The organism is Blastococcus sp. CT_GayMR16 (assembly GCF_004570875.1).
In the GTDB taxonomy this organism is placed as follows: domain Bacteria; phylum Actinomycetota; class Actinomycetes; order Mycobacteriales; family Geodermatophilaceae; genus Blastococcus_B.
Map to the genome: position 1 here is coordinate 55,193 of NZ_SPQK01000007.1, position 106,776 is coordinate 161,968.

At 71.8% G+C, this 106,776-nt stretch carries 98 protein-coding genes and 1 pseudogene (1 of these 99 running past the window's edge); 58 read left to right on the plus strand and 41 right to left on the minus strand.

From position 1 onward, the window contains the following. Together E4P38_RS10180 and E4P38_RS10185 are read right to left on the minus strand one after the other, a co-directional pair. Positions 1-343: the 5' end (the start) of a 3-hydroxyacyl-CoA dehydrogenase NAD-binding domain-containing protein gene (locus E4P38_RS10180; protein WP_135131703.1), read on the minus strand. Its footprint begins 1,745 nt before the window's first position; only the first 343 of its 2,088 coding nucleotides appear in the window; its start codon is at positions 341-343; the stop codon falls past the left edge of the window. Then, entirely contained in the window at positions 340-1,563 is a 1,224-nt protein-coding gene (locus tag E4P38_RS10185; RefSeq protein ID WP_135131704.1) for a thiolase family protein, read from the minus strand. Before E4P38_RS10185 ends, E4P38_RS10180 begins: the two co-directional genes overlap by 4 nt. Positions 1,564-1,787: 224 nt before the next feature. On the opposite strand from E4P38_RS10185, the gene E4P38_RS10190 reads away from it, so the two are divergent. The 3 genes from E4P38_RS10190 to E4P38_RS10200 all read left to right on the plus strand — a co-directional run bounded on the left by E4P38_RS10190 (position 1,788) and on the right by E4P38_RS10200 (position 5,065). Next, entirely contained in the window at positions 1,788-2,882 is a 1,095-nt protein-coding gene (locus E4P38_RS10190) for a substrate-binding domain-containing protein (protein ID WP_135131705.1), read from the plus strand. A gap of 85 nt (positions 2,883-2,967) precedes the next feature. Next, a complete protein-coding gene (locus E4P38_RS10195) occupies positions 2,968-3,774 on the plus strand; it encodes an ATP-binding cassette domain-containing protein (protein WP_135131706.1) in 807 nt (268 codons plus the stop codon). 4 nt (positions 3,775-3,778) lie between these two features. Then, positions 3,779-5,065: an ABC transporter permease gene (locus tag E4P38_RS10200; RefSeq protein ID WP_135131707.1), complete on the plus strand. Its 1,287-nt coding sequence runs from the start codon at positions 3,779-3,781 to the stop codon at positions 5,063-5,065. Positions 5,066-5,102: 37 nt separating this feature from the next. Here E4P38_RS10200 and E4P38_RS10205 read toward each other — a convergent pair whose 3' ends face one another. Together E4P38_RS10205 and E4P38_RS10210 are read right to left on the minus strand one after the other, a co-directional pair. Next, entirely contained in the window at positions 5,103-6,338 is a 1,236-nt protein-coding gene (locus E4P38_RS10205; RefSeq protein WP_245160927.1) for a ribonuclease D, read from the minus strand. A gap of 175 nt (positions 6,339-6,513) precedes the next feature. After that, positions 6,514-7,164: a DUF3000 domain-containing protein gene (locus E4P38_RS10210; RefSeq protein ID WP_245160928.1), complete on the minus strand. Its 651-nt coding sequence runs from the start codon at positions 7,162-7,164 to the stop codon at positions 6,514-6,516. Positions 7,165-7,280: 116 nt separating this feature from the next. On the opposite strand from E4P38_RS10210, the gene hemE reads away from it, so the two are divergent. The 3 genes from hemE to hemQ all read left to right on the plus strand — a co-directional run bounded on the left by hemE (position 7,281) and on the right by hemQ (position 10,684). After that, positions 7,281-8,342, plus strand: coding sequence for a uroporphyrinogen decarboxylase (hemE, locus tag E4P38_RS10215; protein WP_135131709.1), 1,062 nt, complete (start codon positions 7,281-7,283; stop codon positions 8,340-8,342). After that, complete coding sequence (gene hemG, locus E4P38_RS10220) at positions 8,339-9,709, plus strand: protoporphyrinogen oxidase (RefSeq protein WP_135131710.1); 1,371 nt, start codon at positions 8,339-8,341, stop codon at positions 9,707-9,709. The genes hemE and hemG overlap by 4 nt, the downstream gene beginning before the upstream one ends. Positions 9,710-9,964: 255 nt before the next feature. Then, positions 9,965-10,684, plus strand: a complete 720-nt coding sequence (gene hemQ, locus E4P38_RS10225) for a hydrogen peroxide-dependent heme synthase (RefSeq protein ID WP_135131711.1) — start codon at positions 9,965-9,967, stop codon at positions 10,682-10,684. 100 nt (positions 10,685-10,784) lie between these two features. Here the strand turns inward: hemQ and msrB are convergent, their stop codons facing one another. The 4 genes from msrB to E4P38_RS10245 form a co-directional block, all read right to left on the minus strand. Continuing rightward, positions 10,785-11,201 carry a peptide-methionine (R)-S-oxide reductase MsrB gene (gene msrB, locus E4P38_RS10230; protein WP_135131712.1) on the minus strand — a complete coding sequence of 139 codons (417 nt, stop codon included), beginning with the start codon at positions 11,199-11,201 and terminating at the stop codon, positions 10,785-10,787. A gap of 78 nt (positions 11,202-11,279) precedes the next feature. Next, positions 11,280-13,934, minus strand: coding sequence for an ExeM/NucH family extracellular endonuclease (locus E4P38_RS10235; protein ID WP_135131713.1), 2,655 nt, complete (start codon positions 13,932-13,934; stop codon positions 11,280-11,282). A gap of 193 nt (positions 13,935-14,127) precedes the next feature. Continuing rightward, positions 14,128-14,790 carry a response regulator transcription factor gene (locus E4P38_RS10240; RefSeq protein WP_245160929.1) on the minus strand — a complete coding sequence of 221 codons (663 nt, stop codon included), beginning with the start codon at positions 14,788-14,790 and terminating at the stop codon, positions 14,128-14,130. After that, positions 14,783-16,909, minus strand: coding sequence for a sensor histidine kinase (locus tag E4P38_RS10245; RefSeq protein WP_135131714.1), 2,127 nt, complete (start codon positions 16,907-16,909; stop codon positions 14,783-14,785). Before E4P38_RS10245 ends, E4P38_RS10240 begins: the two co-directional genes overlap by 8 nt. A gap of 176 nt (positions 16,910-17,085) precedes the next feature. Between E4P38_RS10245 and E4P38_RS10250 the strand changes: the two genes are divergently transcribed. Together E4P38_RS10250 and E4P38_RS10255 are read left to right on the plus strand one after the other, a co-directional pair. Then, complete coding sequence (locus E4P38_RS10250) at positions 17,086-17,730, plus strand: hypothetical protein (protein ID WP_135131715.1); 645 nt, start codon at positions 17,086-17,088, stop codon at positions 17,728-17,730. Positions 17,731-17,757: 27 nt separating this feature from the next. Continuing rightward, positions 17,758-18,237: a hypothetical protein gene (locus E4P38_RS10255; RefSeq protein WP_135131716.1), complete on the plus strand. Its 480-nt coding sequence runs from the start codon at positions 17,758-17,760 to the stop codon at positions 18,235-18,237. 72 nt (positions 18,238-18,309) lie between these two features. On the opposite strand, the gene E4P38_RS10260 is transcribed toward E4P38_RS10255, so the two are convergent. Beyond that, complete coding sequence (locus tag E4P38_RS10260; RefSeq protein WP_040339721.1) at positions 18,310-18,513, minus strand: cold-shock protein; 204 nt, start codon at positions 18,511-18,513, stop codon at positions 18,310-18,312. A 272-nt stretch (positions 18,514-18,785) separates the two neighbouring features. On the opposite strand from E4P38_RS10260, the gene E4P38_RS10265 reads away from it, so the two are divergent. Further along, positions 18,786-19,040: a hypothetical protein gene (locus tag E4P38_RS10265; RefSeq protein WP_135131717.1), complete on the plus strand. Its 255-nt coding sequence runs from the start codon at positions 18,786-18,788 to the stop codon at positions 19,038-19,040. 16 nt (positions 19,041-19,056) lie between these two features. Here the strand turns inward: E4P38_RS10265 and E4P38_RS10270 are convergent, their stop codons facing one another. Beyond that, positions 19,057-19,470 (minus strand): hypothetical protein, encoded by a 414-nt coding sequence (locus E4P38_RS10270; RefSeq protein ID WP_135131718.1) that lies wholly within the window; start codon positions 19,468-19,470, stop codon positions 19,057-19,059. A gap of 79 nt (positions 19,471-19,549) precedes the next feature. On the opposite strand from E4P38_RS10270, the gene E4P38_RS10275 reads away from it, so the two are divergent. Continuing rightward, a complete protein-coding gene (locus tag E4P38_RS10275; protein WP_135131719.1) occupies positions 19,550-20,464 on the plus strand; it encodes a DUF5996 family protein in 915 nt (304 codons plus the stop codon). A 53-nt stretch (positions 20,465-20,517) separates the two neighbouring features. On the opposite strand, the gene E4P38_RS10280 is transcribed toward E4P38_RS10275, so the two are convergent. After that, positions 20,518-21,198 (minus strand): response regulator transcription factor, encoded by a 681-nt coding sequence (locus E4P38_RS10280; RefSeq protein WP_135131720.1) that lies wholly within the window; start codon positions 21,196-21,198, stop codon positions 20,518-20,520. After that, on the minus strand, positions 21,189-22,901 hold the full coding sequence (locus tag E4P38_RS10285) for a histidine kinase (RefSeq protein ID WP_135131721.1): 1,713 nt from the start codon (positions 22,899-22,901) through the stop codon (positions 21,189-21,191). Before E4P38_RS10285 ends, E4P38_RS10280 begins: the two co-directional genes overlap by 10 nt. A gap of 178 nt (positions 22,902-23,079) precedes the next feature. Between E4P38_RS10285 and E4P38_RS10290 the strand changes: the two genes are divergently transcribed. Continuing rightward, positions 23,080-23,553 (plus strand): hypothetical protein, encoded by a 474-nt coding sequence (locus tag E4P38_RS10290; RefSeq protein ID WP_135131722.1) that lies wholly within the window; start codon positions 23,080-23,082, stop codon positions 23,551-23,553. A gap of 35 nt (positions 23,554-23,588) precedes the next feature. Further along, entirely contained in the window at positions 23,589-24,599 is a 1,011-nt protein-coding gene (locus tag E4P38_RS10295) for a PQQ-binding-like beta-propeller repeat protein (RefSeq protein ID WP_135131723.1), read from the plus strand. Between the two features lie 40 nt (positions 24,600-24,639). Here the strand turns inward: E4P38_RS10295 and E4P38_RS10300 are convergent, their stop codons facing one another. The 3 genes from E4P38_RS10300 to E4P38_RS10310 are packed head-to-tail and all read right to left on the minus strand — an operon-like array spanning position 24,640 to position 28,464. After that, positions 24,640-25,698: a DNA polymerase domain-containing protein gene (locus E4P38_RS10300; RefSeq protein ID WP_135131724.1), complete on the minus strand. Its 1,059-nt coding sequence runs from the start codon at positions 25,696-25,698 to the stop codon at positions 24,640-24,642. Between the two features lie 36 nt (positions 25,699-25,734). After that, a complete protein-coding gene (locus tag E4P38_RS10305) occupies positions 25,735-27,315 on the minus strand; it encodes an alpha/beta hydrolase (protein ID WP_135131725.1) in 1,581 nt (526 codons plus the stop codon). Positions 27,316-27,375: 60 nt separating this feature from the next. After that, positions 27,376-28,464 (minus strand): ATP-dependent DNA ligase, encoded by a 1,089-nt coding sequence (locus E4P38_RS10310; RefSeq protein ID WP_135131726.1) that lies wholly within the window; start codon positions 28,462-28,464, stop codon positions 27,376-27,378. Positions 28,465-28,511: 47 nt separating this feature from the next. Between E4P38_RS10310 and E4P38_RS10315 the strand changes: the two genes are divergently transcribed. Together E4P38_RS10315 and E4P38_RS10320 are read left to right on the plus strand one after the other, a co-directional pair. Further along, positions 28,512-29,168 (plus strand): 1,4-alpha-glucan branching protein, encoded by a 657-nt coding sequence (locus tag E4P38_RS10315; protein WP_135131727.1) that lies wholly within the window; start codon positions 28,512-28,514, stop codon positions 29,166-29,168. A 77-nt stretch (positions 29,169-29,245) separates the two neighbouring features. Continuing rightward, complete coding sequence (locus tag E4P38_RS10320) at positions 29,246-29,581, plus strand: GYD domain-containing protein (protein WP_135131728.1); 336 nt, start codon at positions 29,246-29,248, stop codon at positions 29,579-29,581. Here the strand turns inward: E4P38_RS10320 and E4P38_RS10325 are convergent. Together E4P38_RS10325 and treZ are read right to left on the minus strand one after the other, a co-directional pair. Continuing rightward, positions 29,551-30,288 carry a dihydrofolate reductase family protein gene (locus tag E4P38_RS10325; RefSeq protein WP_135131729.1) on the minus strand — a complete coding sequence of 246 codons (738 nt, stop codon included), beginning with the start codon at positions 30,286-30,288 and terminating at the stop codon, positions 29,551-29,553. The genes E4P38_RS10320 and E4P38_RS10325 overlap by 31 nt on opposite strands. A gap of 1 nt (position 30,289) precedes the next feature. Next, complete coding sequence (treZ, locus tag E4P38_RS10330; protein ID WP_135131730.1) at positions 30,290-32,059, minus strand: malto-oligosyltrehalose trehalohydrolase; 1,770 nt, start codon at positions 32,057-32,059, stop codon at positions 30,290-30,292. Positions 32,060-32,240: 181 nt separating this feature from the next. On the opposite strand from treZ, the gene E4P38_RS10335 reads away from it, so the two are divergent. The 3 genes from E4P38_RS10335 (at position 32,241) to E4P38_RS23850 (ending at position 35,353) form a co-directional block, all read left to right on the plus strand. Further along, positions 32,241-33,263, plus strand: coding sequence for a secretion protein HlyD (locus E4P38_RS10335; RefSeq protein ID WP_135131731.1), 1,023 nt, complete (start codon positions 32,241-32,243; stop codon positions 33,261-33,263). Between the two features lie 73 nt (positions 33,264-33,336). Then, a complete protein-coding gene (locus E4P38_RS10340; protein ID WP_135131732.1) occupies positions 33,337-34,065 on the plus strand; it encodes an ABC transporter ATP-binding protein in 729 nt (242 codons plus the stop codon). Positions 34,066-34,141: 76 nt separating this feature from the next. Continuing rightward, the gene (locus E4P38_RS23850; RefSeq protein WP_135131733.1) at positions 34,142-35,353 is read left to right on the plus strand and encodes an ABC transporter permease; all 1,212 of its coding nucleotides are present in this window, start codon (positions 34,142-34,144) and stop codon (positions 35,351-35,353) included. 105 nt (positions 35,354-35,458) lie between these two features. Here the strand turns inward: E4P38_RS23850 and treY are convergent, their stop codons facing one another. After that, on the minus strand, positions 35,459-37,765 hold the full coding sequence (gene treY, locus E4P38_RS10350) for a malto-oligosyltrehalose synthase (protein WP_135131734.1): 2,307 nt from the start codon (positions 37,763-37,765) through the stop codon (positions 35,459-35,461). Continuing rightward, positions 37,762-39,888, minus strand: a complete 2,127-nt coding sequence (glgX, locus tag E4P38_RS10355; protein WP_135131735.1) for a glycogen debranching protein GlgX — start codon at positions 39,886-39,888, stop codon at positions 37,762-37,764. The genes treY and glgX overlap by 4 nt, the downstream gene beginning before the upstream one ends. 486 nt (positions 39,889-40,374) lie before the next feature. Here glgX and uvrB point away from each other — a divergent pair, with 486 nt between their 5' ends. Together uvrB and E4P38_RS23180 are read left to right on the plus strand one after the other, a co-directional pair. After that, positions 40,375-42,498, plus strand: coding sequence for an excinuclease ABC subunit UvrB (gene uvrB / locus E4P38_RS10360; RefSeq protein ID WP_135131736.1), 2,124 nt, complete (start codon positions 40,375-40,377; stop codon positions 42,496-42,498). 34 nt (positions 42,499-42,532) lie between these two features. Continuing rightward, positions 42,533-42,727, plus strand: coding sequence for an MmcQ/YjbR family DNA-binding protein (locus E4P38_RS23180; RefSeq protein WP_209309046.1), 195 nt, complete (start codon positions 42,533-42,535; stop codon positions 42,725-42,727). A gap of 147 nt (positions 42,728-42,874) precedes the next feature. On the opposite strand, the gene E4P38_RS10370 is transcribed toward E4P38_RS23180, so the two are convergent. Next, entirely contained in the window at positions 42,875-43,837 is a 963-nt protein-coding gene (locus tag E4P38_RS10370; protein ID WP_135131737.1) for a hypothetical protein, read from the minus strand. Positions 43,838-44,259: 422 nt separating this feature from the next. On the opposite strand from E4P38_RS10370, the gene E4P38_RS10375 reads away from it, so the two are divergent. The 6 genes from E4P38_RS10375 to E4P38_RS10400 all read left to right on the plus strand — a co-directional run bounded on the left by E4P38_RS10375 (position 44,260) and on the right by E4P38_RS10400 (position 49,545). Next, positions 44,260-45,258 (plus strand): TerC family protein, encoded by a 999-nt coding sequence (locus tag E4P38_RS10375; RefSeq protein ID WP_135131738.1) that lies wholly within the window; start codon positions 44,260-44,262, stop codon positions 45,256-45,258. 171 nt (positions 45,259-45,429) lie between these two features. Next, on the plus strand, positions 45,430-46,005 hold the full coding sequence (locus E4P38_RS10380; protein ID WP_348633786.1) for a TerD family protein: 576 nt from the start codon (positions 45,430-45,432) through the stop codon (positions 46,003-46,005). 132 nt (positions 46,006-46,137) lie between these two features. Further along, positions 46,138-46,722 carry a TerD family protein gene (locus tag E4P38_RS10385; RefSeq protein WP_135131740.1) on the plus strand — a complete coding sequence of 195 codons (585 nt, stop codon included), beginning with the start codon at positions 46,138-46,140 and terminating at the stop codon, positions 46,720-46,722. 203 nt (positions 46,723-46,925) lie between these two features. Beyond that, positions 46,926-47,507, plus strand: coding sequence for a TerD family protein (locus E4P38_RS10390; RefSeq protein WP_348633788.1), 582 nt, complete (start codon positions 46,926-46,928; stop codon positions 47,505-47,507). A gap of 78 nt (positions 47,508-47,585) precedes the next feature. Further along, on the plus strand, positions 47,586-48,749 hold the full coding sequence (locus E4P38_RS10395) for a DUF475 domain-containing protein (RefSeq protein WP_135131742.1): 1,164 nt from the start codon (positions 47,586-47,588) through the stop codon (positions 48,747-48,749). A gap of 163 nt (positions 48,750-48,912) precedes the next feature. Further along, complete coding sequence (locus E4P38_RS10400; protein WP_209309047.1) at positions 48,913-49,545, plus strand: Tellurium resistance; 633 nt, start codon at positions 48,913-48,915, stop codon at positions 49,543-49,545. Between the two features lie 16 nt (positions 49,546-49,561). Here E4P38_RS10400 and E4P38_RS10405 read toward each other — a convergent pair whose 3' ends face one another. The 5 genes from E4P38_RS10405 to E4P38_RS10425 are packed head-to-tail and all read right to left on the minus strand — an operon-like array spanning position 49,562 to position 55,440. Continuing rightward, entirely contained in the window at positions 49,562-50,956 is a 1,395-nt protein-coding gene (locus E4P38_RS10405) for a VWA domain-containing protein (RefSeq protein ID WP_167760520.1), read from the minus strand. Between the two features lie 53 nt (positions 50,957-51,009). After that, the gene (locus tag E4P38_RS10410; RefSeq protein ID WP_135131745.1) at positions 51,010-51,876 is read right to left on the minus strand and encodes a hypothetical protein; all 867 of its coding nucleotides are present in this window, start codon (positions 51,874-51,876) and stop codon (positions 51,010-51,012) included. After that, on the minus strand, positions 51,873-53,003 hold the full coding sequence (locus E4P38_RS10415; RefSeq protein ID WP_209309049.1) for a cysteine protease StiP family protein: 1,131 nt from the start codon (positions 53,001-53,003) through the stop codon (positions 51,873-51,875). The genes E4P38_RS10410 and E4P38_RS10415 overlap by 4 nt, the downstream gene beginning before the upstream one ends. Continuing rightward, entirely contained in the window at positions 53,000-54,322 is a 1,323-nt protein-coding gene (locus E4P38_RS10420) for a phosphoribosyltransferase domain-containing protein (protein WP_135131746.1), read from the minus strand. The genes E4P38_RS10415 and E4P38_RS10420 overlap by 4 nt, the downstream gene beginning before the upstream one ends. Then, complete coding sequence (locus E4P38_RS10425) at positions 54,319-55,440, minus strand: HpcH/HpaI aldolase/citrate lyase family protein (protein WP_209309050.1); 1,122 nt, start codon at positions 55,438-55,440, stop codon at positions 54,319-54,321. The genes E4P38_RS10420 and E4P38_RS10425 overlap by 4 nt, the downstream gene beginning before the upstream one ends. 308 nt (positions 55,441-55,748) lie before the next feature. On the opposite strand from E4P38_RS10425, the gene E4P38_RS10430 reads away from it, so the two are divergent. Next, the gene (locus tag E4P38_RS10430; protein ID WP_135131748.1) at positions 55,749-56,225 is read left to right on the plus strand and encodes a hypothetical protein; all 477 of its coding nucleotides are present in this window, start codon (positions 55,749-55,751) and stop codon (positions 56,223-56,225) included. A gap of 4 nt (positions 56,226-56,229) precedes the next feature. On the opposite strand, the gene E4P38_RS10435 is transcribed toward E4P38_RS10430, so the two are convergent. After that, entirely contained in the window at positions 56,230-57,357 is a 1,128-nt protein-coding gene (locus E4P38_RS10435) for a DUF1524 domain-containing protein (RefSeq protein WP_245160932.1), read from the minus strand. A 156-nt stretch (positions 57,358-57,513) separates the two neighbouring features. Here E4P38_RS10435 and E4P38_RS10440 point away from each other — a divergent pair, with 156 nt between their 5' ends. The 8 genes from E4P38_RS10440 (at position 57,514) to E4P38_RS10475 (ending at position 65,152) form a co-directional block, all read left to right on the plus strand. After that, positions 57,514-58,089 carry a TerD family protein gene (locus E4P38_RS10440; protein WP_135131749.1) on the plus strand — a complete coding sequence of 192 codons (576 nt, stop codon included), beginning with the start codon at positions 57,514-57,516 and terminating at the stop codon, positions 58,087-58,089. Between the two features lie 217 nt (positions 58,090-58,306). After that, positions 58,307-59,533, plus strand: coding sequence for a toxic anion resistance protein (locus E4P38_RS10445; RefSeq protein WP_135131750.1), 1,227 nt, complete (start codon positions 58,307-58,309; stop codon positions 59,531-59,533). A gap of 60 nt (positions 59,534-59,593) precedes the next feature. Next, complete coding sequence (locus E4P38_RS10450) at positions 59,594-60,082, plus strand: hypothetical protein (protein ID WP_135131751.1); 489 nt, start codon at positions 59,594-59,596, stop codon at positions 60,080-60,082. Between the two features lie 8 nt (positions 60,083-60,090). Beyond that, a complete protein-coding gene (locus E4P38_RS10455) occupies positions 60,091-60,645 on the plus strand; it encodes a TerD family protein (RefSeq protein ID WP_209309051.1) in 555 nt (184 codons plus the stop codon). 389 nt (positions 60,646-61,034) lie between these two features. Continuing rightward, positions 61,035-61,604: a hypothetical protein gene (locus E4P38_RS10460; RefSeq protein ID WP_135131753.1), complete on the plus strand. Its 570-nt coding sequence runs from the start codon at positions 61,035-61,037 to the stop codon at positions 61,602-61,604. 55 nt (positions 61,605-61,659) lie between these two features. Next, complete coding sequence (locus E4P38_RS10465; protein ID WP_135131754.1) at positions 61,660-63,726, plus strand: S9 family peptidase; 2,067 nt, start codon at positions 61,660-61,662, stop codon at positions 63,724-63,726. A 6-nt stretch (positions 63,727-63,732) separates the two neighbouring features. Further along, a complete protein-coding gene (locus E4P38_RS10470) occupies positions 63,733-64,833 on the plus strand; it encodes a winged helix DNA-binding domain-containing protein (RefSeq protein WP_167760521.1) in 1,101 nt (366 codons plus the stop codon). Positions 64,834-64,870: 37 nt separating this feature from the next. Further along, on the plus strand, positions 64,871-65,152 hold the full coding sequence (locus tag E4P38_RS10475; protein ID WP_135131755.1) for a hypothetical protein: 282 nt from the start codon (positions 64,871-64,873) through the stop codon (positions 65,150-65,152). Here the strand turns inward: E4P38_RS10475 and E4P38_RS10480 are convergent. Further along, entirely contained in the window at positions 65,149-66,099 is a 951-nt protein-coding gene (locus E4P38_RS10480; protein ID WP_135131756.1) for an IS481 family transposase, read from the minus strand. The two genes, E4P38_RS10475 and E4P38_RS10480, sit on opposite strands and share 4 nt — an antisense overlap. Positions 66,100-66,219: 120 nt before the next feature. Further along, positions 66,220-66,726 (minus strand): histidine phosphatase family protein, encoded by a 507-nt coding sequence (locus E4P38_RS10485; RefSeq protein WP_135131757.1) that lies wholly within the window; start codon positions 66,724-66,726, stop codon positions 66,220-66,222. A 123-nt stretch (positions 66,727-66,849) separates the two neighbouring features. Between E4P38_RS10485 and E4P38_RS10490 the strand changes: the two genes are divergently transcribed. After that, entirely contained in the window at positions 66,850-67,059 is a 210-nt protein-coding gene (locus E4P38_RS10490) for a DUF4177 domain-containing protein (RefSeq protein WP_135131758.1), read from the plus strand. A 44-nt stretch (positions 67,060-67,103) separates the two neighbouring features. On the opposite strand, the gene E4P38_RS10495 is transcribed toward E4P38_RS10490, so the two are convergent. Both E4P38_RS10495 and E4P38_RS10500 read right to left on the minus strand, forming a co-directional pair. Then, positions 67,104-67,916, minus strand: coding sequence for a DUF899 family protein (locus E4P38_RS10495; protein ID WP_135131759.1), 813 nt, complete (start codon positions 67,914-67,916; stop codon positions 67,104-67,106). Between the two features lie 98 nt (positions 67,917-68,014). Continuing rightward, complete coding sequence (locus E4P38_RS10500) at positions 68,015-68,683, minus strand: MBL fold metallo-hydrolase (RefSeq protein ID WP_135131760.1); 669 nt, start codon at positions 68,681-68,683, stop codon at positions 68,015-68,017. 48 nt (positions 68,684-68,731) lie between these two features. Here E4P38_RS10500 and E4P38_RS10505 point away from each other — a divergent pair, with 48 nt between their 5' ends. Next, positions 68,732-70,156: an amidase gene (locus tag E4P38_RS10505; RefSeq protein ID WP_135131761.1), complete on the plus strand. Its 1,425-nt coding sequence runs from the start codon at positions 68,732-68,734 to the stop codon at positions 70,154-70,156. A 144-nt stretch (positions 70,157-70,300) separates the two neighbouring features. Further along, a complete protein-coding gene (gene uvrA / locus E4P38_RS10510) occupies positions 70,301-73,192 on the plus strand; it encodes an excinuclease ABC subunit UvrA (RefSeq protein WP_135131762.1) in 2,892 nt (963 codons plus the stop codon). A 15-nt stretch (positions 73,193-73,207) separates the two neighbouring features. On the opposite strand, the gene E4P38_RS10515 is transcribed toward uvrA, so the two are convergent. Continuing rightward, entirely contained in the window at positions 73,208-74,089 is an 882-nt protein-coding gene (locus E4P38_RS10515) for an alpha/beta hydrolase (protein ID WP_135131763.1), read from the minus strand. 285 nt (positions 74,090-74,374) lie between these two features. Here E4P38_RS10515 and E4P38_RS10520 point away from each other — a divergent pair, with 285 nt between their 5' ends. After that, positions 74,375-75,295 carry an alpha/beta hydrolase gene (locus E4P38_RS10520; RefSeq protein WP_135131764.1) on the plus strand — a complete coding sequence of 307 codons (921 nt, stop codon included), beginning with the start codon at positions 74,375-74,377 and terminating at the stop codon, positions 75,293-75,295. Positions 75,296-75,341: 46 nt separating this feature from the next. On the opposite strand, the gene E4P38_RS10525 is transcribed toward E4P38_RS10520, so the two are convergent. Continuing rightward, on the minus strand, positions 75,342-76,574 hold the full coding sequence (locus E4P38_RS10525) for a hypothetical protein (RefSeq protein ID WP_135131765.1): 1,233 nt from the start codon (positions 76,572-76,574) through the stop codon (positions 75,342-75,344). Positions 76,575-76,731: 157 nt separating this feature from the next. On the opposite strand from E4P38_RS10525, the gene uvrC reads away from it, so the two are divergent. From uvrC to E4P38_RS10575, 10 genes are all read left to right on the plus strand, one after another. Beyond that, positions 76,732-78,774: an excinuclease ABC subunit UvrC gene (gene uvrC / locus E4P38_RS10530; protein ID WP_135131766.1), complete on the plus strand. Its 2,043-nt coding sequence runs from the start codon at positions 76,732-76,734 to the stop codon at positions 78,772-78,774. Then, positions 78,771-79,724 carry an RNase adapter RapZ gene (gene rapZ / locus E4P38_RS10535; protein ID WP_245160933.1) on the plus strand — a complete coding sequence of 318 codons (954 nt, stop codon included), beginning with the start codon at positions 78,771-78,773 and terminating at the stop codon, positions 79,722-79,724. The genes uvrC and rapZ overlap by 4 nt, the downstream gene beginning before the upstream one ends. Further along, positions 79,724-80,677, plus strand: a complete 954-nt coding sequence (gene yvcK / locus E4P38_RS10540) for a uridine diphosphate-N-acetylglucosamine-binding protein YvcK (protein WP_209309052.1) — start codon at positions 79,724-79,726, stop codon at positions 80,675-80,677. Before rapZ ends, yvcK begins: the two co-directional genes overlap by 1 nt. Before the next feature lie 87 nt (positions 80,678-80,764). Next, positions 80,765-81,745 (plus strand): DNA-binding protein WhiA, encoded by a 981-nt coding sequence (gene whiA / locus E4P38_RS10545; RefSeq protein WP_135131767.1) that lies wholly within the window; start codon positions 80,765-80,767, stop codon positions 81,743-81,745. 154 nt (positions 81,746-81,899) lie between these two features. Further along, positions 81,900-82,904: a type I glyceraldehyde-3-phosphate dehydrogenase gene (gene gap, locus E4P38_RS10550; RefSeq protein ID WP_135131768.1), complete on the plus strand. Its 1,005-nt coding sequence runs from the start codon at positions 81,900-81,902 to the stop codon at positions 82,902-82,904. Next, complete coding sequence (locus E4P38_RS10555; RefSeq protein WP_135131769.1) at positions 82,904-84,103, plus strand: phosphoglycerate kinase; 1,200 nt, start codon at positions 82,904-82,906, stop codon at positions 84,101-84,103. Before gap ends, E4P38_RS10555 begins: the two co-directional genes overlap by 1 nt. Positions 84,104-84,132: 29 nt before the next feature. Next, the gene (gene tpiA / locus E4P38_RS10560) at positions 84,133-84,948 is read left to right on the plus strand and encodes a triose-phosphate isomerase (RefSeq protein ID WP_135131770.1); all 816 of its coding nucleotides are present in this window, start codon (positions 84,133-84,135) and stop codon (positions 84,946-84,948) included. A 48-nt stretch (positions 84,949-84,996) separates the two neighbouring features. Beyond that, positions 84,997-86,781, plus strand: coding sequence for an ABC transporter substrate-binding protein (locus E4P38_RS10565; RefSeq protein WP_135131771.1), 1,785 nt, complete (start codon positions 84,997-84,999; stop codon positions 86,779-86,781). Between the two features lie 150 nt (positions 86,782-86,931). Then, a complete protein-coding gene (gene secG / locus E4P38_RS10570) occupies positions 86,932-87,168 on the plus strand; it encodes a preprotein translocase subunit SecG (protein WP_280791072.1) in 237 nt (78 codons plus the stop codon). 153 nt (positions 87,169-87,321) lie between these two features. After that, positions 87,322-87,663 (plus strand): RNA polymerase-binding protein RbpA, encoded by a 342-nt coding sequence (locus E4P38_RS10575; protein WP_135131772.1) that lies wholly within the window; start codon positions 87,322-87,324, stop codon positions 87,661-87,663. A gap of 63 nt (positions 87,664-87,726) precedes the next feature. Here E4P38_RS10575 and E4P38_RS10580 read toward each other — a convergent pair whose 3' ends face one another. The 7 genes from E4P38_RS10580 to tkt form a co-directional block, all read right to left on the minus strand. Then, the gene (locus E4P38_RS10580) at positions 87,727-87,975 is read right to left on the minus strand and encodes a hypothetical protein (RefSeq protein ID WP_135131773.1); all 249 of its coding nucleotides are present in this window, start codon (positions 87,973-87,975) and stop codon (positions 87,727-87,729) included. An 83-nt stretch (positions 87,976-88,058) separates the two neighbouring features. Then, positions 88,059-88,829, minus strand: coding sequence for a 6-phosphogluconolactonase (pgl, locus tag E4P38_RS10585; protein WP_135131774.1), 771 nt, complete (start codon positions 88,827-88,829; stop codon positions 88,059-88,061). Next, positions 88,826-89,875 carry a glucose-6-phosphate dehydrogenase assembly protein OpcA gene (locus E4P38_RS10590; protein ID WP_135131775.1) on the minus strand — a complete coding sequence of 350 codons (1,050 nt, stop codon included), beginning with the start codon at positions 89,873-89,875 and terminating at the stop codon, positions 88,826-88,828. The genes pgl and E4P38_RS10590 overlap by 4 nt, the downstream gene beginning before the upstream one ends. Positions 89,876-89,921: 46 nt before the next feature. Continuing rightward, positions 89,922-91,439 (minus strand): glucose-6-phosphate dehydrogenase, encoded by a 1,518-nt coding sequence (zwf, locus tag E4P38_RS10595; RefSeq protein WP_135131776.1) that lies wholly within the window; start codon positions 91,437-91,439, stop codon positions 89,922-89,924. A gap of 161 nt (positions 91,440-91,600) precedes the next feature. Next, positions 91,601-93,220 carry a glucose-6-phosphate isomerase gene (locus tag E4P38_RS10600; RefSeq protein ID WP_135131777.1) on the minus strand — a complete coding sequence of 540 codons (1,620 nt, stop codon included), beginning with the start codon at positions 93,218-93,220 and terminating at the stop codon, positions 91,601-91,603. Further along, the gene (tal, locus tag E4P38_RS10605; RefSeq protein ID WP_135131778.1) at positions 93,217-94,332 is read right to left on the minus strand and encodes a transaldolase; all 1,116 of its coding nucleotides are present in this window, start codon (positions 94,330-94,332) and stop codon (positions 93,217-93,219) included. Before tal ends, E4P38_RS10600 begins: the two co-directional genes overlap by 4 nt. 84 nt (positions 94,333-94,416) lie before the next feature. After that, positions 94,417-96,627, minus strand: a complete 2,211-nt coding sequence (gene tkt, locus E4P38_RS10610) for a transketolase (protein ID WP_135131779.1) — start codon at positions 96,625-96,627, stop codon at positions 94,417-94,419. Between the two features lie 345 nt (positions 96,628-96,972). Between tkt and E4P38_RS10615 the strand changes: the two genes are divergently transcribed. After that, complete coding sequence (locus E4P38_RS10615; RefSeq protein ID WP_135131780.1) at positions 96,973-97,905, plus strand: heme o synthase; 933 nt, start codon at positions 96,973-96,975, stop codon at positions 97,903-97,905. An 87-nt stretch (positions 97,906-97,992) separates the two neighbouring features. Beyond that, the gene (locus E4P38_RS10620) at positions 97,993-98,277 is read left to right on the plus strand and encodes a hypothetical protein (RefSeq protein WP_135131781.1); all 285 of its coding nucleotides are present in this window, start codon (positions 97,993-97,995) and stop codon (positions 98,275-98,277) included. 66 nt (positions 98,278-98,343) lie between these two features. Here E4P38_RS10620 and E4P38_RS10625 read toward each other — a convergent pair whose 3' ends face one another. Then, the gene (locus E4P38_RS10625) at positions 98,344-99,270 is read right to left on the minus strand and encodes a COX15/CtaA family protein (RefSeq protein ID WP_135131782.1); all 927 of its coding nucleotides are present in this window, start codon (positions 99,268-99,270) and stop codon (positions 98,344-98,346) included. Positions 99,271-99,388: 118 nt separating this feature from the next. Here E4P38_RS10625 and E4P38_RS10630 point away from each other — a divergent pair, with 118 nt between their 5' ends. The 8 genes from E4P38_RS10630 to E4P38_RS10665 are packed head-to-tail and all read left to right on the plus strand — an operon-like array spanning position 99,389 to position 106,248. Beyond that, positions 99,389-100,201 carry a metalloregulator ArsR/SmtB family transcription factor gene (locus E4P38_RS10630; protein WP_245160935.1) on the plus strand — a complete coding sequence of 271 codons (813 nt, stop codon included), beginning with the start codon at positions 99,389-99,391 and terminating at the stop codon, positions 100,199-100,201. Beyond that, positions 100,198-101,640 carry a Fe-S cluster assembly protein SufB gene (sufB, locus tag E4P38_RS10635; RefSeq protein WP_135131784.1) on the plus strand — a complete coding sequence of 481 codons (1,443 nt, stop codon included), beginning with the start codon at positions 100,198-100,200 and terminating at the stop codon, positions 101,638-101,640. The genes E4P38_RS10630 and sufB overlap by 4 nt, the downstream gene beginning before the upstream one ends. Beyond that, positions 101,640-102,935, plus strand: coding sequence for a Fe-S cluster assembly protein SufD (gene sufD / locus E4P38_RS10640; protein ID WP_135131785.1), 1,296 nt, complete (start codon positions 101,640-101,642; stop codon positions 102,933-102,935). The genes sufB and sufD overlap by 1 nt, the downstream gene beginning before the upstream one ends. Then, positions 102,932-103,285 carry a non-heme iron oxygenase ferredoxin subunit gene (locus tag E4P38_RS10645; RefSeq protein WP_135131786.1) on the plus strand — a complete coding sequence of 118 codons (354 nt, stop codon included), beginning with the start codon at positions 102,932-102,934 and terminating at the stop codon, positions 103,283-103,285. Before sufD ends, E4P38_RS10645 begins: the two co-directional genes overlap by 4 nt. A 9-nt stretch (positions 103,286-103,294) precedes the next feature. Beyond that, the gene (gene sufC / locus E4P38_RS10650) at positions 103,295-104,098 is read left to right on the plus strand and encodes a Fe-S cluster assembly ATPase SufC (protein WP_135131787.1); all 804 of its coding nucleotides are present in this window, start codon (positions 103,295-103,297) and stop codon (positions 104,096-104,098) included. Further along, positions 104,095-105,402: a cysteine desulfurase gene (locus tag E4P38_RS10655; RefSeq protein ID WP_135131788.1), complete on the plus strand. Its 1,308-nt coding sequence runs from the start codon at positions 104,095-104,097 to the stop codon at positions 105,400-105,402. The genes sufC and E4P38_RS10655 overlap by 4 nt, the downstream gene beginning before the upstream one ends. A gap of 13 nt (positions 105,403-105,415) precedes the next feature. Beyond that, positions 105,416-105,868: a Fe-S cluster assembly sulfur transfer protein SufU gene (gene sufU, locus E4P38_RS10660; protein WP_135131789.1), complete on the plus strand. Its 453-nt coding sequence runs from the start codon at positions 105,416-105,418 to the stop codon at positions 105,866-105,868. Next, positions 105,865-106,248 (plus strand): metal-sulfur cluster assembly factor, encoded by a 384-nt coding sequence (locus E4P38_RS10665; RefSeq protein ID WP_135131790.1) that lies wholly within the window; start codon positions 105,865-105,867, stop codon positions 106,246-106,248. Before sufU ends, E4P38_RS10665 begins: the two co-directional genes overlap by 4 nt. Positions 106,249-106,347: 99 nt before the next feature. Here the strand turns inward: E4P38_RS10665 and E4P38_RS22890 are convergent. Continuing rightward, positions 106,348-106,776, minus strand: a pseudogene (locus E4P38_RS22890) (hypothetical protein); the annotation flags it as partial.

A 106,776-nucleotide genomic window follows, 5' to 3' on the forward strand; every position in this document is an offset into this window, starting at 1 on the left:
CGGCGTCCTTCAGGCGGCGGAACACGCGGTGCCCGGTCTCGGCGATCTCCCGGGCCGCCGCGGCGTCGGGAACCGACGGGACGCCGGAGAGGTCCGCGCCGACGGCGAAGATGAACGGCTTGCCGGTCACGCCGATCGCGACAGGGGCGGGGGAGTGGGCCGCGATCTCGTCCAGGGCAGCATCGAGCGAGGCGATGCCGCCCGGGCCGAACGTGGACGGCTTGGTGTGGTCGTGGCCGTTGTCGATCGTGATGAGCGCGAACTCACCGGCCAGGCCGGGCAGCGTCAGGTAGCGGACCTTGGCGGCCGTCACGACCTCGTTCTCGAACACTGCGGTCGTCACTTCGACGCCCCTTCCCAGCTCGGGTTCTCCCAGATCACGGTGGCGCCCATGCCGAGACCCACACACATGGCGGTGAGGCCGTAGCGGACATCGGGCCGCTCGGCGAACTGCCGCGACAGCTGCGTCATCAGCCGGACGCCGGAGGAGGCCAGCGGGTGGCCGACGGCGATGGCGCCGCCCCACGGGTTCACCCGGTCGTCGTCGTCGGCGATGCCGAAGTGGTCGAGGAACGCCAGCACCTGGACGGCGAAGGCCTCGTTGAGCTCGAACAGCCCGATGTCCTCGATCGACAGGCCGGTGCGGGCCAGCGCCTTCTCGGTGGACGGCACCGGGCCGACGCCCATCACCTCGGGCTCGACGCCGGCGAACCCGTAGCCCACCAGGCGCATGCCGACGTTGAGGCCCAACTCGAGTGCGACGTCCTCGGCGGCGAGCAGGCAGCCGGTCGCCCCGTCGTTGAGGCCCGCGGCGTTGCCGGCGGTCACGTGCCCGTGCGGACGGAACGGCGTCTTCAGCGAGGCAAGCCCGTCGAGGGTGGTCTGCGGACGCGGCGGTTCGTCGACCGTGGCGACGCCCCAGCCGTGCTCGGCCGATCGGGTCGCGACCGTGACCAGCTCCGGGCCGATCTGCCCGTTGGCCACGGCCTTGGCGTACTTCTGCTGGCTGGCCAGGGCGAACGCGTCGGCGCGCTCCTTGGTCAGGTGCGGGAAGCGGTCGTGCAGGTTCTCCGCCGTCGAGCCCATGACCAGCGCGGAGGGATCGACCAGCTTCTCGCTGATGATCCGCGGGTTGGGGTCGACGCCCTCACCCATCGGGTGGCGGCCCATGTGCTCGACGCCGCCGGCGATGGCGACGTCGTAGGCGCCGAATGCGATGCCGCTGGCGGTGGTGGTCACCGCGGTCATCGCGCCGGCGCACATGCGGTCGATCGAGTAGCCGGGCACGGACTTCGGCAGCCCGGCCAGCAGCGCGGCCGTGCGACCCAGCGTCAGGCCCTGGTCGCCGATCTGGGTGGTGGCGGCGATGGCCACCTCGTCGACCCGGTCGGCCGGCAGCGCCGGGTTGCGGCGCATCAGCTCGCGGATGCAGCGCACGACCAGGTCGTCGGCGCGCGTCTCGGCGTAGATGCCCTTCGGGCCGGCCTTGCCGAAGGGAGTGCGTACGCCGTCGACGAAGACGACCTCACGCAGCGAGCGTGGCCGCCGTTCTTCCAGTGACACAGGACCTCCGCAGGAGTTCGGGACCGCGGCCCGGACACAGGGCACGGCGGGCCCAAAGTTACCCGTCGGTAACCAAGTCGCCAAGCCCAGCATCGCCTTCGCCGGTCACCCGAACGGTCACGGTCCGGCAACGGACGAGGGGTGTGCTTGCAGTCACAGGCCGGGGGCGCGCAAGATGTGCCGCTGGAATTCCTCTGTAACCCCAACGAAATGGCAGGACAGTCATGGCGCGACGGCGCACCCTGATGACGGCTCTCGGAGCCGCCCTCGTTCTCAGCCTGGCCGCATGCGGCTCCGACGACGGCGGCGGCGACAGCGGCAGTGGCAGTGGCGGCGGCGAGTCCGCCGGCAAGGTCGGCGTGATCCTCCCCGACACCGAGTCCTCCGTCCGCTGGGAGAACTTCGACCGCCCGTACCTCGAGGCGGCCTTCGAGGACGCCGGAGTCGAGTTCGACATCCAGAATGCCGAGGGCGACGCCCAGCGGCAGGCCACCATCGCCGAGCAGATGATCACCGAGGGCGCCACCGTCCTGGCGATCGTCAACCTGGACTCCGCCTCGGGCGCGCAGATCCAGGAGCAGGCGTCCGCCGAGGGCGTGGCGACGATCGACTACGACCGGCTCACCCTGGGCGGCACGGCCGAGTACTACGTCTCGTTCGACAACACCGTGGTCGGCGAGCTGCAGGGGCAGGGCCTGGCCCAGTGCCTCGGCGAGACCACGACCGCGAACATCGCGTTCCTCAACGGCTCGCCCGACGACAACAACGCCACCCTGTTCGCCGCGGGTGCGCACAGCGTCCTCGACCCGATGACGAACTTCACCAAGGTGGCCGAGCAGGCGGTGCCGGAGTGGGACAACCAGCAGGCCGCGACGATCTTCGAGCAGATGTACACCCAGGCCGGCGGCAACATCCAGGGAGTCCTGGCTGCCAATGACGGCCTGGCGAACTCGGTGATCCAGATCCTGGAGCGCAACAACGCCGCCGGGGCGAACAACGTGACCGGCCAGGACGCCACGGTCGAGGGTCTGCAGAACATCCTCGCCGGCAACCAGTGCATGACGGTCTACAAGTCGATCCGCGAGGAGGCCAACGCGCTCGCCGAGCTGGCCACCGCGCTGATCAACGGCGAGGAGGGCGAGACCACGGGCACCGTCGAGGACACCGAGGCCGGCCGCGACGTCCCCTCGGTCCTGCTGACGCCGGTCGCGATCTTCCGCGACAACGTCAAGGACGTCGTCGACGACGAATTCGTGACGGCTGAGGACCTGTGCACCGGCGAGTTCGCCGACGCGTGCACGGAGCTGGGCATCGAGTAGTGGTCAGCGGCTGCCGGGGCGCTCATGATGGGCGCCCCGGCAGCTACCCACTGCTCCCGTAACAGCTCGACCGAGAGGCCCCGGCGTGTCCGCACCGACCGGCCGTCCCGAGGACGGCACCCCCACCCTGGAACTGCGTGGCGTCGACAAGAGCTTCGGCGCCATCCAGGTCCTGCACGGCGTCAATCTGAAGGTCTTCTCCGGCCAGGTCACCGCTTTGGTCGGCGACAACGGGGCCGGCAAGAGCACGCTCATCAAGGCCATCGCGGGCATCCACGCGATCGACGGCGGTGAGATTCTCTTCGACGGCCGCCCGGTCACCGTCTCCGGGCCGCGGGACTCCGCCGCCCTGGGCATCGAGGTCGTCTACCAGGACCTCGCGCTGGCCGACAACCTCGACGTCGTCCAGAACATGTTCCTCGGACGCGAGCGCAAGCGCGGCTTGCTTCTCGACGAGGTGTCGATGGAGCAGGCCGCTCGCGAGACGCTGACCAAGCTCTCCGTCCGCACCTTGAAGTCCGTGCGCCAGCTCGTGTCCAGCCTCTCCGGTGGCCAGCGCCAGACGGTGGCGATCGCCAAGGCCGTGCTGTGGGAATCCAAGGTCGTGATCCTGGACGAGCCCACCGCCGCGCTCGGCGTCGCGCAGACGCGTCAGGTCCTGGATCTGGTCCGACGGCTGGCCGACACCGGCCACGCGGTCCTGTTCATCACGCACAACATGGTCGACGTGTTCGAGGTGGCCGACCGGGTCGCCGCGCTCTACCTGGGCCGCATGGCCGCCGACATCCCGATCTCCCAGGTGAACCGCAGCCAGGTGATCGAGCTCATCACGGCCGGGCGGTCCGGCGAGATCGGCATCGCCCCCGCCGAAGCCGCTGCAGTGGAGGTCTGAGGCCATGTCGAGCACGATCTCCACGACCACCAGCTCCCAGGAGCCGGGTGGAGCGCCGTCCGGCTTCGAGGCCGACCAGGGCACCGACTCCCTCGGCGGTGCCGCCCGGGCGTATGTCAACCGGGTCCGCGGCGGTGACCTCGGCGCGCTGCCGGCCATCCTCGGCATCCTGGCCCTCGGCCTGCTGTTCACCGCCCTCCGTCCGGAGACCTTCCTGACCCCGCGCAACATGGCGAACCTGGCGGACCAGGCCGCGCCGATCATCATCCTGGCGATGGGACTGGTCTTCGTCCTGCTGCTCGGGGAGATCGACCTGTCCGCGGGCGTGGTCAGCGGCGTGTGCGCGGCCGTCATGGCGAAGCTCCTGGCCGACGCCGGCTCACCCTGGTACGTCGCCGTGCTGGCGGCGATCCTCACGGGCGTCCTCATCGGCCTGTTCACGGGCAGCCTGGTGGGGCTCGTCGGCATCCCGTCCTTCGTCGTCACCCTGGCGCTCTTCCTGGGCTGGCAGGGCTTCACGCTGCGGCTCATCGGCGAGGGCGGCACCGTGCCGGTCCGCGACCCGGTGATCTCCGCGATCAGCGACAAGAACCTGCCGGTGGTGCTCGGCTGGGTCCTGGCCCTGGTGGTGATCGCGCTCTACGCCGGGCTGCAGCTGAACCGGTGGCGCACCCAGAAGGCGAAGGGGCTGGCGCACCAGCCGCTCGCCGTGGTGCTCGTCCGGATCGGGGTGATCGCCGCGGTGGTCGTCCTGGTCACCGCGGTGCTCAGCGTGGACCGGGCTCCGGCCCCGGGGTTCGTGCTCGCCGGCATCCCGTACGCGGTGCCGATCGTGATCCTCCTGCTGCTCGTCCTGACCTTCGTCCTGGGTCGTACCGGCTTCGGCCGGCACGTCTACGCGGTCGGCGGCAACGCCGAGGCGGCCCGGCGGGCAGGCATCAGCGTGACCCGCATCAAGGTGCTGGTCTTCGTGATCGGGTCGACCCTGGCGGCGATCAGCGGCATCGTCGCGGCCGCCCGGCTCGGGTCGGTCGCGCCGGGCTCCGGTGGTGGCAACACGCTGCTGTACGCAGTCGGCGCGGCGGTCATCGGTGGCACCAGCCTCTTCGGTGGGCGGGGCCGGGCGCGCGACGCGGTGCTGGGTGGCCTGGTGGTGGCGATCATCGCCAACGGGCTGGGTCTGCTGGGCACCGAGGCGTACCTGAACTTCATCATCACCGGCGGGGTGTTGCTCCTCGCAGCCAGCGTCGACGCGCTCGCCCGGCGCAGGGCGGCCGCCACCGGGCACTGAGGCACGACAGGGGCCCCGGCGCAGGCCGGGGCCCCTCTCAGGCCTTGATGACGGCGTCGGCGAGGACGTCGAGCGTCAGCTCGATCTGCCACTCCCGCGCGCCGCCGGCCCGCAGGGCCTCGGCCACCGTCGAGGCCTCCCGCGGCTCCGGCGGGCTCCACATGACGCGACGCACGAGGTCGGGGGAGAGGACGTTCTCCACCGGCACGGAGTTCTTCTCCGAGATCTCGGCCAGACCCGCCCGGGCGGCCTGCAGCCGGGTCGCCGCGGCCGGGTCGCGGTCCGACCACCGGTTCACCGGTGGCGGGCCCTCGCCCGGCTTGCTGTGCAGCGGCAGCTCCGTCTCCGAGACAGCGCGGCCGCGGGCGATCGCGCCGAACCAGATGCCCACCAGCCGGCGGTTGGCGCGGCCGCGGAAGACCGGCAGCTCCAGCAGCGCGCCCTCGTTCACCGGATCGGCCTGGACGGCGGAGACCATCGCGGAGTCCGGGAGCACCCGCCCGGGAGCGATGTCCCGCTTGCGAGCCATGTCGTCGCGGGCCTGCCACAGCGCCCGCAGGATGCCCAGCTGTCGGCGGCTGCGCAGGCCGTGCACGCCGGAGGTGCGCCGCCACGGGTCGATCCGGGGGGCCGGGGGACCGGCGGCCAGGATCGCCTCGAACTCCTGGCGGGCCCAGTCGGTCTTGCCCTGCTCCTCGAGGATCGCGGCCAGCGCGTCGCGTAGGTCGACGAGCACCTCGACGTCGAGCGCCGCGTAGACCAGCCACTCCTCGGGCAGGGGGCGCGTGCTCCAGTCGGCGGCGGAGTGCCCCTTCTGAAGCGAGAAGCCCAGCAGCGACTCGACGACCGCGCCGAGGCCGACCCGCGGCAGCCCCGCGAGCCGGGCGGCGAGCTCGGTGTCGAAGAGCCGCTTGGGCACCAGCCCGATCTCAGCGAGGCACGGGAGGTCCTGGTTCGCCGCGTGCAGTACCCACTCCGCGTCGCCGATCGCGTCCTGGATCACCGAGAGGTCGGGCAGGGGGACGGGGTCGACCAGGCCGGTGCCCGAGCCGTTGCGGCGGATCTGCACGAGGTAGGCGCGCTGGCCGTAGCGGTAGCCGGAGGCCCGCTCGGCGTCGACGGCCACCGGGCCGGTGCCGCTCCGCAGCGCCTCGGCGTACTCCACGAGCTGGGTGGAGGTCTCGATGACCGGCGGCAAGCCGTCGCGGGGAGCGAGGAGCGGAGTTGCTTCGACGACGGCCTCGGGCGCGGGGTCTGCTGCAGTCTCCGCCACCGGTTCGTCCGCCGGGTGGGGAGTGGGCTCGGTGCTCAGTTGCCGTCCACCTTCTTGCCGGTCCTCGTCGGTCGGGCCCGCCGGCCCCGGGTGCGTCGCCGTGCCGGAGCCGCACGGGACGCCGGAAGCGGGAGCACCGGCTCAGCGGGCTGGCGCCCGACTGTCAGTACCGATGTTAGAGAGTCTCGCTGCCGCCGCGGTCGGAGGGACCCAGCAGATGCACTCCAGGCGGCGGCAGACCGGCCGCGTTGCCGAGGACCTCCAGCCACGCCGACAGGTGCCGGTCGAGGTCGGTGTCCTCCGCCGTCCACGAGGCACGCATCTCGACGTCGACCGTGTGCTCGGGTCCGGCGAGGTCCCCGAAGCGGGTGGACGCGGTGCGGGTGACCGTGCCGCCGACGTTGTGGTGGGTCGCTCCGGCGTCGGTCAGGGCGTCGGTGAGCCAGCTCCACGCGACCTCGGAGAACATGGCGTCGTCCACCAGTTCCTCGTCGGTGCCGGCCGACAGATAGCCCACGCATCGGGTGGTGCCGTTCCAGGCCTCGTGCCCGTCGGGGTCGAACAGCACGATGAAGCGGGCGCTGGCGATCTCGAAGTCGTCGTCCTCGTCCGTGCCGGGCTCGGCGACCCGCGCGCCGACGGCGTGCGCCCAGGGGGCGAGTCGCTGCGGGGCGGGGATGTGCTCGAGGACGATCTCGGGCCTGGCCCGGACGCTGGCCAGGGCCTCCAGGGCGGCGCGGAACGCGGCCGGGGGTTCGTCGTCGACCATGCCCCCCACCGTCTCCCTGCCTCGGTCCCCGGCACTGGCCAGGCTGGTGGGCTCCACGTGCGCAGGGTAGGCCGCCGGATAGCACACCGCTCCCGACGCGCCGCACGCGTCCCGGACGCGTGTCGCCGGACGGCGGTCCGGTCGCCCGCCGTCATCTGGGAGAATGGCCAGTCGTGACTGCCGCCTCCGACCCGGTCCGACCGGATCTGCCCTCCGACTCGAACCTCGTCCGAGCGGCCCGCGGCCTGCCGGTGAGCCACACGCCCGTCTGGTTCATGCGCCAGGCCGGCCGGTCGCTGCCCGAGTACCGGGCACTGCGCGCCGGGACGGCGATGCTCGATGCGTGCCAGGACCCGGACCTGGTCACCGAGATCACCCTGCAGCCCGTCCGCCGGCACGGAGTCGACGCCGCGATCCTGTTCTCCGACATCGTGCTGCCCCTCGTCGTCGCGGGGCTGGACATCGAGATCAAGCCCGGCGTCGGCCCGGTGATCGCCGACCCGATCCGTTCGGTGGCCGACGTCGACGCGCTGCCGCTGCTCGACCCGTCCCACCTCGACTTCCTGACCACGGCCGTGCGGTCGCTCGTGCGGGAGCTGGGGCCGATCCCGTTGATCGGGTTCGCCGGCGCACCGTTCACGCTGGCGACCTACCTGATCGAGGGTGGTCCGTCGAAGGAGCACGCACGCACCAAGGCGTTCATGTACGCCGAGCCCGCCGCGTGGGCGCGGCTGATGGAGCGCCTCGCGCTGTCCGCGGCCACCTTCCTGAAGGTCCAGATGGACGCCGGCGCCGCCGCGGTCCAGCTGTTCGACTCGTGGGCCGGTGTGCTGTCGGCCGCCGATTACGAGACGCTGGTGCTGCCGCACTCGCGCGAGGTGTTCGAGGCGATCGGCTCGCGGGACGTGCCGCGCATCCACTTCGGCGTGGGGACGGGCGAGCTCCTGCCGCTGATCGGGAACGCCGGCGCCGACGTGGTCGGGGTGGACTGGCGGGTGCCGCTGGACGAGGCGGCACGCCGGGTCGGGCCCGGCCGGTCGCTGCAGGGCAACCTCGACCCCGCCGTCCTGCTCGCCGACCGCGCGACCGTCGACCGCGAGGTGCGCCGCGTCGTCGAGCAGGGCCGCGCCGCGCGGGGGCACATCTTCAACCTCGGCCACGGCGTGCTGCCCGACACCGATCCCGGCGCGCTCACCCACGTCGCCGACCTGGTGCACGAGCTGACCGCGGGATGACCCGCCGGCTGGTCGTGGTCGGGGCCGGGATCACCGGCCTCGCGGCCGCCTTCGAGTGGCGCCGCCGGCGTCCGGACGACGAGATCGTCGTCCTCGAGGCCGGTGAGCGGATCGGCGGCAAGCTGCACCGCGTCGAGCTGGCCGGGCACTGGTACGACACGGGCCCCGAGGCCGTGCTCGCCCGCGTGCCCGAGGCCGTGAAACTGATCGAGGATCTCGGGCTCGGCGACCGGCTCGTCGCCCCGGCGACCACCCAGGCGTCCGTCGTCCTGCCCGACGGCCGGCACCCCCTGCCGGCGGGCACCGTCCTGGGCGTACCCGCCTCGGCCGACGGGCTCGACGGCTTCCTGTCCCCGGACGGCGTCGCGCGGGTGCGGGCAGAAGGCGAGCTGCCGCCGCTGCGGCTGGACGGTGACGTCGCCGTCGGGACGGTGCTGCGCGAACGGCTCGGCGACGAGGTGGTCGACCGGCTGGTCGAGCCGCTGCTCGGCGGGGTCTACGCGGGGCGGGCGGACGAGCTGTCCCTGGCGGCGACGATGCCGGCCCTCACCGCGCAGCTGCCGGCCGCCGGTTCGGTGCTGGGCGCTGCGGCGGCGTCCCGCGATGCCGGCGTGCGCAGCCGGGGCGACGCCGACGGACCCGTGTTCGCCACTGTGCGGGACGGCATCGGCGCGCTGCCGGAGGCGCTGGTGGCGGCCTCGGGCGCGGAGGTCCGGTTGCGCACGCCGGCGCACGGCCTGCGTCGGACGGCGACCGGCTTCGAGCTCTCGATCGGCCCGGTGGCGGCACCCGAGCTGCTGACCGCGGATGCCGTGATCGTCACCGCGCCGGCACCGAAGGCCGCCCGGCTGCTGGCCCAGGTGGCCCCAGGAGCGGTCGAACCGCTGCAGGGGATCCCGTACGCGTCGATGGCGGTCGTCGCGATGGCGTTCCCGGCGCAGGACGTCGACGCCGGGTCCGGCCTGCTCGTGCCGCCGGTCACCGGGCGACTGGTCAAGGGCGTGACGGTGTCGTCGTCCAAGTGGCCGCATCTGGCCGGCGGAGACGCGGTGCTGGTGCGCTCCTCGGTCGGCCGGTTCCGCGACGAGGCGGAGCTCCAGCGGTCCGACGACGACCTCACCGCGGCGGTCGTCGCTGATGTCGCCGACCTGCTGGACCTCGAGCGGCCCGCGCCGCTGGAGACCCGGCTGGTGCGCTGGGGCGGGGGACTGCCGCAGTACCTTGTCGGCCACCCCGCGCGGGTCGCGGCGATCCGGTCGGCAGTCGCCGACGTGCCGGGCCTGGCGATCGCCGGTGCGGCCTTCGAGGGCGTGGGCGTCCCGGCCTGCATCCGCGACGCGCATCGCGCGGTCGACGCCCTGCTGTGACCCGGCGCCGGACCGTGGCGGAGGACACCGTGACGGCGGGCATCACGGTCATGGCCGCGCTGTTGAGAACGGGGTGACCACGCACCACCCCTTCATCCACCAGCTCGCACCCCGACCCTTCCGCTGCCTGCGCCACCGCCCGTTCATGGCGTCGTGCGACGACTGCCGCAAGGCGCACACCCCGCCGCCCGTGCGCGCGGCGCACGCACCCACCTCCGCCCGCTGAGTCGGCCGGCGGCAGGGGACAATGGCGGCATGAGCGAGCAGGGCACCGATGAACGCAGCCTCGGAAAGCGGGCCAACGAGCTGAACGCCTCCATCCGCTACACGATGTGGTCGGTCTTCAAGCTGGCCAGGCCGCTCGCCGACGACCAGCGGTCCGCGGCGGCCGACCAGGCGGCGGCGCTGCTCGACGAGCTCGCCGGCAAGGACGTCGTCGTCCGCGGGGTCTACGACGTCGCGGGCCTTCGGGCCGACGCCGACGTCATGGTCTGGTGGCACGCGGAGACGCCCGAGGCGCTGCAGGAGGCCTACACCCGCCTGCGCCGCACGACGCTCGGCCGGCACCTGGACCCGGTGTGGTCGCAGATGGCGCTGCACCGCCCCGCCGAGTTCAACAAGAGCCACATTCCGGCGTTCCTCGCCGACGAGGAGCCGCGGCGCTACGTCTGCGTCTACCCGTTCGTGCGCTCCTACGAGTGGTACCTGCTGCCCGACGAGGAGCGCCGGTTCATGCTCGCCGAGCACGGGAAGCTGGCGCGCGGGTACGCCGACGTCCGGGCCAATACCGTCGCCTCGTTCGCGCTCGGCGACTACGAGTGGATGCTCGCCTTCGAGGCCGACGAACTGCACCGCATCGTCGACCTCATGCGCGAGCTGCGGGCCTCGACGGCGCGGCGGCACGTCCGCGAGGAGGTGCCGTTCTACACCGGCGTCCGGAAGTCGATCGCAGAGCTGATCCAGGACCTGGCGTAGGACGGGCCGCGGCGCGGGGGCCGGAGGCCTCCCGGCGGGGAGCCGTGCATCGGCTCTGCGCGCCCGGGGACGGCTCCTGGTCGCGGTGTGACCCGGAGGGTCACGAAGGGGAGAGCCGGACGGACACCGAGTTGATGCAGTAGCGGTCGCCGGTGGGGGTCTGCGGCGCGTCGTCGAACAGGTGCCCGAGGTGGCTGTGGCACGTGCCGCAGAGGACCTCGGTGCGCAGCATCCCGAGGCTGCGGTCCTCGCGGAGGACGACGTTGTCGGCAGCTGACGCCTCGTAGAACGACGGCCATCCGCAGTGCGAGTCGAACTTCGTCTCGGACCGGAACAGCTCGGCGCCGCACGCGCGGCACTCGTAGACACCGACGGTCTTGGTGTCGACGTACTCACCGGTCCAGGGGCGCTCGGTGCCGGCCTGCCGGAGCACCGCGTACTCCTCGGGCGACAGCTGCGCGCGCCATTCCTCGTCTGTCTTGCTGACGGTCGGCTGCTTCTCCGCGGACGTGGTCATGCCTCCACGGTACGGCGGCCGCGCCACCCGGAGGAGAGCTCCGGGCGACGCGGCCGCCGCGTGGGTCGAACCGTCAGATCAGCGGTGCGTGGTGAGGAACCGCAGGATGATCAGCAGCGCGTCCTGGTAGGCCGGCCGCAGCGTGAAGGACGTCAGGGCCTTCTCGCCGTCGACCGCGGTCAGCGCGACCGGGTAGTCGCCCTGGGTCAGCAGGACCGGAACGGTGAACGTGATGCTCACCGCGCCGTTCGCGTCGGCCACCCCGGTGCCGAGCACGGCGCCGTTGCGCGAGGGCAGGGTCGCCTGCACCGTCGTCCCGGCGTCGAACCCGGTGCCGGTGACCGTGACCCGGTCGCCCCGCAGGGGCTTGGGGTCGGAGATCGCCGCCGTGGCGGGGATGTCCGTGGTCAGCCCGAACACGGTCGGGTTGTGGTCGCTCGCCCGGAAGGCGTACGGCGCGTAGAGACCCTCGTACGGCGAGTCGTACTCGTAGGCGAAGCTCTCCACCGCGTTGATGTCCCACACCGCCAGGCCGGTCACCTTGGCCACGATGGACGGCGACGCGAACACGTGGTCGAGGGAGCCGGAGCCACCGTCGAACACGTAGCTGTACTGGCCGTCGGCCAGCACCGGGCCCATGTCCGTGTAACCGGCGCCGGTGACGACGTCGATCGGGTCCTCGTACCGGTAGGCGTTGAAGTCGCCGGTCAGCAGGACGTCCTGGTCGCCGGACGACGTCTTCACCGTCTCGGCGAAGGCGACGAGCGCCTGTGCCTGGGCGACCCGGTCGCCGTTGCAGCTGCCCGCCCCGCCGACCGACGTGTCGTCACTGGCCGCCCCGCAGGAGCTGCCCTTCGACTTCAGGTGGTTGGCGATGATCGAGAACGTCTCGTCCCCGGCGCGGAAGGTCTGGCCGATGGGGGAGCGGGCGTTGTCGAACTCCGGGCCGTTGTAGGCCAGCGGCGCACCCACGGGGGTCGCCTTGTCCGTGCGGTAGATGACCGCGTTGGTGATGACGTCGGTGTCCTCGTGGGCCTGGACGTAGTTCCAGTCGTGCCCGTCGGCCTGCTCGATGGCCGCGAGCAGGGTCTCCACCGCGCGGTACGGGGTCTCCGGCGTGAGCACCGCGGAGTTCTCGATCTCGTGCAGCGTGATGATGTCGGCGTTCAGCGCGGTGATCGCGGTGACGATCTTCGCCTGCTGCTCGGCCAGCTCCTCGGCGTCCGTGGCGCCGCGGGCGTTGTCGCCGAACTCGGAGGGGAAGTCGACGAAGTAGTTCAGCACGTTGAAGTCGCCGATCCGCAGGTCGCCACCGACCGGGCCCGGTGCGGCCGGACGGGGGTTGGTCGCGGCGAACTCGTTGCCCTCCGCCGTGCCGTCCGCCGGCTGCAGGCGCCAGAGACCGAAGCCGTAGCTCAGCACCTGCGGCTGCAGCTGCGCGGTGTCACCGACGCGGACCGGGTCCGCCACCGTCAGGTACGGCGGTGCCTGAGCCGGGGCGGTGCTGTAGTTCGTCGTGCGGCCGTCGTCGAGGACGATGGAGCGCGCGGCGTTCTGAGCGGCCACTGCCGCCGAGGGGCCACCGGTGTCGGCGGCCTCGGTCGGGCTGATCAGCCGACCGCCCTGGGCGAGCAGGATCTCGCCGAAGCGGTTGAGGTTGAAGACCTCGGTGACGGTGAGGTCGGACGCCGGGGCGACGAGCATGCCCTCCAGCGCCTCCCGCTGCTCGGTGGTCGACGGCAGCGGCAGGACCGCGGCGGCGGGGAGCGGGCCCCCACTGCTCGTGACGGTGGCCGTGGCGCTGACGAGCTCGGTGAGCCCCTCGAACTCCGCGACGGTGGCTGCGACGGTGACCTGGTCACCCAGGGACACCGGGGTGGAGGAGAACACGAAGACGGCGTCGGACGTGGCGTCGTCGCCGTCACCGCCGTCCTGGACGTGGAAGCCGCGGTAGCCGCCGTCCTGGAGGTCGCCGACGACGGTGCCGCTGACGGTGACCGTCTCGCCGACGCAGGGGCTGGCCGAGCCGGAGCCCTGGATCGTGCCGATCGCGATCGGGCCGGTCGGGCAGGTGCGCGGGGCGGCCGGGTCATCGGTGACGTCGACGTTCTCCGGGGTGGGCGCACCAGCGACGAAGTCGGCGTTGTTGTTGTCGGTGTCCGCACCGGCGGCGTTGCGGGACACAGAGTTGGTGTTGGACGGCGCGGGTGCACGTCCGGTGCCCTCGAAGCTGTTGGCCGTGGTGCCGAACCCGACGAAGTCCACGACGCCGGCACCGCCCGCGCAGGCTGCTCCGCAGACGGTGTTCAACATGGTGGCGTTGTTCACGAGCGCGACCTTGCCGGCCGTGCCGGACATGTTGATGGTGCCTGTGGTGCGCGGGGCGGGCAGATCGGCGGTGCCGGCCGCTCCGGCCGCTTCCGCGACCAGGTAGCGGCCGCCCGGTGCGATGGTCCCGTTGAGACCGGTCACCTGCCAGGTGCTGCCGGTCGCCGGGGCGTACTGCACCGACCAGCCGGTGACGCTGACGGGCGCGGCGCTGATGTTCTTCAGCTCGATGAAGTCGTTCTTGTAGGTGGCGCCGGAGTTGCCACCGCCGCCGTAGACCTCGTTGATCACGATGGTCGTCGATGGCGCGGCGGACGCGGCGGGTGCCAGGACCAGGCCGCCGGCGACGAGCGCCCCGACGGTCAGGCCGAGCACGGCGGCGCGGGGGGTTCTGGGTGTGGACACGAATCTCCTCGGCCGCTTCGTGGGCGGCCCGGTGGAGGGCAAGGGGACGAGAGGATCGTTACATCGCTGTCCGCGATTGGGAATGAACAGTCCGTTACGAAATTTGGTTCGCTAAGTAACGGCAACCCATCCGACACGGACGTCCCGAACGCCCCTCAGCGGTGGCGGTTGGCTGCCCCGTGAGGTAGCAGCCTCAGCGGCCCAGGCCCGCTTCCCGCGCCCGCACGATCGCCTGGGCGCGGTCGGTCACCTGCAGCTTGGCCAGCACGTTGGAGACGTTGTTCCGGACCGTCTTGGGCGACAGGTAGAGCGTGGCCGCGATGTGCGCGTTCGTCCGCCCCGCGGCGACGAGGTCGAGCACCTCGCGCTCGCGCGCCGTCAGCTGCGGGAAGGCGGTCGCCGGACCGGACGGCCCCGCCGCGAAGAACTCGGTGATCCGGCGGGCCAGCGCCGCCCCGAAGACGGCGCCGCCGTTGGCCACGGTGGTGATGGCCCGGACGACCTCCTCCTGGTCGGCTCCCTTGAGCAGGTAGCCGCGGGCACCCGCGCGCACGGCGTCGAAGACGGTCCCGTCGTCCTCGCTCATGGTCAGGACGACGACGCCCACCGACGGTGACTCCGATGTGATCCGGCGGGTCGCCTCGATCCCGTCGAGCTCCGGCATCTGCACGTCCATGACGACGACGTCGGGCTGCTCCTCCAGGGCGAGTGCCACCGCGGCCGCGCCGTCCGCCGCTGTTCCGACGACGGTGAGCCCGGGCACCGAGCACAGCAGCATGGCGAGGCCGTCGCGGTAGACCGGGTGGTCGTCGGCGACGACGACCCGCAGCGGCCCGTCCTCGATGGGGTCAGCCACCTGTGCCTCCTCCGTCGGCGGGCAGCACCGCCCGCACCACCGTGCCGCCGTCCGGAGGGCACTGCACGGAGCAACTGCCCCCGAGCTCCGCCGCCCGCTCGCGCAGTGACAGCAGACCCACGCCGCGGGGCGCCGCGGGCGCGATGCCGACGCCGTCGTCGGTGACGGTCAGGACGAGTGCCCGGTCACCGTCCCGCTGCAGCTCCACCCGGCAGGTGGAGGCGTGCGCGTGCCGGGCGACGTTGGCGAGCGCCTCGGAGGCGATCCGGTAGGCGGCGACCTCCACCGCGGCGGGCAGCGCCTCGACGTCCCGATCGGCGGTGACGGTCACCGTCGTGTGGGGGGTGAGGAGCCGCTCGGCCTGCTGGCGGACGGCGCCGGCCAGGCCGAGGTCGTCCAGTGCCGGTGGGCGCAGGTCGTTCACCAGCCGCCGGACGTCGGCGAGGGCCGCGGCGACGTCGGTGCGCGCCTGGCGCAGCACGCGGTCGGCCTCCTCCGCGTTCCCCGCGGCCGTCAGGTTCCGGGCGGTGTCGATCCGGAGGACGACGGCGCCGAGGCTCGGCCCCAGCCCGTCGTGCAGGTCTCGGCGCAGCCGGCGACGCTCCTCCTCGCGGGCGGTCACCAGTTGCTCGCGGCTCTGCTGCAGCTCCGCGGCGAGCGAGCTGGCGTGCGCGGCCGCCGCGGCCTGGCGGACCACGTCGGCCAGCAGCCGCTCGTCCCGGGTGAACAGCGCGGCCCGCACGCCGTCCCGGGGGAGCAGCAGCCGGCCGATCTCCTCCCCGCGGTAGGAGATCGGCAGCGACTGCACCGTGACGGGCCGCTCGCCGTGCTCGACCACCAGCTGGCGGGTGCCGACGCGGTCGACCTCGACCCCGACGTAGGGGGACCGGAAGGCGTCGGCGACGGCGGCGGCGACGGCTCGGAGCTGCTCCTCGGCGCCGCCGGAGCGTTCCAGCCGCCAGGCCAGCCCGGACACGACGTGGTAGGGGTCCTCGCGTTCACCGAGCACCCAGCGCCGGACGAGCCGCCACAGCGGCGTCCGCAGCGGGACGTACACGCCTGCCACCAGCAGGAGGGTCAGCAGGGTCGCATTCTCCTCGCCGAAGCGGTCGCCGAGCAGTGCACCTGCACCCGCAAGGACGGCGAGATCGAGGACGACGACGCCGATCGCCAGGCCGCCGTAGACGAGCGTCCCGCCGAGGAGCCGGTCGATGTCGACCGCCTGCGGCCGCAGGATGCCGAGGGTGACGGCGAGACCGGTCAGACCGACTGCCAGGGCCAGGTCGTAGCTGACCGTGCTCGTGGGGAAGAGCAGTGCACCGAGCATGACCAGCGCGTCCACGACGCCTGCCCACAGCAGCCACCGCATCCGCCGCCGGCCTTCCCCGGAGGCGTGGCGCAGTCGGTGGGCCACGACGGCCAGCGGCACCAGGACGCCGAGCGCCCCCAGCGGGTAGGCCAGCTGCAGCAGCGGCAGCAGCACGCCCTCGGGCAGCGGCAGGCTCGTCGGGTCGAGGTCGAGGGCCCGGTAGACAGCAGGGACGGTCGTGTCCGCCCGGCGGTCCGCGATCTCGGACGGCGTGACGAGAAGCAGCACGGGCAGCGCGGCGGTGCACGCGAGACTGACGACCGACACCGTGCGCCAGCGGCCGGCGGGGAGCCGGCCGTCCGGGTAGAGCAGCAGCAGCAACGGGAGGCCGAGGAGCAGGAACGCACCGAAACGCTGCACGAACCAGAACGCGGCCGAGGCGCCCGCCCATGGCGGATCGCTCTGCAGGGCGTAGGTCAGCCAGGCCGAGACCAGGCCGTCCACCGCCCAGAACAGGCCCGTCCCGGCAACGACCCAGGAGACGGCGTTCCGCGGGGCGCGGCGCAGCAGCAGCGCGCCGGGGACGGCGAGCAGCAGGCCGGGCAACCCGATCTCCCAGCCGGGTCCGGACTCGGCAGCCGCGCGTGCGGCCGCCGGCGTGACCGCGTCGAGGACGGCGGTTGCGGCGAAGGCGGCAAGGGTGGCCGTCATGCCGATCCAGCCCAGGACCGGGATCAGCCGGGCTCGACGGCCGGCGGCCGGAGGAGCGACCAGGGGTGGGATCTCGACGCCCCGCTGCTGGACCTCCACGCGCGGATCATGCCGGGGCGGGCGTCCCGGACAACAGAGGCTGGATGTCCCGACCGGGCCGGGACCGATCCGGGCCCGGTCGACGACGACCGCCCCTGGCAGCCCGGGACGCGGGCGCTGGACGGTGAGCGCCGGCGATGCCACCGGGCATCGCGACGCGCCCCTCCGGAGGATCGATGTCCCTGCATGCCACCCCACTGCCCGCCCGCACCGACGTGCCGTCGGTCGAGGAGACCCCGAGACGACCCGCGACGACGAGGCTCGTCCGCGCCGGCGGACTGGCCATGGCGACCGGTGCGGCCGCCTGGGCCCTCGGCACGCTGGCCTACGACCTCGATCCCGTCACCGAGGACTTCTCCTGGGTCTACAAGCTGAGCTCGCTGCTGTTCCAGGTGGGCCTGGTCGCGCTGGTCGGCGTCCAGCTGCGCACCCGGGCGACCGGAACGGGCCGGCTGGCCCGCGGGTTCCTGCACGCCGAGCACGTGCTGCTGGGCCTGGCGATCGTCTCGTCACTCCAGTGGCTGCTCGCCCCCGCCCTGTCCGAGAACCCGTTCTTCGTGGCCCTGGACCTGTTCTGGCCGCTGTCCATGCTGGGCATGGCGGCCATCGGCATCCGCATTGCGATCGCCGGCCGGTGGCGGGGTGCCGCCCGGGTCTGGCCGGCGATCGCCGAGACGTGGGCGCTGGTCATGTTCCCCGCGATGGCACTGGTCAGCGAGGAGGCGACCACGTTCATCTCGGCCGGGCACCTGCTCGCCGGCTACACGATGCTCGGTCTGATCCTCGCCGTCCGCCCCGAGCTGACCGGCGAACGCGGCTGACAGCGAACACTGGGGGAGACTCGGACCGTGACCTCGCCTGATCCCGTCCCTCAGCACGCGCCGCTCCCCGACGTCTGGTTCACCCGGGACCTGCCGGTGCTGCGGGCCATCGCCCGGCTGGTGGACAGCTCCGACCACGGCAGCTCGCCCTACCTGCTCGGGGCCGTCGTGCCCGCGAGCGGCCTGCCGAAGGCGCAGGTGGTCGCCGCCGCAGAGGCCCTGGCGGCGGCGGGCTACATCGAGCCGTTGACCAACCACGCCGGCGACATCGTGCGGATCACCGCGATCTCGGCCGAGGCGCGGCGGCTGTCCGGCCTCTGGCCGACGCCGCAGGGGGAGTGGGACCGCCTGCTCGAGCAGCTGACGGCCCGTGCCGCGCAGGCGCCCACCGAGGTCGAGCGGCAGCGCTGGCGGGCCTTCTCCGACGCCGCGACCGCCGTCGGCCCGGACGACGGTGCGCTGCTCATGTCGGCGTTGATCGGTGGCTACGTCCCCCGGCGCCGCTGACCGAGCACCGACCGCACGAACGACAGCGCCCCCGCCCGGAGACCGGGCGGGGGCGCTGTGCTGATCGTGAGATCAGAGCGGCGTGACGTTCGCAGCCTGCGGGCCCTTCTGGCCCTGCTCGATGTCGAACGCGATCCGCTGGCCTTCGTCGAGCGAGCGGTACCCGCTGGTCTGGATGGCCGAGTAGTGGACGAAGACGTCCGGTCCGCCACCGTCAGGGGTGGCGAAGCCGAACCCCTTCTCAGCGTTGAACCACTTCACTGTTCCTTCGGGCATTGCTCGCTCCTTGCTGAGGTGGTGCATCGGGGTCCTGCCAGAGCGCAGGGCCTTCCCGACGAGCCAAAGCCTAGCCATAGATGTGCGCTACCGAACAGGTGGACGGCGCGTTGTGACCGGTGATTCGTGGATTCCGTGCCCCTCTCAGGAGCAGTCGGCGCCGGACGGTCTTGCGGAATTCCTGCGGCTTTCTCGGCGGCCCCGTGCGGCCCGGCCCGGAGAGTCCTTCTCAGCCGGGGAGGACCCGGCGCCCGCCGACCAGGAGATGCCCCATGACGAACGCCGTCGCACAGTCCGCCCGCTTCGTCGCGTCCGAGCACTCCACCATCGACCTGGCCCCCATCGCCCTGCGCGACGTCGAGGACCTGCACTTCGCCGACTTCGACCTGGTGCTGGCCGACAAGCTGGCCGACGCCTACGACGCCGCAGACATGGCCATCGCCCTGGCGCGGCTGCTCGGCGAGCCGGCGGGGACCGCGCTGATCGCGCACGACCTCGACGCGCAGGCCGCCCGGCTCGCCCGCTGAACGCCGGCCGGACCCGCTAGATCTGCGGTCCGGGCTCCTCGGGGAACGGAGGCCCGTAGGTACTGGGCGTGTAGAACGTCGCGCCTGCCGCAGGAGCGGGGAGGGCGAGCGGCTCCGAACGCCACGACCGGACGCCGATCGGCTCGTCGTCGTCCCAGGTGACCTCGGCCCAGGAGCCCTCCAGCTCCGCCTCTGCGGCCAGCCGGAGGCGCTCGGTGTTCCAGGCCCGGAGCGCCGGACCCCACTTCTGCCGAGCGACGTCGAACCCGACGAGCAGCGCGATGCAGATGACGATGACGAGCAGGGCGTCGGTCAGGGCAGAGGCGACGTCCAAGGGGGTGATCCGGGGCCAGCCAACGGTCTCGAGGTGATGACCGACGATCTCGAAGGCGACGTACAGCACGCCGTACACCAGGAACGAGACCCTCATGCGGGGTGGATCGACCGTCGGCGGGCTCACCTGGAGCCCGACCTCATCCCTTCGGGGGACCCGTTCGCTAGCGTGCGGCATGCCGTCGGGGTGGCCTGCAGTCGCGTACGACCAGTGGCAGGCCACCTGCGACACGCTGCACGCGCACACCCAGGTGCTGGGCAAGCTGGCGGTCGCGCTCGCCCCACCCGAGCTGCAGCTGCTGCACGCGGCGCTCCGGCTGACGGCGCGCGGCTGGGAGACGCTGCTGCTGCCCGCTCCCGACGGGTCGGGTGCCCTGGTGGTCGCGCTGGATCTCCGTGCCCACGAGGCGGTCGTGGAGCACACCGACGGTCGCTCCGCACGCATCCCGCTCGCGCCGCACCGAGCGGTCGGGGAGGTGACCCGGGACGTCCTCGCGGCCGTCGGAAGCCTGGTCGGCCCGGTGACGATCAACCCGACACCGCAGGAGGTGCCGTGGAGCGTCCCGCTGGACGAGGACGACGAGCACGTCTCCTACGACGAGCAGCAGGTCGCCGACTACTTCGCCGCGGCGACGCAGGCGGCGCTCGTTCTCGCGGCGTTCCGCGCCCCCTACCGCGGCCGGTCGACCCCGGTCCTCGCCTGGTGGGGGGCCTTCGACCTGGCTGTGGACCTCTTCTCCGGTCTCCCGGCCGAACCCCCGTCCGCCGGCTTCATCCAGCGCAACTCCGGGGACGCCCAGACCGCCGCCGTCGGCTGGTGGCCCGGTGACGCCCGCCATCCGACCGCCGCGTTCTACGCCTACGCCCACCCCGCCACCGCGGACTTCCCCCGGGCCGATGTGGCCCCGGCACGGTGGGACGATGCCCTGGGCGAGTACCTCCTCGAATGGGACGACGTGCGCGCCGCCCCGGATCCGCGGGCGGTCGCCCTGGAGTTCGCCCGCTCGGTCTTCCGGCACGCCTGCGCGGTGTGCGAATGGGACCAGGCGCTGGCCGACAGCGCCGACGGCCGGCCGCCGCCGGTCAGCTGACCGGGGACCGTGCTCGATGCACTCCCTGGAGAGGTACTCGTGTGGGCTCATGGTCACCCCCAGGCGGACGGTCGCTCCGTGGCCGGCTGGGCATGGTTCAGATGGACGAGGACGGCGAGAACCCGGCGGTTGGCGTCCGGTCCCGGCTCCAGATCCAACTTGGCGAAGACGACGGCGATCACGCCCTCGATCGTCTTGACCGCCACATCCAGGCGGTCAGCGATGGCACGGTTGGACCGCCCCTCCGCCACGAGGGCCAGAACCCTGCGCTCCCGGCTCGTCAGGCGGACGAGGCGGTCGTGTCGCCGCCGAGCCCGGACGAGTTCCTCCACCACGGCCGGATCGATGGCAGTTCCGCCGGCGCCCACGCGCTGGGCGGCCTCGACCAGATCGCCGCCCTCCGCGACGCGGTCCTTCAGCAGGTACCCCATGCCCCCGACGCCGGAGCCGAGCAACTGCAACGCGTAGTCGGGCTCCAGGTACTGCGACAACACCAGGACGCGGACGGAGCCGCGGTACCGGTCCCGGATCTGCACGGCCGCGTGCAACCCAGCCGTGTCCCGCGGCGGCATCCGGATGTCGACGACGCACAGCTCGGGTCGGTGGTCGGCTACCGCAGTCAGCAGTTCGTCCGCCGTCCGGGCCTCGGCGACGATGTCCATCCCGGCGCTGGCCAGGATGCGGACGACACCTGCCCGGATGACCGCGGAGTCATCGGCCACGATCACTCGCACGGGATCTCCGCGCGGAGTCGCGTTCCACCGCCCGGAGGACTGGCCACCTCGAGCCGGCCCGAGAGGGCGTCCAGTCGGTCGGCGAGCCCCTCGAGGCCCGATCCTCGCGCGAAGTCGGCGCCGCCACCGCCGTCGTCACTGACCTCGACCCTGAGGTGGCCGTCGTCTCGCGAGATCGAGACGGTTGCCCCGCTGGCATGGGCGTGCCTCGTCACGTTGGTGAGCGCCTCCGCGACGATGTAGTAGGCGGCCGCCTCGACTCCAGGGTCCAGCCGGCCGCATCGCACGTCGAGGTCGACCGGAACGGCCGCCCGTCGCGCCAGGCCGGCCACCGCGGGGCGCAGCCCCTCCTCGGTCAGGACCGTCGGGTGGATTCCGCGTGCCAGCTCCCGCAGCTCGACTACCGCGGTCCTGAGCTCCTCGGCTGCCTCGTCGAGGACGTCGACGAACCGGGCACGAGGATCGGTGGCCATTGCCTGGTCCCTCGCCTGCCGGAGACACAGGGCTACTCCGATGAGCCGCTGCTGCGCCCCGTCGTGCAGGTCCCTCTCGATGCGCCGGCGTTCCCGGTCCCCGGCCTCGACCAGCCGGGCCCGCGAGGCCCGCACCTCCTCGAGGCGGGCACGATCGAGAGCGGTCAGGCGCTCGTTCTCGACGGCCAGGCGGAGTACGGCGGTAGCAGCGGCCACCAGTCCCGGGTCCTCCCTCAAGGCGCGGTCGTGCACCACGGCCGCGATGGCGCCGTTCTCGCCGGTCAGCAGCGTCCGGGCCCTCCGGTCGTCCTCGGCGGGGACGTCGGCCGGCTCTCCCGACGCCGTGGTCCAGATCCCGGCGGAGGACCACAGGTACAGGTCCAGGCCCGGATCGTCGAGCGCGACGCGGAGTGCGTTCCGGAGCCGCTGGGGGTCCGTCCCCCGGTCCAGCTCCAAGGCCAGCCGGGCGATCGCGCTGCGCCGGAGGCGGAGTCGCAGCGCTCCGACCAGGAAGCCCAGCGGCACGAGGGCGACGGCGCCGATGATGCTCCAGGCAACGATTTCCAGCCACGGCTCACCGAACGGCAGCAACTCATTGCGACCGAGCACAAGTGCGGCGATCTCCACCGCGTCGTACGCCGCCACGATCGCTGCCACCGTCCCGGCCAGGACGACCGGCCGCAGGATCCGGCGGGCCGCGGGGGCGCTGGAGCGCAGGCGAGACAACGCCCGAGCGACAACGCCCAGCGCGGCGACGGCGATGAGCACACTCGTGAACAGTTGCGCTCGTTCGAAGAGCGCCTGCTGCTCCACGACGGCGAACGGGTTCTCCGACCCCGTGCACGGGCAGCCAACCAGAAGCCGGGACGACGTCCGGATCACGTACCCGGCAGCGAGGGCGCCGAGCACGATCCGGTCCCAGCGCTGAAGGCGGGCGTCGGGGAAGGTCAGGACGAGGAAGGCGAGCAACACGTCGTAGTACCGCTCGAATGCGAAGCCCAGCACCGCCCACGGCATCAGCCCGGCTGGGGCGTAGGCGCCCACGGACCACAGGACGGCGGAAGCCACGAGCAGCGGGCCGGTCCGGACCTCCGGCCGGCGTTCCCAGGCGATCACCCCGGCCGCGACGAACAACAGACCCAGGCTGGTGTCGACCACCAGGAAGCGGACGGGGGCCCCCTGCGACGCGCCGACCGCCGTGGTGACGGCGATGAACGAGATCGCGCTCACGGCTGTCAGCCGGCGCCTCGACGGCCCACTGACGAGCACGACGGCAGCATTGCATGGCGATCCGCCGATGTGGCCAGGGAAAACCCTGGCTCATGACCCGGGCTGGCTCCCTGCTGCTCGTCGTGCCGCTCTCCTAGCGTCCGGCGCGTCCGCACTGCCGCTGGGAGAACGAACAACCATGACTCGCACCGTGGCCTGCAGCCTCGTGATCGCGACCGCACTCGGTCTGGCCACTACGACGGCCACCACCGCCTCCGCCGCTCCGCCGGGAAGGGAACGCGGAAGTTTCGTGGAGACTTTCGACGACGACTTCATCTTCGACCTCTGCGGCATCCGGACGCAGACTACGGAGACCCAGCGCTGGTCCTCGACGGTGCGCGCGGACGGGTCCGAGGTGGTCCGCGTCGTCCGCACCTTCGTGTCCGACGACCCGCGACTGCCGGTCGAGAAGGGGGCCGGGACCACCTTCATCGCGCCGGACGGGACCCGCCGCGTCGTCGGCAAGCCGGTCCAGCTCATCGGGCCGGATGGCGGCGTGCGCCTGCTGGACGCCGGCCGGATCGACTTCGACCCGGCCGGGAACACGTCCGATGTCCGCGGTCCCCATCCCTCGTTGGATGCGGACCTCCGCGACTACTACCGCCCCCAGTGACCAGGCCCTGGCCGAGCGGCCGCTGGAGGACACGTGTGGTCGCGCGTGATGCACGGTGGTGGCTGGCGCCGGTGACGGCGCTGGCGCTGGCGCTGGCGCTGGCCGCCTGTTCGGTGGCGGATGTCGACGACGGGACCGACGCGGAGTCCACGGATCCGGCGCCGTCGACGAGCAGCGCACCGGAGGGCTTCCCGGTCGTGGCGGCGGATGACGTCCAGGAGCAGCGGTGGAGGCTGCCGGGCGGGCCCGACTGGCTGGCGGTCGACGACGAGGGGGTGTGGGTCAAGCGCGACGACGGAACGGTGGACCGCATCGCACCGGACACCGGCGAGATCGCCGTCACGGTGAAGGTCCTCGGAGAACCCTGCCAGGGCCTCGGGGCAGGCCTCGGTGCCGTCTGGGCATGCGCCGGCACCGACGTCGTGCGCATCGACCCGCAGACCGGGGAGGTCATGGCGACCCTGGCGGTCGGCAAGACGTACTCGCAGGGTCATCTCGTGACTGCCTTCGATCAGCTGTGGATCCTCACCGGGGACGGCAGCACCCTGGTCGGCGTGGACCCCCGGACGGGGGAACCGGTCACGACCGTTTCGCTCGGTGCGCGGGGGACGGACGTGGCGGTCGGCGAAGCCGGCCTCTGGGTGGTCAGCCAGGTCGACGGTCAGGTGCTGCGCATCGACCCGGCCGGCACCGTCGCCGTCCGCGCCACCGGACTTCCCCGGCCGACAGCCGTGGCGGTGACGGATCAGGTCTGGGTCGGCTCGGTGGGAGGTACCAGTCGGATCGATCCGGACACCGGTGAGATCCAGGCGTCGACGGATATCGGCGCAGGCCTGGAGGGCGGACTGGCGATCGCGCCGGACGGGGTGTGGGTGCGGAGCGCGGAACGGTTCCTCATCCGGCTGGATCCGGACTCGGCCGCGCCGGTCGCCGGCGTCGCCGCCGACGTGGAGAGCAGTGGTGACATCGTCGTTGCTTTCGGCTCGGTGTGGACAACCGCGTTCGACGATGCAGCGCTGTTCCGGTTGCCGATCGACGCCCCCTAGGTCCTTGTGAGCGGGCCCGGCACCCTCAAGGGGTGCTGTTCTAGCTGGTGGGGCGCTTGGCGCGGCTGGGCTGCACCCGCATCGGCTCGCCCGGCATCTTCGGGTAGTCCGGCGGCCAGGGCGCCTCACCGAGGCCGAGATCCTTCTCCTGGCGGTCGGCCAGCTCGAGCAGCGGCTCGATGCCGAACGCGTGGTCGGCGAGCCCCGCGTGCTTGTCCCCGACCTGCCGGAACCGTTCGGGCATCGTGAGGACGTCGAAGTCGAAGGGCGTCACGTCGGGCAGCTCGTCCCAGTCGACCGGCGCTGAGACAGGGGCGTGCGGCTTGGGCCGGATCGAGTAGGCCGAGGCGATCGTGCGGTCCCGGGCCATCTGGTTGTAGTCGAGAAAGATCTTCTCGCCGCGCTCCTCCTTCCACCACGACATCGTCACCTGGTCGGGCAGCCGTCGTTCCAGCTCGCGGCCGAAGGCGATGACCGAGCGGCGCACCTCCTGGAAGGTCCAGCGCGGCTGGATCGGCACGTAGATGTGCACCCCCCGACCGCCGGAGGTCTTCGGCCAGCCCTGCATGCCGAACTCCGCGAGCAGCTCCCGCACGTGCGGGGCGACCCAGACGGCGTGCGAGAAGTCCGTGCCCGGCTGCGGGTCGAGGTCGATGCGGATCTGGTCCGGCGACTCCACGTCGCCCTTCGACACCGGCCACGGGTGGAACGTCAGCGTGCCCAGGTTGGCGCACCACGCGACGACCGCCACGGAGTCGGGCGCGATCTCGTCCGCCGTCCGCCCGCTCGGGAAGGTGATGTGCGCGGTCGGCACCCACTCGGGGGCGTTCTTCGGCACCCGCTTCTGGTAGAACGCGTCGCCGGTGTTGTCCACCCGCGTCGAGATCCGCGCGCCCTCGAAGACCCCGCCGGGCCAGCGTTCGAGCGTCGTCGGCCGGTCCCGGAGCGCGAACAGGATGCCCTCGCCGACCGAGACGAAGTACTCGACGATGTCGATCTTCGAAATCCCGCGGTCGCCGAAGTACGGCTTCTCCGGGTTGGAGACGCGCACCTCGTGGCCGTCGACGTCCAGGACGACGGCGTCCTTGCTGCTGGCCATCAGATGATCTCCGTTACCGCGGGTGGGCGCCGAGTGTCACGCAGGACAGGTCAGGCCGTCCACCGGCACGGTCAGGTCGATCAGGTAGGAGTTCACCGCGGCCTTGATGCAGTCGGTCTTGGGGTAGGCGGTGTGCCCCTGCCCCTGCCAGACCAGCAGGACGCCGCTGTCGAGGTCCTCGGCCATGTCCTCGGCACCCGGCAGTGGCGTCACCGGGTCACCGGAGTTGCCGACGACGAGGATCGGCGCGCTGCCCTCGGCGTCCCGCTCGGGCAGGGGAGTGCGGTCGGCCTGCCACACCGAGCAGGTGTACAGGCCCACCGCCGACCCGGCGCCGAACAGCGGGTACTTCGCACCCCACTCCGCGGCCAGGTCGCGGACCTCGGCCTCCTCGTACTGCTCGTCGGTGTCGGCGCAGTTGATGGCGAGGTTCGCGTCGAACAGGTTGGAGTAGGTCCCGTCCTCGAGGCGGCCCGCGTAGCTGTCCGCCAGGGAGAAGAGGCCGGCTGAGTCGCCCTTCTGACCGGCGGCGAGTGCCTGCGCCAGCTGGGGCCAGGACGCGGTGTCGTACAGGGCGGCCTGCACCGCGGTCATCACGACGCCGGGCGTCGCCTCGCGGACCTTGCCGTCGGTGTCGGGTTCGCTGCTGGGGATGGGGGTCGCGTCGGCCTGCGCCAGCAGGTCGGTCACGAACTGTCGCGGGTTCTGCCCGATGGGGCAGCCCGCGATCAGGCCCACGCAGTTGGCGCCGAACGAGTCGAAGCCCGCCTCGAAGGACTGGGCGCTCGTCTCCGCGTCGGTCTTCGCGTCGGTGTCGGGGCCGACGGCGGCGTCCAGCACCAGGGCCCGCGTCTTGTCCGGGAACAGCTCGGCGTAGGTCGAGCCGAGCGTGGTGCCGTAGGAGTAGCCCAGGTAGGTCAGCTTCTCGTCGCCGAGGGACTGCCGGAGCTGCTCCATGTCCCGTGCGGTGTCGACGGTGTTGAACGTGCCGAGGGCGTCGCCGTACTCGTCGGCGCAGCCGTCGGCGACCTCCTTCGTCAGCGCGAACGCGTCGTCGAGCTGCTCGTCGGTCGTCGGTCGCGGCTCGGAGGCGACGAGCTGCTCCTTCATGTCGTCGGAGATGCACTCGACCGGCGTGGACAGGCCGACCCCGCGCGGGTCGAAGCCCACGATGTCGAACCGACTGAGCACCTCCGGCGGCATCGTCAGCGCGAGGCCGATCGCGGCGTCGGCACCGGAGGCCCCGGGGCCGCCGGGGTTGACCACCAGCGATCCGATCCGGTTCGTCTGGCCGGCCATGACGACGCGGACCAGGAACAGCGGGAGGGTGGCGCCCTGCGGCTCGTCGTAGCTGATCGGCACCTCGGTGCGCCCGCACTCGAACGCGAGGTCCCGGTCACTGCCGGGTTGGTCGGCGATGAGCGGCTGGATCTGCTCGTCGCAGTCGGTCCACTCGATCGGCGTGACTTCGGGCTCGGCCGTCGTGGTCGCCGTCGGCGTCGGGTCGTCGGCGACGGTGTCGGAGAACGACGTGCAGCCGGACAGGGCCAGGGTCGCGGCGAGGCCCACGGCGAGCAGGCTCGAGGGGACGGCCGCCAGGCCTCGGTGCAAACGCATGATCACGAGCGTAGGAGGCGGGGGTCGGCGGCGCAGACGATCACTCCCGATCGAAGGCGCTCAGCCCGCTGTTTGACCCGTGAGGACCTCGGCCAGGTCGTAGCGCACGGGGACGTCCAGCTGGTCGTACGTGCAGCTCAGCGCGTCCCGGTCGGGCCGCCACCGGAGGAACTGCCCGGTGTGACGAAGTCGGCGTCCCTCGAGCTGGTCGTACTTGATCTCCACGACCAGTTCGGGCCGCAGCGGCACCCAGGAGAGGTCCTTCTTCGCGTTCCACCGGCTGACCGCGCCCGGCATCCGGTGCTCGCTGCCGTCCTCACTCACCTGCGCGTTGGCCCAGTCCTGCCAGGGGTGCCCGTCGAGCGCGTTCGCCCGGTAGGGCGCCAGTTCCTCCACGAGCTCCGCGCGCCGGGCCATCGGGAACGATGCGGCGACGCCGATGTGCTGCAGGTCGCCGGCGTCGTTGTAGAGGCCGAGCAGCAGCGAGCCGACGATCGGGCCGCTCTTGTGCCAGCGGAAGCCGGCGACCACGCAGTCGGCCGTGCGCACGTGCTTGATCTTGGTCATCAGCCGCTGGTCGGGCCCGTAGGGCAGGTCGGCGGTCTTGGCGACGACGCCGTCGAGCCCGGCGCCCTCGAACGTGTCGAACCAGCGCTGCGCGGTGTCGGCGTCCTGGGTGATCGCCGTGACGTAGACGGGCGCCCGGACGCCGGACAGCGCCGACTCCATCCGCGCCCGGCGCTCGCCGAACGGCGTCTCGAGCAGGGACTCCTCGCCCAGGGCCAGCAGGTCGAAGGCGACGAAGGACGCCGGGGTCTGCCCGGCCAGCAGGGTGACCCGCGACTCGGCGGGGTGGATGCGCTGCAGCAGGTCCTCGAAGTGCAGCCGGTCGCCCCGGGGGACGACGATCTCGCCGTCCACGACGCACTTCTCCGGCAGGTTGGCCTTCACCGCCGCCACGACCTCCGGGAAGTAGCGCGTCAGCGGGCGCTCGTTGCGGCTGCCCAGCTCGACCTCGTCGCCGTCGCGGAAGACCACGCAGCGGAAGCCGTCCCACTTGGGCTCGTAGTAGATGCCGTCGCCGACGGGCAGCTTCGTCGCCGCCTTCGCGAGCATCGGCTTCACCGGCGGGAGCACGGGGAGATCCATGCCCGTCAGTCAAGCAGCCCCCCGGGGGATCGATCATGATCGGTCGCATGGCCACGATCCACCGGACGACGATGGTGCCGACCAAACTCGAGCTGCTCGCCGGCTGGCTGCCGGAGCAACCCTGGTACGGGTCGACCGGGGCGCTGCCCGCGCTGAGCCGCGCCGGCGGGTTCCGGCTCGACGACCCCGCGGGCGAGGTCGGCATCGAGTTCGCCTTCGTCACCGACGGGCAGGGGACGACGTACTCCGTCCCGATGGCCTACCGGGGAGCACCGCTGCCCGGTGCGGAGCACGGCCTGATCGGCACCTCCGAGCACGGGGTCCTCGGCACGCGGTGGGTCTATGACGCGGCGCACGATCCGGTCGCCATCGCCCAGCTGCTCGACTTCATCTGCGGACGGGCGGACGCGCAGCAGCAGAGCGAGAGCGACACTCCCGACCCGTCCGTCGGCCGGCACTGGCCGTCCGCCGGACGACTCGCCGCCGCCACGCCGCTGCGGGTCCGGAACTCCGAGCCGGGGCGGACCACCGTCGCGGTCGAGCTGACCGATGGCTCGACGGCGCGGACCCTGTCCGGGTCGCTGCATCTCGTCCGCGGCCTGGAGCGGGTGACGGGCGACGATCTCGACCTCGGCCGCGTGGAGGCCGACTGGACCCGGCTCGACGGCACGACCGCCCGCGGTCCGATCGCCGTCGTCCGATAGCCGCACCGGGGGATCTCGACGGGGACGGCCGATGGTCATAGCGTCGCCGCGCGGGGGGTTCCCCAGGAGGCGCGACCATGCCCATGTACCTGACCAGGTTCAGCTACACGCCGGAGACCTGGGCGATGATGATCGCCCAGCCGGAGGACCGCCGGAAGGCGGCGAGTGCCTACATCGAGTCGGTCGGCGGGAAGCTGCACGGCTTCTGGTACGCCTTCGGCGAGTACGACGGGATCAATGTCTTCGAAGCCCCCGACAACGTCTCGATGGCCGCCGTGGCGCTGGCCATCGGCGGCGGCGGGGCGCTCAGCTCGATCGAGACGACCGTGCTGCTGACCGTCGAGGAGACGATCGACGCGCTGGGACGAGCCCAGGGCGTCGGTTACCGGGCTCCGGCGACATCGAGCGCGTAGCGGGCGAACAGCATCCCGTCCTCCTCCAGCACCTGCCGGAGGGCGAGGCGGACGGCGCCGGGCAGATCCTGCAGCAGCCGGTTCCCGCCGCCGACGAGAGCCGGCGCGATGGACAGGTCGAGCTCGTCGACCGCCCGGGCGGTCACCGCATCGCGGAACAGGCCCGGACCGCCCTCGCAGAGCACCTGCTCGTGGCCCAGTGCCGCCAGCCGGTCGAGGGCCAGGGGCAGGTCGACCTCGTCGTCCCCGCACACCAGCACCGTCACCCCGGCGGCGGCCAGGGCCTCCCGGCGGTCGGCGTCGGCGGCTGCGCAGGTGACCAGGATCGTGGGGGAGACGGCGCCGGTGACCAGCCCGCTCGCGGGATCCAGCGACGCCCGCCGGGAGACGACCGCGATCGACGCCGTCGCCGGCCGGCCGATCGACGTCCGCAGCCGGCCGACCGGGGAGTCCTCGGTGAGGGGCCGGTATCCCTCGGCGCTCGCCGTCCCGTGCCCGACGAGGACGACGTCGGCCAGCGCCCGCAGGATCCGGAAGATCCGCCGGTCGCCCGGGGAGCCGAGTCCCTCGCTGCGGCCGTCGACGGTCACCGCGCCGTCCAGGGAGGCGACGAAGTTGACCCGCAGGTGCCGCCCGGCCGGCACCCGGTAGGCCTCGATCAGGCCGGCGTCGTCCAGCTCGGCCGGATCGGGGAGGAGGCGGCGCACGTCAGCGGGTGGTGAGCACGGCCGCGCTCTCGGCGGGCAGCGTCACGGTCGTTCCGTCGAGGACGGGGAGCTCGCCGGTCGCGAACAGGACGTCGTCCGCGGGTGAGTCCAGGTCGATCTCCCGCGGCTCGTCGGCGAGGTTCACCACCACGCGCAGCGAGCCCCGGTGCACGACCATCCAGCGGTCGCCGTCGTCCCAGGTGACCTGCACGCCCGACAGGTCGGGGTCGAGCAGGTCGGGGTGCGCGTGGCGCAGCGCGATGAGGGAGCGGTGCACGGCGAGCAGCCGCTCGTGCGGCTCCTGCGACAGCTCCGACCAGTCGAGCTTGGACCGGGTGAACGTCTCCGGGTCCTGCGGATCGGGAACGACGTCGGCGTCCCAGCCGTGCTCGGCGAACTCACCGATCCGCCCCTCGGCGGTGGCCTTGCCGAGCTCGGGCTCGGGATGGCTGGTGAAGAACTGCCAGGGGGTGCTCGCGCCCCAGTCCTCGCCCATGAAGAGCATCGGCGTGAACGGGCTGGTCAGCACGAGCGTCGCGCCGACGGCCAGCAGCCCGGGGGAGAGGGTGGCGGAGATGCGGTCGCCCACCGCCCGGTTGCCGATCTGGTCGTGGTCCTGCAGGTAGCCGAGGAACTTCCAGCCCGGCAGGGTCGCGGTGTCGACCGGGCGCCCGTGGTGGCGCCGACGGAAGCTCGACCAGGTGCCGTCGTGGAAGAAGGCGCCGTTCAGCACCTTGGCCAGCCCGGCGAGGTCGCCCGCCGCGAAGTCGGCGTAGTAGCCCTGGCCCTCGCCCGTCAGCACCGCGTGCAGCGAGTGGTGGAAGTCGTCGCTCCACTGCGCCGTCAGGCCCATGCCCCCGGCCACCCGGGGCGTGACCATGCGTGGGTCGTTGAGGTCGCTCTCGGCGATCAGCGTGAGGGGCCGGCCGACGGCGACCGACAGCTTGTCGACCTCCTGGGCCATCTCCTCGAGCACGTGGGTGGCGCGCTCGTCGACCAGCGCGTGGACGGCGTCCAGGCGCAACCCGTCGACGTGCATGTCGCGCAGCCACATCAGCGCGTTGTCGATGACGTAGCGGCGCACCTCGTCGGAGTCGGGACCCGACAGGTTGATCGAGTTGCCCCAGGTGTTGGCGCCGCCCTCGGCGAAGATCGGGAAGAACTCGGGCAGGTAGTTGCCCGACGGCCCGAGGTGGTTGTAGACGACGTCCTGGATCACGCCGAGGCCCTGCTGGTGGCAGGCGTCGACGAACCGCTGGTAGGCGGCCGGGCCGCCGTAGGTCTCCTGGACGGCGTACCAGAGCACGCCGTCGTAGCCCCAGTTGTGCGGTCCGTTGAAGGCGTTGACCGGCAGCAGCTCGACGAAGTCGACGCCGAGGCGCACGAGGTGGCCGAGCCGGCCGATGGCGGCGTCCAGGGTGCCCTCGGGGGTGAACGTGCCGACGTGCAGCTCGTAGACGACGCCGCCGGCCAGCGGTCGCCCGGTCCAGGCGCCGTCGCCCCACTCGTGGGCGTCGGGGTCGAAGCGGCGGGACAGCCCGTGCACGCCCTCGGGCTGCCGCCGGCTCCTCGGGTCGGGTCGAAGTCTTTCCCCGCCCGCCCCATCGCCGTCGTCCAGGAGGAAGCCGTAGTCGGCCTCGGGTGACGCGTCCAGCTCGGCCCGCCACCAGCCGCCGTCCTCACGGGTCATGTCGTGGACGTCGCCGTCGACCTGGATCCGCACCCGTTCGGGCAGGGGCGCCCAGACGGTGAACTCGGCGGGAGCGGACATGCAGGGGCCTCCAGGGAACAGCGTGGGGTGGGACGGTGCGTCGATCATGCCCGCCCGCGCAGCGGTCAACCCCTGGTCGTAGCGGCGCGTCGGTCCCCGGGGGGACGACAGCGCCCATTCGGAACAACTACGGTCCCGCGATACCGGTACCGCTTGGTACCCGGGCGCACAGGGAGCGTGCATGTCCGTGATCCGCACCATCGTGTTTCCTGCACTGCGCCTGCTGGTCTGGGCGGTGATCGCCGTCGCCCTCGTCGTGCTGGCGTTCCGCGGCGGGAACTCCGTCGACACCGCGACCGGGCCCGGCGCCCCGACGCTCGAACTGACCTCGCCGGCGGTCCCGGTCGCCCGGGGCACGGTGGCCAACACCGTCTCGGTCACCGGCACCGTCGTGGCCGACGCGGCGGTACCGCTCAAGGCGACCGCGGCCGGGACGGTCCGGAGGTTGCTGGTCGCGGCCGGCTCACCCGTCACGGCCGGACAGGCCCTCCTCGAGATCCGCTACGAGGAGGAGCTCGACCCGATCGCCGGCACCGACGCCGAGGGGAACCCCACGTCGACGCCGCGCCCGCCGCGGGTGCGCACCGCGACGGTGCCGGCGCCGGCCGCGGGGACGCTGAGCTCCCTCGACGTGCTCGTCGACCAGGTCGTCGCCGTGGGCGACAAGGTCGGCGCGATCTCACCCGGCACCCTCTCGCTGTCGGCGACCCTGACCCAGGCCGACCAGTTCCGGCTGCTCGCCCCGCCCGGCACGGCCGAGGTCGAGGTCCAGGGCGGCCCGGCGCCGTTCACCTGCACCGGACTCGTGCTCGGTGCGGCTGCGGCGGACTCCGGCAGCACGCCGGACGACGTCGCCGTCCCGCAGGCGCCCAACGGGGGAGCCGGGACGACGGCTCGCTGCCAGGTGCCGGCGGGGGTGACCGTCTTCTCGGGCATGGCCGCGACGATGCGGATCGAGGCCGGGCTGGCGGAGAACGTGCTCGTCGTGCCCGTCACCGCCGTCCAGGGCTCGGTGCAGAAGGGCAACGTGTGGGTGCTCGGCGCCGACGGGGCGCAGGAGGAACGGGCGGTCACCCTCGGCCTGACCGACGGCGAGCTGGTGGAGATCCGCGAAGGGCTCAGCGAGGGCGACCAGGTGATGCAGTTCGTCCCGGTGCCCGACGACACCGTGGAGGACCCGATGATGGGCGGGCCGTACGGATGAGCGAGCGCGCGAGCTCATCCAGAGACACAGCAGCCGGGCGGACGTGGCCGACGAGCGTCAGCGAGGCGGCGGCGTGAGTCTGATCGAGCTGAGCGGGATCAGCCGCGAGGTGCGGCTGCCCGACGAGTCCGTCCTGCCCATCCTCACCGGCGTCGACCTGTCCGTCGCACCCGGCGAGCACGTCTCGATCGTCGGCCGTTCGGGATCGGGCAAGTCGACCCTGCTGAATCTCCTCGGGCTGCTGGACACCCCCACGTCCGGCACGTACCTGCTCGACGGCGAGCCCACCGACGCGCTGCGCGCCCGCCGCCGGTCACGAATGCGCGGTGAGGTGTTCGGGTTCGTCTTCCAGCAGTTCAACCTGCTGCCTCGGCGCACCGCCGCGGAGAACGTGGCCGCGCCGCTCCTGTACGCCCGGGGCCGCGACTACCTGACCCGCCGCCGCGCGGCGCGCGAGATGCTCGACCGGGTGGGCCTCGGTTCCCGCGCCGATCAGGTGCCGGAGCGGCTCTCCGGCGGCGAGCAGCAGCGCGTGGCGATCGCCCGGGCGCTGGTCCGGAGGCCGCGCGTCGTCCTCGCCGACGAGCCGACCGGTGCCCTCGACGTCGAGACCGGCGCGCAGGTGATGGCGCTGCTGGCCCAGGCGACCGCGGAGAACGGGGCCGCTCTGGTCACGATCACCCACGACCTGTCCGTCGCCGCGTTGGCCTCCCGGCAGTACCGGCTGTCCGGTGGACGGTTGTCGCCGCTGGTCGAGGCAGGTGCCCTCGGCGCAGCCACCTCCGACCGGAGCAACACGTGACCGAGCTTGCGAGGGCACGCATGGACACAGCGCGGCTGCCCGGCACGTGGTCGACGAGCGCCGGCGAGGCGACCTCGTGACGGGGCTGCTGGGCACCCTCGCCGAGGCGTGGGACGAGGTGCGGGTGCACAAGAGCCGCGTCGTGCTGTCGCTGGTCGGCGTCTTCCTCGCGGTGTTCGCGATGACGACCGTCTCGGCGCTGGGGCAGCTTGTCGCCCAGGTCCAGCAGGAACAGGGGGAGCGGCAGGGTGGCCGACCGGCGACCATCGCGGTCACCGCCTACGACCCGATGACCGGCCTGCCCCCGGACGCGGCGGTGTGGGACGACGCCGTCGCCGACCTGGTCGAGCGGTACGGGATCGCGTCGGCCGCGAACATCGGCTACGAGCAGGGACTCTTCCGCATGCCGGGCGGCACCCAGCCGATCCAGGTCCAGCGGGTGTCGCCGTCCTACGGGACCTTGCACCGGATCGAGCCGATCGAAGGTCGCTGGCTCACCGACGGCGACCGGGAGAGCTTCTCCCCGGCGCTGGTCGTCAACGAGGCGTTCCTCAGCGCGCTCGGTGTCCCCGACCTGTCGGCCCGACCGACCGTGGTGATCGGCGGGCCGGCACCGGTGCGGGCCACCATCGTCGGGGTCGTGCGCGCCGGCTACGGCGAGGAGCTGGTCGCCTATCGGGTCGACCGGTCGACCGGCCCCTGGGACACGACCACGGCCGATCCGATGATGTTCGGCCCGACCTCGCTCGAGCTGTGGGTGCCTGACGAACAGGCCGACCAGGTCATGGAGACGGTGCGTCACGACCTGGGGCTGGCGCTCGAGGGCGTGCAGGTCGACACCTACCGGCAGGACGCCCAGGGGATGGAGGAGGCGCTCGCGGTGCTGCGGCTCGCCGTCCGCGGGGTCGGCGGGCTCGTCCTGCTGCTCGGGGGGCTCGGCGTGCTGAACATCGGGCTGGTCACCGTGCGGCAGCGGATCCGGGAGATCGGTGTGCGGCGCAGCTTCGGGGCGACGTCCGGGCGGATCTTCGCCGCCGTGATGCTGGAGAGCGTCTGCGCCACCGCACTGGCCGGGCTCGCGGCGGTGGGTGCGTCGATCGTGCTCGTCCGGAACCTGCCGCTGGACCGGATCCTGAACAACGGCATCCCGCTGGCCGACACCCCCGGCTTCCCGGTGTCCTCGGCCGTCGAGGGCCTGGTCGCCGCGACGCTGGTGGGCGCACTGGCCGGGCTGCTTCCCGCGATCATCGCCGTCCGCGCGAAGGTGATCGACGCGATCCGTTTCTGATCGTGACGAGCGGGGGCCGGAGACTCCCCGAGGAGCGGTCGAGGGGGCTCCGCTCGCTCGGGGACGGCTCCTGGCCGCGGGGTCGTCCGGAGGACGACGATGTGCTCAGTCGCGGACGAGCAGGGCGACCGGCAGCTGGGCCAACAGGCGGTCGGCCGCGACACCGGCGACGTCGGAGACGATCCGCTCACCGGTGAGCAGGTCGCGCCAGGCGCCGTTCGGCAGTTGCAGCGCCGTGTCGCCCCAGCCCTCTCGGGCCAGACCGGCCGGCAGCCGGGTCGCGACCGCCACCACCCCGCCGCGGTCGAAGGCGACCACGTGGTCGGCCGCCGACCCCGTGACGGCCACGGGCTCGTATCCCGCGAACCACTCGGGGTTGTCCCGCCGTGCGCGCAGCACCCGGGAGACGACCAGCAGCTTCGCGGCCCCGGACTCGTCGACCGCAGGCACCTCGCCGCCGTCGAGCGAGGCCAGCAGCTTGCGGCGCGACGCGTAGTCGACGGGCCGCCGGTTGTCCGGGTCCACGAGGGAGAAGTCCCAGAGCTCGGTGCCCTGGTACACGTCGGGAACCCCGGGCATCGTCAGCTGCAGCAGCTTCTGCGCCAGCGAGTTCGACCAGCCGAAGGCCGCGATCCGGTCGACGAGCTCCTGGATCTCCGCGTGCGTGGCGGGGTCATCGAACGCGGCGTCGACCAGGCCGTGCAGCTGTCCCTCGAACGCCTCGTCCGGCTCGGTCCACGTCGTGGACGTGCCGGCCTCGCGGGCGGCCTTCTCCACGTAGGCGTGCGCCCGCTCGCGCGAGAGCGGCCACGCGCCGAGCAGGTTCTGCCAGACCAGGTGGGCCAGCGGCCGGTCGGCCAGGGGGTGCCGATTCATCAGCCAGCGGACCAGGCGGGTCCACTCGGTCGGGATCTCGGCCAGGACGGCGAGCCGCGCGCGCACGTCCTCGCTGCGCTTGGTGTCGTGCGTCGACAGCGTGGTCATGGACGCCGGGTAGCGCTCGGCCCGGCGCTGCTGCGCGGCGTGGAACTCCTCGACCGTGGAGCCGAAGCGGTCGGGATCCCCGCCGACCTCGTTGAGCGCGACGAACCGTGACCACCGGTAGTAGGCGCTGTCCTCCACGCCCTTGGCCATGACCGGTCCGCTCGTCTGCTCGAACCGGGTGGCCGCCTCCGAACCGGCCTGGGCCAGCACGGGGTGCAGCGCGTCGACCGCCGCCACCAGGTCGGGACGACGATCGCGGACGGCGGACACCGTCGCGTCGAGGTGCTCGCGCCCGTCGGGCAGGTAGCTGCGGTACACGGGGAAGGTCGCCAGCAGCTCGGCCAGCGCTTCCATCTGCTGCGCCGCATCGATGCCGGGCAGCTCGCCGATCACCCGGACCAGCCGGGCGACCTCCGAGCCGAGCATGCCGTCGGTGACCTCGCGCTTGCTCATCCGCACGAGCTCCGCGTAGTCCACCTGGCGGCCGGCCAGCTCGGTGTCCAGCGCGGTCAGCGCGGGCTCGCCGGCCGGGTCGATCAGGACCTCGTCGACCTCGGCGAGCGCGTCGTAGCCCGTCGTCCCGGCGGTCCGCCACGACCCGGGCAGGTCCTCGCCGGGCTCGAGGATCTTCTCCACGACCGTCCACCGGTTGTCCGAGGCCTCGGCCAGTCGAGCCAGGTAACCCTTCGGGTCGGCGAGACCGTCGGGGTGGTCGATCCGCAGGCCGTCGACCGCGCCGTCGCGCACCAGCTGGAGCACCAGCGCGTGCGTGGCGTCGAAGATCTCCGGGTCCTCGACCCGGAGCCCCGCGAGGGTGTTGATCGCGAAGAACCGGCGGTAGTTGAGGTCGGAGTCGGCGCGCCGCCAGTCGACCAGCTCGTAGTGCTGCCGGGCGTGCACCTCCTGCGGCGTCCCGCTGTCGGTACCGGGGGCGAGCGGGAAGCGGTTCTCGTAGTAGTGGAGCTCCCCGTCCACCACCTTCAGCTCCGCGACGTCGTCCGCCGAGCCCAGCACCGGGATGCGGACCTTGCCCCCGCCGAACTGCCAGTCGATGTCGAAGGCCGCCGCGTGCGCGCTCTCCTGACCGTGCTGGAGCACGGCCCACCACCACGGCGCCGCCGCGGCGTCGGCGACGCCCATGTGGTTGGGCACCAGGTCCAGGACGAGTCCCAGCCCGTGCTCGTGCAGGGCGGCGACGAACCGGTCGAAGCCCTCCCGGCCGCCGCGGGCCTCGTCGATGTGGGTGTGGTCGACGGTGTCGTACCCGTGGTTGCTGCCCTCGGCCGAGCGCAGCAGGGGAGAGGAGTACGCGTGCGTCACCCCGAGGTCGGCCAGGTAGTCGGCGATCTCGGCGGCGTCCTGCAGTCGGAAGCCGGCGTGCACCTGCAGGCGGTAGGTCGCCGCCGGTACGCCCTTCGGCTCGCTCACTGGGCCCCGGCTTCGACCGCCGGGCCGTGGAGCACGACGATGGCGCGGCCCTGGACGGTCACCGTGGCACCGGGCTTGACCTCGACCTCCTCGACCTCGCCCATCTCGGCGGTGTCGAGGACCGTCGTCCAGGCCGGCGCGTAGTCGTCGCCGGGCACGGTGAACTCGATCGGCTCGTGCGACGCGTTGAACGCCAGGTAGAAGTGGTCGTCGACCACCTCTTCACCGCGCTCGTCGGTGCTCCGGATGCCGTGACCGTTCAGGTAGACGGCCAGGGACTTGGCGTAGCCGGCGTCCCAGTCCTCGTCGGTCATCTGCTCGCCGGCGGGGGTGAGCCAGTCGAGGTCGGGCACCGGGTCGCCGTGTCCGCGGCGGATCGGCCGCCCGTGGAAGAACCGGCGGCGCCGGAACGTCGGGTGGTCCGTGCGCAGCTTGGTGACCTTCTTGGTGAACTCCAGCAGGCCCTCGTCGATGTTCGCCCAGTCGATCCAGGTGAGCTCGGAGTCCTGGCAGTAGCCGTTGTTGTTGCCACCCTGGCTGCGCCCCAGCTCGTCGCCGTGCAGCAGCATCGGCACGCCCTGGCTGAGCATCAGCGTGGCGATGAAGTTGCGGCGTTGCTGCGCCCGCAGGTGGAGGACCTCCGGGTCGTCGGTGGGGCCTTCCACCCCGCAGTTCCAGCTGCGGTTGTGGCTCTCGCCGTCGTTGTTGCCCTCGCCGTTGGCGTCGTTGTGCTTCTCGTTGTAGGAGACGAGGTCGTTGAGGGTGAAGCCGTCGTGCGCGGTCACGAAGTTGATGCTCGCGAACGGACGACGTCCCGAGTGCTGGTACAGGTCTGCCGAGCCGGTGATCCGGCTGGCGAACTCCCCGACGGTGTCGCCCTCGCCGCGCCAGAAGTCCCGGACCGTGTCGCGGTACTTGCCGTTCCACTCGGTCCACAGGGCCGGGAAGTTGCCGACCTGGTAGCCGCCCTCGCCGACGTCCCACGGCTCGGCGATCAGCTTGACCTGGCTGACGACCGGGTCCTGGTGGACGAGGTCGAAGAAGGCGGCGAGCCGGTCGACGGCGTGCAGCTCTCGGGCCAGGGTGGAGGCGAGGTCGAAGCGGAAGCCGTCGACGTGCATCTCGGTGACCCAGTAGCGCAGCGAGTCCATGATCAGCTGCAGCGACTGCGGCGTCCGGACGTTGAGGGTGTTCCCGGTGCCCGTGTAGTCCATGTAGTAGCGCTTGTCGTCCTCGACCAGCCGGTAGTAGGTCTGGTTGTCGATGCCCTTGAACGACAGCGTCGGACCGTTGTGGTTGCCCTCGGCGGTGTGGTTGTAGACGACGTCGAGGATGACCTCGATGCCCGCCTCGTGCAGGGCGCGGACCATGCCCTTGAACTCCTGCACGTGCTGCCCGGCGGCGGTGTCGCTGGCGTACTCGTTGTGCGGGGCGAAGAAGCCGATCGTGTTGTAGCCCCAGTAGTTGCGCAGCCCCTTCTGCTGGAGGGTGTCGTCCTGCACGAACTGGTGCACCGGCATGAGCTCGATCGCGGTGATGCCGAGATCGGTCAGGTACTCGATCGTCGCCGGGTGCGCGACGCCGGCGTAGGTGCCCCGCAGCTCCTCGGGAATGCGCGGGTTGGTCATCGTCAGGCCCTTGACGTGCGCCTCGTAGATGACCGTCTTGTGGTACGGCGTGTTCGGCGGCCGGTCCACGCCCCAGTCGAAGTACGGGTTGGTGACGACGGACTTCGGCATGTGGGGTGCGGAGTCGTCGTCGTTGCGCTCCTTGGTCTGGAAGTCGTAGCCGAAGACCGACTGGTCCCAGTCGATCGTGCCGTCGATGGCCTTGGCGTACGGGTCGAGGAGCAGCTTGTTCGGGTTGCAGCGCAGACCCTGGGCAGGGTCGTAGGGGCCGTGCACGCGGAAGCCGTAGCGCTGACCGGGATGGATCCCGGGCAGGAAGGCGTGCCAGACGTAGCCGTCCATCTCGGGGAGCCGGATGCGCTCCTCGTTGCCCTCCTCGTCGAAGAGGCACAGCTCGACCTTCTCGGCCACCTCGCTGAAGATCGCGAAATTCGTGCCGGTGCCGTCGTACGTGGCCCCGAGGGGGTAGGCGCTACCGGGCCAGACCTGCGTCATCCTGGGTTGTTCCTTCTGCTTGGCGCCCCCGTCGGACGGGGGCCGGTGGCCCGCCGCACAGGCTGCGCGGGGGTCGGTTCATCGGTGGGGCGGGTGGGGGCTGCGTGGCTGTTCGGGTGGTGGCGGCTGTCGGGTGCCCCCGTGGAGGGTCCCGCACACCTGGGGATGGTGTGAGTCGGGCCGCTCGTGGGGGGAGCCGGACGGTGCCCGGGGCGACCTCCGGTGACGACGACGCCCCCCGCGGCGGACCGCGGGGGGCGTCGTGCGCAGGTCGGCCGGGAGGCCGGTGGTGACCACGGACCGACCTCGCCCGGGGAAGTCGCGGGTGGCGCTGGTCCGTGGTGGAAACTGCTCTGCGACAAGGCACGCTAGGGCGGCTCCGCGGCGAGGACAAGTAGCGGGAGCGTCCCTCCCGTCCCGGGGACCCCAGTCGGCCCAGAAAGCTGTCGCACCCGTTCTGTCACACCCTCGACGTACCGTTCTCCCGTGCGCACGACCACCGACATCCGGCCCACCCAGGGGCACTTCACCGTCGTCAGCGACTTCGAGCCCTCGGGCGACCAGCCGGCGGCCATCAAGGAGCTCGCCGAGAAGGTGAACGCGGGGGAGAAGGACGTCGTCCTGCTCGGGGCCACCGGTACCGGCAAGTCGGCGACGACGGCGTGGCTGATCGAGCAGGTGCAGCGGCCGACCCTGGTGATCGCGCCGAACAAGACGCTCGCGGCGCAGCTGGCCAACGAGTTCAAGGAACTGCTGCCGAACAACGCGGTCGAGTACTTCGTCTCCTACTACGACTACTACCAGCCCGAGGCCTACGTCCCGCAGACCGATACCTACATCGAGAAGGACTCGTCGGTCAACGACGAGGTCGAGCGCCTGCGTCACTCGGCCACCCAGAGCCTGCTCACGCGACGCGACGTCGTGGTCGTCGCCACCGTCTCCTGCATCTACGGCCTGGGCACCCCCCAGGAGTACGTCGAGCGGGCGCTGAAGATCAGCCTCGGGGAGACCCGGGACCGCGACGACCTGCTGCGCACCCTGGTCACCGAGCAGTACACCCGCAACGACCTGTCCTTCACCCGCGGCACCTTCCGCGTGCGTGGCGACACGATCGAGGTCTTCCCGGTCTACGAGGAGCTCGCCGTCCGGATCGAGATGTTCGGCGACGAGGTCGAGCGGCTCTACTACCTGCATCCGCTCACCGGCGAGGTCGTGCGCGAGGTGGAGGAGCTGTTCGTCTTCCCCGCGAGCCACTACGTCGCCGGTCCGGAGCGCATGGAACGGGCGATCCGCGGCATCGAGGCCGAGCTGGAGCAGCGGCTGGCCGAACTGGAGAAGCAGGGCAAGCTGCTGGAGGCCCAGCGGCTGCGCATGCGCACCACCTACGACATCGAGATGATGCGCCAGGTCGGCTTCTGCTCGGGCATCGAGAACTACTCGCGGCACATCGACGGCCGCGCCCCCGGTACGGCGGGTAGCTGCCTCATCGACTACTTCCCGGACGACTTCCTCCTGGTCATCGACGAGTCGCACGTCAGCGTGCCGCAGATCGGCGGCATGTACGAGGGCGACATGAGTCGCAAGCGGACCCTGGTCGAGCACGGCTTCCGGCTGCCCTCGGCGATGGACAACCGCCCGCTGAAGTGGGAGGAGTTCACCGACCGCATCAAGCAGACGGTCTATCTGTCGGCCACGCCGGGGAAGTACGAACTCGGCCGCAGCGGCGGTGAGTTCGTCGAGCAGGTGATCCGCCCGACCGGCCTGGTCGACCCGGAGGTCGTGGTGAAGCCGACCAAGGGTCAGATCGACGACCTCGTCCACGAGATCCGGCTGCGCACGGAGAAGGACGAGCGTGTGCTGGTCACCACGCTGACCAAGAAGATGTCGGAGGACCTCACCGACTACCTGCTCGAGCTGGGCATCAAGGTGCGCTACCTGCACTCGGAGGTCGACACCCTGCGCCGGGTGGAGCTGCTCCGGGAGCTGCGGCAGGGCGAGTACGACGTGCTCGTCGGCATCAACCTGCTGCGCGAGGGCCTGGACCTGCCCGAGGTGTCGCTGGTGGCGATCCTGGACGCGGACAAGGAGGGCTTCCTCCGGTCGGGCACCTCGCTCATTCAGACCATCGGCCGCGCGGCGCGCAACGTGTCCGGCCAGGTCCACATGTACGCGGACAAGATCACGCCCTCGATGGCGCAGGCGATCGACGAGACGAGCCGGCGCCGCGAGAAGCAGATCGCCTACAACACCGAGCGCGGGGTCGATCCGCAGCCGCTGCGCAAGAAGATCGTCGACATCCTCGACGGCATCTACCGCGAGGCCGAGGACTCCGAGTCCTCGGAGCTGATCGGGGGTTCGGGCCGGCAGCAGTCCCGCGGCAAGGCCCCGGTGCCGGGGTTGTCGTCGAAGCGGGCCGGCGCCAAGGCCAAGGCCGGCTCGATCGACGTGCAGGGCCTGCCGCGCAACGAGCTGGCCGACCTCATCACCCAGATGAACGAGCAGATGCTGGCGGCGGCCCGGGAGTTGCAGTTCGAGGTGGCCGCGCGGCTACGCGACGAGCTGCACGAGCTGAAGAAGGAACTCCGGCAGTTCGACGCCGCGCACGCCTGATGGATCCGGCCCCGTCCAGAGGCTCGCCCCGAGCGTGCGAGGGGGGAGGGGGACGGGGTCCTTCAACTATCCGTGGGGCGAGGGCGAGCTCGTCGCCAAGGTGGGCGGCAAGGGCTTCGCGTTCATCGGGCTGGACGGCGGCACGGTCAGCGTGAAGTGCGGCCGCGACGCCGCCGAGGCCGCCGAGCGGCGGGACCGGTACCCCGGCGCGGTGACCATGAGCCACTAGGTCGGGCGGTACGGCTGGAACTCCGTCGACTGGACCGGCCCGGTGCCCGACGACGAGGTGCGTGAACTGCTCGACGCGTCCTACGACGCGGCCGTCGCCGCCCTGCCGAAGAGCAAGCGGCCGCGGACCGACTGACCGGTCGGCCGCTCAGGAGTGCGACGGGCCGAGCGTCCTGGCCGCGCACGCGTTGGCCAGCGCCTCCGGATCGAGGGACGGGTACGTGCTGGCGCACCACGCGTCGACGTCGTCGCTGCTCGCGAAACCGGCGTCGACCACGGTGATCCAGTACGGCTGACCGTTGTCCGCGACCGACCACTTCCCGAAGTCCGTCGACTGGAGCACGAGCACCGGAGCACCGCCCGCCGACGACCTGGCGGCCTCGCTCTCCGCGAGGATGTCCACCGCGAAGAAGGTGTGCGTCCCGTTCTGAGCGGTCTGCAACGGATCGACGATGCCGACGCTCTTCGACGCGACCTGCGCCACCCAGCGCTCGTCCAGGACCAACCCCTGCAGGGAGTCCGAGCGCGCGGCCGAGAGTTCCAGCAGGGCCTGGTCCTCCGGGGAATAGGTGGGCGCCGCCGATGTCGAGGAGGAACGCGACGTCGTGGTGGAAGGTGAGGTCGTCACGGGAGCGCCTGCGTCCGCGCTCGGAACGGGCTCGGCGACCTGCGGCTGGACGGCCGCCCCTTCCTGCGCCGCGGCGATGGTCAGGTTCCCGCAGTAGGTCTGGACGGGGTACAGCGCCGACATCACCTCGTCGTACCCGATGCTGTCCCGGTCGGCGAGCGCCTCCAGCGCGGGCGCCGAGCCGTGCACGTCAGCGACCGCGCCGGGGGCCTCGTCGTCGAGCCTGTCGCTCTCGCTGGCGACATCCGCGAGACCGTCGAAGACGGCGTTGTTCGTCGAGCTGCCGAACGACACGGCCAGCTCACCCTCGAGGTCGGCCACCGTCCCGCAGAGGGCCTCGGGCGCGACCGGCCGGGTGCTGATGACGAGGACCGCCACCCCTGCGGCGACGACCACCACCCCGAGCGTGCCGAAGAACCGGACGGCGCGTCTGCGGTTGTCGGTCGCCCATTCCCAGATGGCCTCAGCGATGTCCCAGAGCACAATTTCCCCCATGAAGCGGGCTGCGGTTCCGACGAACTGTTTTGTCGGGCCCGAGGCGCCGCGCCAGGCTAGCCACGGCTGTGCCAGGGGTACAGAGGTCCGCGCCTGCTGATTCGGGGGCGGTTTCCACGGGCCGGCGCCGAGGGTCGTGCGCGGTCGCCGGGCACGTGATGACGGGAAGTTGCGTCGCTCGGGAACCCTCGGCGCGAGAGCGCCGTTGTAGCGAGTGGACCCGGGGTTGCGGTGCGACCGTCACGCTTGCTGCCCGACCCGGGGTTCGCGCGTGGAGGGGAGTATCCCGGCCGCGGCAGCGTCGTCATCACGAGGTCCCATGACCTCCGGTGCTGTCGGTCGCAGGCGAACAGCCTGCGGCGGGAGAGACCTCCGGTACTGACAGTTGCCAGTTTCCGGAGGTATGGGCTGTGGACGTCTCGTCCTGGGTGTGGGCTCTCACGATCGCTGCGATCGTGGCGATGCTGGTCTTCGATTTCATCGGTCACGTGCGCACACCGCACGCGCCGACGCTCCGCGAATCCACCATCTGGTCGGCCGTGTACGTCGGCATCGCGGTGGTCTTCGGATTGCTGATCTTCTGGTTCTACGGGGCTGAGTTCGGCGGGGAGTACTTCGCCGGCTACATCACCGAGAAGAGCCTGTCGATCGACAACCTCTTCGTCTTCGTGCTGATCATGGCCGGGTTCGGCGTCCCCCGGGAACTGCAGCAGAAGGTGCTGCTCTTCGGCATCACGTTCGCCCTGGTGCTCCGGACGGTGTTCATCCTCGTCGGCGCCGCGGCTATCGAGAACTTCAGCTGGGTCTTCTACCTGTTCGGCGCGATCCTCATCTACACCGCCTGGGTGCAGGCGCGGTCCGGCGGACACGACGGCGCGGAGGACTACCAGGAGAACGCCGCCCTCCGGTTCGCCCGGAAGATCCTGCCGACGACGGAGGAGTACCACTCCGACCGGATGACCGTGAAGCTCGACGGGAAGCGGTTCATCACCCCGCTGGCCATCGCGCTGATCGCCATCGGTACTGCGGACGTCATCTTCGCCGTCGACTCGATCCCGGCCATCTTCGGCCTGACCCAGGAGACCTATCTGGTCTTCGCCGCGAACGCCTTCTCGCTCCTCGGCCTTCGGCAGCTGTTCTTCCTCATCGACGGACTGCTCGACCGGCTGGTCTACCTCGCCTACGGGCTCGCGGTCATCCTGGGGTTCATCGGGGCCAAGCTGGTCGTCCACGCGCTGCACACCAACGAGCTGCCGTTCATCAACGGCGGCGAGCACATCACGGTGATCCCCGAGATCCCGACCTGGCTCTCCCTGCTGGTCATCCTGGCGACCCTCGCGGTGACGACGGTGGCCAGCCTGGCGAAGAACAAGCGGGACCGCGGCCGCCGGGTCGCCGAGAAGGGATAGCCGATGCCGATCGACTACAGCGCCGCGACCGCGCGTCTGACGCGGGCTGCGCTCCCGTCGGGAGCCCGGCGACGGACCGGTACCCGATCCGCCGGGACCTTCGCTACGGTCACCTGGCCGGTCAGTCCAGGAACGGCGCGGGCACATTCGACGAACGGGGAACACGACGTGGTGAGTCTCAGCAAGGGTCAGACCGTCTCGCTCGAGAAGCGAGGAGGCGGCACCTTGACGCGCGCCCGCATGGGACTCGGCTGGGATGCGATCAAGAAGAAGGGGATGTTCGGCAAGCTGAAGGATCAGTCAGTGGACCTCGATGCCTCGGCTCTCCTCTTCGACAGCAGCGGGCGCCTGGTCGATCAGGTGTGGTTCCAGCAGTTGAAGAGCAAGGACGGTTCGGTACAGCACACCGGCGACAACCTCACGGGCGCAGGCGAGGGTGACGACGAGTCGATCCTCGTAGACCTGCAGGCAGTCCCGGCCACCGTCTCCCAGATCGTGTTCGTGGTGAACTCGTTCACGGGACAGAACTTCAGCCAGATCGAGAACGCCTTCTGCCGGTTGGTCGACACGACCGCGAACGACGCCGAGCTGGCGCGGTACGAGCTGACCGGCTCCGGGAGCCACAACAGCCAGGTCATGGCGAAGCTCTCGCGCTCCGGCAACGGATGGACCATGACCGCGATCGGCGCCATCGCCAACGGCCGGACGTTCAAGGACCTGCTGCCGACCGTCACCCAGCACCTGTGAGCGGCCGGGCACCCGGTCTCTGAGCTCTCGTCAGCACTCCGCGCCGCGAACGTGCGGCGTCCAGCACGACTTCTCGACCCTTCCCAGACATCCGCGGGCACAACGCTCGCTCGAGTCCCTTGGAGAAATCAGATGAGCGTCAGCCTTTCGAAGGGCGGCAACGTGTCTCTCACCAAGCAGGCGGGAGCGGCCGGCCTGTCCGCCGTCACCGTCGGGCTCGGCTGGGACGTGCGCACCACGACTGGTGCCGAGTTCGACCTGGACGCGTCCGCGCTGTTGGCCAAGGCGGACGGCAAGGTCCTGTCCGACCAGCACTTCGTCTTCTACGGCAACCTCAAGAGCCCGGAGAACGCGGTGGAGCACACCGGGGACAACCTGACCGGTGAGGGCGAGGGTGACGACGAGCAGATCAAGGTCACGCTCGGCAGCGTGCCGGCCGAGGTCGACAAGATCGTCTTCCCGGTCAGCATCTACGAGGCGGAGGGCCGTGGTCAGAGCTTCGGTCAGGTCCGGAATGCCTTCATCCGGGTGGTCAACCAGGCCAACAACGAGGAGCTGGCTCGCTACGACCTGAGCGAGGACGCCTCGACGGAGACGGCGATGGTGTTCGGCGAGCTTTACCGCAACGGCGCGGAATGGAAGTTCCGGGCGGTCGGTCAGGGCTACGCCTCCGGCCTGAAGGGCATCGCGCAGGACTTCGGGGTCAGCGTCGGCTGACGCGAGCGCATCGCTCGATCGCCGCAACCGCCCCCGGCCGAGGCTGGGGGCGGTTGCGCGACCGGCGCCCTGTTGCCGGTGGCGGCCGCCGGGCTTTACGAGACATCGTCGGCCCGCAGCACTACTGTCCGTCTCGCTCGACGGGGCTGCCACGACCGCCGCCGCCGCGAGCCGAGATATCGTGCAGTCATTCGAGGAGGAGCATCGTGAGCGTCAGTCTCAGCAAGGGTGGCAACGTCTCGCTCACCAAGCAGGCCCCGGGCATGACTGCGGTCCTCGTGGGCTTGGGCTGGGACGCGCGTTCCACGACCGGTGCTGATTTCGACCTGGACGCCTCGGCACTCATGCTCGGTGCGTCCGGCAAGATCCTCTCGGACTCGCACTTCATCTTCTTCAACAACCTGACCAGCCCCGACGGGTCGGTCGAGCACACCGGTGACAATCTGACCGGCGAAGGAGAGGGCGACGACGAGGCCATCAAGGTCGACCTCGTCGCCGTGCCCGCGGAGTGCGAGAAGATCGTGTTCCCGGTCAGCATCTACGAGGCCGAGCAGCGGGGCCAGAGCTTCGGCCAGGTGCGCAACGCCTTCATCCGTGTCGTCAACCAGGCCGGCGGTGCCGAGATCGCGCGCTACGACCTGTCCGAGGACGCCTCGACCGAGACGGCGATGGTGTTCGGTGAGCTGTACCGCAACAACGCCGAGTGGAAGTTCCGCGCCGTCGGCCAGGGCTACGCCTCGGGCCTGCGGGGCATCGCCGTCGACTTCGGTGTGAACGTCGGCTGATCTCCCGGGAGAGCCCATCCCCAGTCCCGGCCTGCGACATGGCAGCCCGCCACTGCCACCACGACACCAAGGAATCACGTGATCCTGCGCACCTTCGGATGGTCCTTCGGGGTCACCATCGCCAGTCTTGCCGCGGCCCTTCTGTACGGCGGCTGGTCCGCCGTCGCCCTCTGTCTGATCCTCGGGATCCTCGAGGTCTCGTTGTCCTTCGACAACGCAGTGGTCAACGCCAAGGTCCTCGAGCGCATGAGCGCGTTCTGGCAGAAGATCTTCCTGACCGTCGGCATCCTCATCGCCGTCTTCGGCATGCGACTGGTCTTCCCGCTGCTGATCGTGGGTATCACCGCGAGCCTCGGCCCGATCGAGGCCGTCCAGCTCGCGATGGAGAAGGGTGACCCGAAAGCGCCCGGCACTTACGGGTACCTGCTCAACGAGGCGCACCCGCTGATCGCGGCCTTCGGTGGTCTCTTCCTGCTGATGCTCTTCCTCGACTGGCTGTTCGAGGAGCGCGAGATCGCATGGCTCAGCTGGCTGGAGCGCCCGCTGGCGCGCATCGGCAAGCTCGACGCCCTGTCGGTCATCATCGCGTTGATCTCGCTGGTTCTCGCCGCCGAACTCCTGGTGGCGGAGGAAGAGCGGTCCTCGGTGCTGCTCTCGGGGGTCCTGGGCCTCATCACGTACCTCGCGGTGAACGGTCTCGGCTCCTTGTTCGAGTCCAGCGGACTGGACGACGACCCCGCCGACGGTGAGCACACGGAGCGCGCGGCCACGGCGGCCGGCAACGACGGCGTCCCCGCGCGGAAGGGCGGCCCGACGGCCGTGGCCAAGGCCACGGGCAAGGCGGCGTTCTTCCTGTTCCTCTACCTCGAGGTCCTGGACGCGTCGTTCAGCTTCGACGGCGTCATCGGCGCATTCGCCATCACCTCCGACCCGGTCATCATCGCCCTCGGGCTCGGCCTGATCGGCGCGATGTACGTCCGGTCCATCACGGTGTATCTCGTGCGGCAGGGCACCCTCGACGAGTACGTGTACCTCGAGCACGGCGCGCACTGGGCCATCGGGGCGCTGGCGGTCATCCTCTTGCTGAGCCTGGAGTGGGAGATCCCCGAGCTGATCACCGGGCTCATCGGGGTGGCCTTCATCGGCGCGGCCTTCATCGGCTCGCTGCGCCGCCGCCGCAACGGCAACTCCTCGGGCGACGGCGACCACGTGCAGATCGGCGCAGAGCACCAGCGGGTCTGATGCATCCGGCCGGCGTCCCGACAAGGACGCCGGCCGGTCTCGTTCCCGGCGGAGGCTCGGGGGCGCACCGCACGCGACGGAGAGGCGTACCGGCATGGGAATCGACTACACCAAGCGGCCCTCGGCAGGGGGAGGCGGAGATCCCTCGGGCGGGAGCGGTCAGGTGAACCTGAGCAAGGTCACCCTGACCAAGAGCGCGCCACGGGTGTCGCTGACCAAGAGCGGGGCGGCCACCGGAGAGCTGCGCGTCAACCTCAACTGGAACGCCCGGCCGGCGGCCCCCGCCGGCGGCGGGTTCCTCAAGCGGATGGCCGCTGCTGCGCAGAGCGGTATCGACCTCGACCTCGCCTGCCTCTACGAGTTCACCGACGGCTCGAAGGGCGTCGTCCAGGCGCTCGGCAACGCCTTCGCCTCGAAGAACCAGGGCGGTTCGCCGATCGTCAGCCTCGACGGCGATGACCGGTCAGGGACCAACACCGCCGGCGAGAACCTGCGCATCGACCTGTCCCGGGTGAACGAGATCCGGCGCATCCTGGTCTTCGCGTTCATCTACCAGGGCGTCCCGAACTGGGCCGCGGCCGACGGCGTCGTGACGATGTACCCGGCGAACGGGGCGCCGATCGAGGTCCGCCTGGACGAGTCGGACCCCAAGGCACCGCTGTGCGCGATCGCGCTGCTGACGAACACGGGCAACGACCTGTCGGTGAACCGCGAGGTGCGCTACATCCACGGCGGCCAGGACGTCCTCGACAAGGCCTACGGATGGGGAATGCAGTGGGCGGCCGGTCGTAAGTAGCCGGCCGGCCAGTGCGTCAGTGCGGGGGTAGCAGGCCCCGCTCCCTGGCCAGGACGAGCCAGCCCGGGTACTCCGTCATGAGCAGGTCGAACAGCTCGTCGTCGCTCACCTGCGTCGGGTCCTCGACGCTGAAGAAGTCGGCGTTGTCGATGAACCTGCCGCCCATGTCGTCGAGCTCCTCGAGGAAGCGGAACTCCCGGGACCCTCCCGACGGAGAGCCGCCGCCCCCGAAGAAGCCACGCCGACGGCCACCACCGCCGCTGCCGAGCGCCCGGGAGGACTTGCCGATGGCCATGAACTGCCAGAACAGGGGCTCGTAGCTCGACGACCGGACCTGCTCGCGGGCGGCGTCCTCGTCGAAGGTCGCGCCGTCGGTGACGAACATGACGTAGACCGGGAACTGGTCGAGGTGCGGGCCGTTGCGCGGGGTATCGGCCCCGAAGTAGTGCCTGCGGATGAGCTTCATCGCGGCCGCGTAGTTGGTGCTGCCCTCCAGGGGGTGCCGCCGGAGGACGTCGGCGGTGTACTGCCGGACGTTCGAGAGGTTCATCGACTCGACCTGGTGACCGGAGCCCCCGAACAGGAACGTGTCGACCTCACCGTCGTCGTCGAAGCGCAGGCCGAGAGCCAGGATCCGTTCGGCGAGCTGCTGGATCTTCCCGGACCGGTAGAGGTTGGCCATCGAGCCGCTGATGTCGAGGCACAGCGCCACCCGTGCGGTGTGCTGACCCAGGCCCCGCTTCTCCAGGCTGATGGCGGCCTTCTTGACCAGGCTCACGAGCTGCGGTGCTTCGGTGGCGGCCCGCTTCTCCAGCGAGATCTGCTTCTGCTTCTTCAACGACACGGACGACGGCGCGGGGGTCGCCGGGGTCGGCGTGGCAGCGGCGGGCGCGGCCGTGGGCTCGTCGTCCACGCTGATGCCGAAGTCGGTCGCCAGTCCCGCGAGGCCGGAGGCGTAGCCCTGACCCACCGCCCGGAACTTCCACTGCCCGTTCCGGCGATAGAGCTCGCCGAAGAGGAAGGCCGTCTCCGTGGTCGCATCGCTGATGTCGAACCGCGCGATCTCGGCGTTGCCGGCGACGTCGGTCAACCGCAGGTGCAACCCGGGAATGTGTCCGAAGGTGCCGTTGCCGACGCTGGCCGCGACCACGACCTTCTCGATCTCCTCCGGGATGTCCGAGAGATCGACCTCGACCGAGTCCTCCCGTGCCGCCCCGGCGGCGTGCCGGACGCTTCCCTCAGCGCTCCGCGGCTGGTTGTAGAAGACGAAGTCGTTGTCGGACCGGACCTTGCCGGACGACGTCAGGAGCAGCGCGGACGCGTCGACCTCGACGTCGGAGGACCAGCCCAGCGTTGCTCGCACCCGCGCTGTGGACACCGGCAGGTTCGAGCCCTTGCTCATCGTCGTCATGCCGCGCATCGTGCCAGGACCGTCCCCGGCCGGGCCCCGCGCCGGCGCTCCTGTCAGGCGCGCCTGCCGGCGGTCGTCGTCGTACCGGACACCTGGCCGACCCACGCGCGGACGATCTCGGCCGCGCCCGCGTGTCCCGGGGCGTCGGTGACCGTCACCTGTGGCCAGGGCGGGGCTCCCGAGCGGGTGATCTCGCTGCCCGCGGGGACCCACCCGGAATCGGCCAGCTCGAGCATCTCGGCGTCCAGCCACGTGTCGCCGGCAGCCAGCAGGGTCGGGACCTCGCCGAGTTCGTCGGTCAGGCGGGCGCGGACGTAGCCGATGGCGTGGGCCTTGTGCAGTGCGTCGGGGAGCACGTACACCTTGCTTCCCTGGTGGGCGACCCGCCACGACCCAGGGACCAGTGCGGACGCGAGCTCGTCGACGTGATCGGCGGTGAACCGGTCGGGGTCGACGATCGCGTAGCAGAACTGGTCGTCGGCGGTGTGGACGCGCAGCGCAGTTCCCTCGGTGACCAGCGCGTCGAGCAGGGCCCGGACCTCCGCGACCGGCGCGCACTCCCGGAGGCGGTGAGTGGTGGTGGCGGCCCAGACCTGGTCGACCCGTCCGTCCTCGAGCACCACCCCGCCGGAACTGGCGATCAGGAACCGCGGCGTGAACGGCAGGTCGATGCGCTGCACCTGGCGCACGGTGCGGGTCGTCGTCGGCACGATCGTGAGCGTGGCGGCGGGCAGCCGGGCGAGCTGTGCCAGCTCGTCCCGCACGACGTCCGCCATCTCGCTGATGACCCGCCCGTCCAGCGCCTCGACGACGGACCGGGGGAGCGCGCCGCCGAGCTGGGCGGTCGCCCGGGGGCTGAAGATCAGCGTGCGGTCGAGGTCGGTCGTCACCATGACCGGCCCGGGAGCAGGCCCGGTCACGTGTCGGCCCCGGGCAGCGGCTGGACGAGTCCCACGCAGCTGTAGGGCATGTCGGGGTAGTCGACCAGCGGCACGCCGCGGGCCTCGGCCAGCAGCACCACGTGCCGGAGGGCCGCGCGGCGGTCCGGGCGTACCAGCACCTGCCACGGCAGCCGCCGCAGGAGCACCCGCGTCGTCTCGCCCACGCTCGGCTTGACCAGGTGCCAGTTCGGCAGCCCGAACTCCGCCTGCAGTCGCAGCACGACCGCTCGGCCGGCGAACGTGGGCGTCCGGTCGGCGGCGTACTCCAGCGGCCACCTGGCCGCGACCGCCGGGGTGACCTCGGCGAACCGGCGGGTGATCGTGTCGAGGAAGTGCGCCGAACGGTCCTGGTCGGCGAGCTCGCGGTACACCTTCGCGCCGTGGAACATCCCCGGCTTGATCAGCTCGTCGTTCAGCACCGTGCGGCTGACCAGACCGCAGACCGTCGAGTTCAGGCAGGCCGACGGGATCAGCACATCCTCCCGGGTGCCGAACATGGTCGCGGCGGAGCCCGGATCGGCGACGACGGCCAGATCGCGCGGCAGAACCGGACCGCCGGCCGCCTCGTACGCATCCAGCGCCCCGGCGAGCTCGGTCGTGATGGCTCCCTTGCCGGTCCAGCCGTCGACGAAAAGCACGTCCCGCGGATCGTGGCGCGCGACGATGTGGTCGAGCGCGACGGTGTCGATCCCGCGGCCGCGGACGATGCTGACCGAGTAGTGCGGCAGGTCCGCACCGTGCGCGTGCTGCGCCCAGCGCCGCATCAGGATGCCGACCGGCGTGCCGGCGCGGGCCAGCGACACCAGGACCGGCCGGCCCTGGCGGGCCTGCAGAGCCATCTCGGTCACGACGCCCACGTGCTCGGCCACCTCGGCCGCGGTGTCGGTGAGCACGGCCTCGAACAACTGCAGGTACGCCTCGTCCGGGCTGTACTCCACCGGCAGCATCTCGGCGTAGTTGCGCCCGGCCTGGATCCGGGCCTCCCGTTCGGAGACGCTCAGCTCGAGCCGAGCGGAGGAGACGTCGGTGAGCAGGAAGGTCACCTCGGAGGGGTCGTAGCTGCTGCGCAGCAGCACGGGCTCGTCGGTCCGCGGCAGGGCGGTCACGAGGCCGAGCCCTGCCCGGCGCGCACCTGGACGACGTGGACGCTGCGCCGGGCACTGGCCGCCAGCAGGCGCAGGAGGCCTTTGTCGACGTGGGCGGTCACCGGCGTATCCGTCACGAACACGATGTCGTCGAACCCGGGCGCGTGGCCGGGCTCCACCTGCGCGCTCGGCGCGACGTTGTAGGCGAACGCAGCGCGGCCGGGGTCCTCCGTCGCCGGGAAGCCCAGCACGGTGCGCAGCGGGTAGCCCCCGGTGTCGACGGCGGCGGCCGGGCTGCGCGTGGTGGTGGAGGTGCGCACCTGCCCGCCCAGGGCTGCCGCCAGGCGCTGCGGGACGTACATGAACTCCTCGTCGCCGAGGACGAGGGTGCGGCCGTCCCGGAACACGGGTAGGGCGCCCGCGAGCGTCTCCATCGCCCCGGCGAGCAGGAACTCGCAGCGGGAGCCCCAGCCCTGGGCCGCGGACGTCGGGACGCCGTCGGGCAGCGGAACCATGGAACGGACGACGGGGACGGGTGTCCCCCGGGCGCCGGTGGGGGAGGGCAGCGCGTCCAGCAGCAGCGCCGCGCGGGAGAGCACGTCCGGGGGCGTGGTGACCGTCCCGGCCAGCAGCGCGACACTCGTGATCTCCGCGCCCAGGTCGGCGCCGAACTCCTCGAGCTGCCGACGCTGCCCGCCGGTCCGGGAGTCGAGCAGGCTGGCGACGACGTAGCGGCTCCGTGGCCAGACCGCGTGCAGCGCACGGATCGCGTTCATGGCCGTCGTGCCGGTGCTGATCTCGTCGTCGACCAGGACCAGGGGCACGTCGGCGCCCATGGCGGCGTCGCCGACGACCCCGTCCGGCAGCAGTGCGAGCGTCTGGTCGGTGGCGTGGCTGTGCTCCTCCAGGAACTGCACCGGCCGAGCACCCTCCGGCGCCGGCCGCCGGGTCGTGTGGACGTAGGGAGCGGCCCCGCCCTCGGCCCCGGAGACGGCGGCGACCGCGTGGCCGAGGGCCGTGGCGGTCTCCGCGAAGCCGACGACGACCGGCGTCCGATCGCGGCAGACGCCGCGGACGAGACCGCCCAGGGCGTGGGCTGCACCCAGCACGTCCTCGACCGGGGCCGGGATGTGCTTGCCGAGCAGCCGGGACACCAGGAGCTGGGCGCGTCGTGGGTTGCGTCGCAGACCCAGCTCGACGCTCTCGAGGAGGGTCGCGGAGGGCGCATCCGCCGAGGCCCGGACGACGAGGTCGATGCCCAGCCGGGTGCTGACCCAGTTCTCCGTCTCCGCGCCGGCGTGCGGGCGCGCGAGACCGGGAGGGCCCGGGGCGGCGGTCATGGGGAGGCCTCGTCGACGTGGAGCAGGTCGACGAAGGTCCGGTCGTCCCGCAGCACCCCGAACACCTCGGCGCGGCGGAGCGTGTGCGCGGCCCAGCGCGCGTGGGGCCGGCTCTCGATCATCTTGTTCGAGTACGTGCTGCCGGTGACGCCGCCACCGGTCATCCCGAGCGTCGTCTGGGCGTCGGTGAACTCCTCGTGCGTGACGACGTACAGGGCGTGCACCGGACGGACGTGCGACGGGTGGATGACCGTCTTGCCGACGATCCCGGTCGCCTTGTCGAGGACGACCTCGCGGATGAGGCCGTCCAGGTCGTGGCGGATCAGGTCGTAGCGGAGTGCCGGTGCGCCGGGCAGGTCGGGCCGGCCGAACGGTGACTGCCGCAGTTGTGGCTTGAAGAGGCGCTGCGTCGCGGTGAAGTACTCCCAGACCGCGCCGGTGACGGTGAAGGCGTCGTCCCGGGTGAAGATGTTGACGATGTCCGCGAGTGCCTCGCGGATCAGGGCGAGATCCCACACGGTGAGGTCGGGGCTGCGCCGGAGCCCGTACAGGCCGCAGAGGTCGGTCGCGCCGATGCGCACCGCGAGCACGGCCTGTTCGTGGTCGGCCAGCAGGGCGCGCACGGCGAGGAGCTCGGGAACGCGGGTCTCGGACCAGAGCACCTCCCCGGTCTCCAGGACCGGCATGCCGTACAGCGGGAGACCGGTGCCCCTGCGCACGTCGGCCAGCGCCTCGAGGTAGTCGCCGCCGGTCGCAGCGGTGAACTTCGGGAAGACGAACCCGGTCAGCGCCGCGGCCGACTCCTCGAGCTCCTTGACGATGGTGGCGACCTGATCGGGATGACGCACCCGGACGAACACCTGGGGCGCCTCGCCACCCCTCGCATGCAGCGCCCTCAGCTGCGTGATCACGTTGCGTTCCCCGTCGGCGACGGCGTCGTCGGAGATGGCGTCCTCCAGGCACAGCACGCTGGAGGCGACGCCCTCGCGGACCAGCCGTCCGATCTGTCGCGCGTAGTTCTGCCGGGTGCCCGGCGTGTACAGGGTCGCGCCCAGGCCCACGGCGAGCGTCCGCCGGTCCGAGGTGGCGTCGAAGGCCTGCGGGAGGTGCTGGAACAACGCCTCTCCCTGCTCAGGCGTCAGGAAACTGAAATGACGCACCGGGGGTCCTTTCGTCGCGCGCATCTCGGCAGTCGCCGTGAAGAACTGACGCACGCATGCGAGACCGTGCCGTCACCACTTCCGGACGGACAGTACGGGCGCACAGTTCCCGTGCCAGGGGCTCGACGGGTGAACAACGGGCGGCGCGGACGTGACGCCGTGGCGCGTCCACCCCCGGGTATCCGAGCCACCACCGTGCCCGTTCCCCTTCTCATCACCCCCGGCACCCGCTTGACTGCCCCCACGTTCAGGGACGCGGGGGAACCATGGGGACGAGCACGACCGGGCGCGGCATGACGCGGGCGCTCCGCGTGATCACGCGCAGCGCCGCCGTGGCACTGCTGCTCTCGCTGCTCGCTGCGTGCGGTGGGCGGTCGGTCGAGGCCTATTGCGAGACGTTCTACGGCGAGGGCCAGGAGCTGCGCCAGCAGTGGATCGACGCGGGGAACACCGAGGACCCGTTCGCGGCGATGGGCACGATCTTCTCGGCACCCCGGGACCTGGCTGCTTTCTTCGACCGCCTGGAGAAGGTGGCCCCGGACGACATCCAGCCCGACGTGGCGCAGTTGCGTGATGCGTTCCAGCAGCAGGCCGACTCGATGGGCGACACCGCCGCCGGAATGTTCAGCAATCCGCTGGGGACCGCTCTGGGCTCGTTGGCTGCGGGAATGTCGACGAGCGGTGCGTCGCAGCGGGTCGACGCGTACACGCTCGAGAACTGTGGCCCGCCGCCGACGAACTGAGTACCTAGGACTCGCACCCGACCCCGTCGTCGTTGCCGTCGAGGTGCGGCCCGTAGCCCGGCTGCCCCCGGTGGACCGGAGCGGCTCCGGCGGCTCGGGCCGCGGCGCAGTTCTCGAACGGAGCGCCCGGCGCTGGAGCTGGGGGCAGGGGCGCGGCTGGTTCCGGGACGACGACGCCATCCGGGAGCGGCTCGTTCGGGCAGCTGGTGAGGATGGTGGCGATGGCGTCGCTCTCGGCCTGGGTCGCCCAGAGGTCGTAGCGGATCTTGACCGCGACCTGGCGGGCGACGTAGGCGCACCGGTAGGAGCGGTTCGGCGGGAGCCAGGTGGCGGCGTCCCCGTCGCTCTTCTGCTGGTTCAGGGGACCGTCGACAGCGAGCAGGTTGAGCGGGTCGTTCGCGAATGCCGTGCGCTGCGTCGTGTCCAGGGACTGGGCGCCCTTCTGCCAGGCGTCGGAGAGGGCGACGACGTGGTCGATCTGCACGTCGTCGCTGGTGTCCTGCCCGCGCTGGAAGGGAATCGTCCGCCCGGAGTAGGGGTCGGCCACGATCCCGGTGGCGACGACGCAGTCATTGGTGCCCGGCTTGAACGTCTCGTCGGTCAGGTCGCGGGCGAGGACGTCGTTTCGGGTGTCGCAGCCGTTGCGGTCGACGTCCACCCATCCTTCGCCGAACAGGTCGCGGTCGTATCCGGTCCGCGGTGCTCGCCCCTTGACCTCGACGGCAGCCAGCGCGGCCAGTGCCGAGGACTCCGGCGCTGCGTCGATCGCGGCTCGGGCGGCGGCTGCGTCCACCTCGTTCCGGGACCCGCTGGGTGGCGAGGAGTCCGTCGGGCCGGCGCCGGCCGACGACGCGTCCGGCGCGGGGCGCGGCAGGGTGGCGCCGCCCAGGAGGAGTGCGGCCACGCCGACCGCTGCGACGGTTGCTGCTGCAGCTCGCGAGCCGATGAAGGCCCATCGGGCGCGACCCACGACGATCGCGCCGGCGCCGAGAACGAGGAGAACGAGTCCGGCCATGACGAGTCCGCCGGACCGGCCCCGGGTGACTATGCCCGCGACGACGAGGAGGAGGGCGAGCGCGGCGAAGACCGTGGCGACCCTGCGGCGCCACCGGGACGGAGAACGACGTGCCATGACTCCTCAACCGATCGAGCGACGACCGAAGCTACCTGCGCCAGGGGGTCCCGGACGCCGCGAGACACACCCGTGCGAGGCGCCGACTAGATTCGAGGACGGCCGGAATTCCCAGATGCCGGGCACTTCCTGGTGCCCGAGAAGCGGAGTGATCGCGTGGCAGTCAGCCTGATCAAGGGTGGCAACATCTCGCTGACCAAGGAGGCGCCCGGTCTGCAGAAGGTGACCGTCGGACTCGGGTGGGACGCGCGCACCACCGACGGGCAGCCGTTCGACCTGGACGCGTCGGCCATCGGCTGCGACGCCGACGGCAAGGCGGTCTCCGATCAGCATTTCGTGTTCTTCAACAACGTCCGCAGTCCGGACGGCGCGATCGAGCACAGCGGCGACAACGTGACCGGCGAGGGAGCCGGCGACGACGAGCAGATCGTCGTCGACCTGACCGGGGCGCCGGCGGGCCTGGACCGGGTGGTCTTCCCGGTGTCGATCTACGACGCGGAGACCCGCGGGCAGAACTTCGGGCAGGTGCGGAACGCCTTCATCCGGGTGATGAACCAGATCGGGAACGCGGAGATCGCCCGCTACGACCTGTCCGAGGACGCATCGACGGAGACGGCCATGGTCTTCGGGGAGCTGTACCGGAGTGGCGCCGAGTGGAAGTTCCGCGCCGTCGGGCAGGGCTACTCCGCCGGTCTGGCCGGGATCGCCCGCGATTTCGGCGTCAACATCTGATCGAGGGACGCTCGATCTCCTGGGATTCTCGCCGACCGGCGACATAGGGTGGATCGATACCAGAATTGTTCGAATCGTCCATGCCGCGTGTTAGACAGACGCCTGCGGATCGGGTCGTTCCGATGCGCACCGGACCGCCTTCCGCGGTCTCCTGTCGACGGTGGCTCGGCCCGCATCGCCCGTCGGCACCCGACGCGCCCCACGAGGAGTGACATCCATGTCTGAGCTGGACCTCGGCTCGACCTCCACCCCCAACGTCGCGACGTCCGGTGCGGCGCCCGCCTCCGGCGCGCTCGTCCTCGCGCCGCCGCAGGCGGTCGTCGTCGTTGCGGCCGAACAGGCCTCCGATGCGGTTCCGCTCGACGACGCCAAGCAGGTCGAGCTGCGGAGCAAGGCCACCGCCTTCGTCTCCGATCTCGTCTCGCTCGACACGAAGTCGCCGGCGTTCGCGGAGAAGGTCGCCTCGATCACCACGCTGGGTGACCGGGAGATGCGGTCGTCGGCTGCGGTGTCGAACCGGATGCTGGAGCGCCCGGCGGCGGCGATGGGGAAGGGCAAGGGGGCGGATGCGCAGACCCGCGTCTCGAACACGCTCGTCGATCTCCGGACCACCGTCACCGACCTCGACCCCAATCGGGCGGACCTGACCGGCGTCAAGCGGGTCCTCAAGTGGCTGCCCGGCGGCGACAAGATCGACCGGTACTTCGCCAAGTACCAGTCGGCGCAGTCGCACCTCAACACGATCATCAAGGCACTGGACTCCGGTCAGGACGAGCTGCGGAAGGACAACGCAGCCATCGAGACCGAGAAGGCCAACATGTGGTCGATGATGGGGAAGCTGCGGGAGTACAACGAGCTCGCGGCAGCCCTCGATGCAGCGCTCGAGAACAAGGTGGCCGAGTTGGAGGCCGCGGGTCGGGCCGAGGACGCGAACGTAGTCCGGTCCGACGCGCTGTTCCCCGTGCGTCAGCGACGGCAGGACATCATGACCCAGATGGCGGTCGCCGTTCAGGGCTACATGGCGCTCGACCTCATCCGGCGGAACAACCTGGAGCTCATCCGCGGCGTGGACCGGGCACAGACCACAACGATCGCCGCCCTGCGGACCGCGGTCATCGTCTCGCAGGCCCTCAGCCGCCAGAAGCTGGTGCTCGACCAGATCACCGCGCTGAACACCGTCACGTCGAACCTCATCGAGTCGACGTCGGAGCAGCTGAAGATCCAGGGCGGGCAGATCAACCAGCAGGCCGCCTCGTCCACGATCGACGTCGCCAAGCTCCAGGCGGCCTTCGACAACGTGTTCGCCACGATGGACGCCGTGGACACCTTCCGGGCGCAGGCCGTCGACTCGATGGCCCAGACGGTCCAGGCACTCGAGGGTCAGATCGAGCGGGCGAAGCCCTACCTGGAGCGCGCCCGCCGGAACGAGATCGCCGGGAACTGACCGGCGGCCCGCTCATGACACGGCATGCTGTGGAGGCAGGACGAGGAAGGTGGGAAGGCCGTGGCGTGGTTCCGACGGGCCGTGCCGTCCCCTCCTACGGCCGCCGCACCTGCGCCTGACGCCGGGGACAGCCCCGAGGCGCTGCGGGCGTCGATCGTGGCGGTCAACCGCATGATCAACAGCAACGCGGGGCGGCTGCCCCTGAGGGCGGTCGTCGCCGCCCGGCGCATCACCGACGTGCTGGCCGAGATCGTGAACACCTCCGACGTCCGACCCCTGGACGTCTACGCCACGATCTCCGTCCGTGGCGCGGTGAACGACTACCTGCCGACGACGCTGCGCACCTTTCTCGCCGTCGACAAGGACCTGGTGGCCGTGCAGCGGCCGTCCGGGTTCACGCCGACCGAGTCGTTGATGGAGCAGTTGGACGCACTGGAGGGCTCAGCCTTCGCCGTTCTGCAGGCTGCCCAGGCGCAGGATGTCGACGCGTTGATGACCCAGGGCAGCTTCCTGCGCACGAAATTCTCCGGATCGGACCTCGACCTCTGATGGCAGTCATGAGTCGGGGCGCGAACGTGCCCCTCACCCGCGAGATCCCCGGTCTGAAGCACCTCGTGATCGGGGTGGCATGGAACGCCGGTGCCGAGCCGGTGCTCCAGGACAACCTGGTCATGGCCGCGATCCTGTGCAACGAGTCGAACAAGGCGCTCTCGGCCGAGCACTTCGTCTTCTTCAACCAGTTGACGTCGCCGGACCTGTCGGTGAGCCAGATCGAGAAGGCGCTGGCGGGCGACCAGGAGCAGGTCGAGATCGACCTCCCCGACGTGCCGCCCGAGGTGTCCCGCATCGCCTTCGTGCTCTACGTGAACGAAGGGACGGCGGCGCGGCGGACCCTGGGCCAGCTCCGCCAGCTGAGCGTCGCCGTGCGGGACGCGACCGACAACCGTGAACTGGTCCGCTCCGAGAACCTGGCGCCTGCCCTGTCGGCCGAGACGGCACTCGTCCTGGCCGAGGTGTACCGCAACCGGTCGGACTGGAAGTTCAAGGTCGTGGGCGAGGGCTACGCGAGCGGGATCGCCGGCATCGCGTCGGACTACGGCCTGCCCCTGTGACGAGCCGCGACCCCTCCTCGGCACGTCAGCGCACCGATCTCGGCTGGATCCGGCATCGGACCCTCCGCCACGGGCCTCCCACCGCCTCGACCCATCCCTCGACGTCGGCGGTCGCGGACCTCATCGCGGGCCGGCTGCCGCATCCACCCCGGGCGCGTTCCCACTCCGCGGACCTCGACCTGTCGGCGCCTGCCGCGCCGGCTGCTCCGGCACCGGCGGCGGCAGCTCCTCCGGCACCCGCCGCGACATCGGGATCGCTGGACCTCTTCCCGTCGGCGCCGGCCGCTGCGCCCGCACCCCCGGAGCCGTCGTCCGGCTCGGATCTCTCGGGCGCCCCGGCCACTCCTTCGGGCTCCCGGCCGGCGTCGGGTCCACCGGCCAGGCCCCCGGTGCCGAGGCTCGGCCCCCGCGGCCGCGTCATCCTGACGCCACTGGACCCCACGGTCACCCTCAACCGGCTGCAGAGCGGCGTGGGGGCCCTGACCGTCGAAGCCGTGTGCTCGCCCGCCGTCGGCGACCTCGCCATCGGGGCGCTGTACGAGTTGACGGACGGCGCGTCCTCGATCGTGCAGCGGACGACGGGCCTCGTCGCGGGGCCACCCCGTTCGCGGAGCCCGATCCTCACCGCGTCCCGCGAGGAGTTCGAACAGATCCACGTCGATCTGCGGCAGACCCGAACCTTGCAACGGCTGCTGGTCTATGCATTCTCCGCATCGGGACGCCCGCTGCAGTGGGGGGGAACCCTGGTCACGCGCACTTTCGGCGGGGCTCGCGTGGAACTCCCGCTGGACTTCGGCGGCCACCACGGCCCGGTCGCCCTGATGTCGCTCTACAACATCGACGGTGAGTTCGTCCTGCGAGCAGAGGGCGAGCAGGTGGCCGGCGCCGCGCGGGACGTCTCGCGGTCGTTCGGGTACGACCGGATCACGTGGGCCGACCACTGGATGCCCGTCGTCTGACGTCGTCCCCGCCGCCGGCCGGTCCCGTCAGCGGTCTCGGCTAGCGTCGGCGGTCATGCGGCCGAACGACCTCGCGCTCCTGCGCACCCCCGGTGTCCCGGCCCTGTCTCCCGACGGGCGGATGGCGGTTGTCGCCGTCACGCGCCCGGACCTCGAGGCCGACGAGTACCGCAGTCAGCTCTGGGCCGTGCCCACCGACGCGTCGGCGGCCGCGCGGCCGCTGACCTCCGGCCACCTCGACAGCGCCCCCGCGTTCTCGCCGGACGGTCGCTGGCTGGCCTACCTCAGCGCCCAGCCCGGAGAGCGCCCGCAGGTCTGGCTGCTGCCGACCGCCGGGGGAGCACCCCGCCGGCTCACCGAGCACCACCTGGGGGCCGGGGCTCCGGTCTGGTCGCCGGACTCGCGGCGGCTCGCCTACGTCGCCCGAGTCCCCGAGCACGGGCGCTACGGCACGGTCGACGGTGTCGGGCCGGCCGCGGAGCCGCCGCGGCTGATCACCACGCTGAAGTACCGCCGGGACGCCGTGGGCTTCCTCGGCGACCGGCCCAGCCAGGTCTTCGTGCTCGACCTCCCCGCGGACTTCGAGGACGACACGGCCCCGCCGCCGGAGCCGGTCCAGGTCACCACGGGGACGCCGGACTGCGTCGACGTCACGTGGCGTCCGGACGGCGCGGAGCTCGCCTTCGTCTCCGCGCGGCACCCGCGGGCCGACGTGGACCTCGTCCGGGACGTCTACGCGATCGGCCCCGACGGTTCCGGGCTGCGGCGGGTCACCGAGTCCCGCGGCGACTGCGCCCTGCCGGCCTTCGACCCGACCGGCCGGACGCTCTACGTCACCGCCGTCCCCGATCTCGGACCGGACGGGCTGGACTTCGTCGCTCGGCAGGCCGTGCCCTGCCGGGTCGACGCCGACGGGGGTCCGCTGGAGCCGCTGCTGGATCCGGCCCAGCACCATCGCGGGGACGAGACCCCCGGGACGATCGTGGTCGACGGCGCCGTCCTGGTCGGCGTGCAGCGCAAGGGTGCGGTCGAACTCCTGCGGGTGCCGGCCGACGGAGGCGCCCCCGAGGTGCTGGTCGACGGATCGTTCACCGTCCGGGGATTCGCGGCCGCCGGGGAGGTGGTCGTCGCCGTCGTGGCGCACGACCGGTCGGCCGGCGAACTGATCGCGGTGACCCCGGGACGACGTCGGCTGCTGACCGCCTTCGGACGACGGCTGGGGGAGACCGGCCGGGTGCACCGGATGCGTGAACGGACGGCCACCGCCCCGGACGGCTATCCCGTGCACGGCTGGGTGACGACCCCGCCCGGACCTGGCCCGCACCCGGTGCTGCTCACCATCCACGGCGGCCCGTTCGCCCAGTACGGCTGGAGCCTGTTCGACGAGACGCAGGCCTATGTCTCGGCGGGCTACGCCGTGGTGCAGTGCAACCCGCGCGGGTCCTCCGGCTACGGCGAGGCGCACGGGCGGGCGATCAAGGGCGGCTTCGGCGAGCTCGACGCCGCCGACGTGCTGGCCTTCCTGGACACGGCGCTGACCGATCCGACGCTCGACGCCGACCGGGTGGGGGTCATGGGCGGCTCCTACGGCGGCTACCTGACCGCGTTCCTCATCGGCCGCACGTCGCGGTTCGCCGCTGCCATCAGTGAGCGGGCGCTGGTCGACCCGGTGAGCTTCGTGGGGTCCTCCGACATCGGCTGGGCCTTTCCCGACCAGTACCTGGGCACCGACCCGGAACGCCTCGCCGCGCAGAGCGCCATGATCGGCGCGCCGGCGATCACCACGCCGACACTGGTCATCCACTCCGAGGAGGACTGGCGGTGTCCGCTCGAGCAGGGTGCCCGCCTGTACGTCGAGCTCAAGCGCCGCGGCGTCCCGTCGGAGCTGCTGCTGTTCCCCGGGGAGGGGCACGAGCTGTCCCGCTCGGGACGGCCACGCCACCGCCTCGCGCGACTGGAGCACGTGCTGCGGTGGTGGGCGCGCTGGCTGCCGACGCCGCAGAACTCCGGCGCCGCTCCGGCGGACCGGCCGGCGGAATTGCCGGCGGCGACGCCCGAGCCTCCCGAAGGTGAACCGGCCGCGGCCGAGCCGCTGACGGTGCGCGCCACCCGGGTGCCTTAGCCCCCGATGCCGGACCTCCTGAGTCGCCGCGCGCTCGGCCGGGCCACCCTCGCCCGGCAGCTGCTGCTCGAGCGGGTCCGGCGGCCGGTGGCCGAGACGCTGGAGCACCTGGTCGGTCTGCAGGCGCAGGTGCCGCGCGTGCCGCACCTGGCGCTGTGGGACCGGCTGGCCGACTACGACCCGGCCGAGCTCGACGGGCTCATGACGTCGCGCGCCGTCGTCCGCACGCAGCTCATGAGGACGACGATCCACACCGTCACCGCCGCCGATGCGCTGGCGCTGCGCCCCCTGCTGCAACCGGTGCTCGACCGCACCTTCGCCGGCACCGCCTGGGGGCAGCGGCTGCGCGGGCAGGATCTCGCGGCGGTGGTGGCGAAGGCCGCCGACCTGCTGACGGAACGGCCGATGGGGCGCGCCCAGCTGCAGCGGGAGCTGGCCGGCCGCCATCCGGGTCTCGACGCGGAGGCGGTCGCCTTCGGGGTCAGCTACTGGGTGCCGTGGGTGCAGTCGCCGCCACGGGGCCTCTGGACCTCCTCCGGCGCCGCGGTGATGACGACGGTCGCAGCCGAGCTCGGTGCCGTGCCGGCTCGCGCGACCTCGCTCGACGATCTCGTCGTCCGCTACCTCGCGGCCTTCGGACCGGCGAGTGTCCGGGACGTCCAGGCCTGGTGCGGGCTGACCCGGCTCCGCGAGGTGGTCGATCGGATCGGCCCGGGGTTGCGGCGGTTCCGCACGGAGGACGGGATCGAGCTGTTCGACGTCCCCGATGCGCCGCTGCCCGACCCGGAGACCCCTTCACCCGTCCGCTTCCTCGCCGAGTACGACAACGTCGTCCTGTCGCACGCGGACCGGTCCCGCGTCGTCGCCGAGGGCGACCACGTCCTCCTGCCCGGTGGCGCCGGGGGCTGGACCGGCACCGTCCTGGTGGACGGCCTGCTCCGGGCGACCTGGGCCGCGCGCCGCGAGGGGGCGGTCACCGCGCTGACCGTGCGGCCGTCCGGGCAGCTGTCGTCTCCCGAGCGGTCGGAGGTCCTGGCCGAGGGCGAGCGGCTGCTGGGCTTTCTCGCCGCCGGCCGGGAGCATCGGGTCGGCTTCGGGACGGCCTGACTGCGCGGACACCCCTCCGCGGCAATAGCGTCTGCCCATGGCGCTCATCTATCCCGTCCTGGCCGATTCCCCGGAGCCGGAGGAGGGGTCGACGCCCGACGTCGCCGAACTCGCCGCAGACCTCTCCGACCAGTGGCTGGTCGAGGTCGCGGTCGGTGAGGACGGTGACGACGCCTGCTTCGGCCCGCTCGCCGCCGGCATGGCGTGGGATCTCGCCGTCGAGATCGTCGACAAGCGGCCCGAGTGGACGGTGTCGGTGGTCCCGCTCTACATCGCGGAGCCCGCCGACCAGATCATCGCCCTCTTCGAGGAGGACTAGCTGTAGTGACCTGAGAGGTTGGTGACGCGGCTGGCGGGAGGTCGGCCGCCGAGAGCGGTGTGGCCGCGGTGATGGTTATAGCGGTGCAGCCAGGCGGGGTAGGTCTGAGCGCGCTCGTTGTCGCTGCCGTAGGCGTCCGCGTAGGCCCATTCCTCGGTCAGTGTTCGGTGGAAGCGTTCGACCTTGCCGTTGGTCTGCGGCCGGTAGGGCCGGGTCCGCGTGTGCGCGATCTCGCTCAATGCGTCGCGGAACGGGTGTGAGCGGTAGCAGGCGCCGTTGTCGGTGAGCACCCGCGTGACGGTGATTCCGCAGCTAGTGAAGTAGGCGTTGGCTCGGGTCCAGAAGGCCGCGGCGGTCTCCTTGCGCTCGTCGGTGAGGAGCTCGGAGTAGGCCAATCGGGAGTGGTCGTCCAGGGCGGTGTGCAAGAAGACGTAGCCCAGCCCGGCGCGGTGCCGGTGGGGACGGGCCGCGCGGCCGTGGATCTTCCAACCGCCCCCGTCGGGAATCCGGCCGAGCTTCTTCACGTCCAGGTGCACCAGGTCCCCGGGGGCGGCGTGCTCGTAGCGGCGCACGACCCGTGTGGTGGTGCGGTCGAGCCAGGCCAGTCGGGCAAGGCGATAGCGAGACAACACCCGGTGCACCGTGGATGGGTGCAGGCCGAGCAGGAAACCGATCCGGGCCGGACCCCAACGGCGGGTCACCCGGACCTTGATGATCCGCCGCTCGAGCCGGGTCGGGGTCCGGCGCGGGCTGTGCTGAGGACGGCTGGAGCGGTCATACATGCCGGCCGGGCCTTGCCGCCGGTAGCGGCCGGCCCACCGGGCGGCGGTGGTCGCCGAGACCTGGAACCGCTCGGCCGCGCGCCGCAGCGGCCAGTTCTGATCGACGACACAGCGAGCCAGCTGCAGGCGCCCCCGCGGAGTCAGCAGGGCATTAGCGTGGGACACGAAGACCTCCGGGTTGAGGAGCGGTTCCTAGACAGCTCCACACCTCACTCGGAGGTCTTCCCCTTGTCACCAGACGCCGTCACCAACGTCCGTGGTCAGTACAACTAGCGGTCCCGTTCGTCAGCCGCCCGGAACGGTGAAGTCGGTCAGCGTCGCGGTGCCCGGTGCGAGAGCGGCGAACGCGGCGGCCAGGACGAACACCGCGACGCCGCCGGTCGGGAACCCGGTGCTCAGGTCGCGCCGGGCGGCGGGGCTGCCCTCGCCGTCGTCCAGGATGCTCGCCAGCACCCCGATCGACGGGTTGTGGCCGATGACGGCCAGGGTCGCCACGTCGTCCGGGATCTCCTGGATCACCGCGAGCAGCGCCTCGACGGTGTTCTCGTAGATCCGCGCGTCGACGACCGGCGGCAGGCCCGGTGCCACCCCGGCCCCCGCCCGCTCCCAGGTCTGCGCCGCCCGGACGGCGGGGGAGACGACCGCCCGGTCGGGCGCGAGGCCGGCCCGCTTCAGCCACGACCCGATGGCCGAGGCGTGCTGCGAGCCCCGTTCGGTGAGCGGCCGGTCGGCGTCGACCGGGGCGTCCGCGGCCTGGGCGTGACGGACCAGGAGAAGTCGGCGCGGCTGCACCGGCCGAGTCTGGCACCGCCGCGGTCAGCCCACCCGAGGGCCCGTCACGGCGTCGTCGGCCGTCGACACCGGCTGCCCGGCCCGGCAGGCTGGCCGTTCGAGCACCGGCGAGGGGAGCAGGCGATGGCAGGGCGCTTCGAGTACAAGGTCGAGGAGATCCGGGAGGGGATGATCGGCGGCAAGATGTCCGGCAACAAGCTGGAGAAGGTGCTCAACGAGCGCGCTCGTGAGGGCTGGCAGCTCCGGGCGATCACCTCCGTCGAGGTGAAGGGCCGGATCGGCCCGGGCGGTGTGGAAGGCGTGCTGATCACCTTCGAGCGCCCCCTGGCCTAGCGAGGTCACGTTCCGACGCAGCCGACCCCCGTGCCGACGGCGCGTCAGTGGTGGTGGCCCTGCCGGCCGAGGGTCTCCAGCGGGGTCGCGCCGGGGCGGGTCCACTGCGGCACGGGTCGGCTGGTCGGGCCCCAGGCCGCGGCGCCGTCGGCGTCCGAGCGCCAGTACCAGCAGATCGGCGAGCCGTGTCCACCGACCGGCGCGCCGACCTGGGGCGCCTCGGGCCAGCCCTCGGGGTTGTCCTCCCACCCCTCGCGGCGGCCGTAGGGCGTCATGTCGAGCAGCCCGAGTGAGCCGTCGGCCGGCTCGTTGCCCCGGCCCGTCGTGGAGTAGGTGAGGAACACGCGGTCGCCGTCGCGCAGGTAGCAGAGGATGTGCCCCTCCTCGGTGGCGATCGGCGCCTCCACGCCCCGCACCGAGTACCAGGGCTGGGGATAGCCCATGAACTCGACGTAGGGAGCGACCTCGTCCCACCGGCCCGAGGTCAGGACGGCGAACGAGACGCCGCGGGCGTTGAGGTAGACGGCGTCCCGCATGTGCCAGAGGTTGAAGGTGCAGCCCTCGCACTGCCCCTGGTGCGGCGCGCCGTCGTACCACATGGAGTGGTAGACCACGAGCTCGTCGCGGCCCTGGAACAGGTCTCGGAACGGGACCGGGCCGTCGGGTCCGACGACCTCGACCGTCCCGTCGAGCTCCACCATCGGCAGCCGCCTGCGGGCCGCGGCGAGGGCGTCGCCCTCGCGGGTGTGGGCCTTCTCGCGGACCAGGAGCTCGTCCCGGGCGGAGTGCCAGGTGGCCCGGTCGACGACGGGCGGTCGGCCGGGCAGCGCGGTGGTCGGGTCCCTCGGCGTGGTCATGGTGTCCTCCGCGTGTCTGCTGGCCGATGTCCTACGACACCAGAACAGACCCGCGACCGGACCGGAACTCATCGCGGTGAAGGCGGTCCCGAGCCGGATCACCAGCCGCGGGCGCGCCACTCGGCCAGGTGCGGGCGCTCCGTGCCCAGCGTCGTGTCCTTGCCGTGGCCGGGGTAGACCCACGTCTCGTCGGGCAGCGTCCCGAACAGCCGCTCCTCGACGTCGTCGATCAGGCTGGCGAACCGGGCGGCGTCCTTCTGTGTGTTGCCGACCCCGCCGGGGAACAGGCTGTCGCCGGTGAAGACGTGCACGCCGGCGTCGCCCGGCCCGCGCCAGACGAGGGCGATGCTCCCGGGCGTGTGACCGCGCAGGTGGATCACCTCGAGCGTCTGCCCGCCGAACGTCACGGTGTCGCCGTGCTCCACCTTCCGGTCCAGTGACACCGGCAGATCGGGAGCGTCGGCCGGGTGCGCAACGGTGTTCGCCCCGGTGGCCAGGACGACGTCGGACAGCGCGCGGTGGTGGTCCCAGTGGCCGTGTGTCGTGACGACCGTGCGCAGCGGAGCGTCACCGATCAGGGCCATGAGTGCCGCGGGCTCGGCGGCGGCGTCGATGAGCAACGCGTCCCCGGTCGCGGTGTCGCGCAGCAGGTAGGCGTTGTTCGCCATCTCGCTCACGGCCAGCTTGCTGATCGTCAGCCCGGGCAGCTCGCGCACGTCGGCCGGACCACCCACCTCGACGTCGCCGGTGTACGGGGAGGCGCTCATCCAGGACTCCGATCGGAAAGTGTCAGCGACCGCCGTTACGGTCCTTGCATGGACGCTAGCGGAGCTGCCGACCCTGCTCAGGTCGCCGCCGGGACGGTCGGCCTGCCCGCCACCGAGATCGCCCGGCTGGTTCGCTCGGGCGAGGTGACGGCGGTGGACGTCGTCCGCGCGCACCTGGCCCACATCGACGCGGTCGACGCCCGGGTCGGCGCGTTCCGGGTGGTCCGCCGCGACATGGCGCTCGCCGAGGCGCACGCCATCGACACCGCGCTCACCCGGTTCGCCCTGCCGCTCGCGGGCGTGCCCATCGCGGTGAAGGACAACGTGGCCGTGGCCGGGGAGGTCTGCACCGACGGCTCGCCGGCGTGTACGAAGGGGCCGGAGACGAAGGACCATCCCGTCGTGGCGCGCCTGCGCAAGGCCGGGGCCATCGTCGTCGGCATCACGCGGGCGCCCGAGCTGTGCCTGTACGGCACGACCGACGGTCCGGGGACGGTGAGCCGCAATCCCTGGGACACCGCCCGGTCCCCGGCGGGCAGCTCCGGCGGCAGCGCCGCGGCGGTCGCCTCGGGCTCGGTGCCCCTGGCCCACGGCAACGACGGCATGGGCTCGCTCCGGCTGCCGGCCGCCGCGTGCGGGCTGGTCACGCTCAAGCCCGGGAGGGGCGTGGTGCCGGCCGAGATCGGATACGACAGCTGGTCGGGGATGGCGGAGAACGGCGCGCTGGCGACGACCGTGGCCGACCTCGCCGTCGCCCATGCGGTGATGGCGGGGGATGAGCCCGGCCCCCTCGCCGATCCCGGCCGGCCGCTGCGCATCGGGATCTCCACCCGCTCGCCGGTGCCCGGGGTCCGCGCCGACGCGGCCACCCGTGCAGCCGTGGACGCCGTCGTCGCCCAGCTCACGGCGGCCGGGCACACCGTCGTCCGGAAGGACCCGCCGATCACCCCCGGTGCGGCCGCCGGTGCGATGACCCGCTGGATGATCGGCGCCGAGAACGACGCCGAGCACCTGGGCCTCGACCGGGCGGCGCTGCAGCCGCGCAGCCGCACGCACGCCCGGATCGGCCGGATGGTGCACCGGGCCGGGCTCGTGCGACCCGCCACCGCCGAGCGGTTCCGGGAGCGGATGGTCGGGTTCTTCGCCGACGTCGACGTGCTGCTCAGCCCGGTCACGACGGGGCCCCCGCTGGCGGCCCGGCCGTGGCACGAGCGCTCGTTCATGGCCAACGTCGTGGCCAATGCCCGGTGGGCGCCGTGGACCGCGGCCTGGAACCTGGCCGGCCTCCCGGCAGTGGTACTGCCGGCCGGCAGTCAGCCCGACGGGCTGCCCGTGGCCGTCCAGTTCGTCGGCCCCCCGGGTGCCGAAGGGCGACTACTCTGGCTGGCAGGAGAGCTCGAGCGCCTGCAGCCCTGGCGCCGTTACGCACCCGTCTTCGACCCCACTGCCTCGTCGGCCCCGGCACCCGTCTGAGCGCTCGTCCCGGAGCGGCGGGCACGCCGTCCGGCATGCATGACGGGCGCGACAGCGGGGCACGCGGGGGAGCGGGAACAGCTCCCCGATCGGGGGCCTTGGCCTCCAATGATGCATCTGGCCACAGCGACTGACAGGGATCACATGGACCGGCTCGTCGTCCGCGGCGCCCGAGAGCACAACCTCAAGGACGTCCACCTCGACCTGCCCCGCGACGCACTGATCGTCTTCACGGGGCTCTCCGGGTCGGGCAAGTCCAGCCTCGCCTTCGACACGATCTTCGCCGAGGGCCAGCGGCGCTACGTCGAGTCGCTGTCGGCCTATGCGCGGCAGTTCCTCGGCCAGATGGACAAGCCGGACGTCGACTTCATCGAAGGTCTCTCCCCGGCCGTCTCGATCGACCAGAAGTCGACCAACCGCAACCCGCGGTCCACCGTCGGCACCATCACCGAGGTCTACGACTACCTCCGGCTGCTCTACGCCCGCGCCGGTCAGCCGCACTGCCCCAACTGCGGCAAGCCCATCTCGCGGCAGACCCCGCAGCAGATCGTCGACCAGGTGCTCGACATGGAGGAGGGCACCCGGTTCCAGGTGCTCGCCCCCGTCGTCCGCGCGCGCAAGGGCGAGTACGTCGACCTGTTCAGCTCGCTGCAGACCCAGGGCTTCTCCCGCGTCCGGGTCGACGGCGTCGTGCACCCGCTCACCGAGCCGCCGAAGCTCAAGAAGCAGGAGAAGCACACGATCGAGGTGATCGTCGACCGGCTGACGGTCAAGGAGAGCGCCAAGCGCCGCCTGACCGACTCGGTGGAGACCGCCCTCGGGCTCGCCGGCGGTCTCGTCGTCCTCGACTTCGTCGACATGGACGAGGGCGACCCGCACCGCGAGCGGACCTACTCCGAGCACCTCGCGTGCGTCGACGACGGCCTGTCGTTCGAGGCGCTCGAGCCGCGGTCGTTCTCCTTCAACTCACCGTTCGGCGCGTGCCCCGAGTGCACCGGGATCGGCACCCGCAAGGAGGTCGACCCCGACCTGGTCATCCCCGACCCGGAGAAGAGCCTCGCGCAGGGCGCGGTCGCCCCGTGGGCCAGCTCGATGACCAACGAGTACTTCCTCCGCCTGCTCTCCGGTCTCGGCCAGCAGCTCGGCTTCTCGATGGACACCGCCTGGGAGAAGCTCCCCGCCAAGGTCCAGAAGGCCGTGCTGCACGGCTCGCCGGACCAGGTGCACGTCCGCTACAAGAACCGGTACGGGCGCGAGCGCAGCTACTACGCCGCGTTCGAGGGCGTGATGCCCTTCCTGGAGCGGCGGCACGAGGACACCGACAGCGACTACGCCCGGGACAAGTACGAGGGCTACATGCGTGACGTGCCCTGTCCCGTCTGCCACGGCACCCGGCTCAAGCCGGAGATCCTCGCGGTCAAGCTCATGGGCCGATCGATCGCCGAGGTCACCAACCTCTCGATCGGCGACGCCTCCGAGTGGCTCAACTCCCTGGAGCTGGGGGAGCGGGAACGGGCCATCGCCGACCGGGTGCTCCGCGAGATCCAGGCGCGGCTCTCTTTCCTGGTCGACGTCGGCCTGGACTACCTGTCCCTCGACCGCCCCGCGGCGACGCTGGCCGGCGGCGAGGCTCAGCGCATCCGGCTGGCCACCCAGATCGGCTCCGGCCTGGTCGGCGTGCTGTACGTGCTGGACGAGCCGTCCATCGGCCTGCACCAGCGCGACAACAGCCGGTTGATCGAGACCCTCGTGCGGCTGCGCGACATGGGGAACACCCTCATCGTCGTCGAGCACGACGAGGACACCATCAAGATCGCCGACTGGATCGTCGACATCGGCCCGGGCGCCGGCGAGCACGGCGGCGAGATCGTGGTGAGCGGCAGCCTCGAGGACCTGATGGCCTCCGAGCGGTCGCTCACCGGCGCCTACCTTTCCGGCCGCATGCAGATCGAGATCCCCAAGGAGCGGCGCGAGCTGACCCCGGGGCGCGAGCTGGTGGTCAAGGGCGCCCGCGAGCACAACCTCAAGGGCGTCGACGTGACGTTCCCGCTGGGCGTCCTCGTCGCCGTCACCGGGGTTTCCGGGTCGGGGAAGTCCAGCCTGGTCAACGACATCCTGTACACGACGCTGGCCAACGAGCTGAACCGTGCGCGCATGGTGCCGGGCCGGCACCGGACGATCACCGGGCTGGAGCACCTCGACAAGGTCGTGCACGTCGACCAGTCGCCGATCGGCCGCACCCCGCGGTCCAACCCGGCCACCTACACCGGTGTGTGGGACCACGTCCGCAAGCTGTTCGCCAGCACTACCGAGGCGAAGATGCGCGGCTACCTGCCCGGCCGGTTCTCCTTCAACGTCAAGGGCGGGCGCTGCGAGGCCTGCTCGGGCGACGGCACGCTGAAGATCGAGATGAACTTCCTGCCGGACGTCTACGTGCCGTGCGAGGTGTGCCACGGCGCCCGGTTCAACCGCGAGACCCTCGAGGTGCACTACAAGGGCAAGACGGTTGCCGAGGTCCTCAACATGCCGATCGAGGAGGCGGCCGACTTCTTCGCCGCCATCCCGGCGATCGCCCGCTACCTCCGCACCCTGACCGAGGTCGGCCTGGGCTACGTCCGGCTCGGCCAGCCGGCGACCACCCTCTCCGGCGGCGAGGCGCAGCGGGTCAAGCTGGCCAGCGAGCTGCAGAAGCGGTCCAACGGCCGCAGCATCTACGTCCTCGACGAGCCGACCACCGGCCTGCACTTCGAGGACATCCGCAAGCTGCTGCTCGTGCTCCAGGGCCTGGTCGACAAGGGCAACTCGGTCATCGTCATCGAGCACAACCTCGACGTCATCAAGAGCGCCGACTGGCTCATCGACATGGGGCCCGAGGGCGGATTCCGGGGCGGCACGGTCGTGGCCGAGGGGCCGCCGGAGTTCATCGCCACGGTGCCGGAGAGCCACACCGGCCGCTACCTGGCCAAGATCCTCGACCAGGACGCGGTGTCCGCCGCGGCCGCGCCGAAGAAGCGGGCCCGCAAGAAGGCCAGCTGAGGACCTACCCGGCCGTCAGGACGTCGACCTGTGGGCCGGTGCGCTCGTCCGCTCGCGTTCGGAGGTCTCCCTCGGCCGCGGTGCGGAACGGGCCCGATCGTCGACGTCCCGCCAGAACGCGTCGACACGGGCGTTCCACTGGTCCGGGACCTCCTGGAACGGCTGGTGCGACTGGCCCTCCTGCACCTCGAAGACCGCGCCGGTTATCGCTGCAGCGACGGCCTTGCCGAGTGCAGGTCGGGCCGTCGGGTCGATGCTTCCTGCCAGCACGAGGGTGGGAACCGAGATCCTGTCGAGGCGGTCGATGGTCCGGTGCACGGCGAAGGCGTCCAGGGTCCTCTGGGTGTCCTCCGGGGACTGCTTGTAGGGGAACGCCAGCGCCTCGTCGATGATCGCGTCGACGGTCCCGTCGTTGTGGGCGCGAGCGGTGTAGATGACGAGGAAGAAGTCCTCCAGGAAGTCGCGCTCGCTCGGGGCCGCTTCCGCGAGCCAACGGATGAACTTCACCCAGGAGCGCAAGTGGCCGTCCATCGCGCCCCACGTGCTCTGGAGCACCAGGCTGCGCACCAGTTCAGGGTGCCGCAGCGCCAGTTCCTGACTGATGATGCTGCCGCCCGAGAAGCCCGCCACGTGCGCGGAGGGGATGTCGAGAGCGCGCAGGACAGCGGCGGCGTCGTCGGCCATCGCCTCGACGGTCGCCGGGTCGTCCGGCATCTTCGTGCGTCCCGCGCCCCGGTTGTCGAAGGCGGTCAGGCGATATCGATCGGCGAGCCCGTCGAGCTGGAACTGCCACGACTCGACGGTGTCGCCGAGGCCGCCGATCAGCAGGACGTCCGGTCCCTCGCCGACCTGCTCGGTCCAGATGCCGTGGTCTGTCGCACGGATGTGCCGGCCCATGGTCCGGCCTCCTCTCAGTAGCGCAGACGTTCGGGCGTGCGACGGTCGCGGTCAACCTCCTGGGACCTCCCGGGGACCCCGTCCAGGGTGTCCGGGACAGAACGCGACGACGGGGCTGCGACCTGGCACGGGCCTGTGAGGGGATCGGTGCTGGACTCGGCTGTGCGGCTACCGCGCCGATCGTGCGAAGCTGCCGGGAGGGGCCGGCCGAGCCCGGGACCGGGTCGGCTGTCGCCCCCTGGGGCGGGTCGTCCGGACGCACCCCGCTGCTGGAAAGGACGTGCCATGACGGGCTCCGGCGACGCGGCGATGCTGCAGGCCCCGGGCGGCTACCGCCTGCACTACCGGCGGTGGCTCCCGGACGGCGACGTGCGGGCGACCGTGCACATCGTGCACGGCGCCTCCGAGCACTCCGGCCGCTACGGCCGGGTGGCGGGAGCGCTGACCGCTGGCGGTTTCGCCGTCTACGCCATGGACCTGCGCGGGCACGGACGGACGGCGGAGAGCACCGGCATCGGCCGGTTCGGGGGGCTCGGCGTCGACACCGTCCTGGACGACGTCCGGGCGCTGGACCTGGTCATCGAGGAGCGGCACCCCGCGGTGCCGCGCATCCTGCTCGGGCACTCGATGGGCTCGATCATCGCGCTGGCCAGTGCCGAACGGGACGGCGCGGGCCTCGCCGGGCTCGCCCTGTCCGGGCCGATCGGGGTGGCTCCGCACCTGGCGGACAGCGTCACCGCGCTCGAAGAGGCCGTGACCGCAGGCGCCGCCGACCACGCGCTCGACGCGCTCGGCGCCTTCAACGAGGCGTTCGAACCCGCCCGTACCCGCTACGACTGGCTGTCCCGCGACCCCGCCGAGGTCGACGCCTACATCGCCGATCCGCTCAGCGGCGACGAGATGCCACTGACCGTGGCCTACGCGGCCGGGGTGTTCGCGCTGGCGGTCCGGGCGGCGACCCCGGAAGCAGTCGCGGCACTGCCCGACGGGCTCCCGGTGCTCCTGCTGTCGGGGGAGCGGGACCCCGTGGGCGGGAACGACGCCGTCCAGGTCACGGCCCTCGCCCAGCTGTTCACCGAGCGGGGGCTGCCGGTCGAGCAGCACGTCTACCCCGACGCCCGCCACGAGGTCTTAAACGAGACCAACCGGGACGAGGTCGTCGACGACCTGCTCGCCTGGCTCGACCAGCGGCTCGCGACCGCCTGAATCGACCCCACTCCGCCCCTCTTTGCCCCAGCCACCGACGCCGCGTCTAGAACACGTAGTGCGTCGTTACTGTGACGCTGCGATCCGGAAGTTCCTGGCTGCGCATCTCATCCGGCTCCCAGATCCGGACTTCCCGTACATGCAGGGGCGCCAACAGTCGCCATCCGCCGCGCCCCGGCGCCGCGGCGTCCACGCTAACAACGATTGGCGCACCACCGCCTGAGTCAAAGGTGCTCAGCAAGGTCGCTTCGCTTGCGCTGGCCGTTCCGGTGATCTGCCACTGGTCGATGACTTGCTGCGCCTCGGCAACCTCAACGACTGGTCGTCCATCCGTTGCAAGCGCCCTCGTCGCGGCTATGCCCGGCGGGACAAGCTCGAGGTAGATGTCGTACGCGAGTTCGATGAAGGCCGCGTCTGGGTTGTGTCTCGCTAGGGCCGCGCGAAGATACGGCTCGATAGGGCCAGCGGAGGTGTGGGCAGGACGGTAGCCCCGGTAGGCAGCGGCAGTCGCTGCGATCGACTCTTCGTCCGTGAGCGCGCGAGCGGACGACACCTGCATCACCCCGTACGTTGCTCGCGCTCGGGTGAAGGCGAAGAGGCGCTCAAGCTGTCGAAACCACCGGGGACGCTCGAGGGACTCAGCGATCATCAACGTCTCGAGAAACTCCCGGCTGACGCCGTTTTCGTCCGCTTCGCCATGGAGTGTCGCGACCAGGCCCCCTGACCGAAGCTTCGAGAGTTCTGAAGTCACAACCGCCGAGACATCGGCAGATCCTTCGGATGCTCTCAGGAGAAAGGCGGCGACGATTCCTGCGAACGCGGCGGTCCAGAGCGCCTCGACGAGCACCTCGGGCTCCGGGATTAGTCCGTCGACAGGGTTCCGCAACGTCCATGCGAGCACGCAGACGGCTGCAAGTGCGAGACCTGTTGCGATGGCCAAGGCAGCCTGCGAGACCGACGCGGCGAGACCGCGGGCTTTGCGCCTAAGGAAGTTGAGCAAGGTTCGCCCGGAGGTGTCTCCCGTGTGGAGCGCCCAAAGTGCGACCACGCTCAGCAGAGCAGACTCATCTGCTCGCGCCGTGGTGACGGCCGCGAATGCCGCGGCGACGAAGACCGGCCCGAATCGGAAGCAGGCGTATCGCACGCGGCCGCTGCTTGTCTTGAGCTCCAGCTCGCTCGACTGACTGAAGTAGCTGTTCGGCCAGTTCACTTGTACGACCCGGTAGAGGGCATGAAGAAACAAGGCAGCCGTGACCGCGACCGCAAGAGCAACGAGCATGGGACTCCCTGCGGTCGGAACGAGGGTCCAAATGTTAGAGGCCGGCGAACGTTCAGTGTGGTGGCAGGCCGGACCGTGTGCCCGGTACACCACGAGCTTGACCCGGCTGGGCCGAGGCCGCCGACGATCTGTCGGCATCCCGACCTAACCTGGAGCCATGGCCGACCCGTCCACGTATCGCCCCGCGGTCGGCAGCATCCCCGAGTCGCCCGGGGTCTACCGGTTCCGCGACCCCAGCGGCCGGGTCATCTACGTCGGGAAGGCCAAGAGCCTCCGGCAGCGGCTGAACAGCTACTTCGCCGACGTCGCCGGCCTGCACCCGCGCACGCGGCAGATGGTGACGACGGCGGCGGGCGTCGACTGGACCGTCGTCGGCACCGAGGTCGAGGCCCTCCAGCTCGAGTACAACTGGATCAAGGAGTTCGACCCGCGGTTCAACGTCCGCTACCGCGACGACAAGAGCTACCCGAGCCTGGCGGTGACCCTCAACGAGGAGTACCCGCGGCTGCAGGTGATGCGCGGCCCGAAGAAGAAGGGCGTCCGCTACTTCGGCCCGTACGCCCACGCCTGGGCCATCCGCGAAACGCTCGACACGCTCACGCGTGTCTTCCCGGCGCGCACCTGCTCCAACGGCGTGTTCAAGCGCGCCGGCCAGATCGGCCGCCCCTGCCTGCTCGGCTACATCGGCAAGTGCGCGGCACCGTGCGTCGGCCGGGTCGACGCCGAGGAGCACCGTCGGATCGTCGACGACTTCTGCGACTTCATGGCCGGCCGCACCGAGTCGATGATGAAGCGCCTGGAACGCGAGATGGCCGCGGCGTCGGAGAACCTGGAGTTCGAGAAGGCCGCCCGGCTGCGCGACGACCTCGGGGCGCTGCGGCGGGCGCTGGAGAAGCAGGCCGTCGTCCTCGGCGACGGGACGGACGCCGACGTGGTCGCCTTCGCCCAGGACGAGCTGGAAGCCGCCGTCCAGGTCTTCCACGTGCGCGGCGGCCGGGTGCGCGGCCAGCGCGGCTGGATCGTCGACAAGGTCGAGGCGGTCACCACCGGCGAGCTGGTGGAACAGTTCCTGCTGCAGGTGTACGGCGGCGTGGACGAGCAGACCGGCCTCGGCGAGGCGGGGGAGGCGGTGCCGCGCGAGGTGCTGGTTCCCGAGCTGCCGGAGGACGCCGACGTCTACACCGAGCTGCTCGAGGAGCTGCGGGGCGGCAAGGTGTCGCTGCGCGTGCCCCAGCGCGGCGACAAGCGCAACCTCATGGAGACGGTCGAGCGCAACGCCAAGGAGGCCTTCGCGCGACACCGGGTGAAGCGGTCCAGCGACCTGACCGCCCGCTCGCTCGCGCTCTCCGAGCTACAGGAGGCCCTCGAGCTCCCCGACGCCCCGCTGCGCATCGAGTGCATGGACGTCTCGCACGTCCAGGGCACGAACGTCGTGGCCAGCATGGTCGTGTTCGAGGACGGCCTGGCGAAGAAGTCCGACTACCGCCGCTTCTCCGTGGCTGCGGGTACAGACGACACGGCTGCCATGGCCGAGGTCGTGCGCCGGCGCTTCGCCCGCCACCTCAAGGACGAGCAGGACCGGCTCGACGAGCAGGGCGTGTCGGCCGAGGAGGGCCGGCCCCGCAGGTTCGCGTACCCGCCCAACCTCCTCGTGGTGGACGGCGGCGCGCCGCAGGTCGCCGCCGCGAGCCGCTCGCTCGCCGAGCTCGGCATCGTCGACGTCGCGGTCTGCGGCCTGGCCAAGCGGATGGAGGAGGTGTGGCTGCCCGGCGACAACGACCCGGTGATCCTGCCGCGCACCTCCGAGGCGCTGTACCTGCTGCAGCGGGTCCGGGACGAGGCGCACCGCTTCGCCATCACCTATCACCGGCAGAAGCGGTCGACGAGCATGCTGGTCTCGATGTTGGACGATGTCCCGGGCCTCGGGGACACACGGCGGAAGGCGCTGATGAAGCAGTTCGGGTCGCTCAAGCGGTTGCGGGCCGCCACGGTCGAGGAGCTCATGGCGGTGCCCGGCATCGGCCGGCGGACGGCGGAGGCGGTGCAGGCCGCGATCACGGAGCCGGCCGACCCGTCGGGTGCCGCGACCGACGCCGCCGGGGCCGAGGAGTCGACCACCGCGCCGCAGGGACCGGCCGAGCGCGGCACTCCCCGCCCGGACGCCGGCGACACCGCCGAGGTCGGCCTGGTGGCCTCGTGACGGTCGACGAGGCCGGCACGACGGGGTCGCCCGGGGATCCCGGCCCCCTCGGCGCCGTCACCGACGACCTGGACCTGGCCGGTGGCGATCCCCAGCCGCTGGAGGTCGTCGTCGTCACGGGGCTCTCCGGGGCGGGCAAGAACAGCGCCGGCCGGGTCCTCGAGGACCTCGGCTGGTTCGTCGTCGACAACCTGCCGCCGGCGCTGCTGCTGCCCATGGTGGAGCTGGGTGCCCGCGGTGACCTCCGCCGGTTCGCCGCGGTCGTCGACGTCCGCAGCCGGGCGTTCTCCAGCGACCTGCAGGAGGCGATCCGCGTCCTGTCCGAGGCCGGGCACCGACCCCGGGTGGTCTACGTGCACGCCCGCGACGAGGTGCTGGTCCGCCGCTACGAGTCCAACCGCCGGGAGCATCCGCTGCAGGGCAGCGGCACCCTGATCGACGGCATCTCGGCCGAGCGCGGTCTGCTCACCGGCATCGCCGGCGAGGCCGACCTCTGGGTCGACACGAGCGACCTCAACGTGCACCAGCTGCGGGCCACGCTCGAGAACGCCTTCGCCCGCGAGGGCCGCACGCCGCCGCTCACCGCGACGGTGATGAGCTTCGGCTTCAAGTACGGCCTGCCGCTGGACGCCGACCTCGTGGTCGACGCCCGCTTCCTGCCGAACCCGCACTGGATCCCCGAGTTGCGGGCATGCACCGGCCAGGACGCCGAGGTGCGCGACTTCGTCCTCGGCCAGCCCGACGCCGGGGAGTTCCTCGACCGCTACACCGACGTGCTGCGGCTGCTCATCCCCGGCTACCGGCGGGAGGGCAAGCGCTACCTGACCCTCGCCGTGGGCTGCACGGGCGGCAAGCACCGCAGCGTCGCGATCGCCGAGGAGTTCGCCCGTCGTCTCCAGGCCGAGGGGCTCACCGCCACGGCCCGACACCGCGACCTGGGTCGCGAGTAGTGGGCGCGGACGACCTCCGGGTGGTCGCCTTCGGGGGCGGCCACGGTCTCGCGGCTGCGCTCGCCGCCTGGCGCCGGATCACTCCGGACCTCACCGCGGTGGTCACCGTCGCCGACGACGGCGGCTCCTCCGGGCGCATCCGGCGTGAGATGCCCGTCCTGCCGCCCGGCGACCTCCGGATGGCCCTGGCCGCCCTGGCGGGCGACGGGGAGCGCTCGCAGGAACTGGCGGCCCTCCTGCAGCACCGCCTCGGCGGCACCGGCGTCCTCGCCGGGCACCCCGTCGGCAACCTGATGCTGACCGGGCTGGCCGAGATGCACGACGGCGACACCGTCCGCGCCCTCGACGAGGTCGCCGAGCTGCTCGACTGCTGCGGCCGGGTGCTGCCGATGGCCGACGTCCCGCTCGACCTCGTGGCCCGCGTCGAGACCGTGGATCCCGACGACCCGGCGCGGGTCCGCACCATCCGCGGGCAGGTCGCGATCGCCGCGACCCCGGGGCACGTGCGGGAGATCCTCGTCTCTCCGCCGGACCCGCCGGTCAACCCAGCGGTGCTCGAGGCGATCGCGACGGCGGACGTCGTCTCGCTCGGTCCGGGATCCTGGTACACCTCTGTACTGCCGCACCTGCTCGTGCCGAAGTTGGCCGCCGCACTGGCTGCCACGCAGGCCCGGGTGGTCGTGGTACTGAATCTGGAACCGCAGCCAGGGGAGACCGACGGCTTCTCTCCGGAGGAGCATCTGAGCGTGTTGCAGGCGCATCTGGGCGGAGTGGCGTTGCACACCGTGATCGCTGATGCTGAGTCGGTGGTTGACCGTCGTGGTCTCCTGTCTGCGGTACGCGAGTGCGGCGCCGAGCTCGTTCTGGCTCCGGTTGCCGAACTCGATGGTTCGCCACGGCACGATCCCGTGCGCCTCTCCGCCGCACTGGCCTCCGTGGTCGGTGCACGCTGAGGGAGTGCGGGTGTCCGATCGGGTATCGGAACTGACGACAGCTTTCGATCCTGGGCGGTCGGTACGAGGGGGAAGGGGACGCCGCACATGGCGATGACCGCAATGGTCAAGGACGAGCTCTCACGCGTGGAGTGCACGAAGACCTCCGAGCGCAAGGCGGAGGTCACGGCGCTGCTGCGCTTCTCCGGCGGCTTGCACATCGTGGGCGGTCGCGTGGTGATCGAGGCCGAGCTGGACACCGGCTCGGTGGCCCGGCGGCTGCGGCGCGACATCAGCGAGGTGTACGGCTACACGAGCGGTGTGAGCGTGCTCGCCGGCGGCAACATCCGCCGCGGCGTGCGCTATCTGGTCCGGATCGCCAAGCACGGCGAGGGCCTGGCCCGGCAGACCGGGCTGGTCGACCAGCGCGGACGGCCGGTCCGCGGGCTGCCGCCGTCGGTCGTCTCGGGCAGCATCAACGACGCCGAGGCCGCGTGGCGGGGCGCGTTCCTCGCCCACGGCTCGCTCACCGAGCCCGGTCGGTCCTCGTCGATGGAGGTCACCTGCCCGGGCCCGGAGGCCGCGATGGCTCTCGTGGGCGCGGCCCGGCGGCTGGGCATCCCGGCGAAGGCGCGCGAGGTCCGCGGTGCCGACCGGGTGGTCATCCGGGACGGCGATGCGATCAGCGCGCTGCTGACCCGCATGGGCGCGCACGACGCCGTCCTGGCCTGGGAGGAGCGGCGCATGCGCCGCGAGGTCCGGGCCACCGCGAACCGGCTCGCCAACTTCGACGACGCGAACCTGCGCCGGTCCGCCCGCGCGGCCGTGGCGGCCAGCGCCCGGGTGGAGCGTGCGCTGGAGATCCTCGCGAACGACGCTCCCGAGCACCTGCTGGTGGCCGGCCGGCTGCGGCTGGAGTTCGGGCAGGCCTCTCTGGAGGAGCTCGGTCAGCGCGCCGATCCGCCGATGACCAAGGACGCCGTCGCCGGCCGCATACGGCGACTCCTGGCCATGGCCGACAAGCGCGCCAAGGACCTCGGCATCCCGGACACGGAGTCCGTCGTCACCGACGACATGCTGGCGCAGTAGGTGAAGGACCCCCTCGCCCCCCACCGCCGCAAGCTCGCGGCGGGGCCCTGCGAGGGGGCCGGGCGGGAGCCGCGTCACGCGCGGACCGATAGGGTTTCCCGCGAGCGAGGCCGCATCTTCCGACGCGCGGCCCCCGAGCGACGTGGAGGCTGCTTTGACGGTCCGGGTGGGCATCAACGGATTCGGCCGCATCGGCCGCAACTTCTGGCGGGCCGCGGCGGCCAGCGGCCAGGTCATCGAGATCGTGGCGGTGAACGACCTCACCAGCAACGAGGTCCTGGCCCACCTGCTCAAGTACGACAGCATCCTGGGTGTCCTCAAGGAGGACGTCGCCGCCGACGGTGAGGGGATCAAGATCGGCGGGACGACCATGAAGGTCCTCTCCGAGCGCGACCCGGCCGCGCTGCCGTGGGGCGACCTGGGTGTCGACGTCGTCATCGAGTCGACCGGCTTCTTCACCAAGGCCGCCGACGCCCGCAAGCACGTCGACGCCGGTGGCGCCAAGAAGGTCATCATCTCCGCGCCCGCGAGCGACGACGACATCACGATCGTCATGGGCGTCAACGACAACCTGTACGACGGCTCGCAGACGATCATCAGCAACGCGTCCTGCACCACGAACTGCCTGGCGCCCCTGGCCAAGGTCCTCCACGACGCGTTCGGCATCGAGCGCGGCCTGATGACGACGATCCACGCCTACACCGCCGACCAGAACCTGCAGGACGGCCCGCACAAGGACCTCCGCCGCGCCCGCGCCGCCGCCCTCAACATGGTGCCCACCTCGACGGGTGCTGCGAAGGCGATCGGCCTGGTCATGCCCGAGCTGAAGGGCAAGCTCGACGGCTACGCGATCCGCGTACCGGTGCCCACCGGCTCGGCCACCGACCTCACCGTCCAGGTCACCCGCGAGGCGTCCGCGGACGAGGTGGACGCCGCCTACCGCGAGGCCGCGGCCGGCCCGCTCGGCAAGTACCTGACGTACACGGCCGACCCGATCGTCTCCTCCGACATCGTCACCGACCCGTCGTCCTGCATCTACGACTCGCAGCTGACCAAGGTGTTCGGCCCGATGGTCAAGGTGCTTGGCTGGTACGACAACGAGTGGGGGTACTCCAACCGGCTCGTCGACCTCACCACGCTGGTGGGCAAGTCCCTCTGATGCGTTCGGTAGACGACCTCCTCGCCGAGGGCGTCTCGGGTCGGCGCGTCCTGCTGCGCGCCGACCTGAACGTCCCGTTGGATCTGTCGACGCGATCGCCAGTCATCTCGGATGACGGTCGGATCACGGCCAGCCTGCCTACGCTGCAGGCGCTGCGCGACGCCGGTGCCCGCGTGATCGTGGCCGCCCACCTCGGCCGCCCGAAGGGTGCGCCCGACCCGCAGTTCTCCCTCGCCCCGGTGGCTGCGCGGCTGTCCGAGCTGCTCGGTGTGCCCGTGGCGCTCGCGGCGGACGTCGCGGGCGAGGACGCCACGGCCAAGGCCGGGGCGCTGGGCGACGGCGACGTCCTCCTGCTGGAGAACGTCCGGTTCGAGGCCGCCGAGACCTCGAAGGACGACGCGGCCCGGGGGGAGCTCGCCGATCGGCTGGCCGCCCTCGCCGACGTCTACGTGGACGACGCGTTCGGGGCCGTGCACCGCAAGCACGCGTCGGTGTTCGACGTGGCCGAGCGCCTGCCGCACTACGCGGGCCGGCTGGTCGCCCGCGAGCTCGAGGTGCTCACCCGCCTGACCGCCGACCCCGAGCGCCCCTACGTCGTCGTCCTCGGGGGCTCGAAGGTCAGCGACAAGCTGGCGGTCATCGAGGCGCTGCTGCCCAAGGTCGACCGCCTCCTGATCGGTGGCGGGATGTGCTTCACGTTCCTCGCCGCCCAGGACCACGGCGTGGGCAGCTCGCTGCTGGAGGCCGACCAGGTCGACACCTGCCGCCGGCTGCTCACCGAGGCCGGCGACAAGATCGTGCTGCCGGTCGACGTGGTGTGCGCCGACAGGTTCGCCGCCGACGCCGAGGTCAGCGTGACGCCGGCCGACGCGGTCCCGGACGACCTCATGGGCCTGGACGTCGGTCCCCTGACGGTCGACCTGTTCACCGCGGACCTCGCCGACGCCCGCACCGTCTTCTGGAACGGTCCGATGGGCGTCTTCGAGCTGGCCCCGTTCCAGGCCGGCACCCGCGGTGTCGCCGAGGCGGTCGGGACCGTCGACGGTCTCTCCGTCGTCGGCGGTGGGGACTCCGCCGCCGCCGTCCGGCAGCTCGGCCTCGACGAGGCGTCCTACGGCCACATCAGCACCGGCGGCGGCGCGTCGCTGGAGTACCTCGAGGGCCGGGAACTCCCCGGCCTCGCGGTCCTCGCCGACTGACCACCAGCCGACCGATCAGAGGACCGAGAATGGCTCGCAAGGACCGCACGCCGGCGAAGCGGGAGGGCCGCCGCCCGCTGATCGCCGGCAACTGGAAGATGAACATGACGCACCTGGAGGCCATCGGCCTGGTGCAGAAGCTCGCGTTCACCATCCCCGCGCGGGTGCTCGACGACGTGCAGGTCGTCGTGCTGCCTCCCTTCACCGCGCTGCGCAGCGTCCAGACGCTGGTCACCGGTGACAAGCTCGACGTCGGTTACGGCGCCCAGGACCTCTCCGTCCAGGACTCGGGCGCCTACACCGGCGAGGTCAGCGGCGGGATGCTCGCCGCGCTGGCCTGCCAGTTCGTCACCGTCGGCCACTCCGAGCGGCGGGCGATGCACGCCGAGGACGACGCCGTCGTGGCCGCCAAGGCGCAGGCGGCGCTGCGGCACGGGCTCGCTCCGATCGTGTGCGTCGGCGAGGGGCTGGAGACCCGGCAGGCCGGGGGGCACGTCACTTACTGCACCGACCAGCTCGACGCGTCGCTGGAGGGCTTGACCGCCGAGCAGATGGCCGCAGGCGTGGTCGTCGCCTACGAGCCCGTCTGGGCCATCGGTACCGGCGAGGTGGCCACCCCCGAGGATGCGCAGGAGGTCTGCGGGGCACTCCGGGCGCGGCTCGCCGAGCGGTTCGGCCCGGAGACGGCCGCAACCGTCCGTATCCTCTACGGAGGGTCGGTGAAGGCCGCGAGCACGGCCGGGATCATGGCCGGGCCGGACATCGACGGTGCACTCGTCGGCGGCGCCAGCCTGGACGCCGACGAGTTCGCGCAGATCTGTCAGAACGCCGCCGGCGGCAGCTGAGCCCCACTGCCGCCGCCGGCCGACACGGGTGGGGGCGGGCAGCAGGACGTGGAGAACACCACGCTGGAACGTGTGGCGAGCCGGCTCCCCGCATGGGCCCGGGGCTGGTCACGCCGGCGCATCCTCGCGGTCGCGGCGGTCGTCGTCCTCGTCGTGGTCTTCGCGGTCAGCTGCGGGGGTGGCGCGGACGGCCGGGCCGACGTCCCCGTGGTCGAGGGCAGCGCCGACGCCGGGGTGAACGGCGTCCGGGCACCCTCGGGCCGCACCGGCGGCGCCCTGCGGGTCGTCTCCGCCGAGATCGACAGCCTGGACCCCCAGCGCTCCTACCTGCCCGGCGTCTGGAACCTGATGCGGCTCTACGCCCGCACCCTGGTCACGTACAGCTCCGAGCCCGGGCACACCGACGAACTGGTGCCCGACCTGGCCACCGACCTCGGCACGCCGTCCGAGGACGGTCTGAGCTGGACCTTCACGCTCCGCGAGGGCGTGCGGTTCGAGAACGGCCGGGCCATCAGGTCCCAGGACGTGAAGTACGGCATCGAGCGGTCGTTCGCCTCCGACGTCATCGTCGGGGGCCCGACCTACGTGGTGGACCTCTTCGACGATCCCGGCAACCAGTACGCCGGCCCGTACCAGGACGAGTCGCCCGAGCGCCTGGGCCTGCCGACCGTGGAGACCCCCGACGAGCGCACGATCATCTTCCGGCTCCGGGCGCCCCAGCCCGACCTGCCGTTCGTCATGGCGCTGCCCTCCAGCAGCCCCGTGCCGATCGAGGCCGACAGCGGCGCGGGCTACGGCAGCGACCCGGTGTCCTCGGGCCCCTACGCGGTCACGTCCGTCGACCCCGCGACCGGCATCCTGCTCGACCGGAACCCGCAGTGGGACCCGGCCACCGACGACGTCCGCAACGCACTGCCGGACCAGGTCATCGTCCGGACCGGGCTGTCCGGGGTCGAGCGGGACCAGGCGCTGCTGGCCGGGTCCGCCGACCTCGACATTACCGGCACCGGCGTCCAGGCCCTGACCACGGCACGGCTGGCCGAGGACGAGGAGAACCCGGTACGCGACCGGGTGGACGACGTCACGACGGGCGCCGTCCGGCTGCTCGCCCTGCCGACGGACGTCGCCCCGATGGACAATCCCGACTGCCGGGCCGCGGTCGCCGCGGTGATCGACCGGCGGGACGTGCAGGAGAAGCTCGGGGGAGCGGTCAACGTCGTGCGCCGCTCCCAGCTGTGGCCTCGCGGTCTCCCCGGTGGTCCGGAGGACCGCGATCCACGCGCCGACCTCGACGCCGCGCGGGCCTCCCTCGAGGCCTGCGGGATGCCCGACGGGTTCGCCACGGTGCTCGCCGTCGCCGACACGCCCACCGGGGTCGACGTCGCCGAGGAGGTCTCCGCGGAGCTCCGCGAGGTCGGCATCGAGGCCGAGGTGCGGCCGCTGAGCGCGAGCTCCTTCTACGCCACGGACGTCGGCAGCCCCGGCAACGTCACGGCCAACGGGTACGGCATCGTGCTGGCGACCTGGACAGCGGACTTCCCGACGCCCGCGTCGTTCCTCGCGCCCCTCGTCGACAGCCGCAGCATCCGCTCCGTCGGCAACACGAACTACGCCCGGCTCGCCGACCCCGCGGTCGATGCACTCATCGACCAGGCCCGGGCGGCCGGCGGCCCGGACGCGTGGCGCGAGGTGGCCGGCACCGTGTCCGCCGCGTCGGTGTACGTGCCGCTGGCCGAGACGCGCATCCAGCTGCTGGCGGGACAGCGGCTGCGCAACGGCGTCGTGATGCAGCCCTACAGCGGGCACGACCTCGCCACCGCCGGGGTGCGCTGACAGCCCCGCGAGCATCGCAGTGAGCGCCGGCGAGCGAGGAGCGGACCGGGGCGCGGAGGCGCACTGACGGAAGAGTGCGCTGACCCTTTCGGTTAGGCTCGGGGGCAAGAGCCCGGTGCGTGCCGCCGGCAGCCCAACGCAGGAGAAGTGATGATCGAGCTCGTCCTCAACGTGGTGCTGGTGCTCACCAGCGCCCTCCTCATCGTGCTGATCCTGCTGCACCGGGGGAAGGGTGGCGGTCTGTCCTCCATGTTCGGTGGCGCGGTCTCCTCCTCCCTGGCCGGCTCCTCGGTCGTCGAGAAGAACCTGAACCGGCTGACGGTCTTCTGCGCGATCGTCTGGGCCGTCTGCATCGTCGGGCTGGGGATCCTGCTCAAGGTCAACTGAGAAGGGGCCGCCCCTCCCGGCCACCGGTTTGCGAAACACGACTGGCCGCAATCCGCGCGAAAACGTGACCGGAGATCGCACGTCCAGGCTCTAGACTGCCCGCGCGGCCGTGAGTCAGTTGCCGCACGACCTGGACTCGATCAGGGGGCGCTCGTGGCTGGTGGCAACGCGATTCGGGGCACCCGGGTCGGAGCAGGTCCGATGGGTGAGGCCGAGCGCGGCGAAGCTGCGCCCCGCAACCGCATCCCCTTCTGGTGCGCGAACCGGCACGAGACGCGGGTCGCCTTCGCCAGTGACGCGGACATCCCCGAGTTCTGGGACTGCCCCCGCTGCGGGCTCCCCGCCGGGCAGGACGAGCAGAACCCGCCCGCGGCACCGCGGAACGAGCCGTACAAGACCCACCTGGCCTACGTCCGGGAGCGGCGCAGCGACGCCGACGGTGACGCACTGCTGGAAGAGGCGCTCACCCGGCTGCACCAGCGTCGCGGCGCCTGACCCCACCCGCTGTCGACCCGGCCGGCTCCTGACCCCGGCCGGGTCTGATCGTCCTGGTCAGGATCACGTCTGGCGCGGCGGGACGACCGGGCCCCGCGAGCGCCAGCTGGCCGTCGCCACGTCCCAGTACTCCGACCGCGGACGGGCGCCGCGCGAGTAGTGCCACGGCTCCGGCCACGGGAACTCACCGACCGGCGCCGGCTCGGCTGCCTGTCCGGCGGGCGCCTCCGGTTCGAGGGCGTCGTCCCGGGGCGGGCGCGGCTGTGGGATGGACGTCGTCCGCTGGGCGCTGCGGGTGTCGTGAACGGTCATCGGAGGGCTCCTGCCTGATCGGACTCCTGAGTACGAGCTCGCTCGCACTCAGGAGAGACCCCGCCGTCCACAGCGGATACGGCTCAGGCCGGGCGACCGGGAAGTTCTGCTGCCGCGGCGGCATCCAGCAACCACCGGGTGGCCCGGACCCCGTGCACCCCCGCCGCGGGGAGCTGCGCCGGGTCCGTGCCGGACAGCGCCTGCGCCACGGCTGGCGCCTTCGCCGCGCCCCCGACGAGCAGCCAGACCTCCTCGGCCGCGTTGATCGCGGCGAACCCCAGGCTGACGCGGGTCGGCGGCGGCTTGGGGCAGTCACGGACGGCCAGCACGGTCCGCTCGTCCGCCACGGCCGGGGAGTCCGGGAAGATCGACGCCACGTGCCCCTCCGGGCCCATCCCGAGGAGCAGCAGGTCCAGCCGGGGGACCGGTCGGCCGTCGGGTGCCGCGGCCGCCAGCTCCCCGGCGTACCAGGCGGCGGCGTCCTCGGGCTCGGCGAACTCTCCGTCGGAGGCAGGCATGGCGTGCACTCGCTCGGCCGGCACGCCCACCGCGTCGAGCAGCGCCCGCCGGGCGGCCTTCTCGTTGCGGTCGTCGTCTCCCGCCGGGACGAAGCGCTCGTCACCCCACCAGACGTCCACCGCCGTCCAGTCGACGCGCTCCCGCACTGGCTCGGCCGCCAGGGCGGCGACGTGCTCGAGGACGGCGATCCCGATCCCACCCCCGGTCAGCACGACCGCGGCCGACCCGTGCACGGCCTGGGCCGCGGCCAGCCGGGCGACCATCGCCTCGGCGGCCGCACGGGCCAGGTGCTCGGCGTCCGGCTCGACGACGACGTCAGGAGTGGGAGCGGTCACGAGTCGCCGGTCTTCGCGGCGGCGCGCTTCTTCGTCCGCGAGCCGTTGCCGTTCTCCTCGGCCGGGTCGAACCACACGTGTTCCCGCATCGGGGAACGGTCGGCCAGGTCGCTGACCCCGGTCGCCGATTCCAGTGCGTCGCTGTAGGGCTCGTCGGGGTCCAACCGCCGCAGCTCCTCGCTGAGCAGGTCCCCGAGCACCCGCTCCGGAAGGGCCACGGCGGCGTCGGGGCGGTACGGCTGGCTGATGACCGCCCCACCCTTGCGGTCGGCGTGGATCCGCACCTCTTCCTTCTGGTCCAGGGTGAGGACGACGGACTCGACGCCGCTCTCCCCGGGCTTGCGGGTGCCTTCTTCGACGGCGACCGGGCAGCCGCACCGGGAGGACAACCAGCCGGCGAGCAACCGCGCTGTCGGGTTGGCCGGATCGCCCTCGACGCGGCCGGCGGTGACGACGACAGGCTCACCGCGGCGGCCGGAGACGGAGTCGAGGCTGGAGGCGAGGATGGCCCGCCACGCGGTGCTCCGGGTCCAGGCGAGATCGGTGTCGCCGGGGGCGTAGTCCGCCGCCCGGGTCTTCAGCGCGGCCAGCGGGTCGTCGGCGATCGAGCTGTCGGTGATCCGTCGGTCGGCGAAGACCGCCAGCGCGTCGGTGGCCAGCCGGTCCGGCGGTGCAGCGTGCCACCAGGCCACGACGGGGGCGTCGGCGGCCAGCAGCGGCAGGACCACGGACTCCGCGTGCAGGCCCAGGCGGCCGTACATCCGCATGACGACGGCCTCGCCGGGGCCCAGCCGCCCACCGATCAGGACCTCGGCGTCCAGTCGGGGAGCCGGTGCCTCGATCTGCCGGCGCACGACGAAGAGAAGCCGGCAGGGGTGCATCTCGGCCGCGTGGGTGGCCGCCTCCTCGGCGTCGGACACGCGGCTCTCGTCGGCGACGACGACCAGGGTGAGGGCGACCCCGGAGAGCACCGCGCCGCCGGTGCGCCGCTGCGCGGCCAGTTCCTTCACCACGGCCGAGCCGGTCGTGTCCCAGAGCGTCGTCACGTGGTGTCCTCTGTTCGGATGCGGGAGGGAGTCACGGTCACGCCCGTCATGGACGCCGCCACCTGCGGTCCTCGGCGGCCAGCATCTCCTCGGCCGCGCGCGGTCCCCACTCGCCGGCGCGGTAGGCGTGCGGCGTCGTCCCGGCCCAGAACTCCTCGAGCGGGTCGATCACCGCCCAGGAGGCCTCCACCTCGGCGTTGCGCGGGAACAGCGTGGCGTCGCCCAGGAGGACGTCGAGCAGCAGCCGCTCGTAGGCCTCCGGGCTGGACTCGGTGAACTGCTCGCCGTAGAGGAAGTCCATGGACACGTCCCGCACCTCCATGACGCTGCCCGGCACCTTCGACCCGAACTTGAGGGTCACCCCCTCGTCGGGCTGGACGCGCACGACGAGCTGGTTGTTGCCGAGCTCCTCGGTGTCGGTCTCGGCGAAGGGCAGGTGCGGCGCCCGCTTGAACATCAGCGCGATCTCGGTGACCCGGCGGGGCAGCCGCTTGCCGGTGCGCAGGTAGAACGGCACGCCTGCCCAGCGGCGGGTCTCCACGCCCAGGCGGACGGCGGCGAAGGTCTCGGTCGCGGACTTGGGGTCCACGCCCTCCTCCTGCTGGTAGCCCTTGACCCGTTCGCCGGCCAGCCAGCCCTGCTCGTACTGGCCGCGGATCGCGAAGGTCTCCATGTCCTCTGGCACCGAGATCGCCCGGAGCACCTTGAGCTTCTCCGTCCGGATCTCCTCGGCGGAGAACTCGACCGGCTCCTCCATCGCGGTGAGGGCGAGCAGCTGCAGCAGGTGGTTCTGCAGCACGTCGCGGGCGGCGCCGGTCTTCTCGTAGAACGACGCCCGCCCGCCGATGCCGACGTCCTCGGCCATGGTGATCTGGACCGAGTCGACGTGGTGGCCGTTCCAGATCGGCTCGAACAGGGTGTTGGCGAACCGTAGCGCCAGCAGGTTCTGAACGGTCTCCTTGCCCAGGTAGTGGTCAATGCGGAAGACGTCCTCCGCGCTGAACACGGAGTCGACGAGGGCGTTCAGCTCGCGGCTCGAGGGCAGGTCCTCACCGAACGGCTTCTCGACGACGACCCGCCGCCACCGGTCCGCCGTGCTCTCCGCCATGCCCGTGCGCTGCATCTGCTTGAGCACGGTCGGGAACATCGACGGCGGGATCGACAGGTAGAAGGCCGCGTTGCCGCCGATGCCATGGCTGCCCTCGAGCTCGCCGAGGGTCGCGGCGAGCTGGTCGAAGGCGTTGTCGTCGTCGAAGGAGCCCTGCACGAAGGTGATGTCGGCGGCCAGCTGCTCCCAGACCTCCTCCCGCCACGGGGTGCGGGCGTGCTGCCGGGCCGCCTCGCGCGAGAGCTCGGCGAACTCGGTGTCACCCCAGTCGCGGCGGGCGAAGCCGAGCAGCGCGAAGTTGGTCGGCAGCAGCCCGCGGTTGGCCAGGTCGTAGACCGCCGGCAGCAGCTTCTTTCGGGCCAGGTCGCCGGTGATGCCGAAGACGACGAGCGCGCACGGCTGAGGTACCCGGGGTAGCCGCCGGTCCCGCGGGTCGCGCAGCGGGTTGGGGTTCATCTCGGGCCGCGAAGCGGGGAAAGAGCCATCGGGGGCCGCGCAGCGGGGAAAAGATGCATGGTCCGTCCTCGAGGTAGGAGGGGGCCGCTGCCCGGACCGGCGGGGGACCGGACGGCGGGGTGGAACAGGGAGCGGGTCGTGCGGCTGTACTCCCGGGGCGGTCAGCCCAGCGCCTCCAGGAGCTGGCCCAGGCCGGCGGCACGGTCGGTCAGGTGCAGGTGCAGCAACGGACGGCCGCGGTCGGCGAGGGCCTTGCGGTCCCCGGCGGCCTGCGCGGCCTGCAGGGTGGCGAAGCTGAACGGCTTCTCCGGGACGGCGAGGTCCTCGGCCACCGCCCCGGTCACCTGCAGGAACGCACCGACCTGGGGCCCGCCCTTGTGGTACTGGCCGGTGGAGTGCAGGAAGCGCGGACCCCACCCGAAGGTGACGGCGTGCTCGGTGCGGCGGGCGAGAGCACCCCGGAGGTCCTGCGCGCTGGCGTCGCGCTCCCGGTCCAGATAGGCCATGACGGCCAGGTAGCCACGCGGGGGGATCGAGTTCAGCAGCGCGTCGAGCGCCAGGCGGACGCCGTCGTGCGAGGACAGGTCGACCCCGTCCAGCACACCGCCGCTGCCCCGCACCTCGATGGCGCCGATGGTCGCCTCGGGCCGCTCGTCCGGCAGCCCCTCGTCGAGGATCCGGTTGGTGTTGTCCTTGCTCTCGGTCACGTTCGGCTGGTCGAAGGGGTTGATCCCGAGCACCCGTCCGGCCACCGCCGTCGCGTACTCCCAGCCGAGGAACTGCGCCCCGAGCGGCCCGCTGACACCGACGGAGGGCTGCTTCGCGGGAGTGCCGGAGCCGACCACGGCGAGCAGCACGTCGGGCGCGCTCGCTCCCGGTGCCTCGTCGGACTCGAGGACGACGGGCAGGATGCCGCGCCCCTCCTTGCCGGTGGACTCGGCGATCAGCTGCTCGGCCCAGTCACCGAAGCCCTTGATCGATGTGCCCAGCTCCGCTGAGTCGCCGTCGGCCAGACCCAGCTTGTCCCGCCCGCTGCGGAACGCGGCGCCTAGGGCGGCACCGAGCTCCAGAGCGGCGTTGTCGGATGCGGCCAGGCGCTCGGCCAGCTCCTCGGCCTCGTCGAGCAGGGCGCCGACGTCGGCGCCGGCCAGGGCAGAGGGCACCAGGCCGAACGCCGAGAGCGCGCTGTACCGCCCACCGACGGTCGGGTCGGCGAGGAAGACCGCCCGCGCGCCCATCTCCGCGGCGGTGTCGGCCAGCGGGGAGCCGGGGTCGGTGACGACGACGAAGCGCCCGCCGATCCGCTTCTCGTCCAGGCCGGCCGCGGCGAACGCGGCGATGAACGCCCGCCGGTGGCTGTCGGTCTCCACCGTGCCGCCGGACTTGGAGCTGACGACGACGACCGTCCGGTGCAGGTCGGTCATCGCCGCGGACACCTGACCGGGGTCGGTCGTGTCGAGGACGACGAGCGGCACCCCCGCGGTGCGGCAGATGACCTCCGGTGCCAGTGACGAGCCGCCCATGCCGCACAGGACGATGCGGTCGAGGCCCTCGCCGGCCAGCTCGGTGCGGAGATCGGCCAGGCGGCTGACCAGCTGACGCGAGCTCGCCGGCAGGTCCAGCCAGCCGAGCCGGACCGCCGACTCGTCCTCGGCCTCCGGGCCCCACAGCGTGGCGTCCTTCTGGACCAGCCGGGCCGCGACGCCGTCGTCCACGAGCTGGGTCCGCAGGGTGTCGGGGACGTCCAGCCCGTTCAGGGCGACGGAGAACGCGGAACTCACTTCTTGTCCTCCAGCTCGCTGCGCACCGAGTCGGTCAGCTCGTCCCACGAGTCGACGAACTTCTGCACGCCTTCTTTTTCCAGCACGCGGAAGACGTCGTCGAGGTCGACGCCGGCGTCACCGACGGCCTTCATGACGGCGGCGGCGTCGTCGTAGGACTTCTGCACCGGCGTGCCGGCTTCGCCGTGGTCGGCGTAGGCCATCATCGTCTTCTCCGGCATCGTGTTCACGGTGCCGGGAGCGATGAGCTCGGAGATGTACATCGTGTCCGAGTACTCGGGGTTCTTGACGCCGGTCGAGGCCCAGAGCGGGCGCTGCGGCACCGCACCCTTCGCCTCGAGCGCCCGCCAGCGGTCGGAGGAGAAGACCTCCTCGTAGGCCTGGTAGGCCAGCTGGGCGTTGGCGATGCCCGCCTTCCCCTTGAGCGAGGCGATGTCTAGTTCAGGGGCATCCGAAACCTTGTCCAGCCGCTTGTCGATCTCGGTGTCGACGCGGGAGACGAAGAACGACGCGACCGACGCGATGCCGTCCAGGGAGCCACCCTCGGCCACCCGCTTCTCCAGGCCGGCCAGGTATGCCTCCATGACCGCCCGGTACCGGTCCGGGCTGAAGATCAGGGTGACGTTGACACTGATCCCGTTCGCGATGGTCTCGGTGATGGCCGGCAGGCCCGCTTCGGTCGCCGGGATCTTGATGAAGAGGTTCGGCCGGTCCACCAGCCACCACAGGTGCCCGGCCTCGGCGGCGGTGGCGTCGGTGTCGTGCGCCAGACCCGGCGCCACTTCGAGGGACACGCGGCCGTCTCCCGGCTGGCGGTCGTGGATGGGCCGCAGCAGGTCGCAGGCGTCCCGGACGTCGGCGCCGGTGATCGTCCGCAGTGCCTCCTCCACGCTCACCTGACGGACGGCGAGGGCGTGCAGCTGGTCGTCGTAGGAGTCCGACCCGCTGATCGCCGCGGCGAAGATGGTCGGGTTCGTCGTCACGCCGACGACGGAGTGCTCGTCGACCAGCGACTGCAGGTTCCCGCTGCGGATGCGGTCGCGGGACAGGTCGTCGAGCCAGACGGCGACCCCCGCCGCGGACAGCTCGGCAAGCTTCTCGTTCTGTGCCATGACTGGTGCCTTTCGGTTAGGGCCTAGCGGCCCCGCTGCAGGGGCCCGCCGCGAGCTTGCGAGTGGTGAGGGGCAGTGGGTCCTTCATTTGTCGCCGGTGGGGCTGTCGAGTCCGCCGTGGGACGCTCCCGGCCCGGCCGGGACCGCGGCGTCGGACGCGGCGGCCTGCAGGCTCTCGCGGGCGGCGGCCACGACTGCCTCCGTGGTCAGGCCGAACTCCTCGTAGAGCACGGTGTAGGCGGCGCTGGCGCCGTAGTGGTTGAGCCCGACGATCCGGCCGGCGTCACCGACGAACTCGCGCCAGCCCATGGGCACCGCGGCCTCGACGCTGACCCGCGCCCGGACCGAGGACGGCAGCACCTCGTTGCGGTAGCTGTCGTCCTGGTCGGAGAACCACTCGACGCACGGCAGGGAGACGACACGGGTCGGGACGCCGTCGGCCTCGAGCGCCTCGCGGGCGGCGACGGCGATCTGCACCTCCGAGCCGGTGCCCATCAGGATCACCTCGGGGGTGCCCGACGAGGCCTCGGCGAGCACGTAGCCACCGCGGGCGACGCCCTCGGCCGACGCGAACTCGCTGCGGTCGAAGACGGGCAGGTTCTGCCGGGACAGGATGATCCCGGCGGGCCGGTCGTTGTGCTCGAGGATCGTCCGCCACGCGACCGCCACCTCGTTGGCGTCAGCGGGCCGGACGACGTCGAGACCCGGGATTGCCCGGAGCGCGGCCAGGTGCTCGATCGGCTGGTGGGTCGGGCCGTCCTCGCCGAGGCCGATGGAGTCGTGGGTCCAGACGTAGGTGACGGGCAGCTGCATGATCGCCGCGAGCCGGACCGCGCCGCGCATGTAGTCGGAGAACGTCAGGAACGTGCCGCCGTAGACGCGCGTGCCGCCGTGCAGGGCAATGCCGTTCATGATCGAGCCCATCGCGTGCTCGCGGACTCCGAAGTGCAGGGTGCGGCCGTAGGGGCCACCGGACCACATCTTCGTCTGCCGGTTGGCCGGCAGGAACGACGGTTCGCCCTTCACGGCGGTGTTGTTGCTCTCGGCGAGGTCGGCCGAGCCGCCCCACAGCTCGGGCAGCGCGGGGTAGAGCGCGGCCAGGACCTCGCCCGACGCCTTGCGGGTGGCGACGCCCTTCGGGTCGGCGTCCCAGCTGGGCAGCTTGTCCGCCCAGCCCTCGGGCAGCGTGCGGGTCGTCATCCGCTCGAGGAGGGCGGCGCCCTCGGGGTTGCTCTGCTTCCAGGCGCCGAACCGCGGCTGCCACGCCGCGTGCGCCTCCTGGCCGCGGCCGACGACGCCGCGGGCGTGCTCGATGACCTCGGGCGCGACGTCGAAGCTCTTGTCGGGGTCGAAGCCGAGGATCTTCTTGGTGGCCTTGACCTCGTCCTCACCGAGCGCCGAGCCGTGCGCGGCACCGGTGTTCTGCTTGTTGGGCGCCGGCCAGCCGATGATCGTCTTCAGCACGATGATCGACGGGCGGCCGGTCTCTGCCTTGGCGGCCGCCAGTGCGGCGTCGACCGCGGCCAGGTCCTCGCCGTCGTGGACGTGCTGCACGTGCCACCCGTAGGCCTCGTAGCGCTTGCCGACGTCCTCGGTGAAGGCGATGTTCGTGTCGTCCTCGATCGAGATCCTGTTGTCGTCGTAGACGAGGACGAGGTTGCCCAGCTGCTGGGTGCCGGCCAGCGAGGACGCCTCGCCGCTGACGCCCTCTTCCAGGTCGCCGTCGGAGGCGAAGACCCAGACGGTGTGGTCGAACAAGCTCTCGCCCTCGGGGGCGTCCGCGTCGAGCATGCCGCGCTCGCGGCGCGCGGCCATCGCCATGCCGACCGCGTTGCCCACACCCTGACCGAGCGGGCCGGTCGTCGTCTCCACGCCGGGCGTGTGGTTGACCTCGGGGTGGCCGGGCGTCTTCGAGCCCCAGGTGCGCAGGGCCTCCAGGTCGGCGAGTTCCATGCCGTACCCGGAGAGGTAGAGCTGGACGTAGAGCGTCAGGCTCGAGTGCCCCATCGAGAGCACGAACCGGTCACGAGCGACCCAGTTCGGGTCGCTCGGGTCGTGCTTCAGCCACTTCTGGAAGAGCAGGTAGGCGGTCGGGGCCATGCTCATCGCCGTCCCCGGGTGGCCGTTGCCCACCTTCTGGACGGCGTCCATGGCGAGCACCCGTGCGGTGTCGATGGCGCGGCGGTCGAGCTCGCCGAAACCGTCGGGGAGGGTCGGCTTCGGCTGCGCCGGGCTACCGGTGGGGGCGTCGGTCGCGGCTTCGGCGGGGGCCTCGGACCCGGTGCTCTGCGTCATGTGGTGAGTGCTCCCTCGGGGTAGGCCCTGGTTCGTGGGCGGTCGTGCGGCCGTGCTGTCCGCCGGGTGAGCGGGGCGCGCCGGTCGTGGGCGGCGACCGGGCTCGAACCGCGGACCCGGCGGCGCGCCCCCGGGCCGGCGCTGGACCGGGGCACGTCGTCGTCGTCGACGTCGGCCCTACCCGCTGGACGGGCCGCATCAACGCGGTCAACCCTAGTCATCCGCGCTCATGCCGCGCCGATGCCCGGAGCGCCCCGGGCTACAGTGACTGCCGTTCCCATCCCCGGTTCGAAGGGACCCCGTGGTGCCCTGCTGCCCGCGCGCTTCCGCGCACGAGGGCACCCGGTGACGGCGCTGAGCGAGCGCCGCACCGATCCCGCTCGTCGCCTCCCCAGCGCCCTCCGCACGCGGATCGGCGCCTACGTGGCGCTGACCAAGCCGCGGATCATCGAGCTGCTGCTGGTGACGACGGTGCCGGCGATGATGCTGGCCGCTCGCGGCTGGCCGTCCTGGACTCTGCTGCTCGCCACCCTGGTCGGCGGAACTCTCGCGGCCGGGGCGGCGAACGTCTTCAACTGCTACTTCGACCGTGACATCGACCGGTTGATGCACCGCACCCAGAAGCGGCCGCTGCCGATGGGGCAGATCACCCCGCGGGCGGCGCTGATCTTCGGCGCGGTGCTCACCGTCTCCTCGATCGCGCTGCTCGCGGCCACCACCACGCTGCTGGCCGCGGCGCTCGCGGCGGGGGCGATCTTCTACTACGCCGTCCTCTACACGATGGTGTTCAAGCGGCACACCCGGCGCAGCACCGAGTTCGGCGGCGTGCCCGGGGCGGCACCGGTGCTCATCGGCTGGGCCGCGGTCACCGGTTCCCTCGACTGGCCGGCCGTCGTCGTCTTCGGGGTCGTCTTCTGCTGGCAGATGCCGCACTTCTGGGCGCTCGCCATGCGGTTCAAGGCCGACTACGCGCGGGCCGACGTCCCGATGCTCCCAGTGGTCACGTCCGAGCTGTCGGTCGGCCGGCAGACCGTGGCCTGGAGCTGGGTCACCGTCGCGGTCTCGCTCCTGCTCTGGCCCGTGGCCGCGGACTTCGGCATCGGCTGGCTCTACACGGCGGCCGCGGTCGCCCTGGGCGCGTGGTTCGTCCTCGAGGCGCACCGGCTGCTGCGTCGCATCCGGAGCGACGCCGAGACCAAGCCGATGAAGCTCTTCCACGTCTCGATCTCGTACCTGGCCCTGCTCTCGATCGCGATCATCGTCGACGTCCTGATCTGAGCTCGCCGCGCTGGGCGTTGTCCCTCCAGCGGCCGTTCCGGCGCCCGAGATGGCCGACCCGGGGACATTCCCCCTGAAGGAGCTGCCGTGCGCCGCGATCTCGCGAACGCCCGGATGGGGCAACTGGTCGGGGCGGACGGCCGGACCTACTCGCTCGGTGCGACGCGGATCGAGCCCGCCGAGGTCGAGTCGCTGATCGAGTCCGGGTGCCCAGTCGTCACGTACTTCGCCGGAGGGCGACTCGTCTGGCACGACGAGGACGACGCGTGGCCGGCCTGGGCCGACGCCCGCGGCGCCCAGGAGTCGGTGACGGCTGGGCGCTGGGAGTCACCGGACGGCCCCGCGGCCGTCGTCCTGATCTGGAGCGCCTGACAGAAGTCCGCCGTGTGGGGGCCGGTGCCGTGCTGTAGCGCGGCACTCCGGACAACACCGCGGTAGTCAGCGAATGGCGGTAGCGGGCTCTGTGGCGGAGCTTAGCGGGAGTTCCGACGCCGGGCCGCGGACGGACCACACCAGGCGCGCGGTGAACGCGGTGATCAGCACCGCGCCGAGCATGTGCACGAGCACGAGGGCGACCGGCAGGTCGGTGAAGTACTGCACGTAGCCGACGACGCCCTGGGCGAGCTGAACGATCAGCAGGTCGCGGGCCGCCCGGCGGACGCGGCCGGGGGAGTCGATCGCGTAGAGCGCCACGAGCAGCGCGACGGTCAGACCGATGAGGAGGAACACGACGTCGGCGTGCAGCTGGCTGACCAGCTCGGGGTCGAAGCCCGTGCGCCCGGCCTCCGGGTCGCCGCTGTGCGGACCGCTGCCGGTCACGACCGTGCCGATTCCGAGGACGACGGCGGTGAGCGCGGCGATGCCGGTGACGAGCAGGACGAACGGACGGCGCACCAGTGGCTGCCCCACACCGGGTTCGCGCGAGCGCTGCCAGAGGATCGTGGCCACCGCGACGAGCACCATCGACACCAGGAAGTGGGCGGCGACCGTCCACGGGTTCAGGCCGGTCAGCACGGTGACGCCGCCCAGCAGGGCCTGCGCCGGGATGCCCAGGAACCCGATGACGGCAAGCGTCCGGAGGTCCCGGCGCACCGACCGGAACACGACGACGACGGTGGCGATCGCGACCGCGGTGAGCGCGAAGGTGAGCAGCCGGTTGCCGAACTCGATGACGCCGTGGCCGGCCAGCTCCGGCGTGGCCACGAAGCTCTCGTCGGTGCACCGCGGCCAGGTCGGGCAGCCGAGTCCGGACCCGGTCAGCCGCACCGCGCCGCCGGTGACGACGATGAGGCCGTTGGCGATCGCGTTGGCCAGAGCGACGCGGGAAACGGTCGCGGAAGAGAAGGCAGTGGGCAGGGCCGGCACGGACCCGATGCTAGGCGGGAGGCATGTGGCGTGACCCGCATCACGCCGCGGCGGGGGTCACGCAAGGAGTAAGGCTGACCTTGGTTGCGAGCGTGCCGAAATAGGACACACTTGTGTTGTGGAAAGCGTTGCAGTGCACCCCCGCGCGTCGGTGACAGCCGACGACGGCCGCACCCGCGACCGCGTCAGCGCGCTGCTCCTCGAGCACGGTCCGCAGACCGCCAGTGAGCTCGCCACCCGCCTGGGCATCTCGCCGGCCGCCGTCCGCCGCCACCTCGATGCCCTCGTCGGCGCCGGCCGGCTGGAGGAGCGGCTGTCGCGCGACGCGCACCGCGGCCGTGGCCGCCCGGCCCGCCGGTTCCACCTCACCGACGCCGGGCGCTCGTCCTTCCCGCACGCCTACGACGACCTGGCGCTGACCGCGCTGCGCTACGTGGCCGCCTCCGGTGGTCCGGACGCCGTCCGGGCCGTGGCCGAGCAGCAGCTGGCCGGACTCGAGGCCCGTGCGTCGAGCGCTGTCGAGAGCGCCGTCCGCGCTGCCGAGGGCGCCCCGGTGAACCGCGCCCAGGCGCTCGCCGTCGCCCTGACGGCCGAGGGCTACGCTGCCACGGCCTCGGCGATCTCCGGCGGCGGACAGCTCTGCCAGCACCACTGCCCGGTGGCGCACGTGGCGGCGGAGTTCCCGCAGCTGTGCGAGGCCGAGACCGCGGTGATCGGGCGGCTGGTCGGCACCCACGTGCAGCGGCTGGCCACCATCGCCCACGGCGACGGGATCTGCACCACACACATCCCCGGACCGCTGCGCCCGGGGAACAGATCGACCCCCGCACGCCCTGTACCAGGTGAGCGAGCAGCGCCCGCCAGCGCGCCCACCAGCCGCACGTCCACACGCACGATCCCCACGAACGACCGGGAGAGGACGCCCGCATGACCAGCACCCAGCAGCCGGTGACCAGCACGCCGTTGACGCAGGACGAGCAGATCGACCAGCTCGGCCGCTACAAGTACGGCTGGGCTGACGCCGACACCGCCGGGGCCTCGGCCCGTCGCGGGATCAACGAGGACGTCGTCGCGGACATCTCGCGCCGCAAGAGCGAGCCCGAGTGGATGCTCGAGCGCCGCCTCAAGGCCCTCAAGCTCTTCGGCCGCAAGCCCATGCCCGACTGGGGCTCGGACCTCTCCGGCATCGACTTCCAGAACATCAAGTACTTCGTGCGCTCCACCGAGGCCCAGGCCGCCTCGTGGGAGGACCTGCCCGACGACATCAAGAACACCTACGACCGGCTCGGCATCCCCGAGGCGGAGAAGCAGCGCCTCGTGTCCGGTGTCGCGGCGCAGTACGAGTCCGAGGTCGTCTACCACCAGATCCAGAAGGAGCTGGAGGACCAGGGCGTGATCTTCCTGGACACCGACACGGCTCTGAAGGAGCACCCGGAGATCTTCCAGGAGTACTTCGGCTCGGTGATCCCGTCGGGCGACAACAAGTTCGCCGCGCTGAACACCGCCGTCTGGTCCGGCGGGTCGTTCATCTACGTCCCCAAGGGCGTGCACGTCGAGATCCCGCTGCAGGCCTACTTCCGGATCAACACCGAGAACATGGGCCAGTTCGAGCGGACGCTGATCATCGTCGACGAGGGCGCCTACGTGCACTACGTCGAGGGCTGCACCGCGCCGATCTACAAGAGCGACTCGCTGCACTCCGCGGTCGTCGAGATCATCGTCAAGAAGAACGCGCGCTGCCGGTACACGACCATCCAGAACTGGTCGAACAACGTCTACAACCTGGTCACCAAGCGGGCCGTGGCCCACGAGGGCGCGACCATGGAGTGGGTCGACGGCAACATCGGCTCCAAGGTGACGATGAAGTACCCCGCCGTCTGGATGACCGGCGAGTACGCCAAGGGCGAGGTCCTCTCCATCGCCTTCGCCGGCGAGGGTCAGCACCAGGACGCCGGCGCCAAGATGGTGCACGCCGCCCCCCACACCTCCTCGACGATCGTCAGCAAGTCGGTCGCCCGTGGCGGTGGCCGCACGTCCTACCGCGGTCTGGTCCAGATCGACGAGGGCGCCTACGGCTCCAAGTCGACGGTGAAGTGCGACGCGCTCCTGGTCGACACGATCAGCCGGTCGGACACCTATCCCTACGTCGACGTCCGCGAGGACGACGTGTCGATGGGTCACGAGGCGACGGTCTCCCGCGTGAGCGACGACCAGCTCTTCTACCTGATGAGCCGCGGCATGACCGAGGACGAAGCGATGGCCATGGTCGTCCGCGGCTTCGTCGAGCCGATCGCCCGCGAGCTGCCGATGGAGTACGCCCTCGAGCTGAACCGGCTCATCGAACTGCAGATGGAAGGTGCCGTCGGCTGATGTCGGCAGAGAACACGACCACCACCCTCGCCGGCGAGCTCTTCGCTCCCGGCGTCGGCGCCCAAGCGGGACCACCGACCACCCCGGCCGCCGGCACCGGCAGCGCCGGTCAGGCGACGCCCGGGTCCCACTCGCACGGCGGGCCCGCGCGCACGGGCTCGCCGGCCGAGCGGCTCACCTCCACCGACCCGGACGCCTTCGGCGTCCCCACGGGCCGCGAGGAGACCTGGCGCTTCACGCCCATGAAGCGGGTACGCGTACTGCTCGACGGGGCCCCGTCGGACGCGCACCCCTCGTGGGACGCCGACCTCCCGGACGGCGCCGAGCTGAGCCGTGTCGAGGCCGACGACCCCATGCTCAAGGGTCTGCCCGAGCCGGTCGACCGGCTCGCGGCCCTCACCCGGCAGCGCGCTGACGGCGCCACGGTCGTCCGTGTCGCAGCAGAGGCGCAGCTGGACCGCCCGGTCACCCTCGGGTTCTCCGGCGCTGCCGGTGACGATGTCGTCTGGGGCCAGCTCGTCGTCGAGGTCGGCGCCTTCGCGCAGGCCACGATCGTGCTCGACCACACCGGCCTGGCCCGCTACTCCGGTGGCGTCGCCGTCCTCGTCGGGGACGGCGCCCAGGTCACGCTCGTCTCGGTCCAGGACTGGGCGCCCGGCGCCGTCCACGGCGGTCAGTACGACACCGTCGTCGGCCGGGACGCGACGTTCAAGCAGGTCGTGGTCACCCTCGGCGGCGACCTCGTCCGGCTGGTCAGCAACGTGCAGTACTCCGGCCCCGGCGGCTCGGCCGACCTCTACGGCGTCTACTTCGCCGACGAGACCCAGCACCAGGAGCACCGCCTCTGGGTCGACCACGCGGTGCCGCACTGCCGCAGCAACGTGCTCTACAAGGGCGCCCTGCAGGGCGAGGACGCCCGCACGGTCTGGATCGGCGACGTCCGCATCCGTCCCGCGGCGGTCGGCACCGAGACCTACGAGCTCAACCGCAACCTGGTGCTCACCGACGGCGCCCGCGCCGACTCGGTGCCCAACCTGGAGATCGAGACCGGCGAGATCGTGGGCGCCGGCCACGCCAGCGCCACCGGCCGGTTCGACGACGAGCAGCTGTTCTACCTCTGCTCCCGCGGCATCGACGCCGAGACCGCCCGCCGCCTCGTGGTGCGCGGCTTCTTCGCCGACGTCGTCCAGCACATCGGCCTGCCCGAGCTGCAGGACCGGCTGATGGGCACCATCGAGGCACGCCTCGGCGCCCTCCCGGGCCTGGAGGAGCAGCCGGTGGAGGTGCCGGCATGAGTTTCGAGCGGGTCTGCGCGCTCTCCGACATCAAGGAGCCCGGGTCACTCCGGGTCGAGCTGGACGACGTCGATATCGCCGTCGTCCGCTTCGAGGGCGACGTCTACGCGATCGAGGACCTCTGCTCGCACGCCGAGGTCCCGCTGTCCGAGGGCGACGTCGAAGAGTTCAAGGGCGCCCCGACCATCGAGTGCTGGCTGCACGGGTCGTGCTTCGACCTGCGCACCGGCGAGCCCACCAACCTGCCGGCCACCGAGCCGGTGGCCGTCTACCCGGTCCGCGTGGAGGGGGAGGACGTGTTCGTCGACGTCTCGATCGACGACAGCCTCCCCGCCGCGGCCAGCAACTGAGGAGTACGAGTGTCCGTCCTGGAGATCCGCGACCTGCACGTCACGGTCGGAGAAGGTGATGACGCCAAGGAGATCCTCCGCGGTGTCGACCTGACCGTCCGGTCGGGTGAGACCCACGCGATCATGGGGCCCAACGGCTCCGGCAAGTCCACCCTGGCCTACTCGATCGCCGGCCACCCGAAGTACACGATCACCGGCGGCACGGTGACCCTCGACGGCGAGGACGTCCTCGCGATGACCGTCGACGAGCGCGCCCGGGCCGGCCTGTTCCTCGCCATGCAGTACCCGGTCGAGGTCCCCGGGGTCTCGGTGTCGAACTTCCTGCGCACCGCCGCCACCGCGGTCAAGGGCGAGGCGCCGAAGCTGCGCACCTGGGTCAAGGACGTCAAGACCGAGATGGCCGGCCTGGAGATGGACCCGACGTTCGCCGAGCGCAATGTCAACGAGGGCTTCTCCGGCGGTGAGAAGAAGCGCCACGAGATCCTGCAGATGCGCCTGCTCAAGCCGCGCATCGCCATCCTCGACGAGACCGACTCCGGCCTCGACGTCGACGCCCTGCGGATCGTCTCCGAGGGCGTCAACCGCACCCGGGCCGAGGGGGACGTCGGGGTTCTGCTGATCACCCACTACACGCGGATCCTGCGCTACATCAAGCCCGACTTCGTGCACGTCTTCGTGGCCGGCCGGATCGTCGAGGAGGGTGGTCCGGAGCTCGCGGACAAGCTGGAGAGCGAGGGCTACGCCGCCTACGTCAAGGACTCCAACGAGGTGGCCAGCGCCGAGAAGGCGGCCGCGGAGGTCGCATCGGCATGACCGTGACCGTCTCGCGTCCCGAGGGGGCGCAGCAGGCCCTGCCCCTGGACGTCGAGGCGATCCGGGCGGACTTCCCGATCCTGTCCCGCACCGTGCGGGACGGGAAGCGGCTGGTCTACCTGGACTCCGGGGCCACCTCGCAGAAGCCCCGCCAGGTGCTCGACGCCGAGCGGTGGTTCTACGAGAACATCAACGCCGCTCCGCACCGGGGGGCCCACCAGCTCGCCGAGGAGGCGACGGGCGCCTACGAGGCCGCCCGCGCCACCATCGGCGCGTTCATCGGTGCGCCCGAGCGGGAGATCGTCTTCACCCGGAACAGCACCGAGGCGATCAACCTCGTGGCCTACGCGCTGTCCAACGCCGTCACGGCGAAGGAGTCGGAGCTCCGGACCTACGCCGTCGGCCAGGGCGACGAGATCGTCGTCACCGAGATGGAGCACCACGCCAACCTGCTGCCCTGGCAGCAGCTGTGCGAGCGCACCGGCGCGACCCTGCGCTGGCTCGGGCTCACCGACGACGGCCGGCTGGACCTCGCCGACCTGACGACGGTGGTCAACGAGCGGACGAAGCTTGTCGCGGTCACCCAGCAGTCGAACATCCTCGGCACGATCAACCCGCTCGGCGAGATCATCGCCCGGGCGCACGAGGTCGGGGCGCTGGTCCTGGTCGACGGCGCGCAGTCGGTGCCGCACTCGCCGATCGACGTCGCCGAGCTCGGTGCGGACTTCCTCGTGTTCTCCGGCCACAAGATGCTCGGGCCGACGGGTGTCGGCGTGCTCTGGGGCCGCTACGACGTCCTCGACAAGCTGCCGCCGTTCCTGACCGGCGGCTCGATGATCGAGGTCGTGCGGATGGAGGGCAGCACGTTCGCCGCCCCGCCGCAGCGGTTCGAGGCCGGCGTCCCGATGACCGCGCAGGTGATCGGTCTGGCCGCCGCCGTCGAGTACCTGCAGGCGCTCGGCATGGACAAGGTCGAGGCGCACGAGCACGCGCTCACCGGCTACGCGCTGGACAAGCTCGCCGAGATCCCCGGCGTGACGGTCATCGGCCCGCCGGACACCGTCGCGCGCGGGGGAGCCATCTCCTTCACCGTCGACGGCATCCACCCGCACGACGTCGGCCAGGTGCTCGACGACCTCGGCATCGCCGTCCGGGTGGGCCACCACTGCGCGTGGCCGGTCGTCCGGCGCTACGGCGTGCCGGCGACGACGCGGGCCACGTTCTACGTGCACTCCGGCTACGACGACATCGACGCCCTGGCCGACGGAATTCGCGCGGCCCAGAAGTTCTTCGGACCTGTGTGAGGTCGAGCCGCTGATGCAGCTGGAGAACATGTACCAGGAGATCATCCTGGACCATTACCGGAATCCGCACGGCCGCGGTCTTCGTGAGCCGTTCGAGGCCGAGGTGCACCACGTCAACCCGACCTGCGGCGACGAGGTGACCCTGCGCGTGCACCTCGAGGGCGACACGATCGCCGACGTCTCCTACGAGGGCATGGGCTGCTCGATCAGCCAGGCCTCGGTATCGGCGATGTACGACCTGATCATCGGCAAGACCGTGGAGCAGGCGCTGGAGACCGGTGAGCACTTCAGGACGCTCATGCAGGCCAAGGGCGACCTCTCGGTCGCCGAGAAGCTCGAGGACGAACTGGAGGACGCCGTGGCGTTCGCCGGTGTGTCGAAGTACCCCGCGCGCATCAAGTGCGCGCTGATGAGCTGGATGGCCCTCAAGGACGCCAGCGCCCGAGCACTGGGAGCCCAGTCATGACCGAGAACCCGACCGTTGCCGCCGACGAGACCCCCGCCGAGCTGCCGGCCTACAAGTCGGCACTTCTCGAGGACCTCGAGGAGGCCATGCGCGACGTCGTAGACCCCGAGCTCGGCGTCAACGTCGTCGACCTCGGCCTCGTCTACGGCATCGACGTCGACGAGTCCAACATCGCGATCCTCGACATGACGCTGACGTCGGCGGCCTGCCCGCTGACCGACGTCATCGAGGACCAGGCCCGGCAGGCGCTGACCGGCGGCCCCGGTCCCGGGCTGGTCGACGACATCCGCATCAACTGGGTCTGGATGCCGCCGTGGGGCCCGGACAAGATCACCGACGACGGCCGGGAGCAGCTGCGCGCCTTGGGCTTCCGCGTCTGAGTAAGGACCCCTTGCCCCCCACCACTCGCTAGCTCGCGGCGGGCCCCGCCGGCTACCGGCCGGTGGGCGCCGAGGTCCCCTTCGGTCCCTGACATCCGCTCAGCGGAGGTCGGCCAGCCGGGCGCCGAAGCCCGCGACCGGACGTCGTTCCCGCAGCGTCCCGATGGTGAGCAGGACGGCGCCAACCACGAGCGCGGTGGCCAGCGGCCAGGGGAGCGCGCGGACGGTGAACCCGAGGGCCAGCGCCAGGGCGGTGCCCGCACCGATCAGCAGGGGTGCCCGGATGCCGGTGCGTGCGCCCGCGACCAGCACGACCGCCGCCACGACCAGCACCCCCACGGCCCGGGTGCCGTCGGACGTGAACACGGCGAGGACCGCAGACGGCACGGCCGCCACCAGCAGGCCCGGCCCCCAGGCAGGCCAGGACGCGCCGCGCCCCAGGTGCGGGCCCGCGCCGACCAGCAGCCCGGCCGCCGCGGGCAGCGAGTACCACTCGACGGCGGCGAGATCCGCCGCCGCGGCCCCGAC

What these genes read in the sequence shown, in the direction of transcription:
- E4P38_RS10315 (WP_135131727.1), top strand. Translation starts at nt 28,512, where the DNA reads ATGGCCACGATCCACCGGACGACGATGGTGCCGACCAAACTCGAGCTG.
- E4P38_RS10300 (WP_135131724.1), bottom strand. Translation starts at nt 25,698, where the DNA reads ATGGCCAGCAGCAAGGACGCCGTCGTCCTGGACGTCGACGGCCACGAG.
- E4P38_RS10505 (WP_135131761.1), top strand. Translation starts at nt 68,732, where the DNA reads ATGGACGCTAGCGGAGCTGCCGACCCTGCTCAGGTCGCCGCCGGGACG.
- E4P38_RS10310 (WP_135131726.1), bottom strand. Translation starts at nt 28,464, where the DNA reads ATGGATCTCCCCGTGCTCCCGCCGGTGAAGCCGATGCTCGCGAAGGCG.
- E4P38_RS10305 (WP_135131725.1), bottom strand. Translation starts at nt 27,315, where the DNA reads ATGCGTTTGCACCGAGGCCTGGCGGCCGTCCCCTCGAGCCTGCTCGCC.
- E4P38_RS10385 (WP_135131740.1), top strand. Translation starts at nt 46,138, where the DNA reads ATGAGCGTCAGCCTTTCGAAGGGCGGCAACGTGTCTCTCACCAAGCAG.
- E4P38_RS10190 (WP_135131705.1), top strand. Translation starts at nt 1,788, where the DNA reads ATGGCGCGACGGCGCACCCTGATGACGGCTCTCGGAGCCGCCCTCGTT.
- E4P38_RS10500 (WP_135131760.1), bottom strand. Translation starts at nt 68,683, where the DNA reads ATGAGCGCCTCCCCGTACACCGGCGACGTCGAGGTGGGTGGTCCGGCC.
- sufB (WP_135131784.1), top strand. Translation starts at nt 100,198, where the DNA reads ATGACCAGCACCCAGCAGCCGGTGACCAGCACGCCGTTGACGCAGGAC.
- E4P38_RS10265 (WP_135131717.1), top strand. Translation starts at nt 18,786, where the DNA reads ATGACGAACGCCGTCGCACAGTCCGCCCGCTTCGTCGCGTCCGAGCAC.
- E4P38_RS10435 (WP_245160932.1), bottom strand. Translation starts at nt 57,357, where the DNA reads ATGGCACGTCGTTCTCCGTCCCGGTGGCGCCGCAGGGTCGCCACGGTC.
- E4P38_RS10645 (WP_135131786.1), top strand. Translation starts at nt 102,932, where the DNA reads ATGAGTTTCGAGCGGGTCTGCGCGCTCTCCGACATCAAGGAGCCCGGG.
- E4P38_RS10490 (WP_135131758.1), top strand. Translation starts at nt 66,850, where the DNA reads ATGGCAGGGCGCTTCGAGTACAAGGTCGAGGAGATCCGGGAGGGGATG.
- zwf (WP_135131776.1), bottom strand. Translation starts at nt 91,439, where the DNA reads ATGAACCCCAACCCGCTGCGCGACCCGCGGGACCGGCGGCTACCCCGG.
- E4P38_RS10430 (WP_135131748.1), top strand. Translation starts at nt 55,749, where the DNA reads ATGGGGACGAGCACGACCGGGCGCGGCATGACGCGGGCGCTCCGCGTG.
- sufU (WP_135131789.1), top strand. Translation starts at nt 105,416, where the DNA reads ATGCAGCTGGAGAACATGTACCAGGAGATCATCCTGGACCATTACCGG.
- E4P38_RS10335 (WP_135131731.1), top strand. Translation starts at nt 32,241, where the DNA reads ATGTCCGTGATCCGCACCATCGTGTTTCCTGCACTGCGCCTGCTGGTC.
- E4P38_RS10655 (WP_135131788.1), top strand. Translation starts at nt 104,095, where the DNA reads ATGACCGTGACCGTCTCGCGTCCCGAGGGGGCGCAGCAGGCCCTGCCC.
- glgX (WP_135131735.1), bottom strand. Translation starts at nt 39,888, where the DNA reads ATGACGCAGGTCTGGCCCGGTAGCGCCTACCCCCTCGGGGCCACGTAC.
- E4P38_RS10275 (WP_135131719.1), top strand. Translation starts at nt 19,550, where the DNA reads ATGCCGTCGGGGTGGCCTGCAGTCGCGTACGACCAGTGGCAGGCCACC.
- E4P38_RS10260 (WP_040339721.1), bottom strand. Translation starts at nt 18,513, where the DNA reads ATGCCCGAAGGAACAGTGAAGTGGTTCAACGCTGAGAAGGGGTTCGGC.
- E4P38_RS10665 (WP_135131790.1), top strand. Translation starts at nt 105,865, where the DNA reads ATGACCGAGAACCCGACCGTTGCCGCCGACGAGACCCCCGCCGAGCTG.
- msrB (WP_135131712.1), bottom strand. Translation starts at nt 11,201, where the DNA reads ATGACCACGTCCGCGGAGAAGCAGCCGACCGTCAGCAAGACAGACGAG.
- E4P38_RS10200 (WP_135131707.1), top strand. Translation starts at nt 3,779, where the DNA reads ATGTCGAGCACGATCTCCACGACCACCAGCTCCCAGGAGCCGGGTGGA.
- E4P38_RS10445 (WP_135131750.1), top strand. Translation starts at nt 58,307, where the DNA reads ATGTCTGAGCTGGACCTCGGCTCGACCTCCACCCCCAACGTCGCGACG.
- whiA (WP_135131767.1), top strand. Translation starts at nt 80,765, where the DNA reads ATGGCGATGACCGCAATGGTCAAGGACGAGCTCTCACGCGTGGAGTGC.
- treZ (WP_135131730.1), bottom strand. Translation starts at nt 32,059, where the DNA reads ATGTCCGCTCCCGCCGAGTTCACCGTCTGGGCGCCCCTGCCCGAACGG.
- hemQ (WP_135131711.1), top strand. Translation starts at nt 9,965, where the DNA reads ATGAGCGAGCAGGGCACCGATGAACGCAGCCTCGGAAAGCGGGCCAAC.
- E4P38_RS10290 (WP_135131722.1), top strand. Translation starts at nt 23,080, where the DNA reads ATGACTCGCACCGTGGCCTGCAGCCTCGTGATCGCGACCGCACTCGGT.
- secG (WP_280791072.1), top strand. Translation starts at nt 86,932, where the DNA reads ATGATCGAGCTCGTCCTCAACGTGGTGCTGGTGCTCACCAGCGCCCTC.
- E4P38_RS10320 (WP_135131728.1), top strand. Translation starts at nt 29,246, where the DNA reads ATGCCCATGTACCTGACCAGGTTCAGCTACACGCCGGAGACCTGGGCG.
- E4P38_RS10420 (WP_135131746.1), bottom strand. Translation starts at nt 54,322, where the DNA reads ATGACCGCCGCCCCGGGCCCTCCCGGTCTCGCGCGCCCGCACGCCGGC.
- uvrC (WP_135131766.1), top strand. Translation starts at nt 76,732, where the DNA reads ATGGCCGACCCGTCCACGTATCGCCCCGCGGTCGGCAGCATCCCCGAG.
- E4P38_RS10475 (WP_135131755.1), top strand. Translation starts at nt 64,871, where the DNA reads ATGGCGCTCATCTATCCCGTCCTGGCCGATTCCCCGGAGCCGGAGGAG.
- E4P38_RS10455 (WP_209309051.1), top strand. Translation starts at nt 60,091, where the DNA reads ATGAGTCGGGGCGCGAACGTGCCCCTCACCCGCGAGATCCCCGGTCTG.
- E4P38_RS10405 (WP_167760520.1), bottom strand. Translation starts at nt 50,956, where the DNA reads ATGACGACGATGAGCAAGGGCTCGAACCTGCCGGTGTCCACAGCGCGG.
- E4P38_RS10525 (WP_135131765.1), bottom strand. Translation starts at nt 76,574, where the DNA reads ATGCTCGTTGCTCTTGCGGTCGCGGTCACGGCTGCCTTGTTTCTTCAT.
- E4P38_RS10250 (WP_135131715.1), top strand. Translation starts at nt 17,086, where the DNA reads ATGTCCCTGCATGCCACCCCACTGCCCGCCCGCACCGACGTGCCGTCG.
- tpiA (WP_135131770.1), top strand. Translation starts at nt 84,133, where the DNA reads ATGGCTCGCAAGGACCGCACGCCGGCGAAGCGGGAGGGCCGCCGCCCG.
- E4P38_RS10555 (WP_135131769.1), top strand. Translation starts at nt 82,904, where the DNA reads ATGCGTTCGGTAGACGACCTCCTCGCCGAGGGCGTCTCGGGTCGGCGC.
- hemG (WP_135131710.1), top strand. Translation starts at nt 8,339, where the DNA reads ATGACCCGCCGGCTGGTCGTGGTCGGGGCCGGGATCACCGGCCTCGCG.
- tkt (WP_135131779.1), bottom strand. Translation starts at nt 96,627, where the DNA reads ATGACGCAGAGCACCGGGTCCGAGGCCCCCGCCGAAGCCGCGACCGAC.
- E4P38_RS10580 (WP_135131773.1), bottom strand. Translation starts at nt 87,975, where the DNA reads ATGACCGTTCACGACACCCGCAGCGCCCAGCGGACGACGTCCATCCCA.
- E4P38_RS10270 (WP_135131718.1), bottom strand. Translation starts at nt 19,470, where the DNA reads ATGAGGGTCTCGTTCCTGGTGTACGGCGTGCTGTACGTCGCCTTCGAG.
- E4P38_RS10470 (WP_167760521.1), top strand. Translation starts at nt 63,733, where the DNA reads ATGCCGGACCTCCTGAGTCGCCGCGCGCTCGGCCGGGCCACCCTCGCC.
- E4P38_RS10515 (WP_135131763.1), bottom strand. Translation starts at nt 74,089, where the DNA reads ATGGGCCGGCACATCCGTGCGACAGACCACGGCATCTGGACCGAGCAG.
- E4P38_RS10495 (WP_135131759.1), bottom strand. Translation starts at nt 67,916, where the DNA reads ATGACCACGCCGAGGGACCCGACCACCGCGCTGCCCGGCCGACCGCCC.
- uvrA (WP_135131762.1), top strand. Translation starts at nt 70,301, where the DNA reads ATGGACCGGCTCGTCGTCCGCGGCGCCCGAGAGCACAACCTCAAGGAC.
- sufD (WP_135131785.1), top strand. Translation starts at nt 101,640, where the DNA reads ATGTCGGCAGAGAACACGACCACCACCCTCGCCGGCGAGCTCTTCGCT.
- tal (WP_135131778.1), bottom strand. Translation starts at nt 94,332, where the DNA reads ATGGCACAGAACGAGAAGCTTGCCGAGCTGTCCGCGGCGGGGGTCGCC.
- E4P38_RS10520 (WP_135131764.1), top strand. Translation starts at nt 74,375, where the DNA reads ATGACGGGCTCCGGCGACGCGGCGATGCTGCAGGCCCCGGGCGGCTAC.
- E4P38_RS10465 (WP_135131754.1), top strand. Translation starts at nt 61,660, where the DNA reads ATGCGGCCGAACGACCTCGCGCTCCTGCGCACCCCCGGTGTCCCGGCC.